This is a genomic window from Rhodococcus sp. NPDC057529, from assembly GCF_042802055.1.
In the GTDB taxonomy this organism is placed as follows: Bacteria; Actinomycetota; Actinomycetes; order Mycobacteriales; family Mycobacteriaceae; genus Rhodococcus_F.
The window spans coordinates 25,322-125,234 of record NZ_JBHVEY010000025.1 but is presented as its reverse complement, the minus strand read 5'-3'; the positions used below and the strand labels follow the sequence as shown (position 1 = coordinate 125,234).

84 protein-coding genes, 6 pseudogenes and 1 riboswitch are annotated in these 99,913 nt (G+C 66.7%); of the genes and pseudogenes, 43 read left to right on the top strand and 47 right to left on the bottom strand.

Annotated features, from left to right (window positions below):
- Positions 1-629: pseudogene (gene fbiC / locus ACFU5V_RS35520) on the top strand (7,8-didemethyl-8-hydroxy-5-deazariboflavin synthase); the annotation flags it as partial.
- Positions 630-879: 250 nt separating this feature from the next.
- Here fbiC and ACFU5V_RS35515 read toward each other — a convergent pair.
- The 3 genes from ACFU5V_RS35515 to ACFU5V_RS35505 all read right to left on the bottom strand — a co-directional run bounded on the left by ACFU5V_RS35515 (position 880) and on the right by ACFU5V_RS35505 (position 3,142).
- The gene (locus tag ACFU5V_RS35515; RefSeq protein WP_378705107.1) at positions 880-2,103 is read right to left on the bottom strand and encodes an epoxide hydrolase family protein; all 1,224 of its coding nucleotides are present in this window, start codon (positions 2,101-2,103) and stop codon (positions 880-882) included.
- Positions 2,103-2,582: a VOC family protein gene (locus tag ACFU5V_RS35510; protein WP_378705105.1), complete on the bottom strand. Its 480-nt coding sequence runs from the start codon at positions 2,580-2,582 to the stop codon at positions 2,103-2,105. Before ACFU5V_RS35510 ends, ACFU5V_RS35515 begins: the two co-directional genes overlap by 1 nt.
- 176 nt (positions 2,583-2,758) lie before the next feature.
- On the bottom strand, positions 2,759-3,142 hold the full coding sequence (locus ACFU5V_RS35505; RefSeq protein ID WP_378705103.1) for a nitroreductase family deazaflavin-dependent oxidoreductase: 384 nt from the start codon (positions 3,140-3,142) through the stop codon (positions 2,759-2,761).
- A 362-nt stretch (positions 3,143-3,504) separates the two neighbouring features.
- Here ACFU5V_RS35505 and ACFU5V_RS35500 point away from each other — a divergent pair, with 362 nt between their 5' ends.
- The gene (locus ACFU5V_RS35500; protein WP_378705100.1) at positions 3,505-3,903 is read left to right on the top strand and encodes a nuclear transport factor 2 family protein; all 399 of its coding nucleotides are present in this window, start codon (positions 3,505-3,507) and stop codon (positions 3,901-3,903) included.
- 232 nt (positions 3,904-4,135) lie between these two features.
- On the opposite strand, the gene ACFU5V_RS35495 is transcribed toward ACFU5V_RS35500, so the two are convergent.
- The gene (locus tag ACFU5V_RS35495) at positions 4,136-7,210 is read right to left on the bottom strand and encodes a protein kinase (RefSeq protein WP_378705098.1); all 3,075 of its coding nucleotides are present in this window, start codon (positions 7,208-7,210) and stop codon (positions 4,136-4,138) included.
- 442 nt (positions 7,211-7,652) lie between these two features.
- Positions 7,653-8,030, bottom strand: coding sequence for an ANTAR domain-containing protein (locus ACFU5V_RS35490; protein ID WP_378705096.1), 378 nt, complete (start codon positions 8,028-8,030; stop codon positions 7,653-7,655).
- Between the two features lie 397 nt (positions 8,031-8,427).
- Between ACFU5V_RS35490 and ACFU5V_RS35485 the strand changes: the two genes are divergently transcribed.
- From ACFU5V_RS35485 to ACFU5V_RS35425, 13 genes are all read left to right on the top strand, one after another.
- A complete protein-coding gene (locus ACFU5V_RS35485) occupies positions 8,428-10,083 on the top strand; it encodes an ABC transporter substrate-binding protein (RefSeq protein ID WP_378705093.1) in 1,656 nt (551 codons plus the stop codon).
- A 3-nt stretch (positions 10,084-10,086) separates the two neighbouring features.
- Positions 10,087-11,049 (top strand): ABC transporter permease, encoded by a 963-nt coding sequence (locus ACFU5V_RS35480; protein ID WP_378705090.1) that lies wholly within the window; start codon positions 10,087-10,089, stop codon positions 11,047-11,049.
- A 12-nt stretch (positions 11,050-11,061) separates the two neighbouring features.
- Complete coding sequence (locus ACFU5V_RS35475; RefSeq protein WP_378705088.1) at positions 11,062-11,943, top strand: ABC transporter permease; 882 nt, start codon at positions 11,062-11,064, stop codon at positions 11,941-11,943.
- Positions 11,940-13,616: a dipeptide ABC transporter ATP-binding protein gene (locus ACFU5V_RS35470; RefSeq protein WP_378705085.1), complete on the top strand. Its 1,677-nt coding sequence runs from the start codon at positions 11,940-11,942 to the stop codon at positions 13,614-13,616. Before ACFU5V_RS35475 ends, ACFU5V_RS35470 begins: the two co-directional genes overlap by 4 nt.
- A 34-nt stretch (positions 13,617-13,650) precedes the next feature.
- Entirely contained in the window at positions 13,651-14,055 is a 405-nt protein-coding gene (locus ACFU5V_RS35465; protein ID WP_378705083.1) for a rhodanese-like domain-containing protein, read from the top strand.
- A gap of 179 nt (positions 14,056-14,234) precedes the next feature.
- Positions 14,235-15,470, top strand: a complete 1,236-nt coding sequence (locus ACFU5V_RS35460) for an acyl-CoA dehydrogenase family protein (RefSeq protein ID WP_378705080.1) — start codon at positions 14,235-14,237, stop codon at positions 15,468-15,470.
- Between the two features lie 178 nt (positions 15,471-15,648).
- Entirely contained in the window at positions 15,649-16,554 is a 906-nt protein-coding gene (locus ACFU5V_RS35455; RefSeq protein ID WP_378705078.1) for a LysR family transcriptional regulator, read from the top strand.
- 104 nt (positions 16,555-16,658) lie between these two features.
- Positions 16,659-18,002: an NtaA/DmoA family FMN-dependent monooxygenase gene (locus ACFU5V_RS35450; protein ID WP_378705075.1), complete on the top strand. Its 1,344-nt coding sequence runs from the start codon at positions 16,659-16,661 to the stop codon at positions 18,000-18,002.
- Positions 17,999-19,189, top strand: a complete 1,191-nt coding sequence (locus tag ACFU5V_RS35445; protein WP_378705073.1) for an acyl-CoA dehydrogenase family protein — start codon at positions 17,999-18,001, stop codon at positions 19,187-19,189. Before ACFU5V_RS35450 ends, ACFU5V_RS35445 begins: the two co-directional genes overlap by 4 nt.
- Positions 19,186-20,529 (top strand): LLM class flavin-dependent oxidoreductase, encoded by a 1,344-nt coding sequence (locus tag ACFU5V_RS35440; RefSeq protein ID WP_378705070.1) that lies wholly within the window; start codon positions 19,186-19,188, stop codon positions 20,527-20,529. Before ACFU5V_RS35445 ends, ACFU5V_RS35440 begins: the two co-directional genes overlap by 4 nt.
- Entirely contained in the window at positions 20,529-21,863 is a 1,335-nt protein-coding gene (locus tag ACFU5V_RS35435) for an NtaA/DmoA family FMN-dependent monooxygenase (protein ID WP_378434236.1), read from the top strand. Before ACFU5V_RS35440 ends, ACFU5V_RS35435 begins: the two co-directional genes overlap by 1 nt.
- A gap of 29 nt (positions 21,864-21,892) precedes the next feature.
- Entirely contained in the window at positions 21,893-22,945 is a 1,053-nt protein-coding gene (locus tag ACFU5V_RS35430) for an aldo/keto reductase (protein ID WP_378434238.1), read from the top strand.
- A complete protein-coding gene (locus ACFU5V_RS35425) occupies positions 22,945-23,985 on the top strand; it encodes an aldo/keto reductase (RefSeq protein WP_378705066.1) in 1,041 nt (346 codons plus the stop codon). Before ACFU5V_RS35430 ends, ACFU5V_RS35425 begins: the two co-directional genes overlap by 1 nt.
- A gap of 215 nt (positions 23,986-24,200) precedes the next feature.
- Here ACFU5V_RS35425 and ACFU5V_RS35420 read toward each other — a convergent pair whose 3' ends face one another.
- Complete coding sequence (locus ACFU5V_RS35420) at positions 24,201-24,464, bottom strand: WhiB family transcriptional regulator (RefSeq protein WP_378441665.1); 264 nt, start codon at positions 24,462-24,464, stop codon at positions 24,201-24,203.
- A 193-nt stretch (positions 24,465-24,657) separates the two neighbouring features.
- Between ACFU5V_RS35420 and ACFU5V_RS35415 the strand changes: the two genes are divergently transcribed.
- The 3 genes from ACFU5V_RS35415 (at position 24,658) to ACFU5V_RS35405 (ending at position 28,998) form a co-directional block, all read left to right on the top strand.
- On the top strand, positions 24,658-26,076 hold the full coding sequence (locus ACFU5V_RS35415; RefSeq protein ID WP_378705064.1) for a PLP-dependent cysteine synthase family protein: 1,419 nt from the start codon (positions 24,658-24,660) through the stop codon (positions 26,074-26,076).
- Positions 26,077-26,158: 82 nt separating this feature from the next.
- On the top strand, positions 26,159-27,520 hold the full coding sequence (locus ACFU5V_RS35410) for an MFS transporter (RefSeq protein ID WP_378705119.1): 1,362 nt from the start codon (positions 26,159-26,161) through the stop codon (positions 27,518-27,520).
- A gap of 50 nt (positions 27,521-27,570) precedes the next feature.
- A complete protein-coding gene (locus ACFU5V_RS35405) occupies positions 27,571-28,998 on the top strand; it encodes a PLP-dependent aminotransferase family protein (RefSeq protein WP_378705062.1) in 1,428 nt (475 codons plus the stop codon).
- Positions 28,999-29,285: 287 nt separating this feature from the next.
- Here the strand turns inward: ACFU5V_RS35405 and ACFU5V_RS35400 are convergent, their stop codons facing one another.
- A complete protein-coding gene (locus ACFU5V_RS35400) occupies positions 29,286-30,170 on the bottom strand; it encodes a LysR family transcriptional regulator (RefSeq protein ID WP_378705116.1) in 885 nt (294 codons plus the stop codon).
- A gap of 224 nt (positions 30,171-30,394) precedes the next feature.
- Here ACFU5V_RS35400 and ACFU5V_RS35395 point away from each other — a divergent pair, with 224 nt between their 5' ends.
- The 4 genes from ACFU5V_RS35395 to ACFU5V_RS35380 are packed head-to-tail and all read left to right on the top strand — an operon-like array spanning position 30,395 to position 33,093.
- The gene (locus tag ACFU5V_RS35395; RefSeq protein ID WP_378441634.1) at positions 30,395-30,964 is read left to right on the top strand and encodes a cupin domain-containing protein; all 570 of its coding nucleotides are present in this window, start codon (positions 30,395-30,397) and stop codon (positions 30,962-30,964) included.
- A gap of 37 nt (positions 30,965-31,001) precedes the next feature.
- Complete coding sequence (locus ACFU5V_RS35390; protein WP_378705060.1) at positions 31,002-31,508, top strand: VOC family protein; 507 nt, start codon at positions 31,002-31,004, stop codon at positions 31,506-31,508.
- A 10-nt stretch (positions 31,509-31,518) separates the two neighbouring features.
- The gene (locus ACFU5V_RS35385; protein ID WP_378441630.1) at positions 31,519-32,286 is read left to right on the top strand and encodes an SDR family NAD(P)-dependent oxidoreductase; all 768 of its coding nucleotides are present in this window, start codon (positions 31,519-31,521) and stop codon (positions 32,284-32,286) included.
- Between the two features lie 36 nt (positions 32,287-32,322).
- A complete protein-coding gene (locus ACFU5V_RS35380) occupies positions 32,323-33,093 on the top strand; it encodes an SDR family NAD(P)-dependent oxidoreductase (protein ID WP_378705056.1) in 771 nt (256 codons plus the stop codon).
- Between the two features lie 408 nt (positions 33,094-33,501).
- Here ACFU5V_RS35380 and ACFU5V_RS35375 read toward each other — a convergent pair whose 3' ends face one another.
- Positions 33,502-34,005 carry a GNAT family N-acetyltransferase gene (locus tag ACFU5V_RS35375; protein WP_378705052.1) on the bottom strand — a complete coding sequence of 168 codons (504 nt, stop codon included), beginning with the start codon at positions 34,003-34,005 and terminating at the stop codon, positions 33,502-33,504.
- A gap of 318 nt (positions 34,006-34,323) precedes the next feature.
- Positions 34,324-34,437: riboswitch (SAM riboswitch) on the top strand.
- 59 nt (positions 34,438-34,496) lie between these two features.
- Between ACFU5V_RS35375 and ACFU5V_RS35370 the strand changes: the two genes are divergently transcribed.
- On the top strand, positions 34,497-35,579 hold the full coding sequence (locus tag ACFU5V_RS35370; RefSeq protein WP_378705049.1) for an LLM class flavin-dependent oxidoreductase: 1,083 nt from the start codon (positions 34,497-34,499) through the stop codon (positions 35,577-35,579).
- 23 nt (positions 35,580-35,602) lie between these two features.
- Complete coding sequence (locus ACFU5V_RS35365; RefSeq protein ID WP_378705047.1) at positions 35,603-36,973, top strand: NtaA/DmoA family FMN-dependent monooxygenase; 1,371 nt, start codon at positions 35,603-35,605, stop codon at positions 36,971-36,973.
- A gap of 197 nt (positions 36,974-37,170) precedes the next feature.
- Here the strand turns inward: ACFU5V_RS35365 and ACFU5V_RS35360 are convergent, their stop codons facing one another.
- The 8 genes from ACFU5V_RS35360 to ACFU5V_RS35325 form a co-directional block, all read right to left on the bottom strand.
- Positions 37,171-38,841 (bottom strand): ABC transporter ATP-binding protein, encoded by a 1,671-nt coding sequence (locus tag ACFU5V_RS35360; protein WP_378705045.1) that lies wholly within the window; start codon positions 38,839-38,841, stop codon positions 37,171-37,173.
- Positions 38,838-39,797, bottom strand: a complete 960-nt coding sequence (locus tag ACFU5V_RS35355; RefSeq protein ID WP_378705043.1) for an ABC transporter permease — start codon at positions 39,795-39,797, stop codon at positions 38,838-38,840. Before ACFU5V_RS35355 ends, ACFU5V_RS35360 begins: the two co-directional genes overlap by 4 nt.
- Entirely contained in the window at positions 39,794-40,744 is a 951-nt protein-coding gene (locus ACFU5V_RS35350; RefSeq protein ID WP_378705040.1) for an ABC transporter permease, read from the bottom strand. Before ACFU5V_RS35350 ends, ACFU5V_RS35355 begins: the two co-directional genes overlap by 4 nt.
- Positions 40,745-40,819: 75 nt before the next feature.
- Positions 40,820-42,508, bottom strand: a complete 1,689-nt coding sequence (locus ACFU5V_RS35345; protein WP_378705037.1) for an ABC transporter substrate-binding protein — start codon at positions 42,506-42,508, stop codon at positions 40,820-40,822.
- 94 nt (positions 42,509-42,602) lie between these two features.
- Entirely contained in the window at positions 42,603-43,748 is a 1,146-nt protein-coding gene (locus ACFU5V_RS35340; protein ID WP_378705035.1) for an acyl-CoA dehydrogenase family protein, read from the bottom strand.
- The gene (locus ACFU5V_RS35335; protein ID WP_378705032.1) at positions 43,745-44,992 is read right to left on the bottom strand and encodes a rhodanese-like domain-containing protein; all 1,248 of its coding nucleotides are present in this window, start codon (positions 44,990-44,992) and stop codon (positions 43,745-43,747) included. The genes ACFU5V_RS35340 and ACFU5V_RS35335 overlap by 4 nt, the downstream gene beginning before the upstream one ends.
- Before the next feature lie 73 nt (positions 44,993-45,065).
- Positions 45,066-46,349 (bottom strand): NtaA/DmoA family FMN-dependent monooxygenase, encoded by a 1,284-nt coding sequence (locus ACFU5V_RS35330; RefSeq protein WP_378705029.1) that lies wholly within the window; start codon positions 46,347-46,349, stop codon positions 45,066-45,068.
- A 31-nt stretch (positions 46,350-46,380) separates the two neighbouring features.
- On the bottom strand, positions 46,381-46,926 hold the full coding sequence (locus ACFU5V_RS35325; RefSeq protein WP_378705027.1) for a hypothetical protein: 546 nt from the start codon (positions 46,924-46,926) through the stop codon (positions 46,381-46,383).
- 325 nt (positions 46,927-47,251) lie between these two features.
- Here ACFU5V_RS35325 and ACFU5V_RS35320 point away from each other — a divergent pair, with 325 nt between their 5' ends.
- Both ACFU5V_RS35320 and ACFU5V_RS35315 read left to right on the top strand, forming a co-directional pair.
- Positions 47,252-48,361 (top strand): acyl-CoA dehydrogenase family protein, encoded by a 1,110-nt coding sequence (locus tag ACFU5V_RS35320; RefSeq protein ID WP_378705024.1) that lies wholly within the window; start codon positions 47,252-47,254, stop codon positions 48,359-48,361.
- Between the two features lie 30 nt (positions 48,362-48,391).
- Positions 48,392-49,465, top strand: a complete 1,074-nt coding sequence (locus ACFU5V_RS35315; protein ID WP_378442347.1) for an LLM class flavin-dependent oxidoreductase — start codon at positions 48,392-48,394, stop codon at positions 49,463-49,465.
- A 95-nt stretch (positions 49,466-49,560) separates the two neighbouring features.
- Here the strand turns inward: ACFU5V_RS35315 and ACFU5V_RS35310 are convergent, their stop codons facing one another.
- From ACFU5V_RS35310 to ACFU5V_RS35295, 4 genes and pseudogenes are all read right to left on the bottom strand, one after another.
- Positions 49,561-50,592: an aldo/keto reductase gene (locus tag ACFU5V_RS35310; RefSeq protein ID WP_378705021.1), complete on the bottom strand. Its 1,032-nt coding sequence runs from the start codon at positions 50,590-50,592 to the stop codon at positions 49,561-49,563.
- A 47-nt stretch (positions 50,593-50,639) separates the two neighbouring features.
- The gene (locus tag ACFU5V_RS35305; RefSeq protein ID WP_378440914.1) at positions 50,640-51,866 is read right to left on the bottom strand and encodes an acyl-CoA dehydrogenase family protein; all 1,227 of its coding nucleotides are present in this window, start codon (positions 51,864-51,866) and stop codon (positions 50,640-50,642) included.
- Complete coding sequence (locus tag ACFU5V_RS35300; protein ID WP_378705018.1) at positions 51,863-52,600, bottom strand: hypothetical protein; 738 nt, start codon at positions 52,598-52,600, stop codon at positions 51,863-51,865. Before ACFU5V_RS35300 ends, ACFU5V_RS35305 begins: the two co-directional genes overlap by 4 nt.
- Before the next feature lie 29 nt (positions 52,601-52,629).
- Positions 52,630-52,977, bottom strand: a pseudogene (locus ACFU5V_RS35295) (LLM class flavin-dependent oxidoreductase); the annotation flags it as partial.
- Between the two features lie 656 nt (positions 52,978-53,633).
- Here ACFU5V_RS35295 and ACFU5V_RS35290 point away from each other — a divergent pair.
- From ACFU5V_RS35290 to ACFU5V_RS35275, 4 genes are all read left to right on the top strand, one after another.
- Positions 53,634-54,713, top strand: a complete 1,080-nt coding sequence (locus tag ACFU5V_RS35290; RefSeq protein WP_378705016.1) for an ABC transporter substrate-binding protein — start codon at positions 53,634-53,636, stop codon at positions 54,711-54,713.
- Between the two features lie 37 nt (positions 54,714-54,750).
- Positions 54,751-55,623: an ABC transporter ATP-binding protein gene (locus ACFU5V_RS35285; RefSeq protein WP_378440908.1), complete on the top strand. Its 873-nt coding sequence runs from the start codon at positions 54,751-54,753 to the stop codon at positions 55,621-55,623.
- Positions 55,604-56,458, top strand: a complete 855-nt coding sequence (locus ACFU5V_RS35280; RefSeq protein ID WP_378705013.1) for an ABC transporter permease — start codon at positions 55,604-55,606, stop codon at positions 56,456-56,458. Before ACFU5V_RS35285 ends, ACFU5V_RS35280 begins: the two co-directional genes overlap by 20 nt.
- Before the next feature lie 172 nt (positions 56,459-56,630).
- Positions 56,631-57,596, top strand: a complete 966-nt coding sequence (locus tag ACFU5V_RS35275) for a MetQ/NlpA family ABC transporter substrate-binding protein (RefSeq protein ID WP_378705010.1) — start codon at positions 56,631-56,633, stop codon at positions 57,594-57,596.
- Positions 57,597-57,631: 35 nt separating this feature from the next.
- On the opposite strand, the gene ACFU5V_RS35270 is transcribed toward ACFU5V_RS35275, so the two are convergent.
- Together ACFU5V_RS35270 and ACFU5V_RS35265 are read right to left on the bottom strand one after the other, a co-directional pair.
- Positions 57,632-59,311, bottom strand: coding sequence for a CopD family protein (locus ACFU5V_RS35270; protein ID WP_378705007.1), 1,680 nt, complete (start codon positions 59,309-59,311; stop codon positions 57,632-57,634).
- Positions 59,298-59,984, bottom strand: coding sequence for a YcnI family protein (locus ACFU5V_RS35265; protein ID WP_378705005.1), 687 nt, complete (start codon positions 59,982-59,984; stop codon positions 59,298-59,300). The genes ACFU5V_RS35270 and ACFU5V_RS35265 overlap by 14 nt, the downstream gene beginning before the upstream one ends.
- A gap of 483 nt (positions 59,985-60,467) precedes the next feature.
- Here ACFU5V_RS35265 and ACFU5V_RS35260 point away from each other — a divergent pair, with 483 nt between their 5' ends.
- The 7 genes and pseudogenes from ACFU5V_RS35260 to ACFU5V_RS35230 all read left to right on the top strand — a co-directional run bounded on the left by ACFU5V_RS35260 (position 60,468) and on the right by ACFU5V_RS35230 (position 72,802).
- Positions 60,468-60,668: a hypothetical protein gene (locus ACFU5V_RS35260; protein ID WP_378441427.1), complete on the top strand. Its 201-nt coding sequence runs from the start codon at positions 60,468-60,470 to the stop codon at positions 60,666-60,668.
- An 84-nt stretch (positions 60,669-60,752) separates the two neighbouring features.
- Positions 60,753-61,670 (top strand): TauD/TfdA dioxygenase family protein, encoded by a 918-nt coding sequence (locus ACFU5V_RS35255; RefSeq protein WP_378705003.1) that lies wholly within the window; start codon positions 60,753-60,755, stop codon positions 61,668-61,670.
- 263 nt (positions 61,671-61,933) lie between these two features.
- Positions 61,934-62,572, top strand: coding sequence for an ABC transporter permease (locus tag ACFU5V_RS35250; RefSeq protein WP_378705114.1), 639 nt, complete (start codon positions 61,934-61,936; stop codon positions 62,570-62,572).
- Positions 62,569-63,801, top strand: coding sequence for an ATP-binding cassette domain-containing protein (locus tag ACFU5V_RS35245; protein WP_378705000.1), 1,233 nt, complete (start codon positions 62,569-62,571; stop codon positions 63,799-63,801). Before ACFU5V_RS35250 ends, ACFU5V_RS35245 begins: the two co-directional genes overlap by 4 nt.
- A pseudogene (locus tag ACFU5V_RS35240) lies at positions 63,798-64,534 on the top strand (ABC transporter permease). The gene ACFU5V_RS35245 and the pseudogene ACFU5V_RS35240 overlap by 4 nt, the downstream one beginning before the upstream one ends.
- Positions 64,531-65,517, top strand: coding sequence for a glycine betaine ABC transporter substrate-binding protein (locus ACFU5V_RS35235; RefSeq protein ID WP_378704998.1), 987 nt, complete (start codon positions 64,531-64,533; stop codon positions 65,515-65,517). Before ACFU5V_RS35240 ends, ACFU5V_RS35235 begins: the two are co-directional and overlap by 4 nt.
- 151 nt (positions 65,518-65,668) lie before the next feature.
- Complete coding sequence (locus ACFU5V_RS35230) at positions 65,669-72,802, top strand: amino acid adenylation domain-containing protein (protein WP_378704996.1); 7,134 nt, start codon at positions 65,669-65,671, stop codon at positions 72,800-72,802.
- 50 nt (positions 72,803-72,852) lie between these two features.
- Here the strand turns inward: ACFU5V_RS35230 and ACFU5V_RS35225 are convergent, their stop codons facing one another.
- The 3 genes from ACFU5V_RS35225 to ACFU5V_RS35215 all read right to left on the bottom strand — a co-directional run bounded on the left by ACFU5V_RS35225 (position 72,853) and on the right by ACFU5V_RS35215 (position 75,553).
- On the bottom strand, positions 72,853-73,011 hold the full coding sequence (locus ACFU5V_RS35225; RefSeq protein WP_378704993.1) for a hypothetical protein: 159 nt from the start codon (positions 73,009-73,011) through the stop codon (positions 72,853-72,855).
- A 434-nt stretch (positions 73,012-73,445) separates the two neighbouring features.
- Positions 73,446-74,603 carry a hypothetical protein gene (locus tag ACFU5V_RS35220; protein WP_378704991.1) on the bottom strand — a complete coding sequence of 386 codons (1,158 nt, stop codon included), beginning with the start codon at positions 74,601-74,603 and terminating at the stop codon, positions 73,446-73,448.
- The gene (locus ACFU5V_RS35215) at positions 74,600-75,553 is read right to left on the bottom strand and encodes a metal-dependent hydrolase (RefSeq protein WP_378439601.1); all 954 of its coding nucleotides are present in this window, start codon (positions 75,551-75,553) and stop codon (positions 74,600-74,602) included. The genes ACFU5V_RS35220 and ACFU5V_RS35215 overlap by 4 nt, the downstream gene beginning before the upstream one ends.
- 246 nt (positions 75,554-75,799) lie before the next feature.
- Between ACFU5V_RS35215 and ACFU5V_RS35210 the strand changes: the two genes are divergently transcribed.
- Together ACFU5V_RS35210 and ACFU5V_RS35205 are read left to right on the top strand one after the other, a co-directional pair.
- Positions 75,800-76,414: a TetR/AcrR family transcriptional regulator gene (locus tag ACFU5V_RS35210; protein ID WP_378439603.1), complete on the top strand. Its 615-nt coding sequence runs from the start codon at positions 75,800-75,802 to the stop codon at positions 76,412-76,414.
- 74 nt (positions 76,415-76,488) lie between these two features.
- Positions 76,489-77,781 (top strand): wax ester/triacylglycerol synthase domain-containing protein, encoded by a 1,293-nt coding sequence (locus ACFU5V_RS35205; protein WP_378704988.1) that lies wholly within the window; start codon positions 76,489-76,491, stop codon positions 77,779-77,781.
- A 102-nt stretch (positions 77,782-77,883) separates the two neighbouring features.
- Here the strand turns inward: ACFU5V_RS35205 and ACFU5V_RS35200 are convergent, their stop codons facing one another.
- The 5 genes from ACFU5V_RS35200 to ACFU5V_RS35180 form a co-directional block, all read right to left on the bottom strand.
- Positions 77,884-78,249, bottom strand: a complete 366-nt coding sequence (locus ACFU5V_RS35200; RefSeq protein ID WP_378439606.1) for a YtxH domain-containing protein — start codon at positions 78,247-78,249, stop codon at positions 77,884-77,886.
- A 306-nt stretch (positions 78,250-78,555) separates the two neighbouring features.
- Positions 78,556-78,891, bottom strand: a complete 336-nt coding sequence (locus ACFU5V_RS35195) for a VOC family protein (protein ID WP_378704985.1) — start codon at positions 78,889-78,891, stop codon at positions 78,556-78,558.
- 364 nt (positions 78,892-79,255) lie between these two features.
- On the bottom strand, positions 79,256-79,978 hold the full coding sequence (locus tag ACFU5V_RS35190) for an SDR family NAD(P)-dependent oxidoreductase (protein WP_378439609.1): 723 nt from the start codon (positions 79,976-79,978) through the stop codon (positions 79,256-79,258).
- A gap of 239 nt (positions 79,979-80,217) precedes the next feature.
- Positions 80,218-80,835 (bottom strand): maleylpyruvate isomerase N-terminal domain-containing protein, encoded by a 618-nt coding sequence (locus ACFU5V_RS35185; protein WP_378704983.1) that lies wholly within the window; start codon positions 80,833-80,835, stop codon positions 80,218-80,220.
- Positions 80,836-80,934: 99 nt separating this feature from the next.
- Positions 80,935-81,219, bottom strand: coding sequence for a DUF1905 domain-containing protein (locus ACFU5V_RS35180; RefSeq protein WP_378439613.1), 285 nt, complete (start codon positions 81,217-81,219; stop codon positions 80,935-80,937).
- A gap of 294 nt (positions 81,220-81,513) precedes the next feature.
- Between ACFU5V_RS35180 and ACFU5V_RS35175 the strand changes: the two genes are divergently transcribed.
- Together ACFU5V_RS35175 and ACFU5V_RS35170 are read left to right on the top strand one after the other, a co-directional pair.
- Positions 81,514-81,729: a hypothetical protein gene (locus ACFU5V_RS35175; protein ID WP_378704981.1), complete on the top strand. Its 216-nt coding sequence runs from the start codon at positions 81,514-81,516 to the stop codon at positions 81,727-81,729.
- 16 nt (positions 81,730-81,745) lie between these two features.
- Positions 81,746-81,883: a hypothetical protein gene (locus tag ACFU5V_RS35170; protein WP_378704979.1), complete on the top strand. Its 138-nt coding sequence runs from the start codon at positions 81,746-81,748 to the stop codon at positions 81,881-81,883.
- Positions 81,884-82,169: 286 nt separating this feature from the next.
- Here the strand turns inward: ACFU5V_RS35170 and ACFU5V_RS35165 are convergent, their stop codons facing one another.
- On the bottom strand, positions 82,170-83,591 hold the full coding sequence (locus ACFU5V_RS35165; RefSeq protein WP_378704977.1) for a DUF222 domain-containing protein: 1,422 nt from the start codon (positions 83,589-83,591) through the stop codon (positions 82,170-82,172).
- A 576-nt stretch (positions 83,592-84,167) separates the two neighbouring features.
- Here ACFU5V_RS35165 and ACFU5V_RS35160 point away from each other — a divergent pair.
- Complete coding sequence (locus ACFU5V_RS35160; protein ID WP_378704974.1) at positions 84,168-85,202, top strand: LacI family DNA-binding transcriptional regulator; 1,035 nt, start codon at positions 84,168-84,170, stop codon at positions 85,200-85,202.
- A 28-nt stretch (positions 85,203-85,230) separates the two neighbouring features.
- On the opposite strand, the pseudogene ACFU5V_RS35155 reads toward ACFU5V_RS35160, so the two are convergent.
- From ACFU5V_RS35155 to map, 16 genes and pseudogenes are all read right to left on the bottom strand, one after another.
- Positions 85,231-85,740 (bottom strand): annotated as a pseudogene (locus ACFU5V_RS35155) (ATP-binding cassette domain-containing protein); the annotation flags it as partial.
- Positions 85,739-86,164 (bottom strand): annotated as a pseudogene (locus ACFU5V_RS35150) (ABC transporter permease); the annotation flags it as partial. The pseudogenes ACFU5V_RS35150 and ACFU5V_RS35155, both read right to left, overlap by 2 nt.
- Positions 86,165-86,285: 121 nt before the next feature.
- Positions 86,286-86,510: pseudogene (locus ACFU5V_RS35145) on the bottom strand (sugar ABC transporter substrate-binding protein); the annotation flags it as partial.
- Between the two features lie 106 nt (positions 86,511-86,616).
- Complete coding sequence (locus ACFU5V_RS35140) at positions 86,617-87,597, bottom strand: Gfo/Idh/MocA family protein (RefSeq protein WP_276142900.1); 981 nt, start codon at positions 87,595-87,597, stop codon at positions 86,617-86,619.
- Positions 87,594-88,457 carry a sugar phosphate isomerase/epimerase family protein gene (locus tag ACFU5V_RS35135; protein WP_378439617.1) on the bottom strand — a complete coding sequence of 288 codons (864 nt, stop codon included), beginning with the start codon at positions 88,455-88,457 and terminating at the stop codon, positions 87,594-87,596. The genes ACFU5V_RS35140 and ACFU5V_RS35135 overlap by 4 nt, the downstream gene beginning before the upstream one ends.
- Complete coding sequence (locus ACFU5V_RS35130) at positions 88,454-89,461, bottom strand: Gfo/Idh/MocA family oxidoreductase (protein WP_378704970.1); 1,008 nt, start codon at positions 89,459-89,461, stop codon at positions 88,454-88,456. Before ACFU5V_RS35130 ends, ACFU5V_RS35135 begins: the two co-directional genes overlap by 4 nt.
- Positions 89,461-90,240 (bottom strand): SDR family oxidoreductase, encoded by a 780-nt coding sequence (locus tag ACFU5V_RS35125; RefSeq protein WP_378704968.1) that lies wholly within the window; start codon positions 90,238-90,240, stop codon positions 89,461-89,463. The genes ACFU5V_RS35130 and ACFU5V_RS35125 overlap by 1 nt, the downstream gene beginning before the upstream one ends.
- A gap of 174 nt (positions 90,241-90,414) precedes the next feature.
- The gene (locus ACFU5V_RS35120) at positions 90,415-91,314 is read right to left on the bottom strand and encodes a sugar phosphate isomerase/epimerase family protein (RefSeq protein WP_378704966.1); all 900 of its coding nucleotides are present in this window, start codon (positions 91,312-91,314) and stop codon (positions 90,415-90,417) included.
- 67 nt (positions 91,315-91,381) lie between these two features.
- On the bottom strand, positions 91,382-91,624 hold the full coding sequence (locus ACFU5V_RS35115) for a hypothetical protein (RefSeq protein WP_378704964.1): 243 nt from the start codon (positions 91,622-91,624) through the stop codon (positions 91,382-91,384).
- Positions 91,624-91,878 (bottom strand): hypothetical protein, encoded by a 255-nt coding sequence (locus ACFU5V_RS35110; protein ID WP_378704963.1) that lies wholly within the window; start codon positions 91,876-91,878, stop codon positions 91,624-91,626. The genes ACFU5V_RS35115 and ACFU5V_RS35110 overlap by 1 nt, the downstream gene beginning before the upstream one ends.
- A gap of 9 nt (positions 91,879-91,887) precedes the next feature.
- Positions 91,888-92,817 (bottom strand): NAD(P)-dependent oxidoreductase, encoded by a 930-nt coding sequence (locus ACFU5V_RS35105; RefSeq protein WP_378704961.1) that lies wholly within the window; start codon positions 92,815-92,817, stop codon positions 91,888-91,890.
- A 29-nt stretch (positions 92,818-92,846) separates the two neighbouring features.
- Positions 92,847-94,058: a Gfo/Idh/MocA family protein gene (locus ACFU5V_RS35100; protein ID WP_378704959.1), complete on the bottom strand. Its 1,212-nt coding sequence runs from the start codon at positions 94,056-94,058 to the stop codon at positions 92,847-92,849.
- Positions 94,055-94,858, bottom strand: coding sequence for an HpcH/HpaI aldolase/citrate lyase family protein (locus tag ACFU5V_RS35095; protein WP_378704957.1), 804 nt, complete (start codon positions 94,856-94,858; stop codon positions 94,055-94,057). The genes ACFU5V_RS35100 and ACFU5V_RS35095 overlap by 4 nt, the downstream gene beginning before the upstream one ends.
- The gene (iolD, locus tag ACFU5V_RS35090) at positions 94,855-96,807 is read right to left on the bottom strand and encodes a 3D-(3,5/4)-trihydroxycyclohexane-1,2-dione acylhydrolase (decyclizing) (protein ID WP_378704955.1); all 1,953 of its coding nucleotides are present in this window, start codon (positions 96,805-96,807) and stop codon (positions 94,855-94,857) included. The genes ACFU5V_RS35095 and iolD overlap by 4 nt, the downstream gene beginning before the upstream one ends.
- 48 nt (positions 96,808-96,855) lie before the next feature.
- The gene (locus tag ACFU5V_RS35085) at positions 96,856-98,286 is read right to left on the bottom strand and encodes an aldehyde dehydrogenase family protein (protein WP_378704953.1); all 1,431 of its coding nucleotides are present in this window, start codon (positions 98,284-98,286) and stop codon (positions 96,856-96,858) included.
- Between the two features lie 366 nt (positions 98,287-98,652).
- The gene (map, locus tag ACFU5V_RS35080; RefSeq protein WP_378704951.1) at positions 98,653-99,423 is read right to left on the bottom strand and encodes a type I methionyl aminopeptidase; all 771 of its coding nucleotides are present in this window, start codon (positions 99,421-99,423) and stop codon (positions 98,653-98,655) included.
- Positions 99,424-99,522: 99 nt separating this feature from the next.
- Here map and ACFU5V_RS35075 point away from each other — a divergent pair, with 99 nt between their 5' ends.
- The gene (locus ACFU5V_RS35075) at positions 99,523-99,789 is read left to right on the top strand and encodes a helix-turn-helix domain-containing protein (protein ID WP_378442250.1); all 267 of its coding nucleotides are present in this window, start codon (positions 99,523-99,525) and stop codon (positions 99,787-99,789) included.
- The last annotated feature ends 124 nt before the right edge of the window (positions 99,790-99,913 follow it).

Genomic DNA, 99,913 nt, shown 5'->3' with positions numbered 1-99,913 from the left:
TGACGGAGCTGCGGGAGGCGGGTCTGGACACCATCCCGGGGACGGCGGCGGAGATCCTCGACGACGAGGTGCGGTGGGTGCTGACGAAGGGGAAGTTGCCCACCGCCACCTGGGTGGAGGTGGTGACCACCGCCCACGAGGTGGGGTTGCGGTCGAGTTCGACGATGATGTACGGGCACGTCGACAACCCGAAGCATTGGGTGGGGCATCTGCGGGTGCTGTCTTCGATCCAGGACCGCACCGGTGGGTTCACCGAGTTCGTGCCGTTGCCGTTCGTGCATCAGAGTGCGCCGCTGTATCTGGCGGGGGCGTCGCGGCCGGGTCCGACGAACCGGGACAACCGGGCGGTGCACGCGTTGGCGCGGATCATGTTGCACGGGCGGATCCCGAACATTCAGACCAGCTGGGTGAAGTTGGGGGTGACCGGCACCCAGGTGATGCTCAACGGTGGGGCGAACGATCTCGGGGGCACGCTGATGGAGGAGACGATCTCCCGGATGGCGGGATCGGAGCACGGATCGGAGAAGACCGTCGCAGAGTTGCGGGCCATCGCCGAGGGCATCGGCCGCCCGGCCCGCGAACGCACCACCACACACGCACGACGTCCCCTTCAGCCGTTATCGTTATGAGCACGAACGGGTTCGGCGGCTGGGTGTCGCGTACCAGTGTGGCATACGCGGCAGGGTCCGATGTTTTCGCGCCGTGACCCGCACCTGCGGATCTGCCCGAGCCCGCTCTGTGAGTTCCGCGTCGAGTATCACGCATGTCGGCGGTGACGTGGACGTACCGGAGAAACCGCGCCAGGGCCGCGCCGATGGTGATCGCCGCGGCCCTGAGGATCGAAACGTGCGGCCTGACGCTCAGTAGGTCCGCTGAACGTCAGTGCGCGGGTGTCTGCTCAGCGCTGGCCGCCAGTGTTTCCCGAAACGCCCGCACGTCGTTCACCCACGCGTCCGGCTGCTCGTGCGCGGCAAAGTGGCCGCCACGGTCATGCGTGCGCCACTGCACCAGATTTGAATTCTGTTCCACCACCGAGCGCGGCGGGAGGATGAGTTCGTTGAGGAATACCGACATCGCCAGCGGAGTCTGGACCGGTGGGTGGTGCTGGTGCGTACGTGGCAGCGGTGTACGCGACGCATTGGCGTAGTAGCGCATCGATGTTCCGATGGTGTGGGTGAACCAGTAGGTCGAGATGCTGTCGCAGAGCCCATCTCGGCTGAACAACTTCTCGAAGTCTCCGTCGTGGTCACTCCAGCTTCTACGTCGCTCCAGTATCCAGGCTGCCAAGCCCACAGGAGAATCCTCCAGCGCCCACGCGAGGGTCTGCGGATCGAGCACGTGGACATTGTAGTGCGAGGTCATCAAGGGGAGCTTCTCGTCCACCATTCTCGACCACCGCCCGGCCTCGTCGGGGGAGTAGTCTTCCGACGACCAGCTTTCGGCGCCGGCAATCGAAATGAGCGTGGGAATCGTGAGGTGGATCCCGATGATCTCGTCAGCGTGCTTGTGACCGAGATAGGACGTGACGAGTGCACCCCAATCGGCGCCAGCAGCCATGTACCTCGGGTAGCCCAGCACCTCGGTCATCAATCGGGACCAGACGTCCGACGTTGCCATGGGGGTGACGGCGGAGCGGAGCGGCGAGGAATAGCCAAATCCCGGCAGTGCGGGAATTACCACGTCGAAGGAGTCTTCTGCCCGGCCGCCGAAGCGAACCGGATCGGTGAGCGGATCGACGACCTTGGCGTAGTCCCAGACAGTCCACGGCCACCCATGAGTTAGGACGATGGGCGTTGGATTCGGCCCTTTACCGCGGATGTGCAAGAAGTGGATGGGTGTGCCGTCGAGTAATCCGTCGACTCGGAAGCCCGGATACTGGTTCAAGCGCTGTTCAGCTGCATCCCAGTCGTAGTCATCGCACCAATAGCTCGCGAAGTCGCGGAGATAGTCGCCGTTCACCCCGAACGACCAGTCGTCGTTGTCGAAGTCGTCGGACCATTTCGTCCGGCGTAGCCGAGCCCGCAAATCTTCCACCTGATCCCGGGGAAAGGACACCGAGAACTCCGAGACCGTTACATGGCCCGGATCTGTGCGCCGGGTCATCAGTTCACCATATGTTCGACGCCGGTCAGGACTTCGAGGATCACACCGTCCGGGTCTTTGAATGCCAAGACTCCAGAACGCGTCCCGCCCGGAGGAGTCGTGAAGCGAAGCGGACCGAGCATCTCGACACCCATGTCAAGCAGCTCCTGGTAGACCTCTTCGATGTTGGGGACATGAAAGGCGAGCCGCACCATCCCGACGTTGATGAGGCTTTGATACGGTTGCCCCGAGGTCGGCGGCTGCTCATACTCGCACAGGTCGAGAACCATGTTGCTCTCGGAGTCCTGGAGCTTCAGAAATGCCGCGCGATGCCGATTGAAGGGAACGCCGAATGCCTCGGCGGTGCTTTCCCCGAGGTGACCGTCCATCACGAAGCGGGCTGTTTCGACGAAGCCCAGCTTCTTGTAGAAGTCAACGGAGCGGTCCAGGTCTGTCACGTTGATGTTGACGTGGAAGAACTTGTTCAGAGTTAGGGGCATGCGGAGACGACCTTTCTTTCTGGATTTCTTTGTCTGGCTGGATGCTGAATTCGAAGAACACCACGCTCGTCGACGCACGAAACTCTTCGACTCCTCGTGCGTGTCCACCTACGAAACCGGCTCGGCAGGTCGCTAGCGAGAACGTTGAGCCCTTCGAGCGCTTCGCCTGTGGCCGGTCATTGTTTGCCGCGTCCGCGTTGCGGGGGTAGGTCTTCGAAGCGGATAACCGGCAGAATCCGTGTAGTCTTCGACTGATAGTCAGAGAAAACTGGTGCGATGGAGAGGATGCGGTCCCACACCCGTGTGCGCTCGTCGGAATTCGCTGGGAGTTCAGTACCGATCGCGGGCCGGCGAATACGGTTGATCGTGAGTTCCGAGACTCCCTGGGTGGCACGAAGATTGTGGATCCATGCCGGGTTCGCATCCTGCCCGCCAGCAGAAGCGATCACGTAAAGTCCGTCGTCGATTCGAAAGTATGGGATGGCAGTCGACCGGGGCTCGCCCGTCTTTCGGCCAACAGTGTGAATGATCAGAACGTCGAGGTTGTCCAGCGAGTTCATCGCGGTGAAAGAGTAGGTCATCAGCGACTTGCCCGTTAGCTTCACTACTGCGAGATCGACTTTCCGACCGCGTTGCGTGCCCGCGAGCCACGTGACGAATGCCCGGCCAGGCCGGCAGCGGAGCGCTGCACCAGCGATTCTCCTATGCGGAGTCCGATTGAGAAGTTGAACCATGCTATGTCGCACCTCATAGTTGGGGGAGATCGGGAAACGGCTTTAGCAGCAGAACATTTCCGAAAGCTAGCAAGATCACACAGTGCGACCGAGACGCGTTCGTCATTGTCGAACGGGCGGTGAGATGACTCCCGCCGAACCCGTACAACTGGCGGCGATCAAATTCAGTCCAGGAGAGGTGGATAAACATGAGTGCGGTTACGGCGTTGTGCCAGGAGTACTTCGACGCGGTGGGGCGTGGGGACACGGCAACACTCACGACCCTCGTCACCGATGACTTCGTCCACGAGTTGATGGGGTCGACGGTCTTCGCCGGTAAGCGAGACATCCGTGAGGTCAGTGAACTGGTGGTCGACCTGAGAAGGTCGACCGTCGCGGGTGTCGAGTTCACCTTCGAGTCGCAGACCGAGCAGGACGATCGTTTTGCCGCAATTGTCCACGGCCGCTCGGAGCTGTTGGAGGGTGGCCGCTTTGACAATCTATATGTGATCTTTGTCGAGGTCCGCGACGGCAAGATCGCGCGGATGCGTGAGCTGACCGATACCAAGTACACCGACGCTACCCGCGGCTCGGCGGTCAGCGCGTGAGTGGTGAGGACCGATGAGTACACGCGGGCCCGCGTCAATCGCTGAAGGACGCGGGCCCGTGTGTATCTTTTGTCGAGATGAACATGGCACCAACCCGGAGCGAGGCTCATCGGCGGCCCACACGCTGGGTCGTCGATCATGAGCTCACCCCTGGAGACGGCTCGTCGAAGGTCAGGGGTGGGCAAGTGTGATCAGGGGGTGCAAGGTCCGGCGTCGGGTCGTGAGGGTGGGGTCAGTCGTCGAGCGCATGAGCGACGGCGTCGCTGAAAGTCATTGTTGTGCCTTCGATGTGGGCGGATGTAAACGCCTGTTCACCGAGTGACCGGCGCGCCATCTGGGTGCAGTTCTCGTGGTGGACGAAATGGTTGTGGAACAGGATGGATGAGCTGCCGACCGCGAGACTGAGCGATTCGGCAGCGCCCATCAGCAGCGCTGCACGGTGGGCGTTGTGGGCGTCGCAGGTCCACGCCAGTGCCTCGAGGCACAACGCGGCGGTGACAGGTTCGTCGATCACCTGGGTCAGCTGGAGTCCTTGCTTCAGTAGCCGGGCCGACCGGACGGGATTTCCTCGCCGCAGTTCCGCAATGCCCATGGCCCACAGTGAGTATGACCTGTTCACTGATTCGTGGTGTGTTTCCGTGATGGCGAGCACCTCGTCGTGGCAGACGATTGCGCGGGCAGGGTCGTCCTTCAATTCATACGTAACACCAAGCTGCATCAGAATCAAGACTTGCTGGGGGATGTCGTGTCGTGCGCGGAACGCTTGCAATGCATCCTCGAGGCAGCTGCTTGCCCGCGGAAGATCGCCGCTGAAGAGCGCCAGGACCCCTTCGGCGTGGGTGATTCGCGCATCGAGTACGGCGTCGGCCATGCTCGCGGCCAGGGCTTTCCCGTCTTCGACGAGGGTGGTGCTCCTTGCCAGATCGCCCTGCGTGTCAGCGAGCATGCTGTTCGCGCACAGCGCCTTGATCCGTAGCTCAGTCGGGCGTGCCGGCTCAGCAGCGAGTAGTCGGTCGAGCCATCGCCGTCCCTCGGCGAGAAGGCTTCGGGAGACCCAGAATGGAAAGAGAGCGGTGGCGATCTGCACTCCAGCCGCGATCTCAGTCGGCTGTTCCAGGCAGAATTCCATCGCTGCGCGGACGTTTGATCGTTCTCGCTCGAGTCGTGCAATCCACTCAATTTGGTGCGGGCTGATCCATTCCGCCTCCGCGGTCACCACCAGTTCTTGGTACCAATCGCGGTGCCGGCGACGAATCGACAGAGCCTCGTCACTGTGCCGCAATTTCGTGCGGCCGTAGTCGCGGAGGGTTTCGAGCATCCGAAAGCGAACTGTGGTGCCCATTTCCTCGCGAATAAGGATTGATTTGTCGACCAACGCCGTCACCGTGTCGAGTAGCCCTTCAGGAGTCAAACTTCCGGCGCAGACGTATTCGGCTGCATCGAGTTCGAACCCTCCGTCGAACACCGATATCCTTGCCCAGACCTCTTGTTCCCGGTGTGTGCACAGATCGTGGCTCCAATCGATCGACAATGCCAGCGTGTGTTGCCGAGTCGGTGCACCTCGGTTGCCAAGTGTCAGCAAGGTAAAGCGGTTGGTCAGGTGTTGCAGGATTTGTTCGGGGGACATCGCGCGCAGTCTTGCGGCCGCCAGTTCGATCGCGAGCGGCAGTCCGTCGAGCCGGTGACAGATCCGGGCAATGACGACACGCTTGTCGTCGGTGAGCTGGAATCCCGGAACGGCGGCCGCGGCGCGCTGCGCAAACAAGGTCATGGAGTCGGATTCAGGCATCCCGCGCAGTGTCGGTTGGTGGTCCGGGTCCGGTGCACTCAGTGGAGGAACACGCAGCACCATCTCCCCTCCGATATTCAGGGGCTCGCGGCTCGTGGCGAGGATCCGGAGATCGGGGCAGAACTGAAGCAGAGCCTCGGCGAGTTCGGCAACCGAGTCCAAGACATGTTCGCAGCTGTCCAGCATGAGCAGGACCCGTCGAGGGACCAGGTACTCCGCAACGACATCGAGCAGTGGGCGTGCGGACTGACTACGCAGTCCCAGGGCAGCCGCTATTACGTCAGCCACGAGGGAGCGGTCTCGCACTTCGCCGAGTTCGACCAGCCATGCGTCGTCGGATGACTCCCGCTGCGCTTCGGAGATCACTCGGAGTGCCAATCGGGTCTTGCCGACCCCTCCGATCCCCGTGAGAGTCACCAAACGCGACACCGCCAGCTGTTTCTTTGCTGCGGTCAGCTCGCGGTGGCGACCGATGAAGCTGGTGAGTTCGATCGGCACGTTGCCCGCGTTTGTCCGGACGGCGGTAAGGTCCATAGCTCGACGCGGAGCCAATGTGGTTCGTGCCGACGGTGCGAGTGTGATTCGTGGGACATTCTCGCCCGGCGCTGCTGTGGGTTCGACCTGCAACGGTATTTCGTCGACGGGGAAGCCGCCGCGGAGTTGGATCCGGCGCAGCGCCTCGCCGACCTCGATTGCGGTGGCGGGGCGCTCTCGTGGATCGGCGGCCATGGCCTGTTCGATGACCGCGGACAGGTCAGCTGGGATGCCCTGTTCTCGCAGGTCCGGAACGTGGTGGGCGGTAATGCGCAGGAACTGGGCGACAATGTGCTCACCGCTTCGGCGCTCGAACGCGGCGTGACCAGTGACGACGCAGAAGAGTGTTGCAGCGAGACTGTAAACGTCCGCGGTCCGGCTCGGAGCGGTGCCCCCAAGGACTTCCGGCGCTGTGAAGGCCGGTGATCCGGTGATTGTGCCGGTGCCGGTCTCGAAGCCTCCCCCAAGGCGAGCGATCCCGAAATCGGTGAGCGCGGGTTCCCCGTAGTCGGTGACGAGGATGTTTGCGGGCTTGACGTCGCGGTGAAGAATGTCGAGACGGTGGGCAGTCTCGAGGGCACCCGATATCTTTACGCCGAGTCGGAGCGTGTCCGTCAGTGAGAGCGGCCCGTGGCGGCGAATCTGCACGTCCAGCGAATCGTGTGGATGGAATGGCATCACAATGTACGGTCGGCCGCTGTCGGTGGTCCCGACGTGGAGAACGTTGACGATGTTCGGGTGCCCGGTCAACCGTCCCATTGCGCGCTGTTCACGAAAGAAGCGTGCCCGGTTTTCCTCGTCGAGATCGCTCGCGAGGACCTTCACCGCGACGGTGCGATCCAGAGAAGGCTGACTGCATCGATAAACCACTCCGAAACCGCCGCGCCCAATTAGGCGTGGGTCATCAAATCCGGCCGCACAGAGCTCGTCTGTCACGTTCGTGGTTACGTCACGCTGTGTCGCGAAAGGATCATCGTTGGTCATCTGACTGCCCGACCGATCCCGATGCCCCGGCCCCTACCAGTGCAGTACTGGGGCGGAGGCAGTGAAGATGCAACATCCGCTCACCTCTGAATAGCGTCAAATCAAGGATAGGCCGCCGGTTGGGTGCAGCGTCCGCAATCAGTTTGTTCTCATTCGAGGCTGTGCCGACGCAGACGTGGTCACCACCGATGAGGGCCGTCCGGAGATGTCGGGACGTCGCTTCCGGCCCCGACTGTCTCCCGCCTGACCGCTGCGCTTACTATCCGCGATCGACCAGGCGGCGCGCAATCGCCCGACAGATGCTGCATCGTGGATGCCATGATCGTGTGGCTGGGTTCCGGCCACGGACCAGTCGTTCCGGAATCGTGATCGAGAACTAGTTCTCGGCCGCAAGGTCAAGGATCCGCGCCCCGGTGAGTTCGTCGAAGTCCCGTCTACGTCATCACGGTCGAATCTGCGTCGCGAGGTGAGGGCGGTGGCGTCCCTGCAAACTGTCCATCCGCTGCGGCGGACGACGGTGGTGCCCGGAGGACGGTCCGCAGAGTCCTTCCCACTCGGGGAATGCGACCGGCCGGCGGCTCGTGAGGTGACCGGTGTTGCTGGTGAGATCGATCAGGCACCGCGCAGCGCCCTGCACGGAGAGGTGGTGCCTGCGCGCCACGTCGAGTAGCTCGTCGAAAGCCTGGGCATCGCTGTAGCCGCGTCTGGTGATCAGGACTGCCTTCGCAGTGGTCACGAGTTCACGGTCCGACGGCCCCCGGCGCCGGTCGAGGAAGCTTCGGGCGGACCGCACGGGGTTCGAGATCTCGGAATTCACCATCTGACATCACCTTCGCCTACGACATTCCCCGGGTCGCGGAGTCGTAAACGGATACGGCCGCGCCGATCGCTGACTTGAGCGAATCTTAAAGAACCTCGTAGTTCAGGTTGGTTGTTCGTCATTCCGGCACTGTGCACACTCAGCTGGTCACAGTTGTGACGAGTGTCGAGACGCGGAAGGAAGAACGTGATGAGCGCCCATGGCCCCCTGTTCGCCTCCGCTGCGTTCCACTGTTGTCGCTGATCTCGTGACCGGGCGCCTGCGGGCACCCGATTCGGAGTTCGTACCTCCGATTCCCTGATCGTCCCGTCCGCCCGACCGTCGTCGGCGTGGATTCGGCGCCACGCGCGTGTCTCGTCTTCCTTCCGTTCGTCCATGCATTGAGGAGTTCCGTCAGATGACCCGAAGATTCGTCGGCAGAGCAACAGCTCTGATTGCGGCTACGGCCGCCGCAGCACTGGTGCTCACCGGGTGCGCCGCATCCCAATCGGTGGCCTCCTCGAACGTCGGTGGGGATCCGGTTCCCGGCGGGACGCTCCGGTTCGCCGTCCTGGACGCTCCGGCGAACCTCGATCCGCATTCCGGTAGCTCGTACCCGGAGTCGCTGATCACGAGCAACATCAGCGACAAGCTCGTGTATCAGAATCCCGAATCGGGTGCTCTCGAGCCCTGGCTGGCGACGTCCTGGGACGTCAACGAGACCCTGACGGAATTCACGTTCCACCTGCGGAACGACGTCACGTTCAGCGACGGCACGCCGTTGACAGCGGACTCGGTGAAGGAGAACTTCGACCTGCTCGGTTTCGGCAACAAGGAACTCGGTGTCGTCCCGGTGTCCGCGTACTGGGGCGGGTACCTCGGCACGGAGGTGATCGACCCGAGCACCGTGAAGGTCACCCTCGACAAGCCGAGTGCCGGCTTCCTCCAGGGTCTCTCGATGTACTTTGCCGGGATCCTCGGGCACACGACGCTGCAGTTGAGGAAAGAGGACCGCGCGCTTCCACAGAACATCGTGGCGACCGGACCGTTCGTCGTGACCGAACACGTGTACCAGGAGAAGACTGTCCTACGGAAGCGGGAAGGATACAACTGGGCGCCGGCGAGCCGGGGGCACAACGGTGACGCCTACCTCGACGCCGTCGAAGTGCTCGTCATCCCGGAGGCCGGGGTCCGGACGGGAGCATTGCGCTCGGGTGAGGTGGACGCGATCCTGGACGTCAACACGACCGACGAGGCGCCGCTGCGCGCCGAGGGCTACGAGATCGTGCCCCAGCTGATCCCGGGCCGCGATATCGCATTCGACTTCAAGACCGATCTCTTCCCGACCAACGAGCGCGCCGTGCGTGAGGCCGTCAAACTCGGCTGGAGCCGGGACGCGCTGGCGAAGACGGTACTGACCGACAGCTACCGTCCGTCGTCTTCGGTGGTCTCGGAGCGCGTGCCGGGATATGCGGATTTCAGCGATCGACTGGTCGAGAACCAGGACGAGGCGAGGCGGATCCTGGATCAGGCCGGCTGGAAGGAAGGCCCGGACGGTACTCGCGTCAATGCCGACGGCAAGCCGCTCACGCTGAGTCTGCTCGCCATCAACAACCTGGTGATCAACAAGCCCGCGTTCGAACTCATCCAGCAGGATCTGCGTGACATCGGTGTGGACCTGCAGTTGCAGGTCCTTCCCATCCCCGATTACCAGGCGGCGAGCAAGCTGCAGGGCAAATGGAACGTCCAGGTGTTCAATACCAGCCGATCGGACGTGGCGGTGCTCGAGCAGACGTACTCGCCGCTGTTCACGAACGGCGCCGCCATCACTGCGGACAACCCCGTCCGGCAGAAGGCGATCGACACGTTCCGCGCCGTCAACGAGACACTCGATCCGGTCGGGCGTGCCGCCGCGGCCGCCGCGGCGCAGGACTTCGTTCTCAACGAGGAGGTCCTCAGCGTGCCGGTGTACAACCCGGCCCAGGTGACCGCGGCCAACCCGAAGGTCCACAACGTGGGCTACGAAGCACAGTCGCGAAACGTGTTCTACGACACCTGGATAGAGCAGGGCTGAACGATGGGACGGTACATCCTCGCCAAACTGGGTCAGTCCCTGTTCGTCGTGTGGGCGGCGTACTCGCTCACGTTCGTCCTGCTGTACGTGCTTCCGTACGACACCGTCGACCTCATGTTCGACCCGAGCGAGGCGGAACTGGTCAGTGACGCCGACAAGGACGCGGCGCGCGCACACTACGGTCTCGATCAGCCGGTGGTCGTGCAGTACGCCACGCGACTGTTCGGTGCGTTGCACGGGGACTTCGGGCATTCGGTGCGCACGGGGGAGAACGTGTGGTCGATGATCTTCGCGGTGTTGCCGCAGACGGCGATCCTGGCCGGTGTCGCACTGCTACTCGCGGTGATCGTGGCGTTCGCAATTGCGCTGTCGGCGGCGTACACGCGCAGCTCGTGGCTGTCGCAGGCCATCGCGTCCCTCCCCGCGGCCGGTGTGTCCGTACCGGTGTTCTTGGTGGGGCTTGCGATCCTGCAGGTCTTCTCGTTTCAGCTGCGGTGGTTTCCGCCCATCGGAAACGACGGCTTCGCCTCTCTCGTGCTGCCCGCCGTCACGCTGGCGATACCGGTGTCGGCGCCCATCGCACAGCTGCTGCTGAAGAACATCGAACTCGGGTTGAACGCGCCCTACGTCACGGTGTCCGTCGCGAAGGGCGCCAGCCGGTTGTGGGTTCTCGTGCGCGATGTCCTCGAGAACGCGAGCCTGCCCGCACTGACGATTGCCGGACTCACCCTCGGCAATTTGCTGGCCGGTGCCGTGATCGTCGAGACCATCTACTCGCGGTCCGGCCTCGGCCGGCTGACCGAGACGGCAGTCCGCACGCAGGACGTGATGCTCGTGCAGGCGGTGGTTGTGTTCGCGGCCGTCGTCTTCGTCGTCGTCAACTTCGTGGTCGACATCATCTATCCGCTTCTCGACCCGAGGCTGCGCACGCGGGTCCTGGCCGGCGCCGCCCCGGCGGCCGGGTAAGGAGGCATCACAGTGACCACAGTCGATTTCCGCTCATCGGCCTCATCCACCGCCGACACCGCCGACACCGCCGGCGACCGGTTCGTGCGGTTCGCGCGGCTCGCGTCGACCGCGCCGGGCCTGGTCCTGTCCTGGCTGGTGATCGTCACGGTCGTTCTCTGGGCGGTGGCGCCGGGCTGCTTCACGTCGTTCAGTCCCTACGACGGTGACGTCGACGCCAGTTTCAGCCCACCGAGTGCCGACCACCTCTTCGGCACCGACCGCCTCGGCCGGGATCTCCTCGCCCGCGTGATCTTCGGGGCGTCCACGACGCTCAGTGCGACGTTGCTCGCGGTGCTCGTGGGATTCGTCGTCGGTTCGGTCGTCGGTCTGCTCAGCGGGTTCGTAGGCGGTCGCACCGACGCGATCGTCATGCGGTTCGTCGATGTGCTGCTCGCGATTCCGGCGCTCCTACTCGCCATGACGGTGGTGACGGCACTCGGATACGGAACCTTCACTGTGGCGTTGGCGGTCGGAATCTCCGCGGTTGCGGCATTCGCCCGGGTCATGCGCTCCGAGGTGCTGAAGGTCGCCCAGAGCGACTACGTGGAGGCGGCCTACGGATCGGGAGCCGGCTTCGGCCGGGTCGTGGTCCGGCACGTGCTGCCGAACTCGGTCACCGCCGTGTTGTCGTTGGCTGCGCTCGAATGCGGTTCGGCGATCCTGGCCGTGGCGGCACTGGGCTTCCTCGGCTACGGAGCGCCGCCGCCGGAGCCCGAGTGGGGGCTCGCCGTGTCGGAGGGCCGCGACTACCTCGCCACCTACCCCTGGATCTCGATCCTGCCCGGCGTCCTGATCGCCGTGGTCGTGCTCGCCGCCAACCGCATCAGCAAATCGCTAGGAGACCAGAGATGAGCGACGTCGAACAGGGGCACGGTCCACTGCTGCAGATCGACGATCTGCGGGTCGGCTACCGTACCGCTCGAGGGGGCGGGAAGACCGCCGTCGAGGGTGTGGGGCTGAGCGTCCACCCGGGTGAGTTGGTCGCCGTCGTCGGTGAATCGGGCTCGGGCAAGAGCACCACCGTCCACGCCGCGTTGCGGCTCCTGCCGTCGTCGGCGTCCATCGAGTCCGGCACGATCCACCTGGGTGGGCGGGACGTGACCCGGTGGAAGGACCGGCAGCTGGCTCAGCTGCGCGGTCCGTTCGTCGGGTTCGTTCCACAGGATCCCGGCACCTCGCTCAACCCGGTGAAAAGAGTCGGGGTGCAGGTCCTCGAGGCGATCCGGCTGCACCGGCAGGTCGAATCGGGTCCGGCGCGGGAGTTGGCGCTCGAAAAACTGCGCCTCGCCGGACTGAACAGTGTCGAACGGATCTACTCGCAGTTCCCGCACGAACTCTCCGGCGGGATGAAGCAGCGAGTCCTCATCGCGATCGCCCTCGCGAGTGATCCGGCACTGCTGGTGGCGGACGAGCCCACGTCGGCGCTCGACGTGACGGTCCAGAAGGTGATCCTCGACCACCTCGCGGTTCTCCGCGACACCCTCGGGCTCGGCGTCCTGCTCGTCACCCACGACCTCGGTGTGGCGTTCGACCGGGCGGACCGCGTGGTCGTCATGCGGCAGGGGCGGATCGTCGAACAAGGGGAGACGCGGCAGCTGGTCGAGAATCCGGGGCAGGAATACACCCGGTCGCTGATCGCCGCGGCGCCGTCGTTCCGCAGCGCGCGCCTCGGGCCGTCACCGCTCGCGCTTGCGGCGCGCGCCGTGGACGCCCCCGCGTCCGACGGCCCAGTCCTGGAACTGCGCGACGTGACCAGGCGCTTCACCGTCGGGTCGGGCTCGAAGGCCTCCGAGTTCGTCGCGGTCGACGGCGTGACCGTCGGTGTGACCGCCGGTTCCACCCACGCCGTCGTCGGTGAATCGGGCGCGGGCAAGTCCACACTCGCGCGAATCGCGGTCGGGCTCAGCCGACCGGACGCCGGCGAGGTTCTGCTCGAAGGCGACAGGATCGACGGACTGTCCCACCGCCGGTTGCGGCCGGTGCGACGCAGGATCCAGCTGGTACGCCAGAACCCCTACTCGTCACTCGACCCCAAGCTCAGCATCGAGCAGATCATCGCGGAACCGCTGGCTGCGTTCAGGATTCGGAACAATCGATCCGAACGCCGCACACGGGTGATCGAATTGCTCGACGCGGTGGCGCTCGACAGTACGTTTCTCCGGCGCAAGCCCGTCGAACTGTCGGGCGGGCAACGGCAGCGCGTCGCGATCGCGAGGGCACTCGCCGCCGACCCGAGAATCGTCGTTCTCGACGAGGCGGTCTCGGCCCTCGACGTCTCGGTCCAATCGCAGATCCTGCAACTCCTCGTCGACGTACAGGCCGAATTCGGGCTGACGTACCTGTTCATCACTCACGACCTGGGCGTGGTGCGGTTGATCGCCGACGACGTCACCGTGATGCGCGGCGGGCGGGTGGTGGAGTCGGGACGCGTCGACGACATCTTCGGCGCGCCGCGGGAGGCCTACACCCGAAACCTGCTGCACGCCGTACCCGGCGAGAATCAACTTCTCGCCGCCGCGCTCTGACCTCCGAACCACCACCTACCGAGAAGGGCATCACATGACCGACAACACCGATACCACCGGCCGACTCACCCCCGCTCTCGTCACCCCGCTGCTCGCGGCCGCGGCCGTCAAGGGCGGCGCCGTGCTCGTGGACGTGCGCAGCGACAAGGGGCGCGGAGAGAACGGCGAGGTCCCGGGAGCGATCGTTGCCGACCGAGACGCGCTCGACGAACAGTTCGGACTCGACTCACCCACGAAGCACGCCGAGATCATCTCGCTCGACCAGCCGATCGTCGTCGTGTGCGGATCCGTTGCGGGGTCCGGACCGGTGGCGGAGGGATTGCTCGAGCGGGGCTTCCTCAACGTGGTGCACATCGACGGTGGGTTCGCCGCATGGAAGGCCGCGGGCCTGCCCGCGAACGAGCCTGCACGGGCACACGGCGACGAGACGCGGATTTAGCGGATCTACACGAAGAGTCAAGGCTGATTGTGTTGATCGGCACCATGTCTCGATATGAGATGGGACGGAGAACCTGGACTCCCGGTCGCTCCATTCGGGGCCCGGCCGGGCAGACCGTTCCGTCGACCGTCACCCGTCCGGGTGACGGCGCCCGATCACGTCGTCCGAGGAGACCCTTCATGACCGCTGTCACCCTGACCGGCCGCGTCAGCGACCATTCCACCGCAGTGGACCGTTCCCTCCCTCGGTTCCGGGAGATCTTCGCGCGCATCGCCGCCGGCGCCGCGCAGCGCGAACGCGTCCGGGAGCTGCCGTACACGGAGGTGGCCGAGCTGTTCGCCGCGGGGTTCGGTGCTCTGCGTGTCCCGGCCGAGTTCGGTGGCCACGGGGTGACCCTGCCCGAGCTGTTCGAACTCCTCGCGGAGCTCGGGCAGGCCGACTCCAACATTCCGCAGATCCTGCGGGGGCACTTCACCACCGTCGAAATCCTCCGCAACCTGGACGACGGACCGGTTCGCACCCACTGGCTGGAAAAGATCGGTGCGGGAGCGGCATTCGGCAATGCACAGTCGGAGCCCACCGGACGGGGTACGTTCGACATCTCGACCACCGTCACCGACCACGACGGTGCGGCGGTGGTATCCGGCGAGAAGTACTACACGACGGGAACCCTCTACGCCGACTACATCCGGGTCGCCGTGACGGACGGCGATGCGCGGCGCCGCTTCGTGGTCGTGGCGGCCACCGCGGCGGGTGTCGACCGTATCGACGACTGGGACGGGATCGGTCAGCGGCTCACCGCCAGTGGAACCACGAGGTTCGAGGCGGCACCGCTCGCCGAATTCGGCGAGTTCGGGCACCGCCCGGGATTCCTCGATCAGCAGTCCTCGTTCGTGCAGATCGTGCACCTGGCGACGCTGGCGGGGATCAACCGCAACCTGCGAGACGACGCAGTGGAACTCGTGCGCAGCCGCACCCGGACCAGTCTGCACGCGCCGTCCGATGCGGCGACGTCGGACTACGCGGTCCTCGGCGTGGTCGGGAAGATCGCGAAGAACGTTCTGGTCGTCGACAGCGTCCTGCAGCGGATCGCGCAGGAACTCGAAGACGTCAACGCACGGTTCGCGGCCGAGGGGCCCACCCCCGATCTGTTCGCGGAGGTCTTCGTGAACACGTCCGCGGCGCAGATCGCCGTGATCGACGCGGTCCTGGACTCCGCCAACCTCATCTTCAACGCGGGTGGTTCGTCCGCGGTGCGAGAGACGCGCAACCTCGACCGCCATTGGCGGAACGCCCGCACGCTCGCCTCACACAACCCCGTGGTCTACAAGCCGGCGGTCATCGGCGACTACCTGGTCAACGGCACCACGCCCAAGTCGTTCGCCGACCGGTACGGCGAGCCGAAGAATTCCTGATCGCCGCTGCATCCCCGGAAAGAGTCTTCCGGTCGAGGATCGAGTGCGTGCGACAAGGTGTACTGAACAGAATCGTCGTGATCACAAACCTGTGCTGAACGGTCGCCGCTGGGCAGGATGAGAATACGGTCGAGCGGAGATCCCGTGCGACCGGCCGATCTACCCACGAGGACCACCTGTGTATGACATTCGACGGTTGATTCTGCTCCGCGACCTCGCCGAGCACACGACGATGACGGCTGTGTCCGAACTGCACGGGATCACCACGTCCGCGGTGTCCCAGCAGTTGAGGATCCTCGAGGACGAGGTCGGCGCGGTCCTGACCCGCAGAGAGGGGCGCGTGCTGCGCCTCACCCACGCGGGCCGGGTTCTGGTCGATCATACGTCGAGAGTCGTTGCCGCACTGGAAGAAGCGGAGAGCGCCGTCGCGGCGACGGGCGAATCCGTCACCGGCGTCCTCACCCTGGCGACGTTCCAGACCGCCCTGACCCGGCTCGCGCTGCCGGTGGCGACGCGACTGGGTCGAGAACACCGCGGATTGCGGGTGCGGCTCATCGACGCGATGCCGGTGAACTCGGTGCCTGCCGTCCGGCAGCAGGAAGTCGATCTGGCGATCACCTACACCTACTCGTTCCGTGCACGCGACCTTCCCGCCGGTCTCGCCTCGGAGTTCCTGTTCGACGACCCACTGGTGCTTCTGGCTCCGACTCCGTTGCGGGAGCGCGCGAGGCAGCACGGGCTCGGCGCGGTCGCGGACGTGGATTGGATCGCCGCCTCCGACGGGGCCCCCTCCATCGTGTCGGTGATGTTCGCGTGCCGTCAGGCCGGATTCACGCCCCGGATCGAGCATCGGTGCGGCAGCTTCACGGGGATGGCGGAAATGGTCGAAGCCGGTTTCGGGGTGGCCGTGGTCCCCGAAATGGCGGTCGCCGAGGCCCACCGGCACCTCGTCGCGTGCCCGGTCTCGAACGGTGCACGGCAGATCGGCGTCACGTACCGTCAGGCGTCGATCGAGCGCCCTGCGGTGGCCGCGGCCATCAGGGCGTTGCGGATGGTCGCGGGACCACTGCAGCTCGCGTCGTGAATTGTCTGCGGTCGTCCGATCCGGTTTGAGGATTTCTTAACGAATCTCGTAGCGTCACTAGCTTGTTCGCCTCACCGTCCCGCTCGATACTGAAGCACGTGACCATGAGTTCGCAACTGCACCTGAATATTTCACTTCTCACGCCCGGGCACTTCCGCGGCTCCTGGCGGGTGGAGGGCAACAACCCCGGCGACTTCGTGGATCCGGCGCACTTCCGTCGTCTCATCCGGATCGCCGAGCGCGGACACCTCGACGCCGTTTTCGTCGGTGACAGTCCCGCGTTGTCCTCGGACATTCACCACGCCCCCGGCCTCGGTCTCGATCCTGTGGTCATGCTGGCCGATGCGGCCGCCGGAACCGAACACATCGGGGTGATCGCGACGGGGTCGTCCACCTATAACGACCCCTACAACCTGGCCCGGCGATACCTGTCTCTCGACCATCTCACGGGCGGTCGGGCCGGGTGGAACGTCGTCACCACCCAGCATCCGGCGGCGTCCGCCAATTTCGGGTTCTCGGAGCCCCCCGACAAGGACGAAAGATATCGCAGAGCAGACGAATTCGTCGAAGTCGTGGCCAAGCTCTGGGACGGGTGGGAGGCCGGCGCGATCATCGGGGACACCGAGAGGGGGCGGTTCGCCGACCCGGACCGGATCACTCCTCCCGACCATCGTGGTCCGATCCTGACGGTCGCGGGCCCGTTGCCGCTGCCGCGCTCACCCCAGGGCAGGCCGCTGATCGTGCAGGCAGGCGCGTCGGAAGGCGGCCTCGCCCTGGCGGGAAAGTACGCGGATCTCGTGTTCTCGGCAGCACAGACCGTCGACGTCGCGAGGAACCTCAGGACCGACATCCGCGGCAGGGCGGCGGCGAACGGGCGCGATCCCGACCGGGTCAAAGTCTCGACCGGTCTCATCACCGTCGTCGGCGGCACCGAGGCCGAGGCCCGGCGACGCGAGGAGGAACTGCGCGAGACCATTCCGCTGGAGCCGGCACTGCGGCAGCTCGCGGCACAACTCGGTCTCGATCCTGGGCGGCTCCGGCTCGACACGGTGATCAGTGCCGACGATCTTACGGATACGGACACGTCGCTGCCCCGGTCGGCCGGTTTCTTCGCGAGCACACGCGCACTGCTCGCCGGCGAACCCCTCACCGCACGGCAGTTGATCCACAAGTTCGCAGGAGGGGCGGGTCACCAACTGGCCGTCGGGACCGGCGAACAGATCGCGGACCGGATCGAAGCATGGTTCCGCAGCGGTGCCACCGACGGCTTCACGATCATGCCGGGGGAGGTGGGTACCGGCATCGAGGCCTTCGTCGAACAGGTGGTGCCGCATCTGGTGAGCCGCGGACTCTTCCGCCCCGAGTACACCCACCGCACTCTGCGCGGCAATCTCGGCCTCGAGGTGACCGAGACTGTCGTCCGCACCAGGAAGGAAAGCTTCACATGACTGTCGGAGTGACCGAACCGCGCACCACCGTGCGAGGACTCGACGAGAGCCGATTCCGTGAGGTTCTCGAGTTCATCGCCTCCCGTGCCGAATACCACGACCTCACCGGGGAGTTCCCGTTCGACGCATTCGATGCGCTGCGCCGGATCGGGGCGCAGTCGCTGACGGTGCCCGAGCAATTCGGTGGGGGCGGAGCCGGAATCGGCGAGGCCGTGGAGGTGATCGAGCGCGTGGGGGCGGCGGACCCGTCGGTGGGATTGATCCTGCAGTGGAATTACACCAACCACCTCACGCTCCAACGACCCGACAACCCGTGGCCGGACGACCTGAAGGACGCCGTGTTCCGCACGGCGGTCACCGAGGGCGCCCTCATCAACGGTCTCGCGGTGGAACGCGAACTCGGCAGCCTGTCCCGCGGAGGCGTCCCCGCCACCACGGCCACCCGCCTGCCCGACGGCGGCTGGCGGATCGACGGCGAGAAGGCCTACGGAACGGGCATCTCGGGGCTGCACTGGTTCACCGTCACAGCCACCACCGCGGAACCCCAGCCGAAGGTGGCCACGTTCCTGTTCGACCGCCAGGCCACGGGCTGGCGGGTAAAGCAGACGTGGGATCACCTCGGGCTGCGCGCGTCGGACACGCAGACCGTGATCTTCGACAATGCCCGGATTCCGCACTCCCGGTTGGTGGATCTGCGCGACCCGAACGACGGCACCGGCGAGGTCCGCAGTGCAGGCAGGCAGGCGCTGCCCCTGCTCCTGGCCGCCAACTACAACGGGGTGTCGATCGCGACGAGGGACTGGCTGGTCCGGTACCTCCACACCCGAGTGCCCACCGCGCTGGGCGCGCCGCTGGCCACGGTGCCGCGCTTCCACGACCGCGTGGGGGAGATCGAAGCGCAACTGCAGACCAGCCGTGCACTGCTGCGGCACGCGGCGGCGGTAGTGGAGACCAACGGCGCCCTGCCCGCGTTGGCGAAGCACGTGGCGACGACGACGGCGATCCGGATCACCGAGTCAGCGCTCGACCTCACCGGGAACCCGGGACTGTCGCGCAGCAACCCACTCGAACGACACCACCGCAACGCCATGGTGGGCCGGATTCATTTCCCGCAGAGCGACTTCGTCCTCGCCAACCTCGGCAAGTCCGCCATCGCAGCAGGTGCGCCGGCCGAGGAGGAGCAATGAGCAGGCAGGTCCACCTCAACGTCAACATTCTCAACGCCGGCGTCTTCGGTGGGTCCTGGAGGTTTCCCGGAACCGATCCGCTCGCCTCCTTCGGGCTCGACCACTACATCGACATCGCCCGGAAAGCCGAGGCAGCCAGGCTCGACGCGATCTTCCTCGCCGACGGCCCCGCGATCCGGGAAGATCTGCGCTACAGGCCGTTCAACAGCCTGGAACCGTCCGTGGTGCTGGCCGCGGTCGCCGCTGCGACGGAGACGATCGGTCTGATCGGCACCCTGTCCTCGACCTACAACGACCCATACGACGTCGCACGGCGTTTCGCCACTCTCGACCAGCTCAGCGGCGGCCGGTCGGGGTGGAACGTGGTGACCACGGCGGGGAAGGAATCTGCGCGCAACTTCGGCTTCGACGACGAACCCGACCATGCCGGCCGCTATACCCGGGCCGCCGAGTTCGTCGAGGTGGTGCGCAAACTCTGGAACAGCTGGGAGCCCGACGCCCTGGTGGGCGACAAGCCGACATGGCGATTCGCCGACCCCGGCAAGATCCACCGCGCCGACCACCACGGCGCCCACTTCGACGTCGCGGGACCGCTGAATGTTCCGCGCTCACCACAAGGGGAGCCGGTGGTGGTGCAGGCGGGTGCATCGACGGACGGGCGGGCACTCGCCGCCCAGGTCGGTGAGGTGATTTTCACGGCCGCGCAGACGGAACAGGAAGCCGCCGAGTACTACCGAGATGTCAAGGCCCGCGCCGTGGGTTACGGGCGCAGGGCCGAAGACGTCGTGGTCCTGCCGGGCCTGTCGACCGTGATCGGCAGCACCGAGGCAGAGGCACAGCGACGCCGCGACCTACTCGCCGAACTCGTGCCGCCCGAGTACGCGCTCACCCGCCTGGCCGGTCAGCTCGGGGTCCCCGAGGACGCGCTGGTCATCGACGGGCCTCTGCCCTGGCACCTGCTGACGGACGCGGACGAGGCAGGCGGCTCGCAGACGTTCTACAAGATCGCCGTCGGACTGGCGCAGCGCGAGAATCTGACAGTCCGCCAACTACTGCGCCGACTCGGCGGCGGCGCCGGGCACCGCATCGTCACCGGCACCCCGGAGCAGATCGCCGACGCGATCCTGGACTGGGTGGACAAAGGCGTCGCCGACGGGTTCAACCTGATGCCCGACGTGCTGCCCAGCGGATTCGACGATTTCGTCGACCATGTCGTCCCGATCCTGCAGCGCCGCGGCCGGTTCCGCACCGAGTACGAGACGACAACGCTGCGCGGGCACCTGGGCCTGAAGATCCCGGCTCACACCGTGCCGACCTCGACGGACCGGGTGGTGGCGTGATGGGCGGAGTCGACGGTCGCTCGCTGCACTTCCTCGTCAACGTCGGAAGCGCCGGATATCACCCGGCCGCCTGGCTGGACCCTGAGCTGGCACCGGAGTCGTTCATCAGTCTCGACCATTACCGCCGGGTGGCCGCCGTGGCGGAGCGCGGACTCCTCGACGGATTGCTGTTCCCGGACATCCCGGTGCAGCAGCCGGGCATCGCCCGCGGTCCCGCGGCCACACTGGACCCGATTCTGCTCACGAGCGCTCTGGCCGTGTCGACCGAACGTGTCGGGCTGATCCCGACCGCCACGTCCACGCTGAATCTGCCGTACAACCTGGCGCGCAGAATTCTCTCGCTCGATCATGTGAGCGGCGGCCGGGCCGGCTGGAACGTGGTCACCACGTTCGAGCCGAACGCGGCCCGCAACTTCGGTATCGACCATCTCCCCGAGCGCGACGAACGCTACCGGCGTGCCGGCGAGTACGTCGAACTGACGAAGAAGTTGTGGGACAGCTGGGAAGACGACGCACTGATCGGCGACCAGGCGTCGGCGCGATTCGCCGACCCCGGCAAGGTGCACGCGGTGGATCATCGCGGTGAGTTCTTCACCGTCGCCGGGCCGCTGAACGTCACCCGTTCCCCACAGGGCCGACCAGTGCTGGTGCAGGCGGGTTCGTCCGCTCAGGGCAAGGCTTTCGCGGCGGCCCATGCGGAGGCGATCTATGCCACCCAGTTCGGGCTGGGGCCGGCGCAGCAGTTCGCCCGGGAGATCCGGTCGGCCGCGGCCGCGGACGGTCGCGACCCCGCCCAGATCCGAATCCTGCCCGGACTCGTCCCCGTCGTCGCCGGCACCACCGCGGAGGCGTCCGGCAAGTTCGACACCCTGCAGTCCCGCTTGCACCCGGACAGCGCCCCGGTGCGGGCCCTCGCCCGGTGGCTGGGCTACCCGGACGAGGACCTCGACCTGGACGCACCGCTCCCCGAGCGACTGTCGACGCTGCCGGAGAACAGGGTAGGACCGCAGGGCTTCTTCGCGTCGCTGACCCGCTACGCCGCCGACACCGGGCACACCGTCCGGCAGCTCCTGTCCGAGTTCCTCGGTGGGCACCGCGTGGTGGTCGGTACCCCGGAGCAGGTGGCCGATCATGTCGAGACGTGGTGGCGGTCGGGCGCCGTCGACGGGTTCACCGTCATCCCGGCCGTTCTGCCCTCGTATCTGGAAGATTTCGTCGACCACGTCGTCCCGATCCTCCAGGCCCGCGGGCTCTTCCGCACCGACTACACCGGCCGCACACTCCGGAGCCACCTCGGTCTCCGCGAACCGATCAACACGTTTTCCCGCAGATGATGGCCCCGACAGAAAGCAGAAACCAGATCATGACGTACCGCCACCTCGGACGGACCGGTGTGCAGGTCAGCGCGCTCACACTCGGCGCGATGAACTTCGGGTCCTGGGCGAACACCGACCACGAGGACGCCGCCCGGATCATCCACCGCGCACTGGACGCCGGAATCAACGTCGTCGACACCGCCGACGTCTACTCGCAGGGCGAGAACGAGGAGATCGTCGGGAAGGCGTTGAAGGGCCGCCGCGACGACGTGGTCCTCGCGAGCAAGTTCCACGGCCAGATCGGGTCCGACCCCACCCATCGTGGCAACTCGCGGCGCTGGATCTTCACGGCGATCGAGGGCAGCCTCCGGCGGTTGCAGACCGATCATCTGGACCTCTACCAGGTCCATCGCCCCGACCCCGACACCGACTTCGACGAGACCCTCGGTGCGTTGAACGACCTCGTGCGGCAGGGCAAGATCCGCTACTTCGGCACCACCACGTTCGAGCCGCACCAATTGGTGGAGGCACAGTGGGCAGCCGACAGGCGCCACCTGCAGCGTCCGGTTACCGAGCAGCCGCCGTACTCCATTCTCGCGCGCGCCGCCGAACGCGCCACGCTGCCGATCGCCGAGAAGTACGGGCTGGGTGTCCTCACCTGGAGTCCGCTCGCCGGGGGCTGGCTGTCGGGCCGGTACCGCGCGGGCGAGACGGATGCCGCGGAGTCGAGTCGGTTGACCCGGCAGCCGCACCGCCACGACCCGGAGTTGCTCGCCAACCAGCGCAAGCGGGCCGCCGCCGAGGAACTGCAGAAGTTGGCCGACGACGCGGGCCTGTCGCTGATCCACCTCTCCCTGGCCTTCGTCCTCCAGCATCCCGCCGTCAGTTCCGTCATCATCGGGCCGCGGACCCTCGAGCACCTCGAGAGTCAGCTGGGCGCCGTCGACGTGAGACTGGGCAGCGACATCCTCGACCGTATCGACGAGATCGTCGCCCCCGGAGTCACGATCAGCCCGGCGGACGAGGGATACCTTCCGCCGTCACTGACCGACGCGGCAACTCGCCGTCGCGTCACCACCACAGCAAAGGACGATCACTGATGGCACTGCAGGACTTCCGCGTCTTCGGACGCACGGGTGTGAAGGTCAGCCCGTTGACGCTGGGCACGATGAACTTCGGGGCCCGCGGCAAGACTACGCACGAGGACGGCATCCGGGTGATCCACCGGGCGCTGGACGCGGGCATCAACGTCGTCGACACGGCAGACACCTATTCGCGCGGGGAATCCGAGGAGATCGTCGGGAAGGCGTTGAAGGGCCGCCGCGACGACGTGTTCCTGGCGAGCAAGTTTCACAACGCCGTCGACGACAATCCACAGCATCGCGGCAATTCGCGTCGATGGATCACCGAGGCCGTGGAGGGCAGTCTTCGGCGCCTCGGCACCGACTACCTGGACCTGTACCAGGTCCACCGGCCCGAGTCGCACACCGAGATCGGCGAAACTGTCGGCGCACTCGACGATCTGGTTCGGGCGGGCAAGATTCGCTACTACGGAACCTCCGTGTTCTCGCCGGCGGAACTCGTCGAGACCCAGTGGGTGGCGGACTCCCGGAACCTGCAGCGGTCGTCGAGCGAGCAGGTTCCGTACTCGCTGCTGATCCGCGGCATCGAACGGGAAACCCTGCCGATCGCCCGCAAGTACGGGCTCGGCGTGATCACCTACGGTCCGCTCGCCGCGGGCTGGCTGAGTGGGAAGTACCGGATCGGTGCCCCACAGCCGGAGTCGTACCGCGCCGAACTGATCAAGGGCCGCTTCGACATCGACGCCCCCGCCAACGCCCGCAAGCTCGCAGCCGCGGACGCACTCGCGGTGCTGGCGGAAGAACTGGGCATCAGCCTGATCCAACTGTCGCTGGCGTTCGTGCTGGCCCACCCCGATGTGACATCCGCGATCGTCGGACCACGCACCATCGAGCACCTCGACAGCTACCTGGATGCGGTCGATGTGCCGCTGTCCGGTGAAGTGCTGGACAGGATCGACGAGATCGTCCCGCCGGGAACGGTGTTCACCGAGCGCGACACCGGAAAGATTCCCGAGGCGCTGGCCCGCCCGGAGCTGCGGCGAAGCTCCGCCGCGTAACACGAGGGCCGGGAGAGGCCCCGCCGACGCGTCTCGAGGAGAGGTCGTCGACGGGGCCATCCACCACGTCCGGTGTTCTTACCCCTCTTCTCGAACACCGCATGTCACCGCAGCCTCTCCCAAGACCGCGGCACACTGAACGTACTTGCTTTCCGGGAGCGGCGCACCAAATCAATTCTTTGCGAATATAATTCGGCTTTCGTGCTCGACGTAGCTCAGCGGCCGAGTCGAGCGAGCCGTTCGCCCGGCGTCGTCGCTCCCCAGACTCCGTGCTGTTGGCCGGTGTCGAGCGCATACGCGAGGCATTCCTCCACCACCGCGCAGCCGCGGCAGAACTCCTTGGCGAGATCCTCCCGCTCGAAGCGCGCGTTCCTGCGTTCGGCGTCCGCCGGGAAGAAGATCTCCGCGTCCTCTTCATGGCAACGCGCGGACAGCCGCCACTGCCACAGCTCCGTGTCGTGACGCTGCAGTGTTGTCACCGGTGTCGACATCTTTTCGACTACCCCCTTCGGTCTCGGTCGTCCCGTAGTACAGCCGATCGGCTGTCGCCGGAGAAGAATTCGAATCTCGAGGATGCGAAGATCCGATCGGCGTGACTCGAATCCTGTTGTTCGGCGATCGTCCTTGCCATGCTGATCGAGTGACACCGGTGCGGCCTCGAAAGGTAGAGCCATGACCATCCTCGATCCACCCACAGTCGATGCTGCGAGCCTCGGCGTCTACGACTCGATCACCGATGCCATCGGCAACACACCCCTCGTTCGGTTGAACCGGGTCACCGAAGGCATCTCCGCGACGGTGTACGCCAAGCTCGAGTTCCTCAATCCCGGCGGAAGCGTGAAGGACCGTGCCGCCCTGGCCATGATTCGCGCGGCGGAGGAATCGGGAGAGCTGCTCCACGGGGGCACCGTCGTGGAAGGCACGTCGGGCAATACCGGGGTCGGTCTGACGTTGGTCGCTGCCGCCCGGGGTTACCGTTCGGTCGTCGTCGTGCCCGACAAGACCAGCGCCGAGAAGATCGGGTTGCTGCGGGCGCACGGGGCGCAGGTGCATGTGACGCCCGGCGGACGGCCCAGTCATCATCCTGAATTCGTCCGCAACGTCGCCACTCGGCTCGCCGCGGAGATCCCCGGCGGCTGGCTCGCCGGCCAGTACGACAACCCGGCCAATCCGGACGCGCACCGCACCACGACCGGACCGGAGATCTGGCGGCAGACCCAGGGCCGGGTCACCCATCTCGTGGCGGGAGTCGGAACCGGTGGGACCATCACGGGGACAGGGGAGTTCCTGGCCGAGGTCTCCGGCGGCGCCGTGCAGACAGTCGGCGCGGACCCCGAAACCTCCGTGTACGGCGGAGGCGACGGCCGGGCCTGGTACATCGAATCCGTCGGCCACTTCCTGCACCCGCAGACCGAGACAGACGAGTGGCCGGACTCCTACCACCCGGACGTCGTCGACCGACTCGAGCGGATCACGGACGTCGAAGCCCTCACGGTGCTGCACCGCCTCGCCCGGGAGGAAGGACTCCTCGTCGGGGGTTCCGCCGGCACCGCGGTCGCCGCCGCCCTGCGGGTCGCGCGGACTCTCGGACCGGACGACGTCGTGGTCGTGATCGTCCCGGACTCGGGCCGGGCGTACCTGTCGAAGTACTTCGACAACGAATGGCTCGGACGGCTCGGCTTCCCGCTCTACCACGCCCCGAGCGGACCCGTCGTGGGTCACACACTGGGTGGCCGGGGAAGCGCACCCCGGACAGTGCCGTCCACCGCGACCGTGGTCGAGGCCCGTGACCTGCTCACGGACACCCCGGCGCTCCCCGTCGTGCTGGCGCGCCCGGGTACCGGTCCGATCGTGGTCGCGGAGATCCTGGGGGCCGTCGGCCCCGAGGCGCTGTCGGACGCTCCGGACGACGACCCGGTCGGCGCGCACGTTGCTCAGCCGCTGCCCGTCGTGGGTGTCACCGAGGAGTTGTCGGTGGCAGCGCGGCGAATCGGTGGACACCGGGGGCCGGTGGTCGTGGCCGAGGCCGGGCGGGTGGTGGCGCTCGCAGACGCCGACGACATCCGCACCGCCGCGGGCGAGCATCGGTAGGCCGATCCTGACCGACCTCGACACAGCACCGGAACGCAACGATGCCGGACCGGCGCTCCGCGACACGGCTGGACGTCGGGAGGTGCTCGTCTGCGCCGCCGCCGGTTTCACCACACTCCTCGACTCCGCTGTGCTGGGCATCGGCCTGCCGGCCATCCGGTCGTCCCTCGATGCGGGGACGGCGGACGTGCAGTGGATCCTGGCGAGCTACTCACTGACCTTCGGTCTCGCCCTCGTCCCGGCGGGGCGGATGGGCGATCTGATCGGCCGCAGGCGGCTGTTCCTCGCCGGGCTGAGCCTGTTCGCCGTCATGGGCCTGGTCGGTGCCCTCGCCGCGGAGCCGTGGACCGTCGTTGCGGCCCGCCTCGGACAGGGCGCCGGGGCGGGAGTCGTCAGTTCCCAGGTCCTCGGCATCATCTCCGACCGCTACTCCGGGCCTCGCCGGGCCGAGGCACTCGCGGCATACGGAACGGCCGGGGGGCTCGCCGGTTTCATCGGTCCGATCGCCGGTGGTGTGCTCCTCGGGGTCGGGGGTCCCGATTGGGGGTGGCGGCTGCTGCTCGTGCTGAACGTGCCGTTCGCGGTCGTCACCGTGACGCTCGGCGCGCTGTTCCTGCGCCGCGACAGCCGCGCCCGGTCGGGGGTGACGGTCGATGTCGTCGGTCTCGGGCTGCTCGCGGCTGCGACGACGCTGCTGCTGTTGCCGATGGTGTCGCGCTTCGGGGCGACGCGAGCGGTGCTGTCGGTGTCGGGTTCGATCCTCGCTCTGGGGTGTTTCCGCTGGTGGGAACGGCGCTACGCGAGTCGCGGCGGCACGCCCGTGCTGCTACCTGCCTTGATGCGGGCACGTGGCTACACCCTGGGTACGGCGGTCGCGCTGTTCTGGTTCGGCGCCCTCCTGGCGATGAACGCCGTGATGAGTCTCTATCTGATCGAGGGACTCGGCATCGCACCGCTGCACGCCGCCCTGGTGATGTCGGGAAGTTCGGTGATGATGGCCGTGACCTCGGCAGTCGGCTGGCGGGTGGTCGCACGGTTCGGTCGCGCCGCGGTGGTGGGTGCCATCGCCGCGGAACTGTTCGTCGTCGCCGGATACGTGCTCGCGGTCACTGTGCTGCCGCGGACGTCGGTGCTCGCGGTGGTCGCCGCACTGGCCGTTCTGTCCGGGGTCGCGAGCGGATTCGTCGACGCCCCCAACCGTGCGATGACGCTCGAGCATGCGCCGGCCGGTGTGAGCGGCGTGGCCGTCGGATTCCTGCAGCTGTCGCAGCGGCTGTCGGCCACCGTCAGCCTCGCCGCGGTGCCCGGCATCTATCTGGGGGTCCTGTCCGCGGACACCGGGAACTACGGCCGCGCAATGGCGGCGGGGCTTGCCGTGTGCGCCGGAATGCTGGTGTTGTCGTTGGCATGTGCCGTCCGGGACGGCCGCAGGAGACGGGAATGACGGTTCCGTGTGATTCAGCCCGCCGCGCAACGACAATGGAGCACAGAATCGTGTCAGCACAATCCGCACACCGGCAGATCCGGCTCGGCCTCCTCACCAACCCGCCCGGCAACGGTTCCCGCGGGCAGATCCGTCCCGGTGATGTTCGGCATCCCGGCCGCGTCCTCGACCATTACACCCATCTCGCCCGGACCGCGCCCTCGCCGCGTGATCCGTCGTACACTCTCGACCACGAAGGAAGTTCGAACATGAGGATCATCACATCCCCTCCTCCGTCCTCGTTGTCCCGCTTGATCACTCGCCCGCTCGAAGCAAGTGGATTCGGGCCGCCGCCGGCCTCCCTGCCGCCGGACGCGATCCGCCTGGTAGGCGGGGTTCCCGCCGACGAGGCGCTCCCGGTGAACGAACTGGCGGCCGCGTTCGCTGTCGCCCTCGCGTCGCCTCCGACAGGCGCACGGGCGCTGCAGTACTCGGTGGCCCCGGGCATCGCGACGCTTCGCGAGTGGATCGCGGGACGGGAGAGCGACGAGTCCGGTGTCGTCGATCCGGACCGGGTGGTCGTCACCAACGGCGCACTGCACGGACTGAGCCTGGTCTTCGCCGCCGTCCTCGACCCCGGCGACCTGGTGGCCGTCGAGAGCCCTACTTTTCCCGTTGCGCTGCGGGTGCTCGACCACTACGGAGCCCAGCTCCTGCCGGTGCCGAACACCGGGGGACGTCTCGACCTCGACGTCTTCGAGAGCCACCTGCAGGCAGGGCGGATCCCGAAGCTGTTCTACGTGATCCCCGACTTCCACAATCCGACCGGCACGACTCTCGCAGCCGACGACCGGTCGCGGCTCGTCGCCCTCGCCGAGCGTTACGGGTTCGTCGTCGTCTCCGACAACCCGTACCGCGAGATCCGGTTTCGGGGCACAGCTGTTCCTGACTTCCCGCTCGACAGCGATCGGGTGGTGCGGGTCAATACGTTCTCCAAGACCCTTGGACCCGGGCTTCGACTGGGCTGGGCGGTCGTCCCGACCTGGCTCCAGGCCGGACTGTTGCGGTTGCGCGCGAACCTCGATCAGCACGCGTCGTTGCTGACCCAATCCGCCGTGGCGCATCTGCTCGGTCGGCCGGGACTGTTCGACGGCATCGTCGCGAACGCCCGCACCCTCTACCGGGAGCGAGCAGATCTGCTGGCCGACGTTCTCACCGCGGAGGCAGGTGATCTGGTGTCGATTCCGCAGGCCGAAGGCGGAATCTTCGCCTGGGCCACGGTGACCGACCCTGATATCGACCTCGCGGACGTCCGCGCCGCCGCGAACGCGCTCGGCGCGGACTTCTCGTCGGGCCGCTACTTCGACCCCGCCGCGAGCGGACTCTACGCACGGAGCCTGCGCCTGGGGTTCACGAACCAGAGTGAACACAACCTCCGTCTCGGGGCACAGCGCATCGCCCGGGCCGTCCGTGAGGTCCACTCCGCGCCGCGTGCCTGATCCACGTCTCTCACGTCGAAAGGAACCGCGATGACCACGGCCGGAGAGTACTTCCATGTGCAGGGGCCGCTCAACGTGCCGCTGGGCCCTCAGTGGTACCCGCTCATCGCTCAGGCAGGGGGTCCGAGCAGGGCATCGACTTCGCCGGCAGGCACGCCGACCTGATCTATGCGCCACTCCTGTCGATCGGAGCGGCGCGCGACTACACCCGCGACGTGCGCGAGCGGGCGGTCGCCCACGGCCGCGACCGTGTGTACGAGTACTGCTTTGAACCAAAAGCGAGCGGTTCAAGCGTGGGCAATTTCCTCGACAAGCTGTTCGAACTTGCGCACCGTCGGGTCGCTGTTGTCTGAACGAGCGCACAGGAGAACGCGTGTAGGTGCCAGGTCCTCGACAACGACGAAGCGCACGCCGGGATGGGCGTAGAAGTGGGGGACCGACTCCGCGGTGATGGCGATGCCGGTGCCGGCCGCGCATTGCTCGAGCATTTCTTCGACCGTTGAAATCGAGGGTCCGGTTCGCGCCGCGGATCCGTCGGAGCGAGGGTTGACCAGCCAGTAGTCGATCCATTCCTGGGAACCTGTTTCGCTGGGTAGGAACGTTTCCTCCGCGATGTCGCGGAACGCGACGGTCGACCGGTTCGCGAGAGGATGGCTGCTGGGGAGCACCACTACACGATGCTCGCTCAGGACCACGCTGCATCGCAGATCGTCAGCTCGGACAGGTTCGCGTGTGAAGACCACGTCCACCCGATTCTCGAGAAGCGCACGGGTCTGGTCGCCCCATTCGAGATGCTTGAGCTGCACATCGACCAGCGGGAGATTCGCGCTCGTGGCATTGAGGATCTCCTGGGTGAGCTCACCCGCCCCGGTGGCCATGAACCCGATCCGAATGCGCGTCGTTCCCTGCTCTGCGCGCGCAACCCAAGCCGACAACGTGTCGCTTGCGTCGACAACTGCGCGAGCGAGCGTTACCAGTTCCGCGCCCTTGTCTGTGAGCTCCACCGACCTGGAAGTTCTTCTCAGGACCTCGAACCCGAGCTCGCGCTCCAGATGACGAATCTGCTGGCTCAGGGCGGGTCCGGTGATGTAGAGGCGTTCGGCAGCGCGGCGGAAGTGCAGTTCCTCGGCTACCACCAGGAAGTAGCGTAAGACGCGGGGGTGTATGTCCATGGGTTCCCTTCCCGATTCCGGCGGCGTGCGTCCATATTCTGCAAGTGTGCACGTCAGGAGCATCCGCACGGACCGGTAAGCGTTGCTTAACGTTGGGCGTCGGATAGGACCTGGTGTTCCTCCCGCTCCGGCGGCACAGTGTTGTGAGTCACAGGCCGTCGAACAGTCCTCGTCACGGCCGGACACCACGACCTCCATCCCCCCAGTTTTGCAGGAGAAATTCGATGACCGCTGTCGACGACACCGCCACACCCGCCACCGCCAGGACTCCGCTGTTCTGGATGACGAGCCCGGGAAATACCCCCAAGGGGGATCGGCGTGACTTCCACACCATGGACGAGACCGAGTGGACCGACTGGCTGATGCCCGGAACGCGCTACAAGCTGCTCTACTGCAACCTCGTTTCGGGTGCCTTCACGATCTTGTTGCAGGTGGATCCGGGCATCAAGGCCACCTCGCACTGGCATGTCGGCAACCTGCAGGTCTACATCCTCGAGGGCGGCTTCTACTACTACGACGGAACGGTCGTCGTCGACGGGCAGACGACCCCCGACATTGGAACACCCCACTCGTTCACGGTCGAAACGGCCGGCACCATTCACGAGCCATTCTCGACCGAAACGGGCTGCGTGATGCTCGCGATGTTCGACGGACCCATCGGCGGCTACACCGAGGATGGGCAACTCGCCGTCATGGGTGATGCGCGACTTCACTACTACATGGCCAAAGACAACGAGGCGGTGCACAACACGCAGTTGGTCGACTACTCGTACGGATCGACCGATCTCCAGTAGCCGTTTCCATCTGCACAGCTCATCGATCGGAGAAACCATGACCTCATCGCTGTCGTCGACGCCCGCTTTCAACCATGTCGGGATCACCGTTCCTGACCTCGACGAGGCTGTCGAGTGGTATCGACAGGTGCTGCGCTTCACCGTCCTCGGCGGACCGATACAGATCGGCAAGGAGGACGAACCGTTCGGCGAAGTCCTCAGCGACATCTTCGGGGCTGAGTGGGCGAGCCTGCGCGTAGCCTTCCTCGCCACCGGGGACGGCACCGGAATCGAGCTGTTCCAGTTCCTCTCGCCCGCCACCACACAGCCGGACCGGGTCGAGTACTGGCGCACCGGGCCGTTCCACGTGTGCCTGACGTGGCCGGACGTCGCGCAGTTGGCCGGACATATCGAGCGGCACGGCGGCAAGCAGCGCAGCAAGGTGTGGACGCTGTTTCCCGGTCGCGACATCGTCTACTGCGAGGACCCGTTCGGCAACATCCTTGAAATCAGCTCGGGCACGTTCGATCAGACCTGGGCCAACCGTGCCTCCGCACCAGAGTGAAGGACTATCCATGAATGCTCAACACCTTGCAGGCAAGACAGCGCTCGTCACCGGGGGTGGCGGCGGATTCGGCCGCGCGATCAGTCGACGCCTCGCGGCGGCGGGCGCCGAAATTGCGGTGCTCGACCGCGATCCTGCCGGCGGAGAAGCCACCGCCGCAGCGGTTCGGGAGGCTGGAGGCCTCGCAACGTTCCACAAGATCGACCTCACGGATCCCAGCGCAGTGCGCGACGTGGTCGACTCCGTGGTCGGCGAGTACGGCCACCTCGACATCGCCGTAAACAATGCCGGAATCGGCGGCGAAATGGTGCCGCTCGCCGACTACCCGCTCGACGCCTGGAAGCAGGTGATCGATGTCAACCTGAGCAGCGTGTTCTATTGCCTTCAAGCCGAATTGGCGGCGATGACCTCGCCGGCCTCGGGCGGAGGGGCCATCATCAACATCGCCTCGATCATGAGCACCGTTGCGATGCCGAACATCAGTGCGTACGTGGCGTCGAAGCACGCGGTGCTCGGGTTGACGAAAGCCGCAGCAGTCGAATACGGCTCGCACGGAGTGCGTGTCAATGCGGTCGGACCCAGTTTCGCGCGGGTGGGATTCACCGCCGACAAGATCAGCGACGACGCCCAGTGGGATTCGATGGCAGCACAACATCCATTGGGCCGAACCGCGACTCCGGACGACATCGCCGATGCGGTGGCACATCTTGCGAGCGAGAGTTCGTCTTATGTCACCGGTCAGCTTCTCCTCGTCGACGGCGGATACACCGCGCAGTAGAGCGTTCACGACGGAATCGATAACAAGTGAGGCAATATGATTGACGATCACCAGGGTGCCGGCCGTGTAGCAATCGTCACCGGTGCCGGTGGCGGGATCGGCGCCGCGACGGTGCGCCGATTGGTTGCGGACGGGATCCGCGTCGCGGCCGTCGACCTCGACGAGCAGGCTGTAAAGGAGTTGGAGAGCGAACTCGGAGAATGCTGTTTGGCGGTCGGTGCCGATGTCTCCACCCACGACGGAACACGAGCGTATGTCGACGCGGCACGCGCGCATTTCGGGCGCATCGACTACCTGCACAACAACGCCGGAATCGAGGGGTCGGCGACCGCTCTCGACGAGAGCGACCCGGACCAGTTCGGGCAGGTACTCGCGGTCAACGCGGGTAGCGTGTACTTCGGAATGCGGGAAGTGCTTCCGCACCTGTATGCGCAGGGGCGAGGCGCCATCGTCAACACCGCAAGCCAGGCCGGAATCCGAGGTGTTCCCCGGCTCTCCGCGTATGCCGCCAGCAAGCACGCGGTCGTCGGACTGACCCGAAGCGCCGCCCTGGAGGCGGGGGGACGCGGCGTCCGGGTCAATGCCGTCGCGCCCGGTCAGATCGCGACCCGCATGATCGACAGCCTCGAGGAGCAGTGGGCGCCCGGCAACGCGGCAACTGTCCACGACCAGCTCATCTCGCAGATCCCACTCGGCCGATATGGCACAGCCGACGAGATCGCGACGCTGGTCGCCTGGCTGTTGTCGGATGATGCGTCGTTCGTGAACGGTGCCGTCTACACCGCTGACGGCGGAACCACCGCGTAACGACGGCACGTGCGGAGAGAGGCGCCCGGATCGTCCGGGCGCCGACCGCAGGCCTTGGCGTTCTTCGGCCGAACCGGCATAGTTGTGGTCGGTATCGAACCCGGCGCCTCGTCGAGCCGAGGAGATTCGATCTGCGAGTCCTGGCCGCGAGCGGCAAACCGATCGATCGCGGCCGTGTCGAGTCGATTCTGACTCGCAGGACGCCGGAGCCGATCAAGCAGTGCGTAGTCGATCTCGGAGTTCTCGTGACCGATGAACCGACCGTGGTTGAGGCCGATCCCGCGCTCGGGATGCCGCGTCGCCTGTGCATCCCATTGCACAGTTCGGGTGACCGATACGGCGTATATCGCCGCAGCGGTTATCCGAATTGACCAACGACGACCAGCACGGCCGTATGCAACGCGTTACCTACCCGAACACCTTCTCGAAGCAGTTCGAGAAGGGGAGGGCCTCGTAGGGCGAGAAGGTCGGGATCCGCGAGTAGCCACTCTTCTCGTACAGCCTGACCGCGTCGGGTTGCCGGTCGCCGGTCTGGAGGATCAAACGGGGTCGCCTCGCGTCTCGTGCCGCATCCTCGACCGCGGTGAGCAGCGCGGTCGAGACCCCGGTTCCGCGTTCTTCCTTGACGACGAACATCCGCTTCAACTCGAGATCGTCGCCGTTCCAGCGCAAGGCCGCGTGGCCCACGGCTCGTGGCTCCGCAGACTCGAGGTCTCTGACATACACCAGAACGGTGAGATGCACCGATTCCGGATCCACCGCATTGGTGGCTGCCCGAACGGCGTCCGACACACGATCGGAATACCTGGGGCCGACTTCCGCTGCCATGGCCGCCCGCAATGCCACCGCGTCGGGATCGGACCACGAGGCTGTGCGGACGACGAACTCGGTGCGCGTGGCGCTTTCGGTCATGACTGTTCTCCGTACGACTAGATTCGACGAATGACGGTGTCATGACGAGGACGCCTCGGTCGATAGTTGAAATCACTGCAACCTCAATGACATCCGACGAGTGAAACTCTTCCGTTCGGAGCGCGATTGGGCTAACGGGCCGATGCCGCGTCGTCGCGCCGACGGTCGTTCCGTCCGCGAATGGTGTGCCGTCAGGTGAATTTCAATCACCGGGATCGTAAAGCTACGCGTGGCCCCCTTCGTGGGCTATGGGAAGCATTGAGCATGTTGTGACGGTGCGCTTTTCGGCCTTACGTGTCGTGATACATTCATGTCGACGGTCATGAGTACCAGCATCAAGCCCTGGCTTGCTGGTCGGCAACCCTCCCGCGCGGCGGGGTGCTCCAGGTGACGACCCGGCGGAATCGACAACTGATTCCGCAAGCGCGCAAGGAGTCCGTGGACCCTGGTTCTCCGGTGCGCGTCCGCACTCCTTCGAAAGGACTTTCGTCGTGGTTCGAGCGCCCAAACCGCTACACCTGGCAGTCGAGGTAGATGGCGCGGGAGGTCATCCCGCCGCGTGGCGTGTGTGGGGGCGCCCGCCTGCCGATGTGGTCTGTCCCCGGGTTCTCCGGTCGGTCGTGGACACAGCCGAGGCTGCCGGTTTCGCGCTGGTCACCATCGACGACCGAATGGTGCCGGGGGAGGGCGCATACCCCTTGGGACGGTTGGATGCTGGGACGCGTGCGTCGTTCGTGGCGACGACGACGGCCACTATCGGGGTGGCGCCGACGGTGCACGTCCTCACCACCGAACCGTTCCATCTCGCGACGCAGCTGGCCAGCCTCGATCACGGCAGTCGGGGTCGCGCGGCATGGGTGGTCGGCTCGGACAACTCCGCGGACGTCAATGGTGCAGTCGGATTCGAGCCACGTGCCCCCGAGGCCGTACGGCGCGAGGTTCGAGACGTCATCGAGCTCGCCCGGCAGCTCTGGGATTCGTGGGAGGACGATGCCGTGATCCGCGATGCCGCGACGGGTCGCTACCTCGATCCCGACAAGGTGCACCACGTCAGGTTCGAGGGCGAATTCTTCAGCGTCGTCGGACCGCTCATCACACCCCGTTCACCGCAGGGGCAGATAGTCGTCGTGGGAGCTGCGGAACTGGGGGTGCCGGATCTTCTCGACATTGTGCTGCTGTCCGGTCGGGATGTGACCGACATCGGGATGTCGGCGGCGGGACAGCGGGCCGTGACCTTCGCCGATGTCGAGGTGATTCTCGATACGAAGACCGAGTCCGCGCAGTCGCGCCTTGCCCGCCTCGATGGGTATGCGCTGTGGCCGGACCGGGGACGCCTTCGATTCGCGGGTTCGGCACGAGACTTCGTCGACCTGGTGCGGTCCCTGGCGGACACGGTGGACGGTGTCCGGATCCATCCCGCCGTCGTCACCACTGATCTCGCCGTTCTGGTCGACGAGGTCCTTCCCATATTGCAGGAGTTGTCACTGCATCGGATTCCGAAACCGGGCTCGACGTTGCGGGAGACGCTCGGACTACGTCGGCCGCTCAGCCGCTTCGCATCGACCACCAGCTAGCCACGACCAGGCAGGAGTTTGCCATGTCCACTCCGGACACCGGAGCACCGTATGATGCCGACGCGCAGGTCCACCTCGGTGTTTTCTACCCGGGAATCGGCCCGCAGACGGTGTGGGAAGATTCCAAGGCCCCCGACCAGGTATCCCCGGAAACCTTCCTGCGGGTTGCTCAAACCTTGGAACGGGGCTTGTTCGATGCGTTCTTCCTCGGCGACGGCCAGCGTGTGCGGGAGAACCGCGGTGCGGCACTGGCCACCGACATTGCGGGCCGTCCCGACGCCATCACTCAACTGTCGGCGCTTGCCGGGGTGACCAGCCGGATCGGTCTCGTCGCCACGCAGAACACCACGTACAGTCTGCCGGTCGACCTTGTGCGGCGGCTGGGAAGCTTGGATGTCCTGTCCGACGGACGGGCGGGATGGAACATCGTCACCACCGACAACGCGTGGACCGGCGAGAACTTCCGGCGCGGTGGATGGCTGCCGCACGAACGCCGCTACGAGCGGGCCACCGAACTCGTCGAATTGGCCAAGGAATACTGGGACGCGTGGTCGCTCGCCGATGTCGCCACGGATGCCCACCAGGACAGTTGGCTGCCGGCCGACCGATCTGCGGGCATCGCACGGAACAGTGACCTTCTGCACGCCACTGCGGTCTCCACCGTTCCGTCGAGCAGACAGGGGCGGCCCGTGTTGTTCCAGGCCGGCGATTCCGTCGGCGGCCGTGACCTGGCGGCCCGCCATGCCGACGTCGTGTTCTCGGCGAACAGCGAGTTCGACGCGGCCGTTGCCTACGCACGCGACCTCCGGGCGCGACTGTCCGCTCACGGCCGGTCCACGGATTCGCTCCGAATCCTTCCCGGTGTCACCGTGATCATCGGAGACACGCCCGAGGATGCCGAGGAGAAGGCTCGGTGGCTCCGCGAGAACGCCTACAACCCGCACCGGGCGATTGCATTCCTCGAACACTATTGGGGGCAAGATCTTTCGGCATACGACCCCGACGGCCCGTTGCCGGACATCGACCCGATCGACGGAGAACTCGATCCGTCGCGCGGGACGCTGGCGATCGCGGACCGCACCGGCAAGCTCGATCAGATAACCCACTGGCGTGCGCTGGCCGCGGAGAAAGACCTGTCGATCCGACAGCTCGTCCTCGAAGTGGCCCCGAACTCGCGCTACCTGGCCGGGACCGCCGGTGAGATCGCGGATCGCTGGGCGTACTGGGTGCGACATCGTGTCGTGGACGGATTCAACATCAATCCGTACCACCTGCAGGATTCGATCGACGACCTCGTCGACAGACTCGTACCGGAATTGCAGGAACGCGGGGTCTATCGAACCGAGTACACGACCGAGACTCTGCGCGACCACCTGCGTCTGCCTGCCGTGTAAGGGCGGTATCGACGGTGGTCCGAGTGTGTCGGGGCGAGCGATGGGCATTTCACCGCTGGACACCGCGGCCAACCGTCGTCCAGGTTCGGATGCCCGTGGCGGGTACTCCTCGTTACCCGGGAGGAACCCCCGACCAGCGGCCTCGTTTCATTCGGCTGGTCGCCTGTGCGTGAGTGCGGCAACTCTGGCTGCCGCACTCACGCACGGATGCGGAGTGCCTCGGCGCCCGGCACGGAGTCGACGAGCCGGCGTGTGTACTCGTCCGTGGGTGCATCGAGAACCTGTGCCGTCGGCCCGGATTCGACGACGTTCCCGCGACGCATCACCGTCACCGTGTCCGCGATCAGCCGCACGACTCCGAGGTCGTGCGTGATGAACAGATAGGTCAGCGAGTACGCGGCCTGCAGGTCCACGAGCAGTTGCAGGATCTCCGCCTGTACCGACACGTCGAGCGCGGACACCGCCTCGTCCAGGATGACGATCTCCGGATTCAGGGACAGAGCGCGAGCGATCGCGACACGCTGCGCCTGCCCGCCGGAGAGCTCCCCGGCCCGGCGGGAGGCGTACTTGCGGTCCAGCCGCACGCCGTCGAGAAGTTCCTCCGCGATCGCGTGCCGCTGCCTGCGGTCGATGTCCTTGCGATGCACACGCAGCGGCGCGGTGATCAGGTCGGCGACCGAGAGCCGGGGATTCAGAGAGGAATACGGGTTCTGGTACACGAACTGCAGGCGCTTGCTCAGCTGCCGGCGGCTCCAGGTGTCGCCCTGCCCGAGGAGGGTGACCTCGCCCTCGTCGGGAGTACGCAGGCCGGCGACGATCCGGGCGATCGTGGACTTGCCGGCACCGGACTCGCCGACGAGTGAATGCGTGGTTCCGGTCGCGACGCGGAACAAGACGTCGTCGGCCGCGACCACCGGTTCCGCGCTGCTGTGCGCCGCGTGGAACGTTTTCGACACACCCTTCACCTCGATCGCGTACTCGGCGGAGGTGCGTTCGGCGGACGAGTGCGGAGTGAGCGTGCCGACCCGAATCGGCCGCGGCTCCAGGGTTCCGACATGCAGACCGGGAGCGGCGTCGAGGAGCCGCCGCGTGTACGGATCGCTCGCGTGGTGCAGGAGGGTGTCGCTGCGGCCCTCCTCGACGACGACGCCGCTGCGCATCACCACGACGCGGTCGGCGCGTTCGAGCGCGACCCCCAGGTCGTGGGTGACGAGCAGGATGCCGATGCCCAGTTCGGTGCGGAGCCGGTCGAGGTGGTCGAGGATCTGTTTCTGCACCGTCACGTCCAGCGCGCTGGTCGGTTCGTCGGCGATGAGGAGCTCCGGCTCGCCGGACAGGGCGATCGCGATGAGCACCCGTTGCTTCATGCCGCCGGACAGTTCGTGCGGGTACTTCGGGTAGATGCGGGACGGATCCGGAAGGCCCGCCAGTTCCAGGAACTTCAGTGTCTGTGACTTCAGGTTGTGCCGCTGCGCCGAGGTCGTGAACGGAAGGAGGTGGCTCTTTCCGAGGCGGTTGCGCAGCGCATCTTCCAGTTGCTTGCCGATCGGTTTGACCGGGTTGAGCGAAACGCCGGGATCCTGCGGGACGAAGCCGACATAGCTGCCCCGCAGGCGGGCGAACTTGTTCTGGCTCCACCCGGCGACGTCTTTGCCGCCGAGCTGGATTCGTCCGCTCACCCGGCTGGTGCGTGGCAACAGGCCGATCGATGACCGGATGAGGGTGGACTTGCCGGAACCGGACTCGCCGACGATGGCGACCAGTTCACCGGCCTGCACGTCGAGGCTGATCCCGGAGACCGCCTTGGTCGCGCTCCGGCCCCGGCCGGTGTACCAGATCTCGACGTCCTCGAAAGACAACAGGGTCATCGGATTCCTCCGTCGTGTTGCAGTTCGCGACTGATGCGGTTGCTCGACAAGACCACCGCCAGGATGACGAAGCCGGGGAGCAGAGCGATCCAGGGAGCGACTGCGAGGAGGTCACGGCCCTCGGAGACCAGCAGGCCCCATTCCGGTTCCGGTGGCGGAGCACCGAACCCGAGGAAGCCGAGCGCCGCAATCGCCAGGATCGAGGCACCGAACTGCAGTGGAACGAGGGAGACGACCGAACTGAGCGAGTTCGGCAGCACGTGGTGGGTGAGGATGGTGAGTCGCGGGGTGCCGATGCTCGCGGCGGCCTCGATGTAGTCGGCCTGGACGACACGCAGCACCTCGGCGCGCATCACCCGGGCGAAGTTGGCGACAGCGGAGACGCCGACCGCGATCGCCACGTTGATGGTGCCGTAACCGAGCGCGGAGACCACGACCATGGTGAGCAGTAGGCCGGGCACCGACAGGAGTACGTCGACGACACGCATGATGACCAGTTCGACCGCGCCGCGCACGAATCCGGCGATCGCGCCCAGGACGGTCCCGATGACGAAGGCGATGGCAACGGCGAGGAGTGTCGCGCTGAGCGTGATCACCGCGCCGTGCACGGTCCGTGAGTAGATGTCACGGCCCAGACGGTCGGTGCCGAAGAGGTGTTCGGCGCTGGGGCCGACCAGGATCGCGGTGGAGTCCGGGAGGTACGGGTCCTTCCCGGCGAACAGTCCGGGCACGAAGCACCAGGCGACGGCCAGGGCGACGATCAGGACCGCCAGAACGAGACCCGGGCGGGACACGAGCGGGGGAAGCGCCCCGAATCGTCGCCGTGGCGGTGCGTCCGGTGTGTCGACCGGTGGCGGGAGGAGCGGTGGTGTCGCGGCGAGTTCCGGGACGGTAGCCGGGACCGGGTCGGCCACCGGTGGCTCGGCCACGAGCGTGCGGTCGCTGTCGATCGTCATGAAAGCATTCCTTCGCGGGCGGCTTTGAGTCGAGGGTCGATCAGGGGATAGGCGACGTCGACGACGAAGTTGACCGTGACGAACGCGAGGGCGACGAACATGACGACGCCCTGGACGACGGGCACGTCTTGCGCACGGACCGCCTGCTCGGTGAGTCGTCCGATCCCGTTGCGGGAGAAGATCGTCTCGGTGATGACGGCACCGGCGAGCAGTTCGCCGACGATGATGCCGCCCTGGGTGAGGGCGGGCAGGCTGGCGTTGCGCAGGACGTCGCCGTTGATCACGGTCGCCTTGCGCAGGCCCTTGCTGAACGACGTCAGCACATAGGGCGAGCCGTATTCGGTGGTGAAATTGCGCAACAGCAGTTGGGCGATGGGGCCGGCGACGGGGATCGCCAGCGCGAAGGCGGGGAGCACGAGCCCGTGCAGGCCGTCGCGGCTGATCGGAGGGAACCAGCCGAGCTGGAACGAGAAGACCCGGATGATGATGAGACCCAGCAGGAAGCTCGGGAACGACACCAGCAGAGGCGGCAGCCCGGCGATGACGTTCCGCAGCCACGGGGACTCGATGTAGGTGGCGACCCAGGCGACTGCCAGCGCGATGAACGCCGCGAGCACCAGCGCGGCCACGGCCAGCACGACGGTCTTCGGGAGGGCCTCGGCGATCGCTGTCACCACCGGTTTGCCGTTCTGGACGGAGGACCCGAAGTCGAGATGCAGTGCGGCCCAGAGTCGGGCGAGGTACTGGAAGAATGCCGGGCGGTCGAAGCCGTACTGCTGCTCGATCTGCGCGTAGGCCTCGGGCGAGATGTCGTTGCGCTCTTCGGGGTTGAAGAGCAGTTCGACCGGGCTGGCGGGCAGCGTGTACAGCAGGATGAAGGAGGCGGTGAACGCGCCCCACACCACCACCAGGCTTCGCCCCAGCTTCAGGAGGACGTAGCGTGCCATGGAAATCCTTTGCGAGTGTGTGTCTGCCCGGCGTCCCGAGCCGGTCCGTCGGGGGACCGACCCGGGACGGGTCGATCAGCTCTGGTCGATCCAGGTGCGGAGGAAGTGCAGCCGGCTGGTGGCGTCGAGGTCGATGTCGTGGACACCCTTCGACGCGGCCACCTGGGACGGCTCGAACACCGGGTCGTACAGGACGTACTCGTCGAGGACGAGTTCCTGCGCCTGTTCGGTCAGCGCGCCCCGCTGCGTCGGGTCCAGCGTGGACTCGAGTGCTTCGAGAGTGTCGGCGATCTTCTGCCGGTCGGGGAAGTCCGCGGGGATGCGGGCGGAGTTGCCCCGGTCGGGGTTGAAGTTGACGTTCAGGATCGCGGGATCGTTGCGGCTACGGTTGGTGTTGATCAGGTGGTATTCCTTGTTGACCTGGTCGGTCGGGATGTTGCTCGCGTCGAACTGGAAGTCGAGGTCGACGCCGATCTCCTGGAGCGACGCCTGGATCGATTCGTACGTGTAGCGGCTGTTCGGCACCAGATAGTGCCCGGTCGCCTTGAGTGTCAGCTTCTTTCCGTCCTTCTCCCGTATGCCGTCGGCCCCGACCTTCCAGCCGGCCTCGTCGAGCAGCCGCTTGGACTCCTCGAGGTCGAACTTCAACACCCCGTCGGTGTAGTCGGTCGATCCTTGGACGTGGGCGGCGAGTACGGACTTCGCCTGCCCCTCGGACGGAGCGAGAACGGTGTCCTTGAACCCGGCGCGGTTGGTGGCACGCACGATCGCGCGACGGACGTTGATGTCGTTGGTGGGCTCGAGACTCGTGTTGATGTTCCAGCCGAGGTTGAGCCCGGCGATCGTCCGGGAGGTGATATCGAAGCCCTGCGCCTCGAGGACCGTCTCGTCGGTGGGCAGGATGTCGAACGCAGCCTGTACCTCTCCGGACTGCAGTGCGCCCGTGCGCACGCTCGCTTCGGGGATCGTCACGAACTCGACCTTGTCGAGGTAGGCCGGGCCCTCGTGGTTCAGTCCGGGAGCGCCCCAGTTGTAGTCCGCGCGCTTGGTGAGCACCGTGCGCTCCTTGGGCGCGTATTCGGTCACGACGAACGGACCGGTGCCGACGATGTTCGTCGGGTCGAGCCGCTGCTCGGCGTTCGACGAGAGGGTCTTCTGGCCGATGATGCCGGGCTGGTTGTTGCCGGAGTACGAGATGAACTGGAGGAAGCTGGCCGAGGGGGACTTGAAGACGATCTTGACGACGTTGTCGCTGACGACCTCGCTGCCCTGGTAGGACTTCAGGTGGGTGGCGCCGTTGGGCTTGATGCCGAGCGCCGGATCTCCGAAGACGTACTGGTCGAAGTTCTTCTTCACGATGTCGGCGTTGAACGGGGTGCCGTCGCTGAAGGTGACGCCCTCACGCAGCGTGAACGTGAATTCGGTATTGGTGTCGTCGACCTCCCAGGCGGTGGCCAGCCAGGGACCGATTTCGCCGGTCTCCGGATCCTGCCAGGTCAGTTTGTCGAAGACACTGTTGCCGTAGTTGCTGGCCGCGAAGGACGTGTTCAGGTGTGGGTCGAGCGACTCGGGGGAGCTGAGAAGCGCGATCCGCAGGGTGCCGCCGGTCTGCGGATCGCCGCTTCCGGTGCCGCCCGCGGCGTCGACAGTGCTGCTGCATCCGGTCAGAGCGAGGACACCGGTCAGTGCGAGAACGCCGAACACGCCTCGGAATCGTCGTCGGCGCTCGCGCACCGGCCGTGGGGCGTGAACTGTTGTTTCCATGCGCAGGAATATATGGTCAAAGTTCCTGGCGGGCACGATATTAAAGCGCAGTGAATCTAACGGCAATCGCCTGCGGGGACTCCTGTGTGCCCTGTCACGCCACAGGTTCTCGGTGGTGTGCCGCTGCCGCGATGTGTGCGAGCTGGGCTGTCCGCGAGTGTTCGTTCTGGCTCTGGATCTGAAGGAACTGCGCGGAACGGGCGTGCAGCGCAGCGGTATCGGTGTCGAGAATCCCCGAGGCCGCCCGTGAGACGGTCAGTGCCCGGGCGATCTCGTGCAGCGAACGGAGCACCTCGACCTTCAGCGTGAGCCGGTTCTCGAAGTACTGCGGGCCTTTCGGATCCGATGTCGCCCGATCGGTCAGGGAGTAGGCCAGTGCCCGATAGCGGGTGAACTGCGGTGCCCATGCCTGCGCCACCGCGACGGCCGCTTCGGTGCCGGAGGCGTCCAATTCGTCGAGGATCGCGCGCGCCACCCCGAACACCTGCGGCCTGACGTCGCTGACGATGTTCTGATCACGGTGATTCCATTCGGATCTCGGGGTGCGTGTGACGATGTTCGACTCGGCGACGAAGGCTCCCTCGAAAGTGACTCGCCACGTGCGGCTTCCGTTGGCGGCTACGAGACCCAGCGGCTCGGCACGCAACCGCTCGTCGTCGGCCGGGATCAGCGCGAGCAGCTGGGTCTCGGTCGTGGGGTCGATCGCGGCGACGGACAGCAGGGTGTTGAGCCCCCAGCCGCTCACCCAGGACACCGTGCCGGTGATCGTCCATCCGCCGTCGACCGGGGTGGCGCGGACATATCGGGTGGGGTAGTGCCGGGCGTCGCTGATCGCGGTCCCGGTGAGGATCTCCCCGCGTAGCACCCGCTCACCGAGTTCGCCGATCCGTTCGCCGCTGTCGGCCAGAGCGGTGAAGTGGACGATCAACCCCGTGTGCTGTGCCCAGGCGAGCCACGTGTTGAAGTCGCCGTAGGCGAGGTGCTCGTGGACCCGGCGTTCGGCGGCCTTGTCCAACTCGGCGCCACCGAACCGGGCCGGGGCCAGATGGTTGAGCAGCCCGAGCCGCCGCAGTTCCTCGACGGTGTCGGCGGTGACGCCCTCGCGGTCGGTCTGCAGAGCCCGGGGTGCGAGCGTGTTGTACGCGAAGTCCCGAACCTGCGACACCAGTGGGTGCTCGTCGGCGGCGTCGACCCGGTCGGCGCTGCCCGCGTCGATCGACACGTCCAGGGTGGAGGTCATCGGGCGACGCCCGACTCGAAATCGTGGAGCAGCAGCGCGATCTCGAATCCGCGGCGCTGGAGCCAGTGCGAGACGACCGCGGCGCGGGCACCGGTGAGGTCGTCGATCAAGACCACGCGCGCGCCGCGCACGGCGATGGTGCGGTAGGAGACCCCGAGCAGCTGCCCGCCCTCGGACGTGATCGATCCGGGTAGGTGCCCCTGCTCGAACTCCTCCGGCGTGCGAACGTCGAGAAGGTAGGTGGTGCGGTCGGGGTCGACAGCCCACGCCTGCGCGGTCTCGACGTCGATGCGGGGGAACGTGTCGTTGGCGGTGATGGTCTCCACACGCTGCGCGGCTGCCTCCCGCGCGGCGCGGTCGACCGGTGCGTAGACGGCGGTCGCGCCGGTTTCCAGCTCGAGGTTCTCCTCCTTCCACGCCCGGGTGCCGTCGTGCAGGTAGGAAACCTTGTTCGGGACACCGGAGTCGATGAGCGTCTGGGCGCCGATGATCGCGCGGGGCAGGCCCGCGCAGGAGACGACGACGTGGGTATCGGGGGAGGGCACGACGTCCGCGAACCGCAGCAGCAACTCTGCGCCGGGCACGCCGACCGCGCCGGGAACGTGGCCGGCGGTGAACTCGGGCAGGGTGCGGGTGTCGATGACGACGACGTCGGCGCCCTGATCCTTGAGGGACTGGAGTTCGGCGGCGGACACCGAGGGGGTGTCGCGTTCGTCGCGGATTCCCAGGGAGAAGTCTTTGCCGGGGACGTCGAAGGTCGGCAGGTCGTCGGTGCCGTTCCGGGTCCACTCGGGGATGCCGCCTGCGAGGACGTGTACCTCGCTGCGCCCGGTCTCGGCGAGGCGCTCGGCGAGGCGCTGCGCCACGCCGTCACCGCCGTCGACGAGGACGGTCCGTACGACCGCGCGTGGCACGTACCGGTCGATCTCGGCCTCGAGGCGGTCCGCGGGAATGTTGGTGGCGAACAGTGGCGACGCGTAGCCGACCTCGTCGCTCGGTCGGATGTCGAGGACGGCGAGTTCCGCATCGTCGGCCAGCCAGACGCGGAGGGTGTCGACGTCGATGGTCTTCTCGACGGTGGAGGCCTTGTCGATCGATGAAGTGCTCACGGATGGCAGTGCGGGTTCCGGACCGGCGGCGGCCTGTGCCGCTGCGCTGATTGCGTCGGCGGATTCGCGTTCGCGGTCGCGGAGGTATTCGCGCAGGGAATTCAGGAATGCGCCGATCCATGCAGTGATGATCACCGCGTAGATCGCCCGTGATACGACTGCGGGGCGGTAGTGGTGACGCCATAGGCCACAGCGTCGTGCCGTAGATCTACGCCTGGGTGGCTGCGGAAACCCGGTCGTGCGGCACCGGCAGGCCGAGGTTGTCGCGCAACGTGGTTCCGGTGTATTCGGTGCGCAGCGCGCCCCGGTCCTGTAGCAACGGCACCACGTGATCGACGAACTCGTCGAGACCGGAAGGCACGAGGTGCGAGCCGATGATGAATCCGTCGGAGCCGTCGTTCTGCACGAACGCATCGATCTTCTCTGCGACCTGCGCGGCGGTGCCGACGATCGGGCCACGTTCGAACTGGTCGATGACGGTCTCCCGCAAGGTGAGCTTCTTCTCCTCGGACACCGCTCGTAACCTCGCGACGGTCTCGAACCGGTCCTGGTAGGTGAATGCGCGGCCCTGGATGATCGGTGGCGCGTCGGGATCCGGTTCGATGCCCGGGACGGGTCCGTCGGGGTCGAACGCGGAGAGATCGCGGTTCCAGATCTGCTCGAGCAGGATCAGCGCGGTCTGACCGATGACCTGCTCGTTGCGGACCTCGTGGTATTTCTCCCATACCTCGGCCTCGGTGTCGCCGAGGACGAAGCTTGCCGAGGGGAGGATCTTGATGCCGTCGACGTTCCGCCCGAACGAGACGGCACGGGCTTTGATGTCGCGGTAGAACTCGGCGGCCTGGGGCAGCTTCCCGTAGGGCGAGAAGATCGCGTCGGCGTTGCCTGCCGCAAAATCGCGCCCCTGCGGTGACACGCCGGCCTGCAGGAGGACCGGTCGGCCCTGGGGACTGCGCGGCACTGTGAACCGGCCGCGGATGTCGAAGTGACTGCCATGATAGTCGAAGGTTCCGGCGTCCGGACGGCGCAGGAAGCGGCCGTCTTCCTTGTCCGCCAGAACGTCGTCACCGCGCCACGAATCCCACAGCTGCCGCACCACTTCGACGGTCTCCTCGGCGCGCTCGTAGCGTTGCGAGTGGTCCAGGAACCCACCGCGGCGGAAGTTCTGCCCCGTGAACGGGTCGAACGACGTCACCACGTTCCACGCCGCTCGACCACCCGACAGCTGATCGAGCGACGCGAACTGCCGCGCGAGTTCATACGGCTCGTTGAACGTGGCGTTGATGGTTCCGGCCAGTCCGAGGTGATCGGTGACGGCGGTGAGGGACGCGAGCACTGTGAAAGTGTCGGGGCGGCCGATGATGTCCTGGTCGAAGATCTGCCCGGCGCGCTCGCGCAGGGCGAGACCCTCGGCGAGGAAGAAGAAGTGTGTGGTGGTTGACGCCGCCGAGGTAGGCGCCGAGGATGACCTGCTTCTTGGATGTGTGCTCATCGTGTACGTGTCCTTGTCTGAAGGCAGTGGCTCAGGCGGCGGGGAAGCCGGTGGCATAGCGGTTCGGGACGTCGGTGGGCAGGCCCAGCAGCCCACGCAGGGAGGTGTCCGGATACGCGGTGCGGAACAGGCCGCGTTGCTGCAGGATCGGCACCAGCCGGGACGACACGGCCTCCAGATCGTCGACGGCGACTCCCGGTCGCAACCGGAAGCCGTCGAATCCCAGCTGCTGCCATGCCGCGAGCCGGTCCGCGAGCTCGTCCGCGGAGCCGGTGAACACGGTGGCAGCGGAGGCGAATTCGATCCCGGGGAGGTCGTCCAGTCGACGCAGCCGGGCTGCGCCGGATTCGCGGTCGTCGTCGAGGAACACCACCAGGTCGGCGTAGACCCGGAGCGACTCACCGGTGCGACCGGCCCGTTCGGATGCCGTGGCCACATCCGCGAGAACCGACTGCGCGTGGACGTCGTCGGCCGGGGTCACGAACACGAGGTCGGCGCCGCGTGCCGCCAGGTCGTACGGCAGTGCCTGATGGGCGAGTGCGGTGACCGCCGGCTGCCCCTGCGGCGGTCGCACCACGAAGCAAGGGGGTCTCTCGGTCGCTCCGGATGGTCGCCTGCGAGCTTACGGTTCGTCGTCTGTTCGAGCGCCCCCTTTTTCATCAGCTCGATTGAAACCCCGGCAACCGAAGGTGCAGTTGCACTGCATGTTTCCGATCGGGACGAATTAATGTCCGATCGCATCGAACTGTCCCACGTCAGGCACCGTTTCTCGTGGTGGAGGGCGGAGGCGGTGAACGACCGACGGCGACAACCGGGGCTAGTCTCTCGATGTCCGTATGCCGGCCCCGTCACTCTGTCGTGTGCCAGGCATCTCTCTGGGACCGAAGTAGGGAAGGGACGACATGACAGCGGTGAACACGGCCGTCAGTGCGGCCGAATCCGTGACCGCCGCAGACCGCCTCCCATTCGTCGCTCGGGTGCGGGAGTACGCCGAACGAGTGCTGCGCCCCGAAGCCCTGTCGATCGACCGTGACGGGGTCAGCGGAGAACGTATCGACGAACTCGCTGCGCTGGGGCTCCTGAACCACCAAGCGCCGCGGGAATACGGCGGCCTCGACATCGACCGCAACACCGATCGTCGCCTGCACGAGATCATCGCCGGCGCGTGCTTCAACACGTGGCTCGTCTGGGCTCAGCACGCGCCGATGGCCGGGCGAATCGTCGAATCCAGGAAACCGGGCGAACCGGTGTCGCAGCTCGCCGAGCGAATTCTGCGTGGCGAACTCGTGCTCGGTGCCGGAGTCAGCGACGTCCGGAGGTTTCCCGACCATTACATCGCGGCGGAAAGGACGAGCGGCGGCTGGATCTTCACCGGCGCCATCTCCTGGGTCAGCGGGTGGGGGCTCAACGACGCCCTGACGGTCGCCGCGGTGGAAAGGCGGACGGAGACCGTGATCACCGCGCTCGTGCCGGTGAGCGACCGCACGCGCAGTGTCGGACCGCTCCCACTCGGCGCCGTCGCGGGCAGCAGGACCGCGCGGGTCGAGCTCGACGACGTGTTCGTACCCGACGAGCACGTGCTCTCCGCCCACTCGCTGGAGACGACGCGGTTCAACGACATCGGCACGGCGAGCGACGCACGCGGCCACCACTTCGGGCTTGCAGAAACGGTCCTCCGAGAGTTGGAGCAGTCAGGACACCCGCTCGCCCAGGACGTGGCGGCGACGTGGAGGCCGCGCATCGCGCGGATTCGGAGCACTGCGTACGAGCTGTCTGATGAGGCCACCGCCGCGGGAGGTGGTCCGCATCGGATCGGCGAACGCCTCGCGACCAAGGTCGCCAGCGGCGAGGCATTGTCCACGATCACCCGAGCACTGCTGATAGCGCGGGCCGGTCGGGGACTGAGTGGCGACGACACGGCGCAGCTCCATGCGCGGTCGGCGCTTTTCGTCCTGGTCCAAGGACAAACCACCGACGTTCGCCGAGCCCAGCTCGCCGAACTCGCCCGCTGATCACCACCACCGAACAGGAATCATCATCCCATGAGCCTCGAATTCCTCTGGTACATCCCGAATCAGGTGACGCCGGGACACCGCGGCGAGCCCGTCACGGTCGACCACAACAGCCTCGACACCCTCACGGCCCAGGCGGAGGCCCTGGAGGAACACGGCTGGAAGGGTGCATTGATCGGCACCGGGTGGGGTCGCCCGGACACCCTCACCGTCGCCACGGCCCTCGCTGCCCGGACGTCGACGTTCGAGCCACTCGTCGCGGTTCGGCCCGGGTACTGGACTCCGGCTCACTTCGCCTCCGCTGCAGCGAGTCTCGACCACCTGTCCGGTGGCCGGGTGCGGGTCAACATCGTGTCCGGCAAGGACGACCTGGGAGCGTACGGCGAACGCGAGAGCGACCAGGCCGCCCGCTACGCCCGCACCAAGGAGTTCCTGCAACTCGTCCGTAAGCTGTGGACGGAGGAGAACGTCACCTACCGTGGCGAGCACTTCCAGGTCACCGACTCCACGGTGCTGCCCCGGATCGCGCCGCGCGGAGACCGGCTCCACCCGAAGCTCTACTTCGGTGGTGCCTCCGACGCCGCTGAGCGGGTAGCGGCCGCCGAAGCCGACGTCCAACTCTTCTGGGGCGAACCCCTCGAAGGGGTGCGGGAGCGGATCGAGCGCCTGCGGGCGCTGAGTGAGGAACTCGGCCGAGAGCACGCACCGCTCGAGTTCGGTCTGCGGATCACCACCCTCGTCCGGGACACGACCGAGCAGGCCTGGGCCGACGCGGAAGCGAAGGTGGCGGAGATGGCGAAGATGGCGAAGAACCAGGGTGCACCGGAGCAGAACCCGCACCGTCAGACCGCCGTGGGACAGCAGCGACTCCTCGACCTCGCTGCTCGCGGCGAGGTGCTCGACGACAATCTGTACACCGCACCCGGCAAGTTCGGTGGCGGCGGCGCAGGCACCACCTGGCTCGTCGGCTCCCCGGAGGATGTCGCGAAGTCGTTGCGCAAGTACCAGGACCTCGGCATCACCCATTTCGTGTTGTCGGACACCCCGTACCTGCGGGAGATCGAACGTCAGGGCACGCAGTTGCTGCCGCTACTGGGGGAATGAGCGCGGAAGCCCCTGCCCGCCCGGGCCGATGCCGCGGTTGTCGCAACATCGGCCCGGGCGGGCTTTTCAGTTGTCGTCTGCCGAAATCTGGTCGGTCAGAGCTTGAGTCCCGTGCCGTGCACGCCGTGTTCCTCGATGAGCGCCAGTTCGTCGTCGGTGAGCGCCGGGAAGTTCAGGGCGGCGATGTTGTGGTCGAGCTGCTCGGTCGAACTCGCACCGATCAGCGCCGACGTGACCTCCGGCCTGCGCAGTACCCACTGCAACGCGAGCTGGGCGAGTGACTGCCCGCGGGCCTCGGCGATCTTGTTGAGTTCGGCGGTACGCTGCCGGTACGTCTCGTCGATCACATCCGGCGTCAGGAATGAACTGTTCTGCGCCCGTGCATGTTCGGGAATCGTCTCCAGGTACTTGTCGGTCAGGAGGCCCTGCGCCAACGGCGAGTACACGATGAGCCCGAATCCGTCCTGGTGGGCGGTGTCCAGCAGACCGTTCTGTTCGGGGCGCCGGTCGTAGATCGAGTAACGCGCCTGGTGGATGAGCAGCGGGACGCCGGCCTGGCGGAGCAGTTCGGCGGCCTCGTGGGTGCGATCGGGGAGGTAGTTGGAGATGCCGACGTAGAGCGCCTTGCCCTGCTCCACCGCGCTGACCAGTGCACCGACCGATTCTTCCAGCGGCGTGCTGAGGTCCGGGCTGTGGTGGTAGAAGATGTCGACGTAGTCGGTGCCGAGGTCGCGCAGACTGTGGTTGAGCGAGGTGAGGATCGACTTGCGCGAGCCGCCCTCGAGATAGGGGCTCGGACCGATCGGGTTGCCTGCCTTGGTCGACAGGATGAGTTCGTCCCGGTAGGGCGCGAGGTCCTTCGCGAGAACCCTGCCGAAGTTCTGCTGGGCCGCGCGGTGCGGTGGGCCGTAGCGGTCGGCGTTGTCGAAGTGGGTGATCCCCAGGTCGAATGCGTGGAGAATGATCTCCCGCTGGGTCGCAAAGGCATAGTCGCTACCGAACTTCTGCCACAGGCCGAACGAGAAGGCCGGAAGATCGAGGCCGGAGTTTCCGGTGCGACGGTAGGGGACCTTCTCGTAGCGGTCCTCGGCGGCGGCGTAGGTGAGATCGAAGGGGCTGGCGGTCATCGGTGTCGTCTCTTCCGTTCTGATCAATTGTTGTTGTGGGTCGGTGGTCAGAAAAGGCCGGTGGTGGGTGGTTCCTCGCCGGTCAGGTGGTATGCCCCCGCGATCGCCTGCTTCCACTGCCGCGGGTTGTGATTGGCGGCGGTGCGCGCGTTGCGCCAGTGCCGGTCGAATCCGAGGTCTCGATTGGTGATGGAGCCACCGCCCACGTCGAAGAGCAGTTCCGCAGCGTCGAGCGCGGACTCGATTGCGATCGCACTCGCGTGCGCGACGTGGACCGCGGCAGCAGCACCGGCGGTGCGTGCGGCGGGCCCGGTGAGGCCCCGGACACCTTCCAGTGTCTCGGCTGCCAGCAGCACGACGGCCCGCGCCGCCTGGGCGCGGCCGGCGATCTGCCCGATTGTCTGCCTCACATAGGGATCCTCGACGCTGGTGTCCGCGGAGCTGTGCTTGATCGGCCGGGCCTTCTCCCGCACGTACCCGACCGCGTCGTCGAGGGCTCGCGCGGCCACACCGGCCTGTATCGCCGCGAGATAGCACTGCGCGAAGCTGCCGGGCCACGGGTTGTCGGGCCGGGCCTGGCCGGGAAAGGTCACCTCGTCGTCGGATACGCGCACGTTGGTCAGGCGGGTGGTGCCACTGGCGGTGAGCCGCTGACCGACGGCGTCGAAGTCGTCGAGCCGTTCGACTCCCTCGCGGTCGACGGGCACGGTGAATCGAACCACCGTCCCGTCCTCGGCGAGTGCCTGGGTGGAGAACCAGGATGCGTACAGCCCACCGGTCGAGTAGTACTTCTCGCCGTCGACCACCCAGCCCGCACCCTCACGCCGGGCCGTCGCATTGACCTGCCCGCTCGCGCCTCCGGTTCGCTCATTGCTCGTTCCGGCGAACAGATCCCGGTTGCGCAGCCGCGTCAGAATCACGTCGCGGTGCGGCAGATCGGGCCGGCTCGATACCTGCTCGGCGACGAGGAAACTGCTGCGCAATGCCTGCGCCACACTGGAGTCGGCGCGCGAAACTTCGATGACGACGTCGGCCACATCACGCAGCGAACCACCAGCACCACCGTCCTCCCGGGCGACGCCGACCAGCGCGATCCCCGCGTCCGCGAGTGCACGGACCTCACCGAAAGCGTAGTCGCGCTCGTTCTCCCGCGCCCCGGCGGTATCACCCAGACGGCGCAGGACGGGGCGGATTGCGGCGCGGATGCCCGCCACGGTGAGTCCGGCGACCGGCGTCGCTTCGATCGACTCGTGTTCCGGGTACACAGCGGTCATGACAACGCCTCCACGGTGTCGCGCAGGCCGAGGCATGCCCGCAGCGTCGGTCCTGTCGAGGCGGACAGCGTCACTTCGGCGCGCCCGATCAGAACGACGTCGTCGCGCTGTCGGCCGGCCTGCTCGAGTCCGGCGGTCAGAGCGAGGTCCGCGCCCGCCGACTGCCCGCGGTCGACGATCACCGCGTCGGCGGACCGTGCCACTACCGCCCAGCCGAGCACGTCCGGGTCGGCGACGACGACCGGGCGTCCCTGCACGGACGACGGTCCGTCCAGCGGCGCCGCGACCCGATAGAAGCGGCCTTCGTGGTCGATCGCCCGGACCAATGCATCGTCGACGACCAGTGCGCGTTCCTGGTCCCCGATCAGCGCGTCCCGGGGGAAGGATTCCCACAGGCGCGTGAGGATCTCGGCGTATTCGGACCAGCGCTCCACCGGTCCGGCGGCGGCCGGGTCCGGCACGGTGGCCGCACTCACCTCGTAGCCTGCGCCGGGGCGCAGGACCACACCGACCCGGCCGGCAGTGGCGCGGTCGAACGACACACCGGCCACGCTCGGGTCGATCGCACGACGGCCACCAGCAGTGTCCAACAGGCGCAGCGCGGCGACGCCGGCCTCCTGCGCCGCCTCGGTGACCGTGACCGCCGCGGCGGGCGAGACGGGGTCGAAGCGGTCGGGCTCGTCCCCAGCGAGTGCGTCGCCGACGGCGATGTCGATCAGGATCGGGGTACTCATGTGTTGCCTCTTCTGGTTTCTCAGACTGTTCAGCGAGCGGCTTCGAGAGGTCCGGGGTCCCACACCCCGGCCGATACGTCGGGGACGTCGAGACCGAGGTGCTCACGCAGGGTCGTTCCGTCGTACTCCGTGCGGAAGAGACCGCGCCGCTGCAGCTCGGGGATGAGGTGGTCGGCGAAATCGTCTAAGCCGGAGGGCAATACGTCGGGCATCACGTTGAACCCGTCAGCGGCGCCGTAGTGGAACCATCGCTGGATGTCGTCGGCGACCTGCTCGGGGGTGCCGACCACGATGCGGTGCCCACCACCCCCCGACAGCTTCTTCAGTAGCTGTCGCAGGGTCGGGTTCTCCCGGTCGATGATGTCCTTCACGACCCGGTTGGCGATCGACGTGTAGTGGTCGATCGTGTAAGTGGCCAGGCCGTCGGTGCCGGGGAACCGCCACGATCCACCGAAGACCCCGGCGTTGAGGATATTGACGTTGATGTGAAGCCGGCCGCTCACTCGGTGGTCCCTTCATCGGCGACGGGTGTGGATCGATCGGATCACTGTCGTCGAAAGGCCGTGGAATGGGAATGGTTCGAATCGTGCAGATTCACTGGAGAGACCCTTAAGCGCGCACCACACCCGCGAGGCCGTCCTACGCAATTGATTGATTACACGACGGACATAGTGCACCGGGAGTCGGACAATCACCATCCCGCCTACACGATTCTTGTTCCATCGTTCATTTGTTCTTCAGATTCAGCGTCGGACCGCGTGTAGGCCGGAGGCGAAATAGGTTGAACCAGAGACGATTATGCAGTCTCGGTCTGCGTCGTGTCGGTGGAGCTTGGCTCATGGTGAATCTATTCGTAGGAAAAGCCTGTGCCCGAGCTTATCTTCTACATCGAATCAATCCTCGGGAGTGACCGGCCAATCGGGAACCGACGACCACATCCACCGCGAGAGAGAGGAAATGCCGTGAGTGGCAGAACCACGCACCGGGAGGCGCGAGCATGAGCGTCTTCGGCAACATGCGCCTGACGAAGAAGGTGTCCACCTGGTCGGCCTTGTTGGTTGCAGCGCCGCTGGTGCTGGCCGGGTGCGGCAGCGGTAGCGATGACGACGGGGCGGTGACTTTCCGCTTCGCCAATTCGCCCACCGCCCTGTCGCTGGTCAGGATCGCTGACGAATTGGGGTATTGGGACAACGCCGGGGTCCGTCCGGAGTACGTCGGGCCTGCCACGGCTGTGCCCGCGGTGCAGCTGCTCGATCAGGGCGCGATCGACATCGCGACGGGCATGTTCAACAACGACATCGACGGGAAGGTGAAGGGCTTCAAGTTCACGGCCATCGCCTCGAGCATGCTCGACTTGCCCGACATGCCTCACATGGCCTACTTCACGAAGGCGGGTTCGGACATCACGAAGGAGAACCTGAAGGCGATCGAGGGCAAGACGATTGGTCTGTCAGGGTCCAACAGTTGCACAGACCTGGTGATCAAGCGCTACCTGCAGAACAACGGTGTCGACCTGAGCAAGGTCAACTTCCTCGAGCTCAAGAACGAGCTCATTGCACCCGCGATCGAGAGAGGCGAGGTCGACCTCGGGGTCTTCCACCCGCCGCTGGTCGGTGTGCTGCAGAGCCAGCCGGACAAGTTCACCCAGGCCTTCACGTCTTTCGAAGACTGGGGCCCGCTGGGTGGCCAGGCACCGTATGTCGCGAGCAACGCATGGCTGCAGAAGTACCCGGACGCGGCGCGTGCGTTCGTGGGCGTGATCGCGAAGACGGCCAACTGGGCCAACGCTCACCCGAAGGAGTCCGCGGAGATCGCCGGCAAGACAACGGGATACCCCGTGGAGCAGACCACAAACTGGCACTACGCACCCAACGCGCTGCTCGACAAGGCGAGCCTGCAACTGTGGTGGGACCTCGTGGAGGAGGTGGGTGAACCGCTGCCGGGCTCGGAGAATCTGAAGCCCGAAGACGTTGCGACCAATGCCTTCAACCCCTACGCGAAGTCCGCAGACCTTCTGGAATCCCAGGAAGACAACACGGAGATCGTGACCGAAGAGCAGAACGACGGGATCTTCAAGACGCACCTTGTCGACATCGAGGGCCTCGAAAAGTGATCCGGCGCCATCCGCACCCGACAGGAAGTCACACGACATGACTCAACAAGTGCTAGCTGAACGAATCGAGCAGGACGCGGGGCCGATCGCACCCCGTGCCCACGGTACGGACTGGAAGATCGAGGCCAAGCGCGTCGCCAAGATCTATCCGAAACCGGGTTCGAGGTCGACCAAGGACGCCACCGCAGTCCTCGACGGATTCGACCTGCAGATCAAGAGCGGCGAGTTTCTCTCCCTCCTCGGACCGAGTGGCTGCGGCAAGTCGACGTTTCTGAACATCCTCGCGGGCTTGGAGACTCACAACGGCGGAGCCGTTCTCGTCGATGGCAAACGAGTCGAAGGCGTCAACAAGAACGTCGGCGTCGTCTTCCAGGGTTACGCCCTGTTCCCCTGGCTGACGGCGCAGAAGAACGTCGAGGTCGGTCTCGAGATCCGCGGCGTCCCCAAGGCGGAACGCCGGGCGAGGGCCGCCAAGGTGCTGAAGACGGTGGGCCTGGAAGCCGCCGCCAACCGGCTTCCTCACCAACTCTCCGGTGGTATGCGTCAGCGGGTCGCGATCGCGCGCGTTCTCGCATACGAACCCGACATCCTGGTGTTCGACGAGCCGTTCGCCGCCCTCGATGCGCAGACGCGGGAGTTCCTGCAGGGCGAGTTGCTGCGTATCTGGGAATCCGGTGACACGAAGAAGACGATCCTCTTCGTCACCCACTCGATCGACGAGGCCATCTTCCTGTCGGATCGGATCGCGGTCATGACCCGTGCACCCGGCAAGGTGAAGACGCTGCTGGACGTCGAGCTTCCGCGGCCCCGGGACAGCGACTCCCGCAACTCGGTGGAGTTCGCGCACATCCGGTCGCGCGTCGCACGCGTCCTCGAGGAGGAGGTGCACATTGGCAACGACGATCACTGAGCCCGCACGCGTCGAGGAACACCTGCTGGACGAGGATCTCACTCCGCCCAAGGCGCCCAACCCCTGGCTCGTGAAATACGACAGAGTGATCTACGGAATCATCGGGCTTTCAGCCTTCTTGGTGCTCTGGTGGTGGATCGTTGATTCCGAGTACGTCAGCGCACTGTATCTCTCGAAGCCACAGGATGTGGCCACGGCGTTCGTCGACGGACTGACTGACGGCACGTTGCGCTCCGAGATCTGGCCGAGTGTCGAGCGTGCGCTGACCGGATTCGCCATTGCGCTCGTGGCGGGCATCACCCTCGGCATCGTCGTCGGATCGTTCCGGATATTCCAGAAGCTCGCTGAACCGCTCCTGCTGTTCTTCCGGAATCTTTCGCTGCTCGCGCTCCTGCCGGTCTTCGTCGTGTTCCTCGGAATCGGCGAGGAGTCCAAGGTGGCCATCGTCGTGTGGGCCTGCTTCTGGCCGATCTTCATCAACGCGGTCGGAGCGGTCGGGGGTGTGGAGCGCATCCTGCTGAATGCGGCCCGGACACTCGGAGCCGGGCGGGTGTACATTTTCAGCCGCGTGGTTCTTCCGGCGGCGATCCCGGCGATCTTCCCGGGGATCCGTCTGGCTGCTGCGAACGCATTCACGGCTCTCGTCGCCGCCGAGCTCGTCGGTGGTGCGCAGGGTCTGGGTATCTACATCAACAACGCCGCGTTGCGTTACCAGACCCCGCAAATGTATGCCGGCATCCTCACCCTCGGTCTCATCGGAATCCTCGTCAACGGCGTGCTCACCGGCGCCGAATGGCGACTGACCGCATGGCAGCGAGGACTGACGAACAAGTGACGAACACGCGAGTCCGCACCGCCGTCCGCAACGGTCGGTAGATCGTCGTCAGCTTTTCCGTGCACCCATGAACCCCGCACCCATGAACCCGGCACCCAGGAACCCGGCTCCCGAGTTCCTGGGTGCCGGTCGTTCCGTGTCGAAAACCTCTGAGAGTGGAGTGAGTGGTCAGATGCAACGCGCAAGTCACCGCAGCCGTGTCGACGCAACGGTGGTTCTCAACCGGCGCCGCGTCCTCGGGACCGTCGCCGTGACGCTCGCGGCCGTGACAGGGTTGGTTGGTTGCGGGTCGGACACACAGGTCGATTACGAGACCGCCGGGGGTTCCGGGGATTCGCTTCTCGTCTACGTCGGCGCCGGCGACGACCGCGAGATCGTGGAGTACGCGGTCGAGAATCTTCTGCCGGCCTCGGCGAAGGTCGAACTCGTCGACGCGTCGGAAGATTCCAACGAGAAGGTGGCCGCCGGGGACGGCGACCTTTCGTTCTATCAGCACATCCCCGCGTTCGAAGCCGATCTCGGCACGCATGCGTACGACAATCTGAGCATTGTGTCGAAGGTGAATGTCGTTCCATACGGCCTGTACTCGTCGAAATGGACGGATGTGAAGGACACCGAGAGCTGGGTGAACGTGGGCCTGGTGGCGGACGAGGTGACCGGGCGGAGTCTTCCCCATGGCTCGCAGGTCGTGCTCCCCGCGACTCCGACGGGTTTCGCGCGGGGACTCCATCTGCTGCAGAGCGCGGGGCTGGTGAAGCTGGACCGCCCGTTCGGAGGTACCTCGGCGGTGGATCTCACGATTACCCAGGCGAACGTGCTGGACTCGCTCCGGCACCTGACACTCCTGGGACTCGGCTACGACGACTACCTCCAGTCGCTGTACGACAACTACGACGCAGTGGTCCTCAACCCGGATGACGCGGCATCCATCGGTCTGACGCCGGCGGACGACGCGCTCGCGATCGAACCGGGCCCGGGGAATCCCTATGCGCATGTGCTCGTCGCGCCGTCGAGGTTGGCAGGCGACCAGCGAGTGCTCGAACTGGCACGTGCGCTGGAAAGCCCGGAACTGGCCCAGTTCCTGGAAACGAAATTCCGGGGCGCGAACATTCCGGTGGCCGCCGCGGAGAGCAACTGACTCACGGTCAGGGACCTGTCGACAGTGCCGATACTCTAGAGGGCCTCGTAATCGAAGGACGCCAGCTTGGGTCCGTGGGTGCCCTCGAACCGAACCGTGACCTTCCATTCTCCGGCGGTCGGCACGATCAACCCGTCGCTGATCCAGGTGAGTCCGTCGCCGTCGGGTCCGGTTCTGGTGAGTTCGACCGGCATCCGTGCGACATTGGCGACGGCCGAGGAGAGTTCGACGTCCACGTCGGGCAGCGCTGCGCCTGCGGCGAATCCCGCATCCGGGGTCCGGAACCGGACGGTCAACGTCTGGGGGCCGCGGCGAACGGTGTCGATCTCGACGTCCAGGATCTCCGACGCACCGAAGTTCAGCTCGGTGTGCACATTCGTGGTGTAGCTGTCCTTGGCGGGTGTGAGAGACGACAGCAATGACGTCGCAGCGAGGACTGCGACCGCGAGAGCGGCCTCGACGATCACGGTGCGCGAGCGCCGCGGGTTCTCACCGCGGTCACCGGCCGGGTCGGTCGCTCCGTGACGGTACCGACGGTATGTCAGGTAGCCGGCGACCACGACGAGCCCGACCAGTACGACTTTAACGGTCAGCACCAGTCCGTACGAGGTGCGAAACAGCGCCTCGACGGGACGGACCTGCAGGATCGAGAGGGTCAGACCCGTGACGGACACGAGCACCACATGGCCTGCGGCCACCCGATGCCATCGTTCGAGCTGCGCGACACCGTCGACTACCAGAGCCAGGATGCACACCCCGCCGAGCCACAGCGCGGCGGCGTATACGTGCGCCGCGGTGCCCAGGAACGCCAGCGGCCATCTTTCGGTGGACCCCCCGTGACCGCCCAGCGTGACCGCGGCCACCGCCGACGCCGCCTGGAGGTACCCGAGTGCGTCGGCGGTCCGGTTCGTCCCGGGCGGATACGCGAAGCAGGCGAGGTTCAGCACCACCGCCACGACGATCGCGACACCCAGCTGACTGCCCAGGACGGTTGCGACAGCCGACGCCGACGCGTCGGCCAGCCCGCCCGACTGCCCCGCAACCTGCACGATGAGTCGACCGAGCAGCCCGACGGTCAATACCGCTGTTCCCACCCGGTAGACCGTGCGAAAACGGCGGCCGCCCAGGGTGGTGGTCCAGACCCAGCGGCCGGCGATCATGAGGCCGGAAGACAGGACGACACCGAGGTACACCGCCGACTTGCTCGGATAACGGAGGTACTGCTCGACTCCGGTCGTTGTCGCACCGGCGTCGAGGGCGTGTCCGAACTGGGTGACCGAGCCCACCGTGAATCTGCTCGACAGCGACACCACGTGAGTGTCTGCGGAGATCACCCGCGCCGTAGCGAGATACGCCCCGTCGCCGATTGTTCCGTCGACCACGAACACGATCCGGCGGCCACCGTCCTCGACCCGGTCGGTCGCGACCGAGTGGCGGGCACCCGTGCTGTCGATCAGCTGCGCCGACCCCTCGACCAGCGTGACCGGCTCGCTCAACTCGAAGGCCAGTACCTCCGGCGACACGTCGACGTGCGATCCGTCGCCCGGAGCGGCCGAGACGATGGTGGCGTGGGCCGACGCGGGCGGCGCCCACCATACCGCCGCTGCCGTCGCAACGAACGCGAGTAGCCAGGAGAACGCAACAGCTCGCGTCATCGTGGCCGCGAATCGGCGATGGTCGTTCTGCACGAGCACCGGCGGGCTAGGTTCGGACATGACCCCGGCGCACGAGGGTGATCACCGCGATCGTGGCCCCCAGCGCGAGCACCAGCGCGGCCACCGCGATCGTGCGCCACAGCCACCCTGTCGAATCGCTGTCGGACGCGGCCACATGGGACGAACCGTCGGCCGATGCCGAATCTGCTGTGCCGCCGTGCCCGTCGCCGTGCGCACCCGCACCACCGGCAGCAAGCGTGACGACGGGAGCCGGGTGTTCGGGTTCGATGCCCGCGTTGACGGCAACCTCGTTCCAGGACACCACCGAACCGTCGCTGTAGATCTGCTCGGTGGGTAGCGGAACCGAGTCGACGTCCTCGGGCCACGGCCCCGCCGACAGGGTGAACACCCCGAATTCGGCCGCCTTCAATCCGTTCGCGGGATCCGTCACCTGCCATCTGACGCGTGACACCCGTTCCCCGTCGCCGGACTGCTCACGTTCGACCGTCGCCGTCCATCCCGGAATCGGCAGCGTCCGAGCCGAGGTCAAGTCGACGCCCTCGGGGACCGTGAGGGTCAGACCGTTTGTCGACGCGGCGTCCGACTCGGTGGGAACGATGAGGCGCACCAGGCCGTATCCGCCCTTCGACAGCTGTTCCGCGCCGTCGACGTGGACATGCGCCGCGGCAGGTGCGGCGAAGCCGAGCAGTGCCACGCCTCCGAGTGCCGTCACGGCTGCGATGCGGCGCGCAATCGCACTCCGCCGGCGACCGACGTTGACATTTTCATAGTTCGACATACTGGATCGACTCCCATTGACCGCGCGAGTTGGTTGCATATGACTGGTGTGTTTCGGGTGGGGAGTGCCGGCGAGACGCCGGACCGTCCGCGCGAACAGACACCGGAAACCGCTGAGTACCAACGATGCTAATGCCCCTCGCGGATGCGGCGGAGGGTTCGGATCGGCGTGATGGTTACTCGGGTTCGTGCCCACGGCAGGGACTGCGGAGGGTGGATGCGGCGACCGATCGGTGCGTGCGACAGCGCCGAATCCATTGGGAGCGAATAATTGTCGCTCGTCCATCCGCACTGCACGCCCGGAGCCGAACACGAGAGTCGAATCCGGACCGCGACCCGGGGTGCCTGTGTGAGGCAACCAGTGCGGGGCAGGGTGTGCCATGCTGAGAACGAAGTCTGACGAAGTCACGGGGGTGACATGACTGTTCACATACTGGTGCGGTCCTCAGGGAAGCGTGGATGGATGCTGCGGTGCGATCTGTGTGAGCACCGATTCGACGCTGCCGTCGCCGGTCGTCCGGAGGCGGTCGCCTTCGCACGCACCAACGGGTGGATCGTCGGTGAGGCGACGTGGTGCCCGATGTGCGCGGCCACCCACACGATCCGCCGGACCGCCTGAACCGCAGTCCGTCACCCTTTGCCCCGAACACAGTGGACGGTGCCGCCCGATGCCGCTGCCGAAAGTCCCACAGAAGGAGTTCACATGACGCAGGCCGCAACTCGACTCGCGGTGATCCCGCAGTCCGGATACACCGGCGCCGAGGTTCGCGGCGTCGATCTGACCCACGAGCTGACCGGCGACGAAATCCAGGCGATCCGCGCCGCACTGCTGAAGTGGAAGGTCGTGTTCTTCCGAGAACAGTTCCTCGACCACGACCAGCACCTACGTTTCGCGTCGTACTTCGGGAAGCCGACTCCGGCACACCCACTCTTCGACTCGATCCCCGACCCGAACCATCCGACGATCTATCCGATCTTCCGCGATCGCTTCAGATCGCGGGTCGCGTCCAGCGGCGGTTACGACAAGGTGCGATGGCACGCGGACGTCACCGCTGTGGTCAACCCGCCCTTCGCGTCGATTCTGCGCGCGGAGGTCCTGCCCCCGTACGGCGGCGACACCCAGTGGTCCAACGGCGTCGCCGCGTACGACGGTCTGTCGGCACCGATTCAGCGACTCGCCGACGAACTGCGTGCGGTGCACCGATTCGCGCCCGACGCCGGTTCGACGCCCACCGAGGACTACCTCCGCCGTGTCGAGCGGCGCCCGCTGGTCAGCGAACACCCGGTGGTGCGGGTGCACCCCGAGACGGGGGAGAAGGCCCTCTACGTCAACCCGGGCTTCACGCAGCAGATCGCCGGTGTGTCGGCCCACGAGAGTCGTCGTCTTCTCGGCCTGTTCTACGAAGAGCTGGCTCGGCCCGAGTACACGGTGCGGTTCAAGTGGGAGCCGGGGTCGATCGCGTTCTGGGACAACCGTTCGTCGGTCCATCTCGCGCCGAACGACCTCGTCACCGACGACGACCGTCGACTGTTCCGCATCACCCTCGAAGGTGACGTGCCCGTCGGACCGGACGCGCGCACGTCAGAGGCACTCGAGGGTGAACCCTTCGAGGCACAGTAATTCCGTCTCGGAACCACGACTCGAGGTGTTCGGCTCGAGCTGATTTCAACTGTGTCGCAATCGGTTGATTTCTGTATCGATCGGCGTCGCCGCAGTTGGCGGACACGCCGATCCTCTTTCCTGCAGATCGGTCTGCGATCGGCGAGACTGGGTACTCGGTCGTCGTCGGTATCCGGGCGGTATCGTCGCCGTCCGGCACGGGCGGAGTACTGGAGTCGATGTGCCCCCGAAACACGGTGGCCGCAAGGGGGAATCTCGTGGACATGTGGAACTACCTGCAGGGAAGGGGAGAGTTCCTCGGGTTCCTGACGTATCAGCACGCATCGCTCGCGTTCCAAACCGTGTTGGTCGGAACCATCGTCGCCGTAATCATCGCCATCGCGGTGCACCGCCTGCCGCTCTTCTCGGCCTTGACACTCACCACCAGCAGGGTCGCGTTGACGATCCCGTCCCTCGCATTGCTCGCCCTGCTGATCGTGCCGTTCGGGCTGGGTGTCGTGCCGTCGTTCATCATGCTGGCGTTCTTCGCGGCAATGCCTGTCATCGGCAACGCGATCGTCGGTCTGCGCTCGGTTCCCGATTCGGTCATCGAATCCGCACGCGGGATCGGGCTCTCCCGTCGACGCATCCTGTTCTCGGTGTCGTTGCCCATGGCCTGGCCGGTCATCCTCACCGGGATTCGGGTGTCGACTCAGATGGTCGTCGGTGTCGCCGCGATCGTGGCGTATGTTCTCGGGCCGGGACTCGGCTCGCTGATCTTCAACGGCCTGTCCCGACTGGGAGGGACGAACTCCGTGGAGATGGCATTGACCGGAACCGTGCTCATCGTCGTCATCGCCCTGGTGTTCGACGGCCTGCTCGTCCTCCTCGGGCGGCTCACCATCGCGAAGGGACTGTCATGACCGACGAGAAGACCGGGAGCGCCGCCGACACGGTGGCCGGCGAGCGCACGGTCACCGGTGCCTCCATTCGGCTCGACGGAGTGGTGAAGCAGTATCGTGGCCAGGCGAAGCCGGCCGTGCAGAAACTCGATCTCGATATCGAGGCCGGCCACATCGTCGCATTCGTCGGTCCGTCCGGGTGCGGCAAGACGACCACACTGAAAATGATCAATCGCCTCATCGAGCCGACCGAGGGACGCATCTTCATCGGCGACCGCGACGTCACCGGCGAAGATCCGGACAAGCTCAGGCAGTCGATCGGCTACGTCATCCAGTCGGGTGGCCTGTTCCCGCACTGGTCCGTGGCCAAGAACATCGGCGCCATTCCGCGGGTGCTGGGGTGGAATGCGCAACGCATCGCCGAACGCACCGAGTATCTGCTCGATCTCGTCGGACTCGACGCCGCCACGTTCCAGGACCGGCTCCCCAAGGACATGTCGGGCGGGCAGCAGCAGCGGGTCGGGGTGGCACGTGCACTCGCCGCGGACCCGCCGGTCCTCCTGATGGACGAGCCGTTCGGGGCGGTCGATCCGATCACTCGGGTTCGCCTGCAGGACAAACTGATCGCAATTCAGCACGAGCTCGGGAAGACGATCGTGATCGTGACACACGATTTCGAAGAGGCCACAAAACTCGGTGACAAGGTCCTGATCCTCTCCGAGGGCGGCCACATCGAGCAGTACGCGACGCCCGAGGAAATTCTGGCGAAGCCGGCCACCCCCTTCGTCGAGGAGTTCGTCGGGTCGGGTGCGACGCTCGCCCACCTGACTCTGTCGCGGGTGAAGGATGTCGAGCACGATCCGGTGGTGACCGCGAGAATCGGCGAGCCGTCTCACGAGGTCATCGGTCGCGCTCGGGCACAGGGCGCGACGTGGATCGTCGTCGTCGACGGCGACGGCCGGGCCCAAGCGTGGCCGTCGCTCGACGAAGTGGCCACCAAGGAGCGGGTGTCCGACTACGTCGACCCGCGTCTCCCGGTGGTGGCGCCGTCGTCCACGCTCAACGATGCGCTCGACTCCATGTTGGCCGCGAGCCAGGGCGGGGTGCTCGTCACCGACAGCCGAGGTGCGGTGACCGGTGCACTCACCATCGCGACGGTGATGGCGGTCATCCGTGGACAGCTGTCGGACGCGCGGGCCGGCGACGGGCACGTCACGTACACCGCGCACACCGAGGGCACGACCGCGTGAACCGGCTTCGTCGCCTGCCGATGGATGTGTGGTTCGAACCCCTTCTCATCGTCGTCCTCGGCACCGCATACATCCTGTGGTACCGGTCCACCACCCTGACGCCGACCGAGGAGGCGTCCCTGGGCTGGAGCAACCTCCGGACGACGATCCTCGACCACATCACGTTGACCCTGACGGCCACGGTCATCGTCGTCCTGATCGCCATACCCCTGGGAATCGTGCTCACCCGGGAGAAGGCCAGACCGGTCAAGCCGGTAGTGGTCAATTTCGCGAACGTCGGCCAAGCGGCGCCCGCCGTGGGTCTGATCGTTCTGCTCACCATGTGGCTGGGCACCGGATTCCGCACCGCGGTGGTCGGGCTCGTGGTCTACGCGATCCTGCCCATCCTGCAGAACACGATCGTCGGTATCGATCAGGTCGATCGACGAACCATCGAGGCCGCGCGAGGCATCGGCTTCTCGGGTCTGCGCACGCTGGTGCAGGTGGAGTTGCCGCTCGCCGTCCCCGTGATCCTGAACGGCGTCCGGACTGCACTCGTCATCCTCGTCGGCACGGCAACCTCAGCACGTTCATCGGCGCCACCAGCCTGGGCACGCTCATCACGACGGGAGTCACACTGTTCCTGCCGAAACTGCTCATCTCCGGGGCCATCCTGGTCGGACTACTGGCGTTGATCATCGACTGGCTCGGACGGTTGGTCGAGCTCGCCGCAACCCCGCGAGGAGTGGCATGAACCGGCTGCGACTTCGACTTGCCGCGACCGCGATCGCGGTCACGGTGTCTGCCAGCATGGCCTCCGGTTGCGGATTGGTCAGCTCCTCGGGCACGTTCCACGACGCGACCCTGCCCGGTGGCGATCGCCCACTGGCGGATGCCGCCCTCGTCGTGACGTCGAAGAGCTTCACCGAGGGGGTACTCCTCGGGAAGATCACCGCGACCTACCTGGCCGCGGCGGGCGCGAAGGTCACCGACCTCACGGGCGCGCCGGGATCCGCGTCCTCACGGCAAGCACAACTCAACGGTGACGCCGACATCCTGTGGGAGTACACCGGCACGGGGTGGGTGAACTACCACAGTGAGACGGAGACGATCTCGGATCCCGCGGAACTGTGGCAGCGAGTGCACGACGTCGAGCAGCGCGACCACGACCTCGAATGGCTGCCGCCGGCCAACTTCAACGACACGTACGCCTTCGCCGCATCGGCACCGACCGCCGAGCGGCTGGGCGTCACATCGCTCTCGGATGTCGCACGTCTGCCGGAATCCGAACGGACGTTCTGCGTCGACGACGAGTTCTTCAGTCGTGCGGACGGGTTCGTTCCGATGCTCGAAACCTACGGCATCCCCCTCAACGCCCCCGGTGGTGTTCCCTCGAGCAACGTCACCCGGATGGATGCCGGTGTGGTGTACACGTCCACGGCGCAGAGCGCACCCTGCAACTTCGGAATGGTCTACACCACCGACGGTCGCGTGAAGAACCTGAACCTCGAAGTCCTCGACGACGACCGCAAGTTCTTCCTGCCCTACAGCGGCACCGCGGTGGTGCGGGACGAGATCATCAATCGATATCCGGAGATCGCCGACCTGCTGGGTGTGGTCTCCGAGCGACTGACCGACGACTTGATGCAGGAACTGAACGGCCGAGTCGACATCGACGGCGAGGATCCCGCAGATGTGGCGTACGACTGGCTGAAGAGCGAGTCGCTCGTGGCGTGATCAGGGTGCCCACACAACACACCTAGGGTGTGTTCTCGCGCGCGGCGTTCCACGGGACTGTAGTGGCACCGGCTTGTCCGGCGCCCCTGTACAGATGGACCGAGCGTCCCGCCGTGAGCCCAGCGGCGCAAACACCCTGATTGGTGATTTGATGGAACACGCCGCACGAGCGACCTACCGTGAGCATCGATCGGATCCGTTCCCGCTGTCTGCGGCACAACACGGGCTGTGGTTTGCGCAGCAACTCGCCCCGGACGTGCCGATCTGCATCGCGCAGTACGTCGACATTCGTGGGTCGCTGGACGTCGAATTGTTCCGTGAGGTCGCGCTCGTTGCGGGCCACGAGTACGAGTCGGTGTTCCTGCGTCTGATCGACGTCGACGGGGAGCCACACCAGGTGATCGATCCGCCGGCCGACGCGGCCATGGGCGTCGTCGACTTCCGCGGCGCATCCGACCCGATGGCAGCGGCCGAGGCGTGGATGCACGACAACTACACGGCGCGAGTAGATTTCGAACACGACCACCTGTGCGAGTCTTCCCTGCTGTGCATCGGTGACGATCGGCACGTGTGGTACAGCCGGATCCACCACGTCGCCCTCGACGGATATGCGGCGATGACGCTGGTCAACCGTGTCGCCGCCCTGTACACCGCGGCGGTCGAAGGCCGTTCTCCCGAACCGAACCGTGCCGCGGACCTGCACACCCTGCACCGCCTCGAAGAGGACTACCGGGCATCCCACCGGTTCTCGTCCGACCGTGACTACTGGGCCGAACGCCTCCACAGGCGAACGAACGGGGCCTCCCTGACCGATGTCGAGGCTCCCCCCGCCGCGCACAGCCTGACCGTGCGCACGGCGTTGTCGCCCGATACCGTCGCCCGGCTCGAGGACACCGGCGGCCGGCCCGGCGCGACGGCGGCCGCCGCGCTGATCGCCGCTTTCGCCTGCCATCTCTCGCGCCGGACGGGACGCGAGGACGTCCTCGTCGACATTCCGCTGTCTGCCCGCACCACCGCCGTTCTGCGACGGTCCAGCGGCATGCTCGCCAACGTCGCGCCCCTGCTGGTGCAGGTCCGAGCCGGGGACACGGTCGGCGACCTCGTGGCCCGGGTGCAGCACGAACTGATGGGAGCGATGCGGCACCAGCGCGGCAACGTCGAGGACATCCTGCGTGACCTGGGTGTGTCCGCCGAGGCGCGCAGGATCTCGGGACCGATGGTCAACGTGATGCTGTTCGATCAGGACCTCACGTTCGGGTCGCTGACCGGAGACTTCCGGATTCTCACCACCGGTCCCGTCCCGGACCTGTCCGTCAACGTGTATCGCAGCGGCACCCCGGCATCGACGATCGTCGAGTTCGAGGCCAACCCGTACCGCTACCGCGACGACGAACTGCGGTCGCATCACGCCGCCGTCGTCGGGTTGATCGACGAATTGCTCGCCGCGGACCCCGGCACTCCACTCGCCGCGATCGGCGCGGCCGAGTTGGCTCGGTTGTCGCCGGTGGTGGGTGGGGGGTCGGCGCCGGAGGTGTCGTTGCCGGGGTTGTTGGCGGCGTCGGTGGCGGTGGTTCCGGATGCGGTGGCGGTGGTGTGTGAGGGGCGGCGGTTGACGTATCGGGAGTTGGATGAGGCGTCGAATCGGTTGGCGCGGGTGTTGCTGGAGGTGGGGGTGGGTGCCGAGTCGGTGGTGGCGGTGGCGGTGGCGCGGTCGGTGGAGTCGGTGGTGTCGGTGTGGGCGGTGGCGAAGACGGGGGCGGCGTTTGTGCCGGTGGATCCGCAGTATCCGGTGGGTCGGATCGAGCACATGGTTGCTGATTCGGGTGTGGTTGTGGGGGTGACGGTGTCGGGTTCGGTGGATCGGTTGCCGGGTGCGGTGCGGTGGGTGGTGCTCGATGATGTCGGGACGGTGGAGCGGTTGTCGTCGGTGTCGGCGGGGGCGGTGTCGGATGTGGATCGGGGTGCTCCGGTGCGGGTGGGTCAGGCGGCGTATGTGATTTATACGTCGGGGTCGACGGGTGTGCCGAAGGGGGTGGTGGTGACGCATCGGGGGTTGGCGAATGTGGTGGCGTCGCAGCGTTCGGAGTTCGGGGGAGGTGCGGGTGCGCGGGTGTTGCAGTGTGCGTCGCCGAGTTTCGATGCGTCTGTGTTCGAGTTGGTGTGGGCGGTGGGGATGGGTGGCCGGTTGGTGGTGGTTCCGCCGACGGTGTATGGCGGGGAGGAGTTGGCGCGGATTCTGGTGGGTGAGGGGGTGACGCATGCGGTGTTGACGCCGACGGCGTTGTCGTCGTTGGATCCGTCCGGGTTGGAGACTCTGCAGACGTTGGTGGTTGCGGGTGAGGCGTGTCCGGCGGAGTTGGTGGCTCGGTGGGCGCCGGGTCGGCGGATGGTCAACGCGTATGGGCCGACGGAGGCGACGATTATGTCGAATGCGAGTGAGTCGTTGGTGGCGGGAGGGTCGGTGACTGTTGGTGGTCCGGTTGTCGGGTTCGGTGAGGTGGTGTTGGATGCGCGGTTGCGGCCGGTGCCGTTCGGGGCGGTGGGGGAGTTGTATTTGTCGGGTCCGGGGTTGGCGCGGGGGTATCGGAATCGGGTGGGGTTGACGGCGGGGAGGTTTGTTGCGGATCCGTTCGGTGGTCCGGGGGAGCGGATGTATCGGACGGGGGATGTGGTGCGGTGGCGGGAGGGTGTGGGTGGGCCGGTGCTCGAGTATGTGGGTCGTTCGGATTGTCAGGTGAAGATTCGTGGTTTCCGCGTCGAACTCGGCGAAATCGATGCGGTGCTGACGCAGCATCCCCGTATTGCGTTCGCGGTGACCCTCGGTCGCACCGCCCCGTCCGGGGACACCGTCCTGGTGTCGTACGTTCTACCGTCCGGTGACGGCGAACCCGACGTCGCCGAGGTCACCGACCATGTGCGCGGCAGTGTGCCCGCGCACATGGTGCCCGCGACGATCGTGATCCTCGACGAGTTGCCCCTCACCCCGGTCGGCAAGCTGGACAGGCAGGCCTTGCCCACACCGGATTTCGCGGTGGTACGCACCGTCTTCCGTGCGTCGGACAGTGCGACCGAGCGGACCGTGGCAGATACCTTCGCCGACGTACTCGGACTCGATCGGGCCGGGCTCGACGACAACTTCTTCGACCTGGGCGGCAATTCGCTGAGCGCGACCCGCGTCGTCGCCCGTGTCAACTCCGCACTGGGTACCGGCCTGGGGGTCCGCGAGCTGTTCGAGGCACCCACGGTGGTGGGGTTCGCCGCCCGCGCCGACGAAGCAGATCGCCGCGTCGCGGCGCGTGCCGTACTCACCGGGGGCGTACGCCCCGATCGCCTGCCGCTGTCGCTGGCGCAGCAGCGGATGTGGATCGTCAACCAGGTCGACACGGCTTCGCCCGCCTACAACATTCCGATCGCGCTGCGCCTGTCCGGCGAACTCGACATCGAGGCCATGCGCGCCGCTTTCGAGGACGTCGTCGACCGGCACGAACCACTCCGCACCGTCTACCCCGGCTCCGCGGACGGCCCGCACCAGGTGGTGCTTCCCGTGGACCAGGTGACCCTCGACCTCACTCCGGTCACCGTGTCCGACGAAGCGGCGCTGCGCACCGAGCTGGTGTCACTGGCGTCGGCCGAATTCAACGTGCGCAGCGAGGTCCCGATGCGCATCGCACTCCTGCGGATCGGTCCGGACGAACACGTGTTGGCCCTGGTTCTGCACCATATCGCGGCGGACGGATCATCGATGGCGCCGCTGGCCCGCGACGTGATGATCGCGTACACCGCGCGTGCACACGGACATCCGCCCGCGTGGGCGCCGATGCCGGTGCAGTACGCCGACTTCGCGCTATGGCAGCGCCGCACCCTCGGCAGCGACACCGACCCGGACTCGCCCATCTCGGCGCAGCTGGACTACTGGCGCCGGACCCTCGACGGGATGCCCGAGCTGCTCGAGCTGCCGCTCGACCGCCGGCGACCCCTGCAGCGGTCCTCGCACGGCGCCACCGTGCCGTTCGCGATCGGCGCGGACCTGCACAGGAAGCTGTCCGACCTTGCTCGGAGTCATGATTCGACACTGTTCATGGTCGCGCACGCCGCTCTCGCCGTCCTGCTCGGTCGGCTGAGCGGTGCGACGGATCTCGCAGTGGGCACGCCCGTCGCCGGCCGCGGCGACGCGGCACTGGACGAGATGGTCGGCATGTTCGTCAACACCGTGGTGCTACGGACCGAAGTCGCACCCGAACGCTCCTTCACCGACCTGATGGCGCACGTCCGCGACACCGATCTCGGCGCGTTCGGGCAGACAGAGGTGCCGTTCGACCGGGTCGTGCAGGCGGTCGACCCGGTGCGGTCCACGGCGCACGCCCCACTGTTCCAGGTGCTGCTCGAATTCCAGAACACCGAGGAGAGCCGACTCGAACTGCCCGGTCTGACCGTCGAGGTCGTCGACGCCGGCGTCGAGGTCGCTAAATGCGACCTGTTCCTGACCCTCAGTGAGAACGTCGACGAAACCGGCGCGCCCGCAGGGATGTCCGCCGCATTCGGCTTCGCCACCGACGTCCTGGACGCGGGCACCGTCCGCGGCTTCGCGGATCAGTTCGTCCGGATCCTCGACGCGGTCACCGCATCGCCGGATCGCCCGATCGGCGACATCGACGTTCTCGGCGCGGCCGAGTTGGCTCGGTTGTCGCCGGTGGTGGGTGGGGGGTCGGCGCCGGAGGTGTCGTTGCCGGGGTTGTTGGCGGCGTCGGTGGCGGTGGTTCCGGATGCGGTGGCGGTGGTGTGTGAGGGGCGGCGGTTGACGTATCGGGAGTTGGATGAGGCGTCGAATCGGTTGGCGCGGGTGTTGCTGGAGGTGGGGGTGGGTGCCGAGTCGGTGGTGGCGGTGGCGGTGGCGCGGTCGGTGGAGTCGGTGGTGTCGGTGTGGGCGGTGGCGAAGACGGGGGCGGCGTTTGTGCCGGTGGATCCGCAGTATCCGGTGGGTCGGATCGAGCACATGGTTGCTGATTCGGGTGTGGTTGTGGGGGTGACGGTGTCGGGTTCGGTGGATCGGTTGCCGGGTGCGGTGCGGTGGGTGGTGCTCGATGATGTCGGGACGGTGGAGCGGTTGTCGTCGGTGTCGGCGGGGGCGGTGTCGGATGTGGATCGGGGTGCTCCGGTGCGGGTGGGTCAGGCGGCGTATGTGATTTATACGTCGGGGTCGACGGGTGTGCCGAAGGGGGTGGTGGGGACGCATCGGGGGTTGGCGAATGTGGTGGCGTCGCAGCGTTCGGAGTTCGGGGGAGGTGCGGGTGCGCGGGTGTTGCAGTGTGCGTCGCCGAGTTTCGATGCGTCTGTGTTCGAGTTGGTGTGGGCGGTGGGGATGGGTGGCCGGTTGGTGGTGGTTCCGCCGACGGTGTATGGCGGGGAGGAGTTGGCGCGGATTCTGGTGGGTGAGGGGGTGACGCATGCGGTGTTGACGCCGACGGCGTTGTCGTCGTTGGATCCGTCCGGGTTGGAGACTCTGCAGACGTCGGTGGTTGCGGGTGAGGCGTGTCCGGCGGAGTTGGTGGCTCGGTGGGCGCCGGGTCGGCGGATGTTCAACGCGTATGGGCCGACGGAGGCGACGATTATGTCGAATGCGAGTGAGTCGTTGGTGGCGGGAGGGTCGGTGACTGTTGGTGGTCCGGTTGTCGGGTTCGGTGAGGTGGTGTTGGATGCGCGGTTGCGGCCGGTGCCGTTCGGGGCGGTGGGGGAGTTGTATTTGTCGGGTCCGGGGTTGGCGCGGGGGTATCGGAATCGGGTGGGGTTGACGGCGGGGAGGTTTGTTGCGGATCCGTTCGGTGGTCCGGGGGAGCGGATGTATCGGACGGGGGATGTGGTGCGGTGGCGGGAGGGTGTGGGTGGGCCGGTGCTCGAGTATGTGGGTCGTTCGGATTGTCAGGTGAAGATTCGTGGTTTCCGTGTCGAACTCGGCGAAATCGAATCAGCCCTCCTCGGATACCCCGGTATCGACCACGCCGTCGTGCACACCAGCGGCGACCGATTGGCCGGCTACGTCGTCCCCGTCGCGGGATCGGATCTCGACACGTCCGCCGTCCTGGCACACGCCCGCGCGCGCCTGGCCCCGCACATGGTCCCTGCGACCGTGACGGTGCTCGACGCCGTGCCGGTGACCGCGAACGGGAAACTCGACCGCGCGGCCCTGCCGGAACCGGACTTCACCGCGGGGCGCGCCGAGTACCGGGCGCCGCGCAACGCGACCGAGGAGGTGGTGGCCGCCGCGTTCGCCGAGGGGCTCGGACTGGAGCGGGTCGGCCTCGACGACAACTACTTCACGCTCGGTGGCACGTCGCTCACCGCGACGAGCGTGATCGCCCGGATCGCCGAGTCTTCCGCGCGGGCCGTGCCGGTGCAGTGGATCTTCACCCATCCAACGCCGGAATCCCTGGCACACATGATCGTCACGGCACCGGAGGATCCCGGATCGGAGGATGAGGCCGACCGGTCACTGGACGTACTGCTGCCGCTGCGCACCACCGGAACCGGCAGCCCGGTGTTCTGCGTCCATCCGGCGATCGGGTTGGCCTGGTGCTTCACCGGACTGGTGCAGTACCTCGGCGATCGTCCCGTGTACGGGCTGCAGTCCCCGGCGCTCACCGACCCGGACCTGCATGTCGGCTCCCTGGAGAAACTCGCGGCCCGGTATGTCGACCGGATCCGGGCGGTGCAGCCGCACGGCCCGTACCACCTGGTGGGCTATTCGGTCGGCGGTCAGATCGCCCATGAGATGGCGGTGCAGCTCACAGGCGCCGGCGACGAGGTGGTCACGCTCGCGATGCTCGACACCCATCTGGCCGGAGGTCTCGATCGCACGGCCGAGAAGCCCACCATGGCAGCACTTCTCGCCGAGTTCGGCGCGGTGGTCCCGGATGACGGAGATGATGCGAGAACCACAGATCGTGCCGTGGAGGTGCTGCGGCGCACCGGCGGACCGTTCGCGGCCGTGACCGCGGGCGACCTCGAGGCCGTGCACCGGGTGTTCACGCAGACTGTGGACCTCACGCTCGCGCACCGCCCGTCGACACCGAGCGGCGTCGATCTGCTCTACTTCGGAGCGGCAGATTCCTTCGACGCCCCCACGGGAGTCTCCGCGTGGCGGCAGCACATCAGCGGCGAGATCCTCGTGCACAACGTTCCCGTGTCGCACCAGCAGATGACGAGTCCGGAAGCCCTCGCCGGCATCGGCCCCGTCCTCGCACACCACGTGATGATCGCCGACAAGGCGGCGCGCGTCGACGTGTCGTAACGGGTAGAAACGTCGACACCGGGCGGAGGTCAGCGCACCGTCCGCCGCAGCTACGAGGAGACTGCGGTGCCCGCGCGTCGGGCGGGCGTCCGGTCGTCGGCGAACATGGCCTCGATCCTCGACTTGATCTCCGCGGTGCTCATGGAGCCGCCGTGGCGGGGCGTCCGCGACACGGTGGGAGTTGCCGGGATGATCGAGACTGTCGCCATGCGTCCTGCTTTCGTCGGGTACCGATATGTGTGCCTCAGGGTCACGCCTGTGATCTGGTTCACATCGTGGCCGACTATGTTGTACACCACATACCCGGTCATGTGCCACTCGGCCGGGTGGCCAGGTGTCCGGGGACCGCAGCCGTGCCGTTCGGCGAACGAACAGGAAATCCGGCCCCGGTACAGTCGCCGGAATGGATGAGGAGGCGGGCCCGAACCGTCGACAGCTCCGGCTGGTGCAATCCCCGATCCGTCTGTCGCGCGAACAGGACGAAGAACTCCTCGCCCGGTCGGTGATCGATGCGCTCGCCGGTGGCCGGTCGTGGGAGCAGATCGGCACTTGGCTCGGTGTGGCCGCTCCGACTGCACACAGCGGTCCGGTCACCGACCGGGACTGGCAGGAGGCGGTCGTCGATCACGAGAATGCGCGACAGCTATCGGACGGCGTGCGGCGCCCTTTCGCCGGTGACCGGACCGTGTCCGTCCACGGAACTCCGCGGCACCGTGAAGGTGGCGGTGACGCACAGAATTGCGATCGCGAAGCAGGCGATCGTGTACCAGATGTTTCCGAGGGGATCGCCGTTGCCGGTGACACCGTCGACGGCCGCGAGGTAGTCCGGTAACGCGGTCGCCCACAGCAGACCCATCACGCCGAGGTACACCACGCTGTAGACACGGACGAAGTCGTTCGAGTAGGCGGGAACGTCCGACGTCCCACCGCGCAGCCGTGACCACTGCCGCGCCAGGACCGGGATCGAGACGAGCGTGACGAGGACGATTTCCGCCGCGTAGAGGAATCCCCGGACCGTGGTGCTCTCCATCCCGAGAACCGTCGCCGGGATCGGGAGGATGAACGTGCCCGCCGACGCCAGGAGGCCGATTACGATTGTCCGCCACACCAGTTCGAGCCCGGTGAAGGTACGGCCACGGTCGATGTGGCGACCCACGAAGAATTGGACGCACAGCGCCAGCGACATCGGCCACAGTGCCGCGAACACCACGACGCTCGGCAGTGGGACCGCATCGAACATGGGCTGGTTGACCGGGTTGGTGGTCGACCATTCCCACCACCTCAGTTGCGGCCCGAGCTGGTCGAAGATCTCGTAGAACGCGTGGTGCACGAAGCCTACGCAGACCGCGCCGACGAGCACGCCGTATTTGCGGAATACGCCGAGCATCCGGACGAGCTCGAAGGCCAGTGTGGCCATCAGCGGATAGATCGCGATGATGTACAGGGGCAGCCGACCCCACAGAAAGTCCACCGTGAACACGTTGTGCGCGAACATGGTGTCCACGTGTTCCTCGATCCCGAACGCCGCCGGAAAGTACAGCGGCGGTTCGATGACGAACAGATACGCGGTGGCGCCGAACCAGAGCGCCAGGGTGGTCGGATCGCCGTTGCGGCGCCAGCGCAGGATCGCGAACACGAGCGCGAGCACCGACCCGAGCACGATCGTGAACTCGAGAACCGGCAGCGTCCAGTTCTCCAGGGCCAACGGATTGCGGACCTCGACCAGGCCACCGGCCTCGGCGCACGAGAAGCCGAGCGCCGTCGACAGCTGGTCGAACGTGGGTGAGCAGAGATCGGTCATCCGTTGACCACCGCCGCCGCGGACTCGGTCCGACGTTCACCCGACTCGGCGGTGTACCAGCGGGTGCAGTCGTAGCCGGCGTCGTATCGGGTGAACCACTCGTCGGCGAGCGCGGGCAGCTTCTCGTGCGTCGGGTTGTGCTTCGGCATCTGACTCCGGACGACGCCGGCCAGGGCGGTGAGTTGTTCCCCGCGGGGGAGGTCGTCGAACGCGCGCGGCATGATCCCTTTGCTCAGGTAGGGCGCGAACGCGGTGAGCAGTTTCTGCTTGGTGCGGTGTGTCGCGAACATCGACATCGAATCGACCTTCCGCTCTCTCAGTGGGACGTGCTGGTTGAACCCTGCGCAGGCGATTCGGACGACCTTCATCACATGCGTGAAGATCGACGGTGCCATCCTCATCCGGTACAGCTCTTCTCCGACAAGGGAATTGAAGATCACCAGCGCTGAACTTCGGTGTTCGACCTCCTCGACGAAGTGCCAGATGAACAGGGACGCAACCCGGTCGTCGCCCGGCCGGAAGAGGGTCGCGTCGTTGTCGAGCATCAGCTTGAACACCGGCGTGAACGTCGCCTCCAGGTCCGCGGTGTAGGCGAGTCGGTAGTTCAGGCTCGTCGCCTCGGTGAGGAGGTCGAACTCGCCGATCACCGCGTCGAGCGTGTTCTGGAGTCCCGGATACCGCCTGATCAGGGCCTTGACGTGCTGACGGTGCGCGGTCGAGTGGTGGCCCTCCTGGCGCATGAACGCCACGGCCTCCTCCGCGACCTCGGGATCGGTCATCAACGGTTTGGCCTGCATGATCGCCTTGACGATCATCTTCTCGAAACCGATGGCCAGGAACGAGATCGCGTTCGACATGCTCGACCAGGCGGGGTTGTCGGGGTTCCAGAGGAACGGGACGTCCTGTTCGTCGAACGCGAAATCCATCTTTCGGGGGTGCAGGTCGGACATGTGCAATTCCTCGTCTCGTGCGGCATGAGTGGCTGCAGTCTGTGGGCAGGTGGAGACCCGAGACTCAACAACATACACACACACTCAGATCTGTATGATTACTTTCGGCAGATTCGGGGAGAACTGCTGCGGCCGAAAGCGCGAACGCGCTCGCGGTAACCTCTGAGTCCAGGTCGGGCACTGCGCCGTCGTCCCGTGCAGCACGTCCGGGTCGACGACGCCGTGCGAGAGGTAGGGGAACGGGCAATGGCAGGCAGGCGTGGGTGGGGCGGCAGCCCACCCGGAAGTGACGAGGAAGCGTCCCGGCGAATCGTCATCGCCGCAGTCGAGCTCATCAGCCGGAAAGGCACGGCGATCAGCATCGCCGACGTTGCGGAATCCCTCGGCGTCATCCGTCAGACTGTGTACCGGTACTTTCCCAGCACCGACTCGCTGCTACGGGCTGCAGCCATCGCCGCGGTCGACGGATTCCTCGACCGCCTGACGCAACACGTCGCCGGCATCGCGGATCCCGCAGAGGCTGTGGTCGAGGCCGTGATCTACACGCTCAACGAAGCGCCCCGCGTTCCGCAGCTCGGCATCATGCTGTCCGGTTCCCATTCACATACCGAGGGAATCACGTCCGAGGAAGCCCTCGCCTTCGGAATGACGATGATCCGGCGCTTCGACGTCGACTGGGAGCGGCACGGCTACGGGGAGCACGCCCTGCGTGAGCTCGTCGAGTATCAGTTGCGGACCATGCAGTCGTTCTTCATCTCGCCGGGAAACCCGCCGCGTAGCCAGGACGAACTGCGTGCGTACCTGCGCCGATGGGTGGGATCCGCGGTCGCCGTCACGGGGAGTCCGGCGTCCGCTGGGTGACGTCCGGTGGGCCGTCCCAGTCGAGAGCGCAGTTCCTGGTTCGACGACGTGCAGACCCGAATAGACTTGCCGAGGTGACCCGCGAGGATCCCGATCGGCTCTCCGCCGACGATGCCCATATTCTGGGGCTCGAATCGGCGGTGATATCCGGCCATACCCTGAAGCTGGTGGTTCTCGAGCCCGCCGCCGGCCCGCTGGACCTCGATGCCCTGCGAACTGCGGTGGCGGAGCGCCTTTCGAGCCAGCCGCATGCGATGCAGCGGATCGACACGTCGGGTTCGGAGCCGCGCTGGACCGCGGCGACCGCCTTCGACATCAGCGACCACGTCCGGCGTCGGGAAGCGGCCGGGTGTGCGTCGCGGGAAGATCTGTGGCGGGCCGTCGGCACGTTGATGTCCGAGCACCTCGATCACGAGCGCCCGCTGTGGACGTTCGATCTGATCGGACCCCTCGGCGACGGACGCGAGGCGATCGCCGTCCGGATCCATCACGCGATGGCCGACGGGATCGCCGCGGTGCGCTTCCTGGACGACGTGCTCTGGGATCGACACGCCGAACCGAGCCCGCGCCGGTCGCGACCGGGTGTTCGCACCGATGCGACGCAGCGTTCGAGGGTCGACGAGGTGCTGCGGATGCCGGCAGCCATGCGCCGTGAACTCGGCCATCGCGGCTCACGCTCGCCCTTCGACCGTCCGATCAGCGCCGCCCGCGAGCTCGCGTTCACCGTCGCCCCGCTGTCTGAGCTGAAAACAATAGGGGTCTCGCGTCCCACTCGCGCCACCGTCAACGACGTGCTCCTGGCGATCGTCGCCGGCGGCCTCCGCAGCTGGCTCTCCGGCGCAGCGGGGACGCTGCCGCGTCTTCGCGCTCAGGTTCCGGTCAGCCTTCACCACCGAGATGAGGATGCGGACATCGGAAACCGCGATTCCTTCCTGAACATCGATCTGCCACTCGCCGAGCCCGATCCGCTCACCCGCCTCGACCGGATCAGCGCCGAGACCAGAAAGCGCAAGCACCTCGACGACGCCGACGAACTCTATGATCTCTTCCACGCTCTCGGACGCGTGAAGCGCGTCGGGGAGGCCGTACAGCGACTGGCCGGGAGCGCGCGGGAGTTCAGCCTCGCGATCTCGAACGTCCCGGGCCCGCCGGTGCCGGTGAGCGTGTCCGGGCGCCGGGTGGAGCGGCTCTTCTCGTCCTCGGAGCCCGCCGTTCACCACGCACTGCGGATCTCGGCGATTTCCTGCGCCGGGGTCGTCGGAATCGGGCTCTGTACCGACCCGGAGGCGCTGCCCGATGTTGCCCGGCTGGCGGTGGCGATGGAAGATTCGTACGCCGAATTGCGTGACGCCGCATCGACGCCTTGACCTGTGCCTGGATGGGCACCCGGAGACCATGGCCACGCGTTCCGCGTCACTCCGCCGTGCTCGCGACCGCCGACTACAGGAACCGGCGCGAATGATCCAGAATCATCCCGCAGATTGGCCGCGCGTCGGTGGAACACCGGCCGTGGTGTCCGTGTCGGTCGGAGTGGGGGCAGCCGGAGCAGGGGTCGCAGCGTCACCCAGCGACGCTCCGTTGGTGGGCGCAGTCGTCGAGTTCGTGTCGGTGTGCCGGTGCGTGGCCTTCTTCGCCAGTTCACCGACCTTGTGCTGCACTTGCGGCGCCTTGTGCTTGACGGTTTCCGTCGCGTCGCTCACCTTCTCCTGCACGGTGGGGTTGTGCCAGAGTTCGACGGACTGATGTCTCATCTTCTCGTACGTTTGCCGGCCGGATCGGGTGCCCAGGACGAAGCCCACGGCCGCGCCCGCCGCGAAGGTCAACACTTTCTGCATGACATCTCCTGACTGTTGTGTGGCACGAGCGGGTCAGCCGGACCGTCGTCCGAAACCCACTACACAGCGTGCCCCCAACTGGAGAACCCAAACGCACATGCCCGCACGGTGGATCGGCCCGCGGACGCGGTGGTGAACGCCAACACCATGACGGCGCCTCGAACGAGAGCGCCGAGTGGTCGGTGTTCGTCATGGCGTGGCTATCAGCACCTCCCCCTCGAGGCCGTCGGGGTCCCGGAAGAAGACGCTCCGGGCGGTACCGAAGTCGTTGATGGCTCCATCGCTGGCGGCCGCGTCGATCAGCCGTTACCGGATCACCTCGAAGGCTTCCGGTGAGGCCGCCTGCAGGCCGACGTGATCGATGCGACCCCGCCCCCACATCGGTGTCTGACGCTCGGCTTCGGTGTTGCCGTCGATCACGAAGATGTTCAATTCGGTATGCGGACCGATCCGGATGACTGTCATCGTTTCTCCTTCGTCGCGGCCGTGCGGCCGCGTCGGTCCGACGTCGGCATCGAATACATCGGCGTAGAACCTGCCCAGGCGGGCGGCGTCCTTGGATATCCAGGCAATATGGTTGACCCCGTCGAGCAACATGATGTCCTCCGCTCTACATTCGGCGCTGGAGATCTCGTGAGTCAACCGTTGCATATTCTGCTGCGCGAATCAGTGTGATCGCCCGGGCATGAACCGGACAGTCGCGGGTACTCCGTGTGGACGCTGCGCGCGCAGCAAGCGATGGCGGCGCGCCAGCCAGGTCTTCCGGTCTGAATCCCCCCTTGTTCGGGCCGGAGGGCCGCCTCGAAAGATGCTGAGCACCAGTATTGTTCAGGAACAATGCGGATGGTTGCTGGTGCGTCCCCGTCGGGAGCGGATCGCGATGAGGTCACTGCGTCGCCCCTGATCCGGAAGTTTGCCCGTCGATACTCAGGGTTCGGTAGCGACCGAACCCTGCACTTCTCGTCGAGACCGGTGCCGGCGGGTGGTCGTTCATCGCGCAGCCGCGTCAGTCGACGACGGCGCCCCCGGTGAGGTTGATCTCGGTCGCAGTCATCGTCGAGGCCCAGTCGGACGCGGCGAAAACGGCGGCGTTCGCGACATCGGCGTAGCTCGGGCGACGCGGCAGCAGCAGACGGGTGACGTCCGGATCGGGCTCGTCCGGTTCCGGGGAGCCCGGTGACAGCAGCCAGGCGACGCGGACACCCCGCGGACCGAGTTCGGCGGCAAGCTGCCGGCAGAGGCCGGCGAGTGCGGCCCACGCGACATGGGAACCACCGAGGTTCGGGATCGCCTCCCGTCCGCCGGCCATGACGAGGATGACGCCGGTGCCGCGCACCACCATGTGGCGCGCAGCGGCCGTAGCCACGGTGAAGCTCGACGTGATCGCCTTCGCGACAGGCTGCATGACATCACCGACCTGCATGTCCACGAGCGGTGTGCCTTGGACGTCGTCGTTGAAGGTGGCGTTGAAGCAGACGTCGAGGCGGCCGCTCTGGTCCACCACCGCTGCGGCATGCCGTTCGACCGCGTCCCGGTCCACCGCGTCGAGAACGGCGACGTGCGCGATCCCTCCGCCGTCCCTGATGCGGTGGGCGACATCTTCGAGTGTGTCTCGCGTGCGTCCGGTGAGGTGCACCTCGGCGCCTTCTCTCGCATACGCCCGCGCGACCGCCGAGCCGACAGCGCCACTTCCCCCGTGGACGATCGCGGTGCGGTTCTGCAGCAGCATCACTGATCCGCCTTCCGTCTCTCGCGTACCAGGGTAGGACCGCGCACGAGAGGACCGCGTGCGATTCCGGACTTCGTCGTGATCTCGCCGGGCCTCCACGTCCAGGCGCGAGTGTGGCGAGAGCGGTAAGGCGCTGTGGCTGCGGAAGTAGCGACCCGATCGAGTGCGGGCAATATGCCCGGATGCGGACGGATCCGCGGCACGCGGTCGACGCTGGATGGTGAGAGAGCGGTGACGTGTCAGAGGACCGAGTAACCGGCGGGCAGAGGAATGCGGCCGGTCAAGGCCAGCAGCGCCGCAGGTGCTGTTCCCTGTGCTGCGGCCAGGCCACCGATCACCGCGAACGTCTCGGCTACCGCATCGTGGGGAACGTCGGCGCTGACGCCGAGGGCGGCCGCCAAGTCGCAGGTGTGCACCGTCAGCTCGAGGGTTCGGGTCGGGAGGTAACCCTGCAAGGTCATCGTCCCGAATGGGGTGCGCACCAAGGCGGTCGCCGGAGCGGCCCGGACCCGCTCGGGTACCCGGGCAACCAGCGCGGTCAGCGCGGCCATCGGGTCCTCCCCGAGCGCGGCGCCGGCGGCGCGTCCCCGCTCCGCCACCGCTGCGGTGTCAGCCAGGGCACCGGCGATGGCCAGGTAGTACGCAACGGCATCAGCCAGGTCTACCGGACCGGAGTCGTCTCCGGCGACGTCGAGGTAGGTCTCCATCGTCGTCAGCGATCTGCTGGTGTGCCCCAGCAGGTCGCGCACGGACCACTCACCGAGGCCGGGGGAGTCGTAGTGGCCCGTCGCGGAGGCGCTGACTTCGAGGAACCGTCGGGCGGCGCTGTCGAAGGCATGCGCAATTGGACCGTCCATCAGCCCAGTATCGCAGCCGCCGGTGTTCGCCACCCGCGCTCAGCGCACGGTGGGCAGGGGCCATCCCGAAAGCGGATCCGTACCGGACGTCCCGGGGCTTCAGTTCAGTCGCTCGGTGAGGTGTACCTCGACATCGTCACCGTCGTTCTTGCCGATCGCCTTGCGGATGGCAGCAGCTACGGGCAGCTTGTGGGTGCCATCTCCGAGTGCCATGAACGCTCCGGTGAACGGATGCGCGTCGATGGTCCCAGCGACCTTGACCAAACCACGGGTACCGAATATCCGTGCTGAGTCGGGTAGCTGCACGCACGTCCACGTGTCCCCGGGCCGGACCTTGCTCAGCCGGGCGGTGAAAGTGATGTCCAAGGGTTGGGTCTCTGCCATGCTCTTGCTCCTTCGCGGGCGTGAGAGTCCGCCGCCTACCCCGCCGTCACTGCTGTCGAAAGGAAGATGCCGGTGTGGGAGCCGTCCATGCGCCGAGGCGAGACCGACGCATGGGGGCTCGGTCGACGGTCATGGAGAAGTCCTCGGACACTACGGCGGAGGTCTTGGAACGACATCTCGTGGAACCTGTGCCGAAGGTCGGGTGCGGGCGTGGGCTCGGACGGGATCGGTTCCTTGCGCACGTCGTGCTCCATAACCCCAGGTTAATGGGGACCAGAAGTTCCAGCAGTTTCAGTGCACGATCTCGGCTGCATCGATGAATTTCGAGTGCTCGCAGTCGACACCTCTGGACACACCGAGGCGGCCTCGATGAGCGCCGAGGCCCCCGATCACGAGGAATGCTCCGTCAGTCGGCTGTGTGATGCTGGGCCCTTCCTCATAAACCGCAACACCGACGAGATCATGTTCGGCTCCTGGCCGACCTCCGATCACCCGTCCGCCGGACAATGAGCGAATCCCCGATGTCGTGTTCCCTCGTACCCTGAAATCAGCCGACGACTGGCCCGAGACCCGGATAGTCAGCGGTGATGCGGCCGAGGAGATCGCCAAATTCGAGGCCGAGCCCGGCACGGACCTCGTCGCCGCGGCGGCACCGAGTTGGTGAACTCCCTGAATGAGCTTGGGGTAGTGGACGAGTATCGGCTGTGGGTGTTGCTCGCTGCCACGGGCGAGGGGCGCCGCTGTTCCCGGAGTTGAATCGCGTACAAGGAGTTCGATCAGCAGGTACGAGGTGACGCCGTCATCGAGTTCTGACATGGAGGCGTCTGATGCTGCGGTGTTCGGCCACGCGGCGGATGTTCGGTCACGGCGGGTGCCCCGCATCCGAGTGGGGGGGGGCTCGGATGCGGGGCGTCTGTGGGTGATGGAGTTGTGTTGCGGCGCTTTGCCGGTCAGGCCGCGGCCGGGCCGGCCCGCCGATTGTGCGAGGGCAGTGGTTTCCGGAAGGGGTCGACGCCGGGTGGTGGAATGAACCACGGGTGCCGGTCGTCGCCGATCTGCACCTCCCACCCGTCGTGGTGGATCAGCCGGTGGTGGAAACCGCACAGCAGGACGAGGTTGTCCATGTCGGTGAGGCCACCGTCGGCCCAGTGGACCGCGTGGTGCGCCTCGCACCACGATGCCGGCGCTCCGCACCCCGGGAATGCGCATCCACCGTCGCGCACGGCCAACGCCCGACGCTGCTTTCGGGTGGCCGTCCTGCTGGTCAGCCCGACGTCCAGGGGTGCGCCGTGATCGTCGAGGATCACCGTGCTCACCTGCGCATCACACGCCAGATGCCGGGCGGCGGTGATCGTCAGCGGTCCCATCCAGGCCGCCCACGCCACCCCCGTGTCCGCCAGCACCGCCGCCCAGTCCTCCGCCGAGGTCGGCCGGGCGCCACCGGTTGGGCCGGCCGGGCCGGTGCCGGGAGCGTGCCCGCCCGGGTCGCCTGCACGGTCGGTGCCACCGGAGCGGTCCGTGCCGCCCATCCCGCCGGTACCGCCCGTGCGATCGGTACCGCGGGCGTAGGCGAGGTCTCGCGCCCGCACCTGCACGCTGATGTGGGGGCGTTCGCCGGCTTCGGTGCCGTTCAATACTGCTGCGAGATAGCGGCGCAGCAGTTCGGTGAACGCGTCGGCCCGCCGCCGTCCCGGGGTGCGTTCGTCTCTGGTCCCGTCCGTGGCCGGCCGGGGTGCGGCCAGCTTCGACAACGCGGTCAGCAGCATCTCGCCGGTCACCGCATCCAGATCGCCTTTGACCGACACCCGTCCGTTCAGGGTTTTCGATGCGTGCAGTTCGTTGCGGTCGAGGTCTTCGCTCGCGGGGTGCTCGTCGCTTTCGAAGATTCGTTCCACCTTCGCGATACCTTCCCGGATCACGTCGGTGCGAGCCTGCGGTCCGTCCGCCGCGGTCAGCAACGCGTCCAGCACGGGACCCAGCGCGCTCAGCGGCATTCCTTTCGGCGGTCGCTCGCAGAACCGCAGAATCAGCCCCGCGTGATCCGCGGAGATCCTGCAGCCGTAGAACTTTCCGGCGACCTCAGGCTGCGCCCGCAGCCCCCGCGCCAGGTTCACGATCCGACCCGCCGCCCCCGGTTCGAGCATCGTGTGCGCCGCCAGCCACGCCTTCGCGTGGGGATGGCCCAGCACGTCGACTCGGCAGCGTGAATCCACCGCGTCCATCAGCCGCACCCGCACCGCCTCGAGGCGGGTGATCTCCGTGGACACCGCCAGCACCGTCTCGAGCAACTGCGCCTCGGTCAACCGCAGCGTGTCGACGTCCGCCGGATCACCGTCCGGCAACGCCCCCTGAGTTCTCTCCCCGTCCCCCATGCATCAAAACTAGTTCGAACACCAGTTCGAGTCAAGGGGGTTCCCTCAGTTCGTCTGTGCCGATGCACGTTCAGCACGGCACACCCCCTGCGCTGCAGGGACGCGCAACTGTGTGTCCAGGCAATTGGACGCTGCCATCCGCGCTTCCCGGTCTACGTTCAGCAAGCGAAGCATGAGTACGAATACGTACGACCGTCGAAACGGGAGGGTGCCGGTCTCCGATAGCGGCGTCTTGCCCTGCTTCAGGTACCGGGCCAAGGGCAACTGGGGGACACTGGTGTGCCCGTCCGAATTGGCGTGCAGCGTCTTCTCCCTGGACCGAGGGCGTCGAACAGGTCCAGAGCCTGTTGATGTGCGGTGTGACCACGGCTGAGCCCTCCGTGGTGGCGTGCCGGGCTCGGGCCACCAGCTGGGGATACGTCATGTGCGGTCCGCCGAGGTGGCCGGCCAGCATCAGCGGTGCCGGTGCGGGAGTTGTTCCTTGGGAGTATCTTTCGTGTATTTCTGCTAATCTTGCCGGGGTACGTGCCTCAATCAACGGGCATCATCCATCATTTTCACCTCGAGGGAGACGTTGTGGCGCACAGTCGTTACAAGGTTCGGGAGATCGCGCAGCAGGCGGGCCTCAGCGAGGCGACGGTCGACCGCGTGCTCCACAACCGCCCGGGGGTGCGTGAGGGAACCCGCGCAGAAGTCGCGCAAGCGATCGCTGACCTGGACAAACAGCGTTCCCAGCTACGGTTGGCCGGGCAAAAGTACCTCTTCGACGTCGTCATGCAGGCGCCGCCCCGATTCTCCGGGGCGTTCCGCGAAGCGGTGGAGGCTGAACTGCCGTCCCTCGCCCCCGCGGTGGTCCGCACCCGGTTTCACTTCCGGGAGACCGGCTCGGTGCCTGCCATGGTCGAGACACTCGACAAGCTCGTCACACGCCCCTCGCAAGGTGTCATCGTCAAGGCGCCCGACACCACCGAGGTCTCCGACGCCATCGACCGGCTCACCGAGGCGGGGATCCCCGTCGTCACCTACGCCACCGACGTGCCGAACAGCAGTCGGGTCGGCTATGTCGGAATCGAGAACCGGGCGGCCGGGGAGACAGCCGCCTACCTGCTCGAGCAATGGCTGTGCGACAGCGCGTCCAGTGTCCTCGTCACCCTGAGTAGCAACGCGTTTCGCGGCGAAGAGGAGCGCGAGATGGGATTCCGCGGTGCGCTGCGCCGCTCGGTCGGTGTCGGGGGGACCGGCTCTCAGCGCACACTGATCGACATTTCCGAGAGTGAGGGCCTCGACACGACGGTGGAGCGTCTCGTCCTCGACGCACTCGAACGCAACCCGGACATCGAGGCGGTCTACTCGATCGGTGGCGGCAACATGGCGACCGTGCGCGCCTTTAAGAAGCTCGGCCGCCGCTACCGCGTGTTCATCGCCCACGACCTCGATCAGGACAACAAGCAATTGCTCCGGGACAAGAAGATCTCGGCCGTCCTCGATCACGACCTGCGGTCGGACGCGAACCTGGCCTGCCGCATGCTGATTCAGGGACGTGGCGGGCTGTCGGGCGTGACCACGGTGATGTCGCCGATCCGGATCATCACTCCCTACAACATGCCCTGACGGTGACTCAGGATCGGGGATGGGTCGCCTAGCGCCGGAATTCGTGGGTGAGTGCTTCGAGTTTGTCGCCGCCGGTCATTTGCTGGGTGAGTTCTTCGAGGCTGATCTCGTCGAAGGTGCAGTCCAGTTTCTGCCGGCCGCGGCCCAGGAGCACGAAGTGGTCGCCGACCATGTAGGCGTGGTGCGGGTTGTGGGTGATGAACACCACCCCGATTCCTTGGCCCTTGGCGGCGGAGATGTACCGCAGCACCATCCCGGACTGCTTGACACCCAGGGCTGCGGTGGGCTCGTCGAGGATCAGGACGCGGGCGCCGAAGGAGATCGCCCGGGCGATCGCCACGCACTGGCGTTGACCACCGGAGAGCGAGCCGATGGAGGCGTCGACGTCGGGCAGCTCGATGCCCATCTCCGACAGCTCCGACATCGTGGTGGCGCGCATACCGTTCGCGTCGAGGGATTTGAGCGGTCCCTTGCGCAGTTCCTGGCCGAGGAAGAAGTTCCGCCACACCGGCATCAGCGAGACCACCGCCAGGTCCTGTGGGGATTTTCGTTTTCAACACCAGGTAGCCGTTGAAGAACCCGACCGCGAGCGAGACGATCAGGGCGAGGGCGGCGCCCGCCCACAGGTTCAGGTGCAGGTTGTAGGCGATCATCGACGCGGCCAGGGAGCTGGTGGTGACCGCGACGCCGGCGGAGAGGTCGAATTCGCCGCCGATCATCAGCAGGGCGACCGCGCAGGCCATGATCCCGATGGTGGAGGATGCGTAGAGGACGGTGGCCAGGGCCTCGGGGCTGCGGAACGGGGGTGCGACGACCATGAAGAAGACGAAGATGGCGATCGCACCGAACAGGGAACCGATCTCGGGGCGGACCAGCAGCCGTTGCAGGCGTTTTTGTTCCTTCACCCTCTCGTCGTGGACGACCTTGTGACTGGCAAGGTCCAGATCTTGCTGTGTGGACATGCTTTCCTTCCGTGACGCCGACGGCGCCCGGCAGTCGCGATGCTGTGCCGGGCACCGTGCTCAGCGGGTTCCGGCCTGGGCGTACTCGGCGATCGAGTCGATGTTGGACCGGCGACCGGGTTCCCGCGTCGACGGCGGCCTTCACGGCCGGTGCCATCGCATCCGGCTTGGCGAGCGTGACGGCGATGCCGTCGACCTTGCTGTCGCGGGCGCTCTGGACCGGAGTATCGCAGTTCGAAATTGTCGTTGGGGTGTCCGCGGTGCCGGAGGCCATTCCGCTGCCGGTCGATTCGGGTTTCCCGCCGGAGCTCGAGCAACCCGCGAGCAGCACGGCAGCGGCAACCATGCAGGCATGGCGAAGTGGGAGGGTGATGCGGTGAGGGAAGGGTGTGATAGCCCCGCCGGGCCGGACGTCCGAAAGTGGTTCTCACGGCCCGGCGGGGTGAATGGGACTACCGGAGAGGTAGATCCGCGGCGCGGTACGCGGAGTCGATGAGCTCCATGGTGGCGACCGCGTCGTCGGCGTCGATCGGGAACGTGGTCCCATCGGCGAGGTGTCGAGCGAAGGTGTCGAGCTGATAGGTATATGTCGAACGGGTCCCGAGTCGCTCGACGGTGGTGCCGGCGTCGGTGGTGACGGTGATCCGGTCGTCGCCGGACTGGAGCATGTAGTCGTGTGCGAGGGCTTCACCGCGGTCGCCGACGAGGCGCAGGGTCATTTCGAACCGATCCCACGTCATCGAGTTCGTGTTCGATCCCGTTGCGCCGCCGGGGAAGACGAGTTCGATATCGCAGGCCTCGTCGACTCCCCGGGTGCGTTCGACGGCGCGGGCCGCCACCACGGTGGGTTCACCGCCGGCGAAACGGCCCAACTGGCGATGCACGTGCAGGCCATAGCAGCCGAGGTCCATCACCGACCCGCCGGCGAGTTCCAGCTTCCACCGGGGGTCGTCAGGTTTGGGTTCGGGCATCCGCATGACCACTTCGACCCGCTGCAGGGTGCCGAGGGTGCCGTCCTCGAGCAGCTCGAACATCCGCCCGACGATCGGGTGGAAGAAGTAGTGGAACCCTTCCATGATCGGCACACCCCGCTCGCGGGCCGCGCGACGGACCCGATCGGCTTCGGCGGCGTTGCGGGCGAACGGCTTCTCGGTCAGCACCGCTTTACCGGCCTCGATCGCCTTCAGATTCCACTCGGCGTGGAAGGCGTTGGCGAGCGGGTTGTAGATCACGTCGACTTCGGGGTCGGCGATCAACTCGGCGTACGAGTCGACGACCCGCTCGACCCCGTGCGTCTGCGCGAACGTCTCGGCGCGGCCACGGTCGCGGGCGGCGACCGCGACCAGCCGGTGACCCAGGATCCGAGCAGGCTTCACGATCGCCATCTCCGCGATGCGCGAGGCCCCGAGGACGCCGATCCGCAGCTCGCTCACAGCTGCAGGCTCCGCAGGAATGCCGCACTGGCCTTGACGTCCGCGACCGGTCCCTCACCGTCGGGTTCACCGGCGAGGATGGTGTCCTGCTCGAGCACGAACCAGCCGTCGAAACCGGAGTCGACGAGGTGCCGGACCACACCTGCGACGTCGACGTCACCGGTGCCGAGTGGGGTGTACATGCCCTGGGCGACGGCCTGTGTGTAGCTCAACTCGCCGGCCTGCACGCGGGCGGCGAATTCGGCGTCGACGTCCTTGAGGTGGGTGTGGGTGATCCGGTCGGCGGCGGCCCGGGCCAACTCGAGGGGATCAGTGCCGCCGATCAGCAGGTGCCCGGTGTCCAGGCACAGCGGAATCGAGGAGCCTTCGAGGACCCGCTGGACCTCGGTGTGCTTCTCGATCATGGTGCCCACGTGCGGGTGCAGGACCGCGCGGATGCCCTGCTCGGCGGCGACGTCGTGCAGCCGGTCGAGGTTCGACAGCAACGTCTTCCAGCCGGCGTCGTCGAGGTCGGGCCGCGAATCGTAGCCGTCGGAGCCGGTGATCGCGGCCAGCACCAGCACCTCGGCGCCGGCGGCGGTGAATGCGGCCAGCGCGCCGGTAATGTCGGGGACCGGGTCGTGGCCGGCATCGTGCAGCAGAACCGGGGTGAAACCACCGACGGCCTTCAGGTCGTAGGAGGCCAGGGTGGCGGCCAGTTCCTGCGGGTCGGCGGGCAGGAATCCGTCGGGGCCGATCTCGGCGGCCTCGAGTCCGGCGTCGCGCATCTCCGACAGCACCCGCTCGGGGTCGAGCTGGTGGCCCCAGCCGGGAACTTCACAGACACCCCACGAAATGGGTGCTCCTGCAATACGAATCATCGTCGAACCTCACTCATCTGGACTGGTCGGTGGTGGGAGAGGGACAGCGTGGCCGCCTCGGCGATCCACGCCACTTCGAGGGCGTCGGCGGCGGTGCACGGCGAGGGGGTGGTGCCGGCGATCACCTCGAGGAACGCGCTGAGTTCGGCGCGGTAGGCGGTGGTGAAGCGGTCCATGAAGAACTGGTGCGGCGGGCCGTCGGGGAACGTGACGCCGGGTTCGAGGTTGCGCACGGGCGCCCCGGCGTCCCAACCGGCGACGACGCTGTCCTCGGAGCCGTGAACCTCCAGGCGGCAGTCGTAGCCGCGGGCGTTGTAGCGGGTGTTGGAGACGACGCCGAGGGTGCCGCCCTCGAACGTCAGGGTGGTGGTGGCCGTGTCGACGTCGCCGCAGTCGGCGAAGATCGAGTCGCCCTGGTTGGTGCCGGCGGCGTAGACCTCGGTCACTTCCTGACCGACGACCCAGCGGACGATGTCGAAGTCGTGGACGCTGCAGTCGCGGAAGATCCCGCCGGAGGAGGCCACGTACTCGGCCGGCGGCGGTGCGGGGTCGAGGGTGGTCGAGCGCACGGTGTGCAGCCGGCCGAGTTCTCCGCGCACGACGGCGTTGCGGGCGGCGACGAACGCGGGATCGAACCGGCGGTTGTACCCGATCTGTACCGGCACCGTCGACGTCTTCAACCGCTCGACGACTTGGTAGCTCTCGTAGGCGGTGAACGCCACGGGCTTCTCGCAGAACACCGGAATCCCGGCATCGACGGCGGCCAGGATCAGCGGCGCATGCGCCGGGGTGGCGGCCGCGATCACGACCCCGTCCACGCCCGAGGCGAAGACCGCAGCTGCGTCCTCGACCGCGCGCGCCCCGAACTTGGCGGCGACGGTTGCGGTGACGTCCGGACGCTCGTCGGTGACGACGAGGCCGTCCACGCCCGGCAACTGAGCGAGGGTGTCGGTGTGGAATGCACCGATCCGGCCGAGGCCGATCACGCCGAGTGTCGATCCCATCAGTCCTGCCCTCCGATAACGGTCTGGTCCCAGTCGATGACCGAGCCGGTGACGACGCCACTGCGATCCGAGAGCAGGAACACCACCATGTCGGCGATCTCGTCGACCTGCCCGAGCTTGCCCATCGGCACCTTCGCCGCAGCCTCGGCGGCCCAGTTGTCGTCGGCGCCGTGGAAGCGTTGCTGGATGGCGGTCTCGCCCTCGGTTTCGGTCCAGCCGATGTTGAGGCCGTTGATCCGGATCCGGTCGAAGCGGTGTGCATAGGCGGCGTTGCGGGTCAGCCCTGCCAGCCCGGCCTTCGCCGAGACGTACGGGGCCAGGTAGGACTGCCCGCCGTGCTGTGCGATGGAGATGATGTTGACGATCGTTCCCGGCGCCTTCCGCGCGACCATGTCCGCGACGGCGGCCTGCATGGTGAAGAACGGGGCCCGCAGGTTGACGGCCATGTGCTGATCGAACAGTTCGGGGGTGGTATCGAGGAGGGTGCCGCGGGTGGTCAGGCCGGCCGCGTTGCACAGTGCGTCGATGCGGCCGAACTCCTCGATGGTCCGGGTCACCGAGTTCTTCGCCTCGGCCGGGTCGGCGAGGTCCGCTTGCACGAACCGGACCTGCGCGCCGGTTGCCTCGAGTTCGGCGGCCAGGGTCTTACCGGCCTCGGCCCGGCGGCCGGTGAACACGACCTTCGCGCCTTCGCGGGCCGCGGCTCGCACGACGCCTGCGCCGACACCTTGCGTCCCTCCGCTGATCAGAACGACTTTCCCGTTCAACAGGGTGGCCACTGGATTCCTTTCGATCTGTCCCCACCGGCTTCGGTGCCGGTGGGTCGCTGATGCACACGTCCGGTCTGTGCGCCCTTGTCAGTCTTGTTGTGACGTACGCCTCAATCAATACGGTGTTCCCATCATTTTCACCTCATCGCCGCGGATCGAATGGCGATGGGGGAGCCGGTGAGATCAGTTGCCGTCCCGGTTCGCGGCCGCCAGGTCGGCGACCTCGAAGCACCGCAGGGCGCCGTCACGTGCCCGGGAGAGAGCCTCGGCGACGGGCAGTTTCCGGAACTCCTGCGACATGTGCTCGACACCCCACGGTCCGTCGAAGCCGATCCGACGGATTGCATTGATGAACTTCGGAACGTCGAAAATGCCTCTGCCGCAGGGAACTCGGTTGTCGAAGGTGTCCTCGAGATCGGTTCCCCGCACGACAGTCCAACCGTCGTCGAGTTCGACGCCGAACACGAAGCGCGACGGAATGATCTCCGGCAACGTGTCGTAGTCCGTCCCACCCCGGAAGGCGTGCCAGATGTCCAGGATGAGCCCGCCGTTGGGGTTTCCGACGTCCTGGACGAACCGTGCAGCCTGTTCGGTGGTCTTGACGTGGTGCGAGAACGGGGTGTTCTCGAACGCGATCTTCACGCCCGCGGCGGCGCCGTCCGTTGCGAGCGCGTCGAACTGCTCGCAGAGCCGATCGCGGGAGACAGCGACACCGTCGTCGTCCGCGCCGACCTTGATGTTGTCGACTCCGAGGACGGGGGCGGCCTCGAACAGGTCACGGCGGACCTCGTCCGACACTGCGCGGGCATCCCCGGTGGTCCACCAGTTCGTGATCCACTCGAGTTGGACGTGGGTGATGCCGTTGTCGGCGAGCATTTTCGCGACGTCGCCGAGGCCGATCGTCTCGCGCGCGGCGACCAGGTCGGGGCGGGCCAATCCGAATCCGGTGTAGCCGGTGCGGGCGACGGCCTCGATGCGCTCGCGGATCGGGACCGGACTGCGGTCCGAACCTCGTGCCGGCATCACGTCACCGGCGGAAGTCCAACAGGCGGCCAATAGTTCCGGACGTGGTGAGCTGATCATGCCCAGTACCCTTCGGTGGTCGTCTCGATCGTAGAACGCGGACGGCGAGGAAGTCGTAGAGCGACAGTCATGAATTCCTCACCGGGGTGACGGCGCCCGCGTTGTTCATCGATTCGATCAGCGCTTCCGCCACCTCGATGGCGCGCAGACCGTCGCGGGCGGACGCCAATGGGCTGCGGGTCCCGGCGTGACTCGGCGCCAGGCTCACCGTTCCGGTTTCGCCGACCACCTCGTAGGGCACGTCGTAACCGTATCGTGCGTTGACGAACACATCGACCACGGTCAGCACATCGTCTGTGGTACGCAGCATCAGGATCTGCGGGTCGTGCCGGGTGACCAGGTCGGCGCATTCGCCGACACTCGGGGCCAGCGGCTTCTCGCACAGCACCGGCTTGCGGTGATCGAGGCACAGCCCACCTGCTCGGCGTGGGCGGAGTCGTGGGACGCGATGATCACCGCGCCGACGTCCGGGGCGGTGATCAGCTCTGCCGCGGTCGCGACTGTGCGGGCGCCGACTTCTTCGGCGATCGTGGCGGCGCGGGAGGAGTCGAAGTCGGTGATCACGGTGGACGGTCATGACGCCACCGCGGCCGGTTCGCGGCCGTCGAGAACCGCGATGGCGCCCTCGACCGCGGCGCGGATCGTCAGGGCCATCGCCCGATCCGTGAACCCCATCAGGTGCGGGCTGAGAGTTGTGTTGGCATGGTCGAACACCGGGTGGTGTTCGGGCGGTTCGGGATCGAAGACGTCGAGGCCGAGCCCCGCGAGGTGCCCGGACTGCAACGCCGCGTGCGCGGCGTCGAGGTCGATCAGCGCGCCGCGGCTGCAGTTGACCAGGATCGCTCCGGGCCGCATGACTGCCAGCCTCGTCTCGTTGATCAGGTGATGGTTCTCCGCGGTCAGCGGCGTGTGCAGGGTGACGAAGTCACTGGAGGTGAGCACCTCGTCGACATCGGCACACCGGTACGCCTGCGGGATGTCCGCGAACGGGTCGTAGGCGCGGACGTTCAGGTCGAATGCCTCGGCGATCCGGGCGACCTTGCGGCCTATCCGCCCGAACCCGGCGATGCCCAACGTTGCTCCCTCGAGATCCCCGACGGTCACGTTTCCGCGTTCGGCCCAGCGGCCGCCCCGCACCAGATCGGTCAGCGTCGGCAGCCGCTTGACCAACGAGAGCAGGTGCGCGAAGACACCCTCGGCGACCGAGACGGTGTTGCTGCCCGGGGTGATGACCACCGGGATGCCGCGCCGCCGTGCCTCGGCGACGTCGACGAGGTCGGTGCCGACCCCGGTGCGGGCGAGGACCTTCAGCGCCGGCATCCGGTCGAGCATCGCGGCGTCGACGGTGAACGCCGCCCGCACGATCGCGGCCTCGGCGACCGCCAGCTGTTCCTCGGTGGGGTCGAGGACCAATTGTTGATGGGCGGCCAGATACGGGTCGACGAGCTCCCGGTCGAGCGGGCCCAGGCCGACGAACAGTTGAGTGGAGATCGTTGTTGACATCAGCGTCCTTGCAGGTGTCGAAAGGGCGGTCAGGCGGTGCGGGCGGCGGTGGTGCCGGCAACGACGTCGAGCTTCTGCCACTGCCCGGTGGCGGCGGAGGTCTCGGCGGCGGTGACGATCGCGGCGGCCGAGGCGGCGTCGTGCACGTTCGAGTTCTCTTGCGGCCCAACGGTGACGGCGAGCAGGAACTTCTTCGCCTCGATCGTCTTGAGGTCGTCGAAGCCGAGGGCGTTGCCCGGGCCGGGCTGGAAGCGGGAGTAGTCGCCGTGCGCCGGGCTGGCGTTGACCGTCGTGTAGCCCTGTTCGGCGTTGGTGCGGCCCAGGCAGACCTTCAGCTCGTTCATCCGCTCGAAGTCCCACGTCAGGGATCCGTCGGTGCCGTAGATCTCGATCCGGTAGCCGCACTCGGGTCCGACGATGACCCGGGAGGCCTCGATGGTGCCCACCGCACCCGATCCCGGTCCCTCGGATCCGAATCGCACCAGCGCCGCGGCGTAGTCCTCGTTCTCCACCGGGCCCATCTCACCGTTCTCGATGACCGCGAAGTGGGTTCCGCTGCCCATCGCCAGCTTCGGGCGTTCGGTGTAGACGGTGCTGGTGAGGGCGTTGATCTCGGCGATCGGCCCGACCACGTACTGGCACAGGTCGCTGGCGTGGCTGAACAAATCTGCCAGCACGCCGGACCCGGCGAGTTCCCGGTCGAATCGCCAGGACAGGGCGCCGTTGGGTTCGTTGGCGTATCCGGAGAAGAACGAGGCCCGCACGTTGGTGATCCGGCCGAGGCTGCCCTCGGCGATCAGCTTCCGGGCGTGCTCGACGGCGGGGGCGTGCCGGTAGTTGTAGCCGATCGAGGTGATCACCCCGGCGTCGGTGGCCGCGGCCTCGATCGCCGCGGTCTCGGCGTAGCTGCGTCCGACGGGCTTTTCGATCCAGAAGTGCTTGCCCGCCTTCGCCGCGGCGATGCCGATCTCGGCGTGCAGGAAGTTCGGTGCGCAGATGGAGACGACGTCGATGTCCGGGTGGGCGAGGACCTCGCGGTAGTCGGTGGTGCCCTCGGCGAAACCGAGGACGTTCTTGGCGAACTCGACCCGGCTCTCGGCCGTGTCGGCGGCGATCACCAGTTTCGGGGTGACTCCGAGTTCGGGATAGACGATCGGGACGTCGCGGTAGGCGCGGGCATGAAGCTGGCCCATCCAGCCGACGCTGATCAGTCCGACTCCGACGGTGCGGCTTGTGCTCACGATGAGTTCCTTTGCTGGTCTTGTTCGGGACGGGCGGTGGCGAACGCGTCGGTCAATGCCGCGGCGAGCAGGGTGGAATCGGAGCCGACGGCCACGAATCGGAAGCCGAGTTCGACGTAGCCGGCGGCCAGGGCGGCAGTGGCGGCGAGGATGCCGGCGGTCTTGTCGTGCTGGTGGGCGGCCTCGAGCACTCGCCCGAGCGCGGTGGTGAACACCGGGCTGTCGAACTGCAACGGCACCCCGAGCGCGAATGACAGGTCCAGTGGGCCGACGAACAGCACGTCGACACCGTCCTGGGCGGCGATCTCGTCGACCGCGTCGAGTGCGGCGAGGGTTTCGATCTGGATGACCCCGAGCGAGGTCTGCTCCTCGGCGAGCAGCACGGAGCGGTCCATGCCCCACCGGCAGGAGCGGTTGTAGGTGGCGACCCCGCGGTCGCCGCGCGGCGGATACGCCAGGTGGGTGATCGCGTCGACCACCTGATCGGGCTTGTCCAGGCGCGGCACCATCACCCCGGCGGCACCCTGATCGAGGACCCGTCCGATCCGGATGCGTTCCCCGGATTCGACCCGCACCACCGTCGGGACACCGTACGCACCGGCGGCGAGAATCGAATCACGCAGCGCGTCTTCCGATCCGGCACCGTGTTCGAGGTCGAGCAGGATCCAGTCGGCACCGGCCGCGGCACACACCTCGGCCGCGGTCGAGGACGCCATGCCGACGAACGTGCCGACGGTGGTCTCACCCTGTGCCAGACGCTGACGCAGGGTTCCTGCGTCGAGAGGGCTGTTGTTGCTCATCCGAACCACCTCTGCCGTCCCACGGCGTTGTCGTAGTCGGCGCGCAGGGTCTGCACCCATTCCTGGTTCGAGACTTCGGCGGGGGCCACGTCCCACCAGACGTCCCCGCCGGGCAGGTCCACGTGCGGCACCGTCGGAACCACGATGACCACCGGCCCGGAGACCTCGCGGGTGTCGGCCAGCGCGGCACGGACCTCGGCTGTGGTGGTGGCGCGGATAGCGGTGGCGCCGAGGCCCTCGGCGATCTGGCGCAGGTCGACCTTCAGGTAGTCGCCCTCGAGGCGGGCCTTGTCCCCGCTGTCGGCGATGATGTCGCCGTCGGTGCGGTAGCGGAACTCGTTGCCGAATTCGCGTCCGTTGCGGTTCATCTGCAGGCGGTGGATGACCTGGTAGCCGTGGTTCTCGGAGACGACGACGGTGACGTCGAGGCCCTCCTGGGCGGCGGTGACCAGTTCGGTCGGGGCCATCAGGTAGGTGCCGTCGCCGATAAAGGTGACGATCCGCTGTCCCTGGTTGCCCTCGGCGAGGCGCACGCCCATCGCGGCCGGGATCTCGTAACCCATGCAGGAGAACCCGAATTCGAGGTGGCAGTGCCGATTCCCGGTCGCGTCCCAGACTTTCTGCAGGTCGCCGGGCGGGCCGCCGGCCGCGGCGATGATGGTGTCGCCGCCACGGGCGTGCTCCTGCAGCAGCCCGATCAGTTGCGGCTGGGTGAGCACCGCACCGGTGACCGGTGCGTGCGGGTGCTGCGCGGGGTCGAATGCGGTGTCGGGGTCGAGGGCGGCGGCCCGGATCGGGGCCCAGTCCGCCTTCGCCGACCGCACCGTCTCCCGCCACGCCGTGCTGGTGGTGTGTCCGGCGAGTGCGGCGGTCAGCGCCGCGAGGCCGAGGCGGGCGTCGGCCAGGATCCCGGCGGCACCCTGCTTGCGGGTGTCGGCGTCGACCACGTTCAGTGATGCGAAGCGGACGTTGTCATTCTCGAAGATCGACTGCGAGCCGGTGACGAAGTCGGTCAGCCGGGTGCCGACACCGATCACCAGGTCGGCCTGCTTGACCAGCGTGTTCGAGGCGAAGTTACCTTCGAGGCCGACGCCGCCGACCTGCCACCACTCGTCCCGGCCGACCGCTCCCTTGCCGCCGAACGACTCGACCACCGGAATCCCGACCTGCTCCGCGAGTTCCTCGAGGGCGGCGGTGGCCTCCGAATAGTGCACACCGCCACCGGCGATGATCACCGGACGCTCCGCCTCCCGGATCTGGGTGGCGACCTCGTCGACCTCGGTGGGGTCGGGGAGCGGGCGGCGGATCTTCCAGTCGCGGGGCTCGAAGAACTCGACCGGGAAGTCGAAGGCGTGGGACTGGACGTCCTGCGGCAGCGACAGCACCACGGCACCGGTGTCGGTGGGGCTGGTCAGCACGCGCATCGCCTGCGGGAGCGCGGTCAGCAGTTGCTCCGGGCGGGTGATGCGGTCGAAGAACTTCGCCACCGGACGGAACGTGTCGTTGACGGTGGCGTCGGATTCGCTGGCGTGCTCGAGTTGCTGGAGCACCGGTCCCTGGTGCCGGGTGGCGTAGGTGTCACCGGGCAGCAGCAGCAACGGGAGCCGGTTGACGGTGGCCAAACCGGCGGCGGTGACCAGGTTCAGCGCGCCCGGTCCGATGGAGGCGGTCACCGCGAGGGTGGCGCGGCGGCGGCTGGCCTTGGCGTACGCGGTCGCGATGTGGGCGAGGTACTGCTCGTGCCTGCCCTGGATGAACGGCAGGTCGTCGGACAGTTCGTCGAGGGCCTGTCCGAGGCCGGCGACGTTGCCGTGTCCGAAGATGCCCAGAGCGGCCGGGATGAGGCGACGACGGTCGCCGTCGGCGACCGAGTATTGCGCGGCGAGGTATTTCACGACCGCCTGGGCGGTGGTCAGCCGGATTGTCTTGTGGGTGCTCAGTGATGTCATGTCGTCGTTTTCTGTGAGTGCCACGAAAGTGTCTGAGGGGGAAGCGGGTTACCAGGGGCGGCCGTGGAGGACGATGGTCTTCTCCTCGGTCATTTCCTCGACCGCCGAGCGGACGCCTTCCTTGCCGATGCCGCTGCCCTTCAGGCCGCCGTACGGCATGAGGTCGGCGCGCCAGAGCGGGGTCCAGTTGATGTGGATGTTGCCGGCGTCGATCTGCCGCATTGCCCGCGCGGTGGCGCTGACATCGGAAGTGAACAGTCCTGCGCCGAGGCCGTAGTCGCCGTCGTTGGCGAGGGCGATCGCCGACTCGATGTCGGCGGCGGACGAGACGGCGACCGCGGGGCCGAACAGTTCGTCGCGGCTGAATGGGGAGGTCGGGTCGACGCCGGCGACGACGGTCGGGGTGACGACGGCGCCGTCCCGGTCACCGCCGGTGAGGATCTTTGCGCCGGCCAGCGCGGCTTCGGCGATCGCCGAATGTACTCGGGTGGCTTCGGCTTCGGAGATCAGCGAGCCCAGCTTGGTGTCGGTGTGGGAGGGGTCGCCGACGACGATGTCCTCGACCTTGGGGACCAGGGCGTCGAGGAAGTCCGCCTCGACGGACTGATCCACGATCACCCGCTGCACGCTGATGCAGACCTGACCGGCGTTGATGTAGCCGCCGGCAGCGACTGCCGAGGCGGCGAGTTCGATGTCGGCGTCGGGGAGGACGATGACCGGGCAGGAGGCACCCAACTCCAGTGACAGCTTCTTGATACCGGCGATGGACGCCAGCCGCGTTCCGGTCTGGGTGGAGCCGGTGAACGACACCTTCCGCACCCGTGGGTCGGTGACCAGGACGTCGCCGAGCACGGAGCCCGGGCCGGTCAGCACCGACAAGGCCTCGGGGGCCAGGCCGGCGTCGACGAAGCACTCGGCCAGCTTCAGCGCGGTCAGCGGGGTGGTGCGGGCAGGCTTGAGTACCACCGCATTACCCGCGGCCAGCGCGGGCGCGATCTTGTGCAGCACTAACAGGGCCGGGTAGTTGAACGGTGTGATCGCCACGACTATCCCGCAGGGCTGGCGCAGCGTGAACCCGATCTTCTCGAGCCCGGTTCCGGGGTTGGCGTCCAGCGGCAGCGTCGAGCCGTAGAGCTGGCTGCCCTCGAACGCGGCCAGTCGGATGATGCTGCCCGACCGGCTCGCCTCTCCGCGCGCCTCACTGATCGGCTTCCCGGTCTCGGCGCTGATGGTCTGCGCGAGGTCCTCCGCGCGTTCGTCGGCCAGATCCGCGGCTCGCATCAAGATCGCCACCCGCTCGTGAGCGGGAGTGGCTCGCTGGATTCGGGCACCGAGCTCGGCCCGGTCCAGGGCGAAGGCGGCATCGGCGGCGGTGGCCACCGGAACCGCATCGACCGTGTGACCGTCGAACGGGGACCGGATGATCTCGGTGGTGCGGTCAGCGGCGCCACGCCACTCACCGGCGAGCAACATGTCCATGTCGGGCTCCATATCGGGACTCGTTCGCCGCCCACCGTGAGGACGGCAGGGCGACTGATTGAGGGTTGCTTGAAAAGTTTTGGTGTCAAATCGAATACCAGCCGCACCCGGCGCGGCAATGACGCGGCGGGCTGCGTGGTATCGCCGTCACCGGCGGCTGCGGCGGCCGGTGAGCTAGGCGGAGACGGGGCTTGTCTCGTCGGACCTACGAATCCACGAGCGTCTGTGCCACTTCGGTGGGGAACTGCTCATGCTCATGCAGCCAGTCTTGCTGTGACTGGCACCTCAATCAAGGTCAAAAACCCATCAAAATCGCCTCATGCGGAGGTGTCGGCGATCGGGGGTCGAGTCGGTCGCCGACCGGGCTCAGACCGAGCGGCGTGTCAGTACGAGCGGATCCCCGTCGGTGATCGCGATCGTGTGTTCGCTGTGGGCGGTCCGCGAGCCGTCGGCCGATCGGATGGTCCACCCGTCGGGGTCGTAGACGATCTTGTCGGTTCCGCGGGCGAACCAGGGCTCGAGTGCGAGGGTCAGTCCGGGGCGCAGCACCAGGCCCCGGCCGGCCCGCCCCTGGTTGGACACGTGCGGGTCCTCGTGCATCGTTCGACCGAGCCCATGCCCACCGAATTCGGTGTTGACCGGGTAGCCGTAGTCGGCGGCGACCGCGCCGATCGCGGCGGAGATGTCGCCGAGGCGCCCGCCCGGACGTGCGGCGTCGATACCGGCGGCGAGTGCGCGCTCGGTGGCCTCGATCAGTCGCTGGTCCTCCGCTCGGGGTGTGCCGACGATCAGGCTGCGCGCCGAGTCGGCCACCCAGCCGTCGACCGAGACGGCGATGTCCATGCTCAGCAGGTCTCCGTCGCGCAGGTCGTAGTCGTGCGGCAGGCCGTGGAGCACCGCATCGTTGACGGACAGGCAGATGACGTTGCGGAACGGGCCACGGCCGAACGACGGCGCATAGTCCCAGTAGCAGGACACCGCCCCGCGGTCCTCGATCAAGTGCCGGGCGCGGTGTTCGAGGTCGAGCAGATTCACTCCTACCAGGGCGCGCGATTGCAGGTCGTCGAGCAGTTCGGCGATGAACGCGCCGGTGGTGCGCATCGACTCGATCTCCTGTGACGTCTTCAGTTCCAACACGCGCTCACGCTCCACTTTCTCGCAGACAGACCGGTATAGAAATACCAGGCTAGTGGATGGCTCGGTATTTTCATACCGAGCGTGGCGTATCCTTGTCGCATGGTGCGATCTCCTTTGACGCCGCAGCAGCGGGCCGCCGGCAAGCGACTCGGCGCTTACCTCCGGCAGGCGCGCGGCGACCGCAAGCCCGCCGAAGTGGCACTTGCCGCGTCGATCTCACCCGAGACCCTGCGCAAGATCGAGACGGGACGCCTGGCAACCCCGGCCTTCACGACAGTTGCCGCACTCGCGGCTGTGCTGGCGGTCCCGCTGGAGGACCTCGCCCAGATCTGCCTTCCCGACCTGAACCTTCAGCAGACCGGGTGACAAGCGAGGCGGCGGAGGGGCAGGGGAAAGGGGGGGCCTGCCGGGGGGGGTCCCCGGAGCGGGGGGTAGGAAGCAAGGAGAGTCTCCCTCCTCTTCTTTGTCTGTTTTTTTTTCCCCCCCCCCC

Coding starts and splice junctions, on each gene's coding strand:
- ACFU5V_RS35390 (WP_378705060.1), top strand. CDS start 31,002: ATGACCTCATCGCTGTCGTCGACGCCCGCTTTCAACCATGTCGGGATC.
- ACFU5V_RS35495 (WP_378705098.1), bottom strand. CDS start 7,210: ATGACCAACGATGATCCTTTCGCGACACAGCGTGACGTAACCACGAAC.
- iolD (WP_378704955.1), bottom strand. CDS start 96,807: ATGACATCACTGAGCACCCACAAGACAATCCGGCTGACCACCGCCCAG.
- ACFU5V_RS35345 (WP_378705037.1), bottom strand. CDS start 42,508: ATGGAAACAACAGTTCACGCCCCACGGCCGGTGCGCGAGCGCCGACGA.
- ACFU5V_RS35315 (WP_378442347.1), top strand. CDS start 48,392: ATGAGCCTCGAATTCCTCTGGTACATCCCGAATCAGGTGACGCCGGGA.
- ACFU5V_RS35270 (WP_378705007.1), bottom strand. CDS start 59,311: ATGTCCGAACCTAGCCCGCCGGTGCTCGTGCAGAACGACCATCGCCGA.
- ACFU5V_RS35105 (WP_378704961.1), bottom strand. CDS start 92,817: ATGTCAACAACGATCTCCACTCAACTGTTCGTCGGCCTGGGCCCGCTC.
- ACFU5V_RS35120 (WP_378704966.1), bottom strand. CDS start 91,314: ATGATCAGCTCACCACGTCCGGAACTATTGGCCGCCTGTTGGACTTCC.
- ACFU5V_RS35355 (WP_378705043.1), bottom strand. CDS start 39,797: ATGACGATCGACAGCGACCGCACGCTCGTGGCCGAGCCACCGGTGGCC.
- ACFU5V_RS35400 (WP_378705116.1), bottom strand. CDS start 30,170: ATGGACATACACCCCCGCGTCTTACGCTACTTCCTGGTGGTAGCCGAG.
- ACFU5V_RS35365 (WP_378705047.1), top strand. CDS start 35,603: ATGTCCACTCCGGACACCGGAGCACCGTATGATGCCGACGCGCAGGTC.
- ACFU5V_RS35235 (WP_378704998.1), top strand. CDS start 64,531: ATGAACCGGCTGCGACTTCGACTTGCCGCGACCGCGATCGCGGTCACG.
- ACFU5V_RS35320 (WP_378705024.1), top strand. CDS start 47,252: ATGACAGCGGTGAACACGGCCGTCAGTGCGGCCGAATCCGTGACCGCC.
- ACFU5V_RS35490 (WP_378705096.1), bottom strand. CDS start 8,030: ATGGTGAATTCCGAGATCTCGAACCCCGTGCGGTCCGCCCGAAGCTTC.
- ACFU5V_RS35330 (WP_378705029.1), bottom strand. CDS start 46,349: ATGAGCACACATCCAAGAAGCAGGTCATCCTCGGCGCCTACCTCGGCG.
- ACFU5V_RS35445 (WP_378705073.1), top strand. CDS start 17,999: ATGACTGTCGGAGTGACCGAACCGCGCACCACCGTGCGAGGACTCGAC.
- ACFU5V_RS35225 (WP_378704993.1), bottom strand. CDS start 73,011: ATGGCGACAGTCTCGATCATCCCGGCAACTCCCACCGTGTCGCGGACG.
- ACFU5V_RS35415 (WP_378705064.1), top strand. CDS start 24,658: ATGACCATCCTCGATCCACCCACAGTCGATGCTGCGAGCCTCGGCGTC.
- ACFU5V_RS35340 (WP_378705035.1), bottom strand. CDS start 43,748: ATGACCTCCACCCTGGACGTGTCGATCGACGCGGGCAGCGCCGACCGG.
- ACFU5V_RS35215 (WP_378439601.1), bottom strand. CDS start 75,553: ATGTCCGACCTGCACCCCCGAAAGATGGATTTCGCGTTCGACGAACAG.
- ACFU5V_RS35310 (WP_378705021.1), bottom strand. CDS start 50,592: ATGACCGCCAGCCCCTTCGATCTCACCTACGCCGCCGCCGAGGACCGC.
- ACFU5V_RS35275 (WP_378705010.1), top strand. CDS start 56,631: ATGCAACGCGCAAGTCACCGCAGCCGTGTCGACGCAACGGTGGTTCTC.
- ACFU5V_RS35190 (WP_378439609.1), bottom strand. CDS start 79,978: ATGCTGCTGCAGAACCGCACCGCGATCGTCCACGGGGGAAGTGGCGCT.
- ACFU5V_RS35210 (WP_378439603.1), top strand. CDS start 75,800: ATGGCAGGCAGGCGTGGGTGGGGCGGCAGCCCACCCGGAAGTGACGAG.
- ACFU5V_RS35395 (WP_378441634.1), top strand. CDS start 30,395: ATGACCGCTGTCGACGACACCGCCACACCCGCCACCGCCAGGACTCCG.
- ACFU5V_RS35245 (WP_378705000.1), top strand. CDS start 62,569: ATGACCGACGAGAAGACCGGGAGCGCCGCCGACACGGTGGCCGGCGAG.
- ACFU5V_RS35305 (WP_378440914.1), bottom strand. CDS start 51,866: ATGACCGCTGTGTACCCGGAACACGAGTCGATCGAAGCGACGCCGGTC.
- ACFU5V_RS35510 (WP_378705105.1), bottom strand. CDS start 2,582: ATGCCCCTAACTCTGAACAAGTTCTTCCACGTCAACATCAACGTGACA.
- ACFU5V_RS35180 (WP_378439613.1), bottom strand. CDS start 81,219: ATGGCAGAGACCCAACCCTTGGACATCACTTTCACCGCCCGGCTGAGC.
- ACFU5V_RS35130 (WP_378704970.1), bottom strand. CDS start 89,461: ATGGGATCGACACTCGGCGTGATCGGCCTCGGCCGGATCGGTGCATTC.
- ACFU5V_RS35425 (WP_378705066.1), top strand. CDS start 22,945: ATGGCACTGCAGGACTTCCGCGTCTTCGGACGCACGGGTGTGAAGGTC.
- ACFU5V_RS35115 (WP_378704964.1), bottom strand. CDS start 91,624: ATGCTGCGTACCACAGACGATGTGCTGACCGTGGTCGATGTGTTCGTC.
- ACFU5V_RS35485 (WP_378705093.1), top strand. CDS start 8,428: ATGACCCGAAGATTCGTCGGCAGAGCAACAGCTCTGATTGCGGCTACG.
- ACFU5V_RS35435 (WP_378434236.1), top strand. CDS start 20,529: ATGGGCGGAGTCGACGGTCGCTCGCTGCACTTCCTCGTCAACGTCGGA.
- ACFU5V_RS35230 (WP_378704996.1), top strand. CDS start 65,669: ATGGAACACGCCGCACGAGCGACCTACCGTGAGCATCGATCGGATCCG.
- ACFU5V_RS35285 (WP_378440908.1), top strand. CDS start 54,751: ATGACTCAACAAGTGCTAGCTGAACGAATCGAGCAGGACGCGGGGCCG.
- ACFU5V_RS35360 (WP_378705045.1), bottom strand. CDS start 38,841: ATGACCCTGTTGTCTTTCGAGGACGTCGAGATCTGGTACACCGGCCGG.
- ACFU5V_RS35480 (WP_378705090.1), top strand. CDS start 10,087: ATGGGACGGTACATCCTCGCCAAACTGGGTCAGTCCCTGTTCGTCGTG.
- ACFU5V_RS35095 (WP_378704957.1), bottom strand. CDS start 94,858: ATGAGCAACAACAGCCCTCTCGACGCAGGAACCCTGCGTCAGCGTCTG.
- ACFU5V_RS35165 (WP_378704977.1), bottom strand. CDS start 83,591: ATGGGGGACGGGGAGAGAACTCAGGGGGCGTTGCCGGACGGTGATCCG.
- ACFU5V_RS35470 (WP_378705085.1), top strand. CDS start 11,940: ATGAGCGACGTCGAACAGGGGCACGGTCCACTGCTGCAGATCGACGAT.
- ACFU5V_RS35250 (WP_378705114.1), top strand. CDS start 61,934: ATGTGGAACTACCTGCAGGGAAGGGGAGAGTTCCTCGGGTTCCTGACG.
- ACFU5V_RS35515 (WP_378705107.1), bottom strand. CDS start 2,103: ATGACCCGGCGCACAGATCCGGGCCATGTAACGGTCTCGGAGTTCTCG.
- ACFU5V_RS35460 (WP_378705080.1), top strand. CDS start 14,235: ATGACCGCTGTCACCCTGACCGGCCGCGTCAGCGACCATTCCACCGCA.
- ACFU5V_RS35135 (WP_378439617.1), bottom strand. CDS start 88,457: ATGATTCGTATTGCAGGAGCACCCATTTCGTGGGGTGTCTGTGAAGTT.
- ACFU5V_RS35500 (WP_378705100.1), top strand. CDS start 3,505: ATGAGTGCGGTTACGGCGTTGTGCCAGGAGTACTTCGACGCGGTGGGG.
- ACFU5V_RS35465 (WP_378705083.1), top strand. CDS start 13,651: ATGACCGACAACACCGATACCACCGGCCGACTCACCCCCGCTCTCGTC.
- ACFU5V_RS35350 (WP_378705040.1), bottom strand. CDS start 40,744: ATGGCACGCTACGTCCTCCTGAAGCTGGGGCGAAGCCTGGTGGTGGTG.
- ACFU5V_RS35375 (WP_378705052.1), bottom strand. CDS start 34,005: ATGACCGAAAGCGCCACGCGCACCGAGTTCGTCGTCCGCACAGCCTCG.
- ACFU5V_RS35200 (WP_378439606.1), bottom strand. CDS start 78,249: ATGCAGAAAGTGTTGACCTTCGCGGCGGGCGCGGCCGTGGGCTTCGTC.
- ACFU5V_RS35430 (WP_378434238.1), top strand. CDS start 21,893: ATGACGTACCGCCACCTCGGACGGACCGGTGTGCAGGTCAGCGCGCTC.
- ACFU5V_RS35505 (WP_378705103.1), bottom strand. CDS start 3,142: ATGAACTCGCTGGACAACCTCGACGTTCTGATCATTCACACTGTTGGC.
- ACFU5V_RS35385 (WP_378441630.1), top strand. CDS start 31,519: ATGAATGCTCAACACCTTGCAGGCAAGACAGCGCTCGTCACCGGGGGT.
- ACFU5V_RS35450 (WP_378705075.1), top strand. CDS start 16,659: ATGAGTTCGCAACTGCACCTGAATATTTCACTTCTCACGCCCGGGCAC.
- ACFU5V_RS35255 (WP_378705003.1), top strand. CDS start 60,753: ATGACGCAGGCCGCAACTCGACTCGCGGTGATCCCGCAGTCCGGATAC.
- ACFU5V_RS35440 (WP_378705070.1), top strand. CDS start 19,186: ATGAGCAGGCAGGTCCACCTCAACGTCAACATTCTCAACGCCGGCGTC.
- ACFU5V_RS35220 (WP_378704991.1), bottom strand. CDS start 74,603: ATGACCGATCTCTGCTCACCCACGTTCGACCAGCTGTCGACGGCGCTC.
- ACFU5V_RS35085 (WP_378704953.1), bottom strand. CDS start 98,286: ATGGACATGTTGCTCGCCGGTGAGTGGCGTGGCGCCGCTGACCGCACC.
- ACFU5V_RS35300 (WP_378705018.1), bottom strand. CDS start 52,600: ATGAGTACCCCGATCCTGATCGACATCGCCGTCGGCGACGCACTCGCT.
- ACFU5V_RS35380 (WP_378705056.1), top strand. CDS start 32,323: ATGATTGACGATCACCAGGGTGCCGGCCGTGTAGCAATCGTCACCGGT.
- ACFU5V_RS35260 (WP_378441427.1), top strand. CDS start 60,468: ATGACTGTTCACATACTGGTGCGGTCCTCAGGGAAGCGTGGATGGATG.
- ACFU5V_RS35185 (WP_378704983.1), bottom strand. CDS start 80,835: ATGGACGGTCCAATTGCGCATGCCTTCGACAGCGCCGCCCGACGGTTC.
- ACFU5V_RS35075 (WP_378442250.1), top strand. CDS start 99,523: ATGGTGCGATCTCCTTTGACGCCGCAGCAGCGGGCCGCCGGCAAGCGA.